The sequence below is a fragment of the Shewanella maritima genome (genome assembly GCF_043643735.1).
GTDB classification, from domain to species: Bacteria; Pseudomonadota; Gammaproteobacteria; order Enterobacterales; family Shewanellaceae; genus Shewanella; species Shewanella maritima_A.
The window spans coordinates 115,344-230,686 of sequence record NZ_JBHZSM010000004.1 but is presented as its reverse complement, the minus strand read 5'-3'; the positions used below and the strand labels follow the sequence as shown (position 1 = coordinate 230,686).

Annotated in this window: 103 protein-coding genes, 1 tRNA gene, 2 pseudogenes and 1 other annotated feature (2 of these 107 cut by a window edge); of the genes and pseudogenes, 65 read left to right on the top strand and 41 right to left on the bottom strand. The window is 40.5% G+C overall.

Annotated elements, in window-relative coordinates; all coding sequences use genetic code 11:
* On the top strand, positions 1-2,025 hold the 3' portion of the coding sequence (locus ACHUGF_RS06950; RefSeq protein WP_394130059.1) for a transporter substrate-binding domain-containing diguanylate cyclase. Its footprint begins 87 nt before the window's first position; only the last 2,025 of its 2,112 coding nucleotides appear in the window; its start codon lies off the left edge, out of view; the stop codon is at positions 2,023-2,025.
* Positions 2,026-2,070: 45 nt separating this feature from the next.
* Here ACHUGF_RS06950 and ACHUGF_RS06945 read toward each other — a convergent pair whose 3' ends face one another.
* On the bottom strand, positions 2,071-3,165 hold the full coding sequence (locus ACHUGF_RS06945; RefSeq protein WP_394130058.1) for an SMP-30/gluconolactonase/LRE family protein: 1,095 nt from the start codon (positions 3,163-3,165) through the stop codon (positions 2,071-2,073).
* Between the two features lie 91 nt (positions 3,166-3,256).
* Between ACHUGF_RS06945 and ACHUGF_RS06940 the strand changes: the two genes are divergently transcribed.
* The gene (locus ACHUGF_RS06940; protein ID WP_394130057.1) at positions 3,257-4,084 is read left to right on the top strand and encodes a DNA alkylation repair protein; all 828 of its coding nucleotides are present in this window, start codon (positions 3,257-3,259) and stop codon (positions 4,082-4,084) included.
* Between the two features lie 171 nt (positions 4,085-4,255).
* Here the strand turns inward: ACHUGF_RS06940 and ACHUGF_RS06935 are convergent, their stop codons facing one another.
* Positions 4,256-4,438, bottom strand: coding sequence for a hypothetical protein (locus ACHUGF_RS06935; protein ID WP_394130056.1), 183 nt, complete (start codon positions 4,436-4,438; stop codon positions 4,256-4,258).
* A 240-nt stretch (positions 4,439-4,678) separates the two neighbouring features.
* On the bottom strand, positions 4,679-5,053 hold the full coding sequence (locus ACHUGF_RS06930; RefSeq protein WP_394130055.1) for a hypothetical protein: 375 nt from the start codon (positions 5,051-5,053) through the stop codon (positions 4,679-4,681).
* A 272-nt stretch (positions 5,054-5,325) separates the two neighbouring features.
* Between ACHUGF_RS06930 and ACHUGF_RS06925 the strand changes: the two genes are divergently transcribed.
* Together ACHUGF_RS06925 and ACHUGF_RS06920 are read left to right on the top strand one after the other, a co-directional pair.
* On the top strand, positions 5,326-7,563 hold the full coding sequence (locus tag ACHUGF_RS06925; protein ID WP_394130054.1) for a TonB-dependent hemoglobin/transferrin/lactoferrin family receptor: 2,238 nt from the start codon (positions 5,326-5,328) through the stop codon (positions 7,561-7,563).
* Between the two features lie 342 nt (positions 7,564-7,905).
* On the top strand, positions 7,906-8,841 hold the full coding sequence (locus ACHUGF_RS06920) for a dihydroorotate oxidase (protein ID WP_394130053.1): 936 nt from the start codon (positions 7,906-7,908) through the stop codon (positions 8,839-8,841).
* A gap of 100 nt (positions 8,842-8,941) precedes the next feature.
* Here the strand turns inward: ACHUGF_RS06920 and fur are convergent, their stop codons facing one another.
* The gene (gene fur, locus ACHUGF_RS06915; RefSeq protein ID WP_394130052.1) at positions 8,942-9,373 is read right to left on the bottom strand and encodes a ferric iron uptake transcriptional regulator; all 432 of its coding nucleotides are present in this window, start codon (positions 9,371-9,373) and stop codon (positions 8,942-8,944) included.
* 310 nt (positions 9,374-9,683) lie between these two features.
* On the opposite strand from fur, the gene cobB reads away from it, so the two are divergent.
* Positions 9,684-10,427, top strand: a complete 744-nt coding sequence (gene cobB / locus ACHUGF_RS06910) for a Sir2 family NAD+-dependent deacetylase (RefSeq protein WP_394130051.1) — start codon at positions 9,684-9,686, stop codon at positions 10,425-10,427.
* Positions 10,427-10,882: an ATP-binding protein gene (locus ACHUGF_RS06905; protein ID WP_394130050.1), complete on the top strand. Its 456-nt coding sequence runs from the start codon at positions 10,427-10,429 to the stop codon at positions 10,880-10,882. Before cobB ends, ACHUGF_RS06905 begins: the two co-directional genes overlap by 1 nt.
* A 79-nt stretch (positions 10,883-10,961) precedes the next feature.
* On the opposite strand, the gene ACHUGF_RS06900 is transcribed toward ACHUGF_RS06905, so the two are convergent.
* The 7 genes from ACHUGF_RS06900 to ggt form a co-directional block, all read right to left on the bottom strand.
* On the bottom strand, positions 10,962-13,010 hold the full coding sequence (locus tag ACHUGF_RS06900; RefSeq protein WP_394130049.1) for a bifunctional 2',3'-cyclic-nucleotide 2'-phosphodiesterase/3'-nucleotidase: 2,049 nt from the start codon (positions 13,008-13,010) through the stop codon (positions 10,962-10,964).
* A gap of 306 nt (positions 13,011-13,316) precedes the next feature.
* The gene (locus tag ACHUGF_RS06895) at positions 13,317-15,485 is read right to left on the bottom strand and encodes a M3 family metallopeptidase (RefSeq protein ID WP_394130048.1); all 2,169 of its coding nucleotides are present in this window, start codon (positions 15,483-15,485) and stop codon (positions 13,317-13,319) included.
* Positions 15,486-15,662: 177 nt separating this feature from the next.
* Positions 15,663-16,055 (bottom strand): type 2 periplasmic-binding domain-containing protein, encoded by a 393-nt coding sequence (locus ACHUGF_RS06890; RefSeq protein ID WP_394130047.1) that lies wholly within the window; start codon positions 16,053-16,055, stop codon positions 15,663-15,665.
* Positions 16,056-16,069: 14 nt separating this feature from the next.
* A complete protein-coding gene (locus tag ACHUGF_RS06885; protein ID WP_394130046.1) occupies positions 16,070-17,251 on the bottom strand; it encodes a porin in 1,182 nt (393 codons plus the stop codon).
* 64 nt (positions 17,252-17,315) lie between these two features.
* Positions 17,316-18,932 carry a methyl-accepting chemotaxis protein gene (locus ACHUGF_RS06880; protein ID WP_394130045.1) on the bottom strand — a complete coding sequence of 539 codons (1,617 nt, stop codon included), beginning with the start codon at positions 18,930-18,932 and terminating at the stop codon, positions 17,316-17,318.
* A gap of 693 nt (positions 18,933-19,625) precedes the next feature.
* Positions 19,626-19,712: a pentapeptide repeat-containing protein gene (locus ACHUGF_RS06875; protein WP_394130137.1), complete on the bottom strand. Its 87-nt coding sequence runs from the start codon at positions 19,710-19,712 to the stop codon at positions 19,626-19,628.
* A 15-nt stretch (positions 19,713-19,727) separates the two neighbouring features.
* Positions 19,728-21,437, bottom strand: a complete 1,710-nt coding sequence (gene ggt, locus ACHUGF_RS06870) for a gamma-glutamyltransferase (RefSeq protein ID WP_394130136.1) — start codon at positions 21,435-21,437, stop codon at positions 19,728-19,730.
* Between the two features lie 180 nt (positions 21,438-21,617).
* Between ggt and ACHUGF_RS06865 the strand changes: the two genes are divergently transcribed.
* Positions 21,618-22,766 carry a GNAT family N-acetyltransferase gene (locus ACHUGF_RS06865; RefSeq protein WP_394130044.1) on the top strand — a complete coding sequence of 383 codons (1,149 nt, stop codon included), beginning with the start codon at positions 21,618-21,620 and terminating at the stop codon, positions 22,764-22,766.
* A 75-nt stretch (positions 22,767-22,841) separates the two neighbouring features.
* Here ACHUGF_RS06865 and ACHUGF_RS06860 read toward each other — a convergent pair whose 3' ends face one another.
* The 4 genes from ACHUGF_RS06860 to ACHUGF_RS06845 form a co-directional block, all read right to left on the bottom strand.
* On the bottom strand, positions 22,842-23,003 hold the full coding sequence (locus tag ACHUGF_RS06860; protein ID WP_394130043.1) for a hypothetical protein: 162 nt from the start codon (positions 23,001-23,003) through the stop codon (positions 22,842-22,844).
* Positions 23,004-23,320: 317 nt separating this feature from the next.
* Positions 23,321-23,938 (bottom strand): LysE family translocator, encoded by a 618-nt coding sequence (locus ACHUGF_RS06855; protein ID WP_394130042.1) that lies wholly within the window; start codon positions 23,936-23,938, stop codon positions 23,321-23,323.
* Positions 23,939-24,298: 360 nt separating this feature from the next.
* On the bottom strand, positions 24,299-25,339 hold the full coding sequence (hppD, locus tag ACHUGF_RS06850; protein WP_394130041.1) for a 4-hydroxyphenylpyruvate dioxygenase: 1,041 nt from the start codon (positions 25,337-25,339) through the stop codon (positions 24,299-24,301).
* A 58-nt stretch (positions 25,340-25,397) separates the two neighbouring features.
* A complete protein-coding gene (locus tag ACHUGF_RS06845; protein WP_394130040.1) occupies positions 25,398-26,558 on the bottom strand; it encodes a homogentisate 1,2-dioxygenase in 1,161 nt (386 codons plus the stop codon).
* Between the two features lie 200 nt (positions 26,559-26,758).
* Between ACHUGF_RS06845 and ACHUGF_RS06840 the strand changes: the two genes are divergently transcribed.
* Both ACHUGF_RS06840 and ACHUGF_RS06835 read left to right on the top strand, forming a co-directional pair.
* Positions 26,759-27,649, top strand: coding sequence for a LysR family transcriptional regulator (locus ACHUGF_RS06840; protein ID WP_394130039.1), 891 nt, complete (start codon positions 26,759-26,761; stop codon positions 27,647-27,649).
* Between the two features lie 222 nt (positions 27,650-27,871).
* Positions 27,872-28,621, top strand: coding sequence for a TIGR00266 family protein (locus tag ACHUGF_RS06835; protein ID WP_394130038.1), 750 nt, complete (start codon positions 27,872-27,874; stop codon positions 28,619-28,621).
* 180 nt (positions 28,622-28,801) lie between these two features.
* Here ACHUGF_RS06835 and ACHUGF_RS06830 read toward each other — a convergent pair.
* Positions 28,802-30,310 (bottom strand): annotated as a pseudogene (locus tag ACHUGF_RS06830) (leucyl aminopeptidase family protein).
* A 314-nt stretch (positions 30,311-30,624) separates the two neighbouring features.
* Entirely contained in the window at positions 30,625-31,050 is a 426-nt protein-coding gene (locus ACHUGF_RS06825; protein ID WP_394130037.1) for a YccF domain-containing protein, read from the bottom strand.
* A gap of 184 nt (positions 31,051-31,234) precedes the next feature.
* Between ACHUGF_RS06825 and ACHUGF_RS06820 the strand changes: the two genes are divergently transcribed.
* Entirely contained in the window at positions 31,235-32,179 is a 945-nt protein-coding gene (locus ACHUGF_RS06820; RefSeq protein ID WP_394130036.1) for a 1-aminocyclopropane-1-carboxylate deaminase/D-cysteine desulfhydrase, read from the top strand.
* Between the two features lie 154 nt (positions 32,180-32,333).
* Here ACHUGF_RS06820 and ACHUGF_RS06815 read toward each other — a convergent pair whose 3' ends face one another.
* The 4 genes from ACHUGF_RS06815 to ACHUGF_RS06800 form a co-directional block, all read right to left on the bottom strand.
* Complete coding sequence (locus ACHUGF_RS06815; RefSeq protein WP_394130035.1) at positions 32,334-32,507, bottom strand: hypothetical protein; 174 nt, start codon at positions 32,505-32,507, stop codon at positions 32,334-32,336.
* Positions 32,508-33,234: 727 nt separating this feature from the next.
* Positions 33,235-33,912, bottom strand: a complete 678-nt coding sequence (locus ACHUGF_RS06810; protein WP_394130034.1) for a ChrR family anti-sigma-E factor — start codon at positions 33,910-33,912, stop codon at positions 33,235-33,237.
* Positions 33,905-34,471, bottom strand: a complete 567-nt coding sequence (locus ACHUGF_RS06805) for a sigma-70 family RNA polymerase sigma factor (RefSeq protein WP_394130135.1) — start codon at positions 34,469-34,471, stop codon at positions 33,905-33,907. The genes ACHUGF_RS06810 and ACHUGF_RS06805 overlap by 8 nt, the downstream gene beginning before the upstream one ends.
* Positions 34,472-34,668: 197 nt before the next feature.
* Positions 34,669-35,226, bottom strand: a complete 558-nt coding sequence (locus ACHUGF_RS06800; RefSeq protein WP_394130134.1) for an LON peptidase substrate-binding domain-containing protein — start codon at positions 35,224-35,226, stop codon at positions 34,669-34,671.
* A gap of 191 nt (positions 35,227-35,417) precedes the next feature.
* Here ACHUGF_RS06800 and ACHUGF_RS06795 point away from each other — a divergent pair, with 191 nt between their 5' ends.
* Positions 35,418-36,362: a chemotaxis protein CheV gene (locus tag ACHUGF_RS06795; RefSeq protein WP_394130033.1), complete on the top strand. Its 945-nt coding sequence runs from the start codon at positions 35,418-35,420 to the stop codon at positions 36,360-36,362.
* 401 nt (positions 36,363-36,763) lie between these two features.
* On the opposite strand, the gene ACHUGF_RS06790 is transcribed toward ACHUGF_RS06795, so the two are convergent.
* Positions 36,764-37,417, bottom strand: coding sequence for a hypothetical protein (locus ACHUGF_RS06790; protein WP_394130032.1), 654 nt, complete (start codon positions 37,415-37,417; stop codon positions 36,764-36,766).
* A 118-nt stretch (positions 37,418-37,535) separates the two neighbouring features.
* Positions 37,536-37,895 (bottom strand): DUF2750 domain-containing protein, encoded by a 360-nt coding sequence (locus tag ACHUGF_RS06785; protein ID WP_394130031.1) that lies wholly within the window; start codon positions 37,893-37,895, stop codon positions 37,536-37,538.
* 226 nt (positions 37,896-38,121) lie between these two features.
* Between ACHUGF_RS06785 and ACHUGF_RS06780 the strand changes: the two genes are divergently transcribed.
* The 6 genes from ACHUGF_RS06780 to ACHUGF_RS06755 all read left to right on the top strand — a co-directional run bounded on the left by ACHUGF_RS06780 (position 38,122) and on the right by ACHUGF_RS06755 (position 44,406).
* Entirely contained in the window at positions 38,122-39,330 is a 1,209-nt protein-coding gene (locus ACHUGF_RS06780) for a lytic murein transglycosylase (RefSeq protein WP_394130030.1), read from the top strand.
* A 64-nt stretch (positions 39,331-39,394) separates the two neighbouring features.
* Positions 39,395-39,877: an FKBP-type peptidyl-prolyl cis-trans isomerase gene (locus tag ACHUGF_RS06775; protein ID WP_394130029.1), complete on the top strand. Its 483-nt coding sequence runs from the start codon at positions 39,395-39,397 to the stop codon at positions 39,875-39,877.
* Positions 39,878-39,947: 70 nt separating this feature from the next.
* Complete coding sequence (locus tag ACHUGF_RS06770; protein ID WP_394130028.1) at positions 39,948-40,175, top strand: DUF3389 family protein; 228 nt, start codon at positions 39,948-39,950, stop codon at positions 40,173-40,175.
* Positions 40,176-40,219: 44 nt separating this feature from the next.
* Positions 40,220-40,900 (top strand): alpha/beta hydrolase, encoded by a 681-nt coding sequence (locus ACHUGF_RS06765; protein ID WP_394130027.1) that lies wholly within the window; start codon positions 40,220-40,222, stop codon positions 40,898-40,900.
* Positions 40,901-41,719: 819 nt separating this feature from the next.
* Positions 41,720-43,621: a bifunctional metallophosphatase/5'-nucleotidase gene (locus ACHUGF_RS06760; RefSeq protein WP_394130026.1), complete on the top strand. Its 1,902-nt coding sequence runs from the start codon at positions 41,720-41,722 to the stop codon at positions 43,619-43,621.
* 332 nt (positions 43,622-43,953) lie between these two features.
* Complete coding sequence (locus ACHUGF_RS06755; protein ID WP_394130025.1) at positions 43,954-44,406, top strand: Hsp20 family protein; 453 nt, start codon at positions 43,954-43,956, stop codon at positions 44,404-44,406.
* Positions 44,407-44,470: 64 nt separating this feature from the next.
* On the opposite strand, the gene soxR is transcribed toward ACHUGF_RS06755, so the two are convergent.
* The gene (gene soxR / locus ACHUGF_RS06750) at positions 44,471-44,908 is read right to left on the bottom strand and encodes a redox-sensitive transcriptional activator SoxR (RefSeq protein ID WP_394130024.1); all 438 of its coding nucleotides are present in this window, start codon (positions 44,906-44,908) and stop codon (positions 44,471-44,473) included.
* An 88-nt stretch (positions 44,909-44,996) separates the two neighbouring features.
* Between soxR and ACHUGF_RS06745 the strand changes: the two genes are divergently transcribed.
* The gene (locus tag ACHUGF_RS06745) at positions 44,997-45,452 is read left to right on the top strand and encodes a VOC family protein (RefSeq protein WP_394130023.1); all 456 of its coding nucleotides are present in this window, start codon (positions 44,997-44,999) and stop codon (positions 45,450-45,452) included.
* 60 nt (positions 45,453-45,512) lie between these two features.
* Here ACHUGF_RS06745 and ACHUGF_RS06740 read toward each other — a convergent pair whose 3' ends face one another.
* Complete coding sequence (locus tag ACHUGF_RS06740; RefSeq protein WP_394130022.1) at positions 45,513-47,012, bottom strand: methyl-accepting chemotaxis protein; 1,500 nt, start codon at positions 47,010-47,012, stop codon at positions 45,513-45,515.
* 483 nt (positions 47,013-47,495) lie between these two features.
* On the opposite strand from ACHUGF_RS06740, the gene pheS reads away from it, so the two are divergent.
* The 7 genes from pheS (at position 47,496) to ACHUGF_RS06705 (ending at position 54,345) form a co-directional block, all read left to right on the top strand.
* Entirely contained in the window at positions 47,496-48,479 is a 984-nt protein-coding gene (gene pheS / locus ACHUGF_RS06735) for a phenylalanine--tRNA ligase subunit alpha (RefSeq protein WP_394130021.1), read from the top strand.
* A 15-nt stretch (positions 48,480-48,494) separates the two neighbouring features.
* The gene (gene pheT / locus ACHUGF_RS06730; protein WP_394130020.1) at positions 48,495-50,882 is read left to right on the top strand and encodes a phenylalanine--tRNA ligase subunit beta; all 2,388 of its coding nucleotides are present in this window, start codon (positions 48,495-48,497) and stop codon (positions 50,880-50,882) included.
* Between the two features lie 3 nt (positions 50,883-50,885).
* Entirely contained in the window at positions 50,886-51,185 is a 300-nt protein-coding gene (ihfA, locus tag ACHUGF_RS06725; RefSeq protein ID WP_394130019.1) for an integration host factor subunit alpha, read from the top strand.
* Positions 51,186-51,387: 202 nt separating this feature from the next.
* On the top strand, positions 51,388-52,341 hold the full coding sequence (lpxM, locus tag ACHUGF_RS06720; protein ID WP_394130018.1) for a lauroyl-Kdo(2)-lipid IV(A) myristoyltransferase: 954 nt from the start codon (positions 51,388-51,390) through the stop codon (positions 52,339-52,341).
* A gap of 279 nt (positions 52,342-52,620) precedes the next feature.
* On the top strand, positions 52,621-52,953 hold the full coding sequence (locus tag ACHUGF_RS06715; protein WP_394130017.1) for a hypothetical protein: 333 nt from the start codon (positions 52,621-52,623) through the stop codon (positions 52,951-52,953).
* A 161-nt stretch (positions 52,954-53,114) separates the two neighbouring features.
* Positions 53,115-53,810: a helix-turn-helix domain-containing protein gene (locus ACHUGF_RS06710; protein WP_394130016.1), complete on the top strand. Its 696-nt coding sequence runs from the start codon at positions 53,115-53,117 to the stop codon at positions 53,808-53,810.
* Between the two features lie 52 nt (positions 53,811-53,862).
* The gene (locus tag ACHUGF_RS06705) at positions 53,863-54,345 is read left to right on the top strand and encodes a GNAT family N-acetyltransferase (RefSeq protein ID WP_394130015.1); all 483 of its coding nucleotides are present in this window, start codon (positions 53,863-53,865) and stop codon (positions 54,343-54,345) included.
* Between the two features lie 101 nt (positions 54,346-54,446).
* Here ACHUGF_RS06705 and ACHUGF_RS06700 read toward each other — a convergent pair whose 3' ends face one another.
* The 9 genes from ACHUGF_RS06700 to hisG form a co-directional block, all read right to left on the bottom strand.
* Entirely contained in the window at positions 54,447-55,103 is a 657-nt protein-coding gene (locus ACHUGF_RS06700; protein ID WP_394130014.1) for a class I SAM-dependent methyltransferase, read from the bottom strand.
* A gap of 176 nt (positions 55,104-55,279) precedes the next feature.
* A complete protein-coding gene (hisIE, locus tag ACHUGF_RS06695; protein ID WP_394130013.1) occupies positions 55,280-55,906 on the bottom strand; it encodes a bifunctional phosphoribosyl-AMP cyclohydrolase/phosphoribosyl-ATP diphosphatase HisIE in 627 nt (208 codons plus the stop codon).
* Between the two features lie 10 nt (positions 55,907-55,916).
* Positions 55,917-56,690: an imidazole glycerol phosphate synthase subunit HisF gene (hisF, locus tag ACHUGF_RS06690; RefSeq protein WP_394130012.1), complete on the bottom strand. Its 774-nt coding sequence runs from the start codon at positions 56,688-56,690 to the stop codon at positions 55,917-55,919.
* Positions 56,672-57,409: a 1-(5-phosphoribosyl)-5-[(5-phosphoribosylamino)methylideneamino]imidazole-4-carboxamide isomerase gene (gene hisA, locus ACHUGF_RS06685; protein WP_394130011.1), complete on the bottom strand. Its 738-nt coding sequence runs from the start codon at positions 57,407-57,409 to the stop codon at positions 56,672-56,674. The genes hisF and hisA overlap by 19 nt, the downstream gene beginning before the upstream one ends.
* Complete coding sequence (hisH, locus tag ACHUGF_RS06680) at positions 57,406-58,059, bottom strand: imidazole glycerol phosphate synthase subunit HisH (RefSeq protein WP_394130010.1); 654 nt, start codon at positions 58,057-58,059, stop codon at positions 57,406-57,408. The genes hisA and hisH overlap by 4 nt, the downstream gene beginning before the upstream one ends.
* Positions 58,059-59,126 (bottom strand): bifunctional histidinol-phosphatase/imidazoleglycerol-phosphate dehydratase HisB, encoded by a 1,068-nt coding sequence (hisB, locus tag ACHUGF_RS06675; RefSeq protein WP_394130009.1) that lies wholly within the window; start codon positions 59,124-59,126, stop codon positions 58,059-58,061. The genes hisH and hisB overlap by 1 nt, the downstream gene beginning before the upstream one ends.
* Positions 59,127-59,193: 67 nt before the next feature.
* On the bottom strand, positions 59,194-60,234 hold the full coding sequence (gene hisC, locus ACHUGF_RS06670) for a histidinol-phosphate transaminase (RefSeq protein WP_394130008.1): 1,041 nt from the start codon (positions 60,232-60,234) through the stop codon (positions 59,194-59,196).
* Between the two features lie 12 nt (positions 60,235-60,246).
* Positions 60,247-61,548: a histidinol dehydrogenase gene (gene hisD, locus ACHUGF_RS06665; RefSeq protein WP_394130133.1), complete on the bottom strand. Its 1,302-nt coding sequence runs from the start codon at positions 61,546-61,548 to the stop codon at positions 60,247-60,249.
* Between the two features lie 9 nt (positions 61,549-61,557).
* Positions 61,558-62,457 carry an ATP phosphoribosyltransferase gene (gene hisG / locus ACHUGF_RS06660; RefSeq protein WP_394130007.1) on the bottom strand — a complete coding sequence of 300 codons (900 nt, stop codon included), beginning with the start codon at positions 62,455-62,457 and terminating at the stop codon, positions 61,558-61,560.
* Between the two features lie 54 nt (positions 62,458-62,511).
* Positions 62,512-62,627: a sequence feature (His leader region), on the bottom strand.
* Positions 62,628-63,137: 510 nt separating this feature from the next.
* Between hisG and ACHUGF_RS06655 the strand changes: the two genes are divergently transcribed.
* From ACHUGF_RS06655 to ACHUGF_RS06615, 9 genes are all read left to right on the top strand, one after another.
* The gene (locus ACHUGF_RS06655) at positions 63,138-65,093 is read left to right on the top strand and encodes an ATP-dependent DNA helicase (RefSeq protein WP_394130006.1); all 1,956 of its coding nucleotides are present in this window, start codon (positions 63,138-63,140) and stop codon (positions 65,091-65,093) included.
* 91 nt (positions 65,094-65,184) lie between these two features.
* Positions 65,185-65,892 carry a tRNA (adenosine(37)-N6)-threonylcarbamoyltransferase complex dimerization subunit type 1 TsaB gene (gene tsaB / locus ACHUGF_RS06650; protein ID WP_394130005.1) on the top strand — a complete coding sequence of 236 codons (708 nt, stop codon included), beginning with the start codon at positions 65,185-65,187 and terminating at the stop codon, positions 65,890-65,892.
* Positions 65,893-66,084: 192 nt separating this feature from the next.
* Positions 66,085-66,456: a hypothetical protein gene (locus ACHUGF_RS06645; RefSeq protein WP_394130004.1), complete on the top strand. Its 372-nt coding sequence runs from the start codon at positions 66,085-66,087 to the stop codon at positions 66,454-66,456.
* Positions 66,443-67,150: a M50 family metallopeptidase gene (locus tag ACHUGF_RS06640; protein WP_394130003.1), complete on the top strand. Its 708-nt coding sequence runs from the start codon at positions 66,443-66,445 to the stop codon at positions 67,148-67,150. The genes ACHUGF_RS06645 and ACHUGF_RS06640 overlap by 14 nt, the downstream gene beginning before the upstream one ends.
* A 67-nt stretch (positions 67,151-67,217) precedes the next feature.
* A complete protein-coding gene (locus ACHUGF_RS06635; RefSeq protein WP_394130132.1) occupies positions 67,218-67,994 on the top strand; it encodes a class I SAM-dependent methyltransferase in 777 nt (258 codons plus the stop codon).
* Positions 67,995-68,024: 30 nt separating this feature from the next.
* Entirely contained in the window at positions 68,025-68,918 is an 894-nt protein-coding gene (locus ACHUGF_RS06630; RefSeq protein ID WP_394130002.1) for an alpha/beta fold hydrolase, read from the top strand.
* Positions 68,919-69,122: 204 nt separating this feature from the next.
* Complete coding sequence (gene fadD, locus ACHUGF_RS06625; protein ID WP_394130001.1) at positions 69,123-70,796, top strand: long-chain-fatty-acid--CoA ligase FadD; 1,674 nt, start codon at positions 69,123-69,125, stop codon at positions 70,794-70,796.
* Positions 70,797-70,871: 75 nt separating this feature from the next.
* Positions 70,872-71,990 carry a ribonuclease D gene (gene rnd, locus ACHUGF_RS06620; RefSeq protein WP_394130000.1) on the top strand — a complete coding sequence of 373 codons (1,119 nt, stop codon included), beginning with the start codon at positions 70,872-70,874 and terminating at the stop codon, positions 71,988-71,990.
* A gap of 132 nt (positions 71,991-72,122) precedes the next feature.
* Positions 72,123-72,308: a hypothetical protein gene (locus tag ACHUGF_RS06615; RefSeq protein WP_394130142.1), complete on the top strand. Its 186-nt coding sequence runs from the start codon at positions 72,123-72,125 to the stop codon at positions 72,306-72,308.
* A gap of 26 nt (positions 72,309-72,334) precedes the next feature.
* Here ACHUGF_RS06615 and ACHUGF_RS06610 read toward each other — a convergent pair whose 3' ends face one another.
* The 5 genes from ACHUGF_RS06610 to minC form a co-directional block, all read right to left on the bottom strand.
* Positions 72,335-72,874, bottom strand: a complete 540-nt coding sequence (locus tag ACHUGF_RS06610) for a DUF4377 domain-containing protein (RefSeq protein WP_394129999.1) — start codon at positions 72,872-72,874, stop codon at positions 72,335-72,337.
* A gap of 59 nt (positions 72,875-72,933) precedes the next feature.
* The gene (locus tag ACHUGF_RS06605) at positions 72,934-73,923 is read right to left on the bottom strand and encodes a M12 family metallopeptidase (protein ID WP_394129998.1); all 990 of its coding nucleotides are present in this window, start codon (positions 73,921-73,923) and stop codon (positions 72,934-72,936) included.
* A 775-nt stretch (positions 73,924-74,698) separates the two neighbouring features.
* Positions 74,699-74,956, bottom strand: coding sequence for a cell division topological specificity factor MinE (gene minE, locus ACHUGF_RS06600; protein ID WP_394129997.1), 258 nt, complete (start codon positions 74,954-74,956; stop codon positions 74,699-74,701).
* Positions 74,957-74,958: 2 nt separating this feature from the next.
* A complete protein-coding gene (minD, locus tag ACHUGF_RS06595) occupies positions 74,959-75,768 on the bottom strand; it encodes a septum site-determining protein MinD (RefSeq protein ID WP_394129996.1) in 810 nt (269 codons plus the stop codon).
* Positions 75,769-75,791: 23 nt separating this feature from the next.
* Positions 75,792-76,457: a septum site-determining protein MinC gene (minC, locus tag ACHUGF_RS06590; protein ID WP_394129995.1), complete on the bottom strand. Its 666-nt coding sequence runs from the start codon at positions 76,455-76,457 to the stop codon at positions 75,792-75,794.
* Positions 76,458-76,577: 120 nt separating this feature from the next.
* Here minC and ACHUGF_RS06585 point away from each other — a divergent pair, with 120 nt between their 5' ends.
* The 11 genes and pseudogenes from ACHUGF_RS06585 to yqfB all read left to right on the top strand — a co-directional run bounded on the left by ACHUGF_RS06585 (position 76,578) and on the right by yqfB (position 86,216).
* On the top strand, positions 76,578-76,892 hold the full coding sequence (locus ACHUGF_RS06585; RefSeq protein ID WP_394130131.1) for a YcgL domain-containing protein: 315 nt from the start codon (positions 76,578-76,580) through the stop codon (positions 76,890-76,892).
* Positions 76,893-76,903: 11 nt separating this feature from the next.
* Entirely contained in the window at positions 76,904-77,356 is a 453-nt protein-coding gene (locus ACHUGF_RS06580; RefSeq protein WP_394129994.1) for a YcgN family cysteine cluster protein, read from the top strand.
* 179 nt (positions 77,357-77,535) lie between these two features.
* Positions 77,536-77,626: transfer RNA gene (locus ACHUGF_RS06575), tRNA-Ser, on the top strand.
* Positions 77,627-77,958: 332 nt separating this feature from the next.
* A complete protein-coding gene (locus tag ACHUGF_RS06570) occupies positions 77,959-78,939 on the top strand; it encodes a helix-turn-helix domain-containing protein (RefSeq protein WP_394129993.1) in 981 nt (326 codons plus the stop codon).
* Positions 78,940-79,192: 253 nt separating this feature from the next.
* Positions 79,193-79,933 (top strand): hypothetical protein, encoded by a 741-nt coding sequence (locus tag ACHUGF_RS06565; RefSeq protein ID WP_394129992.1) that lies wholly within the window; start codon positions 79,193-79,195, stop codon positions 79,931-79,933.
* Between the two features lie 51 nt (positions 79,934-79,984).
* Positions 79,985-81,355 carry a serine hydrolase domain-containing protein gene (locus tag ACHUGF_RS06560; RefSeq protein ID WP_394129991.1) on the top strand — a complete coding sequence of 457 codons (1,371 nt, stop codon included), beginning with the start codon at positions 79,985-79,987 and terminating at the stop codon, positions 81,353-81,355.
* A gap of 145 nt (positions 81,356-81,500) precedes the next feature.
* Entirely contained in the window at positions 81,501-82,862 is a 1,362-nt protein-coding gene (locus tag ACHUGF_RS06555; protein WP_394129990.1) for a serine hydrolase domain-containing protein, read from the top strand.
* A 391-nt stretch (positions 82,863-83,253) separates the two neighbouring features.
* Complete coding sequence (locus ACHUGF_RS06550) at positions 83,254-83,958, top strand: hypothetical protein (protein ID WP_394129989.1); 705 nt, start codon at positions 83,254-83,256, stop codon at positions 83,956-83,958.
* Positions 83,959-84,322: 364 nt separating this feature from the next.
* A pseudogene (locus tag ACHUGF_RS06545) lies at positions 84,323-85,372 on the top strand (alcohol dehydrogenase family protein).
* A gap of 146 nt (positions 85,373-85,518) precedes the next feature.
* Entirely contained in the window at positions 85,519-85,878 is a 360-nt protein-coding gene (locus ACHUGF_RS06540; protein WP_394129988.1) for a hypothetical protein, read from the top strand.
* Positions 85,875-86,216 (top strand): N(4)-acetylcytidine aminohydrolase, encoded by a 342-nt coding sequence (gene yqfB, locus ACHUGF_RS06535; protein ID WP_394129987.1) that lies wholly within the window; start codon positions 85,875-85,877, stop codon positions 86,214-86,216. Before ACHUGF_RS06540 ends, yqfB begins: the two co-directional genes overlap by 4 nt.
* Before the next feature lie 802 nt (positions 86,217-87,018).
* Here yqfB and ACHUGF_RS06530 read toward each other — a convergent pair.
* Positions 87,019-88,305, bottom strand: coding sequence for a citrate synthase (locus ACHUGF_RS06530; RefSeq protein ID WP_394129986.1), 1,287 nt, complete (start codon positions 88,303-88,305; stop codon positions 87,019-87,021).
* A 420-nt stretch (positions 88,306-88,725) separates the two neighbouring features.
* Between ACHUGF_RS06530 and sdhC the strand changes: the two genes are divergently transcribed.
* The 8 genes from sdhC (at position 88,726) to sucD (ending at position 98,303) form a co-directional block, all read left to right on the top strand.
* Positions 88,726-89,121, top strand: a complete 396-nt coding sequence (gene sdhC, locus ACHUGF_RS06525) for a succinate dehydrogenase cytochrome b556 subunit (protein WP_394129985.1) — start codon at positions 88,726-88,728, stop codon at positions 89,119-89,121.
* Positions 89,115-89,462, top strand: coding sequence for a succinate dehydrogenase, hydrophobic membrane anchor protein (sdhD, locus tag ACHUGF_RS06520; RefSeq protein WP_394129984.1), 348 nt, complete (start codon positions 89,115-89,117; stop codon positions 89,460-89,462). The genes sdhC and sdhD overlap by 7 nt, the downstream gene beginning before the upstream one ends.
* Complete coding sequence (gene sdhA, locus ACHUGF_RS06515) at positions 89,463-91,229, top strand: succinate dehydrogenase flavoprotein subunit (RefSeq protein WP_394129983.1); 1,767 nt, start codon at positions 89,463-89,465, stop codon at positions 91,227-91,229. It begins immediately after the preceding gene.
* 15 nt (positions 91,230-91,244) lie between these two features.
* Positions 91,245-91,952 (top strand): succinate dehydrogenase iron-sulfur subunit, encoded by a 708-nt coding sequence (locus ACHUGF_RS06510; RefSeq protein ID WP_394129982.1) that lies wholly within the window; start codon positions 91,245-91,247, stop codon positions 91,950-91,952.
* 197 nt (positions 91,953-92,149) lie between these two features.
* A complete protein-coding gene (gene sucA, locus ACHUGF_RS06505; protein ID WP_394129981.1) occupies positions 92,150-94,972 on the top strand; it encodes a 2-oxoglutarate dehydrogenase E1 component in 2,823 nt (940 codons plus the stop codon).
* Between the two features lie 28 nt (positions 94,973-95,000).
* On the top strand, positions 95,001-96,188 hold the full coding sequence (gene odhB / locus ACHUGF_RS06500; RefSeq protein ID WP_394129980.1) for a 2-oxoglutarate dehydrogenase complex dihydrolipoyllysine-residue succinyltransferase: 1,188 nt from the start codon (positions 95,001-95,003) through the stop codon (positions 96,186-96,188).
* Between the two features lie 76 nt (positions 96,189-96,264).
* Positions 96,265-97,431 (top strand): ADP-forming succinate--CoA ligase subunit beta, encoded by a 1,167-nt coding sequence (gene sucC, locus ACHUGF_RS06495; RefSeq protein ID WP_394129979.1) that lies wholly within the window; start codon positions 96,265-96,267, stop codon positions 97,429-97,431.
* Positions 97,431-98,303, top strand: coding sequence for a succinate--CoA ligase subunit alpha (gene sucD, locus ACHUGF_RS06490; protein WP_394129978.1), 873 nt, complete (start codon positions 97,431-97,433; stop codon positions 98,301-98,303). The genes sucC and sucD overlap by 1 nt, the downstream gene beginning before the upstream one ends.
* A gap of 63 nt (positions 98,304-98,366) precedes the next feature.
* On the opposite strand, the gene pepE is transcribed toward sucD, so the two are convergent.
* Entirely contained in the window at positions 98,367-99,080 is a 714-nt protein-coding gene (gene pepE / locus ACHUGF_RS06485; RefSeq protein WP_394129977.1) for a dipeptidase PepE, read from the bottom strand.
* Positions 99,081-99,357: 277 nt separating this feature from the next.
* Between pepE and htpX the strand changes: the two genes are divergently transcribed.
* From htpX to ACHUGF_RS06425, 12 genes are all read left to right on the top strand, one after another.
* Positions 99,358-100,218 (top strand): protease HtpX, encoded by an 861-nt coding sequence (gene htpX, locus ACHUGF_RS06480; protein ID WP_394129976.1) that lies wholly within the window; start codon positions 99,358-99,360, stop codon positions 100,216-100,218.
* 212 nt (positions 100,219-100,430) lie between these two features.
* Entirely contained in the window at positions 100,431-100,757 is a 327-nt protein-coding gene (locus ACHUGF_RS06475; RefSeq protein WP_394129975.1) for a cytochrome c3 family protein, read from the top strand.
* Between the two features lie 231 nt (positions 100,758-100,988).
* Entirely contained in the window at positions 100,989-103,856 is a 2,868-nt protein-coding gene (locus ACHUGF_RS06470; RefSeq protein WP_394129974.1) for a nitrate reductase, read from the top strand.
* Positions 103,856-104,734: a uroporphyrinogen-III C-methyltransferase gene (gene cobA / locus ACHUGF_RS06465; RefSeq protein ID WP_394129973.1), complete on the top strand. Its 879-nt coding sequence runs from the start codon at positions 103,856-103,858 to the stop codon at positions 104,732-104,734. The genes ACHUGF_RS06470 and cobA overlap by 1 nt, the downstream gene beginning before the upstream one ends.
* Positions 104,727-106,076, top strand: a complete 1,350-nt coding sequence (locus ACHUGF_RS06460) for a glycosyl transferase (RefSeq protein ID WP_394129972.1) — start codon at positions 104,727-104,729, stop codon at positions 106,074-106,076. The genes cobA and ACHUGF_RS06460 overlap by 8 nt, the downstream gene beginning before the upstream one ends.
* Positions 106,077-106,150: 74 nt before the next feature.
* A complete protein-coding gene (locus ACHUGF_RS06455; RefSeq protein ID WP_394129971.1) occupies positions 106,151-106,804 on the top strand; it encodes an ANTAR domain-containing protein in 654 nt (217 codons plus the stop codon).
* Positions 106,805-107,332: 528 nt separating this feature from the next.
* Positions 107,333-109,954 carry a nitrite reductase large subunit NirB gene (gene nirB, locus ACHUGF_RS06450; protein WP_394129970.1) on the top strand — a complete coding sequence of 874 codons (2,622 nt, stop codon included), beginning with the start codon at positions 107,333-107,335 and terminating at the stop codon, positions 109,952-109,954.
* Positions 109,951-110,277, top strand: coding sequence for a nitrite reductase small subunit NirD (gene nirD / locus ACHUGF_RS06445; RefSeq protein WP_394129969.1), 327 nt, complete (start codon positions 109,951-109,953; stop codon positions 110,275-110,277). The genes nirB and nirD overlap by 4 nt, the downstream gene beginning before the upstream one ends.
* Positions 110,278-110,286: 9 nt before the next feature.
* Entirely contained in the window at positions 110,287-111,753 is a 1,467-nt protein-coding gene (locus ACHUGF_RS06440; protein ID WP_394129968.1) for a NarK family nitrate/nitrite MFS transporter, read from the top strand.
* Between the two features lie 102 nt (positions 111,754-111,855).
* A complete protein-coding gene (locus ACHUGF_RS06435; protein ID WP_394129967.1) occupies positions 111,856-113,661 on the top strand; it encodes a protein kinase domain-containing protein in 1,806 nt (601 codons plus the stop codon).
* Positions 113,662-113,972: 311 nt separating this feature from the next.
* Positions 113,973-114,512 carry a curlin gene (locus ACHUGF_RS06430; protein ID WP_394129966.1) on the top strand — a complete coding sequence of 180 codons (540 nt, stop codon included), beginning with the start codon at positions 113,973-113,975 and terminating at the stop codon, positions 114,510-114,512.
* Positions 114,513-114,541: 29 nt separating this feature from the next.
* Positions 114,542-115,343 carry the 5' end (the start) of a beta strand repeat-containing protein gene (locus ACHUGF_RS06425; protein WP_394129965.1) on the top strand. It continues 866 nt past the right edge of the window, so 802 of the gene's 1,668 nt are visible here — the first part of the coding sequence; it begins with the start codon at positions 114,542-114,544; the stop codon falls past the right edge of the window.

The following is a 115,343-nucleotide window of genomic DNA, read 5'->3' as shown; positions in this document are numbered from 1 at the left end:
TTTGAACCGTTTATTTTTCAAAACAATCAAGGACAGATAGTCGGTTTTGATCGAGATTTAGCCGATTTAATTGAACAGAGCACAGGACTTTCAATAGAGTTTGAATTGGGCGTTTGGGGTGATGTCCAAAATCGCACAGTGAATGGTGAATACCATGGTTTATCAAGTATGGTAAAAACCGCGCAAAGCCAAACTGTATTTAATTATAGCCAATCCTATATCAACTTAACGCCTGTGGTGATTGTAAACCGGCTCAATCATCGAAAAATTTATCAAGCCAGTGATGTGTTCAGAGCGAAAGCTGCTGTACAAAAAGATAATGCGGCATTTGAACGTTTAACACGCGAACTTGGTGACGTTGAAATCATTTATTTTGATGATAATTACCAAGTATTAAATGCAATCGTAAATAACAAAGTGGATTTAGCTGTATTGGATGAATCTATTTATTATCTTGCAGACAAAATGGGGATAAGTAAATTTATCACCACATCATTTATTATGGATCAACCTAGTCCATTGCACTTTGGTTTTTTAAAACAACATCAAGAGCTTGCTTCAATTTTTAACAAAGCACTGGCTTCAATTAATCCGTTTCGGTTAGAAGAACTGAAAAATCATTGGTTACGTGGTTTTGATACTGATGCCATTAAGTTTAGTCAGCAAGAGAAGCAGTACCTTTATCAAAAGCATTCATTTAACTATTGTATTGATCCAAACTGGTACCCTTTTGAAGCCAATGAAGATGGTGAACATGTGGGGATGAGCGCTGATATGTTTGACTATTTTCAGCAACAGCTAAAAATTCCATTTAACTTAGTGCAGACAAAAACGTGGAAAGAGTCACTCGAAGCGACCAAAAATCGTCGTTGTGATTGGTTGACTCTCGCCATGCGTACACCTGAAAGAGAAAAATATTTAAACTTCACTCAACCTTATCTATCAATTCCTCTAGTGATAGCCACGTTAAAACAAGCAGAGTTTATACAAGATTTTGAAAGCTTAGTGGGTAAAAAAGTGGGGCTGATTGATGGTTATGCTTTTATTGAGTTATTCCAGCAACGTTACCCTGATGTGGTTTTTATGCCTATCAAATCACTGTCTGATGGACTTGATTTAGTTGAACAAGGTCAGTTGTTTGGCTTCGCTGATTCTTTAGCCAATATTAGTCGGCGGATACAACTCGATGGACGAAATAGCATTAAGGTCTCGGGTCGATTTGATGAGAAGTTTGAATTGTCTGTTGCAGTGCCAGAGGATGATTTAATTCTGTTGGGCATATTCGAAAAGTTAGTGGCAAGTATTAGCCAAGTTCAGCATCAGACTATTCTTAATAAATATATGGCAGTCAATTATCAAAGTTATATTGATTACACCATGGTATATAAACTGATCGCGTTATTTTCAGTGATCATCATGATATTCATGTTTTGGAATCAACGCATCCATAACGAGAAACATTCATTGTCATTGTTGCTGTCACAATTAAAAGAAAAAGATCAAAAGCTAGAAGAGGCATACCATAAGCTTGAAGTGATTTCTTCAACAGATAAACTCACAGGTATTTTTAATCGCAGGCAATGTGACCAAGCTTTACGTGATGAAATTAATCGTAGTCAGCGCAGCAATGTGCTATTTGCTGTATTCATGCTGGATATTGATCACTTCAAACGTATTAATGATACTCATGGGCACCACGTTGGGGATATTTTCCTGAAGCAGTTTTGTCAATTAATAGGGAATAATATACGTGAAGTCGACTTCTTTGGCCGTTGGGGCGGCGAGGAGTTTTTACTCATTTTACCGGCAACTGGTGCAGAGCAAGCTGTTCAAAAGGCAGAGCAACTGCGTGTGTTAGTCAGTGAATTTCCATTCGATATTGTTGGTCAACAAACGACTTGTATCGGTATCTCAATTTATCGTACCGACGACGATGTGAATAGCTTACTGATAAGAGCCGACAAAGCGCTTTACTTCTCAAAAGAAAATGGACGAAATAAAGTTTCTCTATTACCCGATGAGTAGCTCTTTCGGCGACCTTAGTGAATCTAGATAATGTCTCGCGACTATTTATTGTAATCCTGGCAATTGAGTCTTCATTTTGTATAACCCCTTCGCTGTAGTAATCAATAAAGTTTGTCGATTGATGCCACCAAAAGCGACATTAGTGACATTAACTCCTAGACCGACTTCATGTAGCTGCTGTCCTTGTGAGTTGAATACATGGAGCTTACCTTGACTATGACTAGTCGCGTAAATGTTGCCAGCACAATCGATTGCCATACCATCTGGTGAATCAATATCTATGATGAACTCTTCAGCTGCAATGCTGCCATCTTTAGCCAATAGATAAGCAAAGATTTGATTGCCAGCATGACCCACATATAAGGTGTTTTGATCGGGCGATAGGGCAATGCCGTTGGGTTTAGTAAGCTTTGATGTCAATAATGTGGTTTCACCTTGATGATAGCGGTAAACGCCTGTGTAGGGTGTTTGTGCTACTCGCTTACCTAACTGCCAATCGGGATCGGTAAAATAGATTGTGCCATCAATATGTTTAACTAAATCATTGGGTGAATTAAACGCTTGTTGTTGAAAGTTTGTCGACAGTGGTGTGATGCTAGCTTGTTTTTTTGCTTTGTCATTGATTGATATTTGTGACAATGCACGGTTGCCATGGTCCATAACATACAGTGTGTTTTCATCTACGAGTAAGCCGTTACTGTATGAGCTGTGGTGAAATAAATTTATCCCACTATGCTCGGACCAAGTATATATTTTGGCCTCAGGTCCAGCCAATTGTGGCCCATTAAAATCCATTTCAGAGAAATAAAACACTTGCTGATTAGCCGACCAAGTAGGCCCTTCAAGAAACTTGAAATTGTCGCTTATTAACATTGGGACAGCATCGGTTGATAATGGAAGTTTACTCGCATCGCAATGAAGCTCATTTGCTATTGATTGCGGTGAAATTATTAAACTGACACCTAACAAAGCAGCGAACCGTGTTGATGAGGTAAACAAACCTTTACGCGAAGCAAATAAACTAGGCCACAATTCGCTCAATGTCAGATTAGCACACAGGCTTACGACGTTTTTATAAGTATGTGAGCTGTATTGTTTTACATCAAGAGTCGTGGTTAAGTGTGTGTTTGTGTGGAACATATCAGCAATCCGAGTCAATTGTATTGGCAATGTTTACCTTTCCATATCAAGATACTGAATACCAGCGATTAAGCTAAGATAGTGATGCAATATGAATAAAACTGATGCAAAGCCTTTTGAAATGCTCAGTGATGAACAAACTAGTGTTGTGAAAACGATTGAAGTGCATATCAGTAATGTGGATCTTGTGACGTGCAGTGATTGGATAAATCAGCAGATGTTAATGTTACGCTCAGATAGTAAAGCGCTGTCACAACAACGTTTCTTCCCTGATTATATACATAATGCAGGTCTTAACTCTGCTGATATCAAACACATTATTACTCAGTTTTATTGTCAATTTCCTGAGTTATCGCCTGAAGATACACTAGCGGTAACTGAGTATGTATTGGCACATGCTCAATATACTGAGCATCAGTTAATTGCGTTTGGTTTGATTAATAAGTATGTAAAACGCCATTATGATGATGGATTATTTTTTAGATTTGAATACTGGTTATGCAATTATGCTAACAATTGGGCTCATGTCGATGATTTATGTATAAAAACCACTTATCAGTTCTTTTTATCGCGTCCTCATTTCATTCCTAAAGTGAGTCGTTGGGCGCACTCTGACGTTAACTGGTGTCGTCGTGCTAGTAATGTCGCTTTGGTGAAGTTCATTAAACGAAAAATGGGTAAGTCGGTTTATTATCTTGATCCCAATTTGATACTTTCTCAGTGTCTTCAGCTTAGGGATGATTCAGATGAAATGGTACAAAAGTCCATAGGTTGGTTATTGAAAGTGACGTCAGTGCATCACCCACAAGCCGTGATAACCTATCTAACTGAGCAGCATCAATATATACCTAGAACGACTTTTAGGTACGCCATCGAAAAATTTGATACAGCAACAAAACAACAATTAATGGCGTTATAAATAGTTTGATAGTGATGTTTATCTGCAGTAGCAAGCTTATACCAAGCAATAGTAAATGGTACGCATAAAATAGCCCTGTATGCTGTGGAGTATTCAGGGCTATTGAATAGGTTAATTTACGTGATTGAAAGAACTAAAGAGCTTATTCAAACAACACAAATGACGATAAGGTTAGGTATGCTCATGCAGCATATCGACTAACTCATTTTCAGTCGTCGGCACGTCAGGTAGTTTGACATTAATTGGATCTGAGCCATTGAGCATGAAGGCTGTATCCGTAAGGTGGTCATGATGGAACCATCTACCATTCACACACACGTTGGTATAGCACCTAGTACATTTTTTAAGTTCCATGATTACTCCTTTCCAACAAATGACGATTCAACCCTAACCAAAATCTAAATGGCACAAGGTGATCTAGATCAATAAAGTTGAATGGAATTTGAACTAAAAGAATTTATCTGTAGGCTAATAGTGAGCTAGCACTTAATTTTATTGGATAAATAGTACAGGCAACTTAAAACGCGAATTTGCTTCCACTACCTTAACCAAGATGCGATTAAAGCGAGAGATTGTTTGCTCAATAGAAGATTTTCAATCCAATTTCAGATCGATAAAAGCAATAATATAACCATACTGCTTAGCAGTTAATTGCTTATTTTTATATTCCAGTGTGGCAAGTTCAAATGACCATGTTTTCCCAATAGGTGCAGGCTTAATTGTCATATCAATATTAAGTAAGCTTTCATCTATTACTTGGTAGCCTTTAGCCGTTGCTTGCTTAGCGCAATGGGCCAATACAAACTCAACCGCATATTTATCCACTTGTGGATCACCACTATATTGAGTATCACAAGCCGTCTTATGTATTCCTTGTTCGTCAATATATTCCAGCTTTCCAATGGTAGAACAACCACCTGTTAGCATGGATATCAATACATATATATTTAGTACCATAAATCTTTTCATTATTTTTCCTCTACTGCCTTAGTTCAAATCCATACGTTCATTGGCCTGATAAAAGTATCATGCCTGTAATGACAGAAACTGTAAGTTACCAATTTGTAACAATATTTTATGACGGGTAAACGCTGTGTTAGGCCATTGAGTTAATTGAACGGTTTTACAAAAGTTTCGCTAGAGGGTGAGATCAAGATCGCTAAATGAAAAATGGTTCATGTTAAAATCCGCAGCCTTTCAAATGAGAAGAATTCCTATTCAGATATATTAAGGTTAGCGATATGAAAAAGCTTCCAGTCAAAATGATCAGTGCAGCCATCGCGGCGGCATTGTCACCACAAGTTATTGCAGAAGAGCAAATTGACCAAGTATTGGCACAAGAAGAGATTGAAATTGTCAATAATTTCCATGAAGTGATTGTCATTTCTGGCTCACGCATGGAACAGACCTTGGATCAAATTGCTGGTTCTGTAGTGGTGATTGACGAAGAAGCGATTGCTAGAAATATGTCTACCGATTTTGCTAGCCTATTTAAGAACGAAGCCGCTGTCGATGTGAAAGGTGGTGCAGGTAAGCCCAGCTCTGTGACTATTCGTGGAATCGGTGGCAACCGAGTCATGATGGTAAAAGACGGCGTTCGTGTTAATAACCAATACGCATCACCACTTGGGCCTGGTGCAGAAGGCACAGGCCGTGGTTTAACCGAAGTGGAAGGTTTGAAGCAAGTTGAGGTGCTTAAAACTGCTGCATCAACCATGTACGGTTCTGATGCACTGGGTGGCGTGATGGTGATGACCACTAAAGATGCAGATGACTACCTTTCTGGTAAAGATTATCACTTCTCAGCTAACGCAGGTTATACCGGTATGAATGATGAGTATTCAGCTGGTTTCACAACTGCGTTTAGAAAAGGTAATTTTGACAACCTGATTAGTTTCCAACACCGAAGTGGTGAAGAGCAGCAAAACTATTACGACAGCCTGCCAGACACTGATCTTGAAACCAATAGTTTATTACTGAAAAGTAAATATCACTTTAATGATGATACTAACCTACAGTTGACAGTAGACTTCTTAGAGCAACAGTACTATCGCTGGGAAAATTACGCTGATAAAGACCAGTCTATTGATTATGACCGCACAACTCAGGCACTAAATACTTCATTACGTCTACGCTCAACTAAAGACCGTGGTATCCACGACAATGTTGATTTCGTGCTGTATTACGGAAAAACCGATCAAACAGAATATCGCGAATATTTTGATGGTACGAGCGGTTCTGACCGTGAGATAAATGAAAAACGCGACTATTCATTTGATGAGTATCGTGTCGGTTTTGCTTCTACCTTCAGCAAATCTTTATCTTTAACAGGCCATGACCATCAGATCATTTACGGTTTGGACATTGAAAAGTCTGAAATGAGTCGTCCACGAGAAAATCTCGTATTGGACAACGGCATTTGGGTGCCATCTGAGACAGATACATTTTCTTTTGCGGATACTGAGAGTTTAAGAGTTGGTGCGTTTATACAAGATGACATCACATTCTTAGATGACAAACTGAATGCGATTGTTGGTTTGCGTTATGACTACTTTAAAAATACCCCAGATCAACAACAAGCTGCAGACGCAGGTCGTGATCCTGCTGACTTTGAAGAAATGAGCGATGGCTTCTGGTCGCCTAAGCTTGGCTTGGTTTACCACATGACCAATAACGTTAATATATACGCGCAATATGCTTATGGTTACAAGATGCCAACGCCAGACCAAAAGTGGGGGGAGTTGGAAGTCAGAGATGGCACCATGCCTTTCCCGGTAATTATTCAAGCAAATTATGACCTTGAATCTGAGTCGAGCCACACTGTAGAAATGGGTGTTCGTGGTCACCATGGTGAGACCCAATATGAATTAACTGCTTTCTATACTCAAGCCAATGATTACATTGATTGGGAATTTGTTGGTTGTGATGGTCCATTAGGTTGTCTTGTTCCTCAGTCTTTAAACTACCGCTACACTAATTTAGATAAAGTGAAGTTGTATGGCGCAGAAGCGTCATTTACCCAGTGGTTTGGAGATTTCGAATTATGGGGCAACATTTCATATACCCATGGTGAAGATCATAATGGTGATTACTTAAACTCTGTGAGCCCATTAAAAGGGAGTTTAGGTGTTAATTACTACACTTATTTGGATAGTAAAGAGTTAGATTTTGGTTTGACGATGCGTTTTGCAGATCATATGGACCGTACCACTGACTTAGACATCTTCCCAGGTGGAGATATGTTTAATCAAGTCTATAACACCGCTGGTTATGCTGTATTTGATTTGACCGCTAATGTTAGGTTAAACGATAATTGGACATTAAGAACGGGAATTTTCAACTTATTTGATACTGAATACATTGAGTATGCAGATGTAGCGGGTCAGTCAAAGTTCTTGATGGAAACTATGGGTGTCAGTGAAGAAACCTATTCACAACCAGGCCGTTACTTTAATGTGAAAGTGTCGTACACCTTCTAATAGATAGAGCAGGCGTAGATGGCCATCTAACATTAAACCCATTAGTGCAAGCTGGTGGGTTTTTTATTGGTTAATAGCTACGTTTGTGCAAGTTATGCATCTCAGTTATCTCAAGCCGCAATAGCAGCGTTTTGCAACTTGAACAATGTGAAGCATGGCAAGCTATTGATTGCCATCACAAGATTAACTAAATCCCCTAGTCAAAGATATTTGTCGTACAAAAATTTGTTGTTAATCACAAACAACGCTGTGTATCTCAGTAAAATACCGTCAATTTGTGCGAAGCACAGATCTTAATACTCGCCAATCCCGACATTTTACCCTGACATGTGAGGAACCCTAATGACCGCAGTGGATCTTTCGACCCGAATCGCTAATGTTGAGCTTCAAAGTTATATCATGAACGCATCTGGCCCTAAATGTACCAGTTTTGACGAGCTCAAAGCCATTAGCCAATCGGCTTCTGCAGCTGTGGTGACCAAGTCTTGTACCATTGAGGCAAGGGAAGGGAACCCATTACCGCGTTATCAAAACTTAGCATTGGGCTCCATTCAATCAATGGGGCTACCTAATTTAGGTTATCAAGCCTATTTGGCTATGATGGCTGATCTAAAAGCGCAAGGTAAGCCAGTCGTTGTTAGCGTGTCGGGATTTAGTATTGAAGACAATGTGAAAATGGTAAGTGCATTTATGGAAAGTGAAGCAGACTTAATTGAAGTTAACTTTTCGTGCCCGAACATACCAGGTAAGGCGCAGGTGGCCTATGATTTTGAACAAACTAAACAATCATTAGCCGCACTCAGTGAATTAGGTGATAAGCCCATAGGGATCAAGCTTGCACCTTATTTTGATATGTCGCATTTTGTAGCGATGGCAGACATTATCAATCAATTCCCAGTGAAATTTGTTACCTGTATTAATTCAATTGGTAATACTTTAGTGATTGATCCGCATACTGAGCAACCGATCATTAAACCTAAAGGTGGTTTTGGCGGCCTATGTGGTGAATACATTAAGCCTGTCGGCTTGGCGAATGTGCGCGCATTTAGAGAGCTACTTAATGATGATGTCAGTGTCATTGGTGTTGGCGGGATTAATACTGGAATCGATGCTTTTGAATATCTATTAGCGGGTGCGGATGCTGTACAGATTGCCACTTGCTTTGAAAAACAAGGCCCAGAGTGTTTTGCTCGTATTGAATCTGAACTTAAACAATTCATGGGCAGTAAAGATTATATGACTGTAGCCCAAGCAAAAGGCCAACTGAAACCACTGTAAATAGAAAGATAGTTTATGAAAACAGTGCTAATCATTAAGTTAATACAAAAAAACCAGCAACAATGCTGGTTTTTTTCAAACTTGGATTAACTCAGTCCAATTAATCGTCTGCGTGATCGCATTCATCGTTAGTGCAATGACCATATAAATACAAACTATGGTGAGTTAACTTAATGTTGTGGCGCATGGCGATTTCATCTTGACGACGTTCAATAATCTCGTCAGAGAATTCAATCACTTTATCACAAGTTAAACATACAAGATGGTCGTGGTGCTTCTGCGTTGATAATTCAAACACCGCTTTACCACTTTCAAAGTGATGGCGGGTTAAAATGCCTGCATCATCGAATTGGTTTAATACACGGTATACAGTCGCAAGACCAATCTCTTCACCTGAATCTAATAGTTTTTTGTATAAATCCTCAGCACTAATGTGTTGGTTTTCAGGGTTTTGCATTAGCTCTAAGATTTTGACTCGTGGGAGGGTTATTTTTAATCCGGCTTTTTTTAGCGCTTGATTTCCATCTGTCATTACTGATCTCTTGATTGCAGAACCAATAGGTTCATCCGTGGATAATGATTCATTATATGTGTTGCAAGTTAAAACTTAAACCTCTTGCACAACTAATTCAATCTTTATGATTGATATTTATTAGTATTTGCATAGATTTGTTCTCTATCGTAGATAAAGTGTGATAGTAGGCTTACATATACTAAGGGCTTATTGCAGCTAGGTGGTTTTTAGTTAAGATGATTCAATGTGATATCTTATTTTTTGTAAAAATGATTTAGCATTTTACATAGAACAATTAATTAGAAATATAATGATAAAAGGAGCCAGTATGTATCGTCGTATCGTCATACTCACTGGAGCGGGGATTTCAGCTGAATCAGGGATCAGTACATTCAGAGATCAAGATGGCTTATGGGAAAAACACCATATTGAAGATGTTGCGACACCTGAAGGTTATGCCAAAGACATCCAGCTAGTTGAACGCTTTTATAATCTGCGATGGCAAGATTTACAAAGACCAGAAATTTTACCTAATGCTGCTCATCAAGCGCTAGCAAAGTTAGAGCTGGAATTTGAGGGTGAGCTGTTGCTCATCACCCAAAATGTGGATGATTTACATGAACGTGCGGGCTCATTACGCATGATCCACATGCATGGCGAGCTGAAAAAAGGCCGCTGCCCTAAATCTCAGCAAACATTTGTATTGCGTGAACCTTTTGGTGAAGACAATTGTTGTACTTGCTGTATTCCGGCTATGCGTTTAAGGCCACATATTGTCTGGTTCGGTGAAATGCCATTTGCCATGGATAGAATTCATGATGCGTTAGATGAGTGTGATTTATTTATTGCGATTGGTACCTCAGGCACGGTTTACCCTGCAGCGGGCTTTGTTGATACTGCGAATCATCATGGTGCACAAACCGTTGAGGTGAATCTGATGCAGCCTGATCCACACAGCCAATTTCAATATCACTTTACCGGTAAAGCCGGTGAAATTATGCCAAAGCTTGTGGATACAATTTTGAACGGAAATATTCTTGGTGCAAATAAATGTAAATTGGCACAAGCTTAATGCCTGAAAATACTAAGTTGGCCATTATTATGCGAGGGCTACCGGGTAGTGGTAAAAGCTATTGGGTACGACAATACCTTGAATCCTTGGAGCTTGAACAGACATTGCATATTAAACAATATGGCTATTTCTCTACGGATACATATTTTTATGTTGATGGGAGCTACAGTTTTAATGCAAAACGCTTATCTGAATACCATCAATTAAACTTAACTGGCTTTATTCAAGCAATGGCTAACGGTGAGCCCACTGTTATTTGCGACAATACTAATACGTGTAATTGGGAATACCTAGCCTATGAAACAGCAGCAAAAGCTTTGGGCTATCAGGTAAGGGTAGTTGTTATTGGGCAGCCTAAAGATTCTGAACATCAAAGGTTATGTGCACAACGCAATAAACATAATGTGCCTTATGCGGCGATAAAGCGGATGGGCCAAGCGTTTGAACTGAATTAGTCGCAATATGAATTGCTATAATATGAAAAGGCGCCAATAGGCGCCTTTTTAACATGTTAATTAATACAAACTACATAGATTAATTAGCAGTTAAGTCGATTTGATAAACGGCAAAACCCAGTTCATCAGCTTGCGATAACTTCGTCATTGGGCGTTGTTGATAATCAATCACAAATTGATCAGCTACTGAACTGTCTTGAGTTTCGAAACGGATGTCGAGTGTTGTTGCTGAGTTAATGCTGACAAAATCCCAATTGTTGTCGGCTGTTGGGTTGACCTCACCATTAGCTGCAGTTTCATCTGTGATGTACTGGGCAAGTGCTTCACGGTTGCTGTCAGGCAATTCCATGATCACATAGTCTGATCCCGTACCAGCAAACTTGCCACCGAATGCACGATAGTTGTTTGAAGCTATGATAAAGGTTTTACTTGCGAAATCATCACCGGTAACGACTGTACCATCAGTTTCTGTATATGACAGATCCACAATACGGTTAGCGTCTGCATCGACTAAAGCACAGTTTCCATCAAAGCGGGTTGGTTGTGTCACATCAATTTTGTAATTCACACCGTCAATCACATCAAAATTATATGTACGGTGGGTATCCCAATTGATTAAGTACTGAGGTGCTGCAGAGTTAGGGTCAATTTGATTAAATTGATTTGCACTGCACTCTAACCAGTCTTTGACTTCTTTACCTGTGACTTTTAATGCAACCATGGTATTTGGGTATAGATATAAATCAGCTGCATTCTTATAGGTTAACTCGCCGGCTGGCACTTGCACGTAACTTTCTGCATCAGCCGTCGTGCTATGGCGACCGCCAGCTTTAAAAGGCGCAGACGCTGAAAGAACAGGAATACCCTGTAAATTTTCCGTTAAGTTCGCTTGAACCTTGGCTATTTGGGCATTAGATACGATTTGTACAGATGGATCATCTTGCACCAATGTTAAGAAGCTATACATGTCGGATGAAGCTTTACCGATAGGCTGATCAACATAAGCCTTGGTCAGTTCATGTTCCATTGCTACTGCATCGCGAATAACCACATCTGCGGCGACTAGCTCTGGCATCTCAGCGTTTTTATCGTAAATAGGCATTGCTTTAGCTATGCTATCAACGATTGTCCAGCTGTCGCCATTAAGCGTTAGTGTAAAATCTATGATACCTAAATTGTCACCCCAGCGACCTGGCATAACGGCTGCAACGCCATTAATGGTGCCTTTCTCTAAGTCAGCGTTTTCAAGACCTTCAAAAGTACTTGACGGAAAAACTGAATGGCTGTGACCAAAGGTAATAGCGTCAATACCTTCAACTTGTGATAATGCCCAAGTGGCATTTTCATCATTCACATCGGCAGGAGCACTCGGCGTGCCGATCCCTGAGTGAGGGATAGCAACAATAATATCGGCACCTTCAGCTTTCATCATAGGTACAAACTTTTCGGCTGATTCAACAATACCCATAACAGAGACTCTGTCTGTGAGGTTTTGCTTGTCCCATAACATGATTTGAGGTGGGACAAAGCCGATGTAACCGATCTTAATGGTTTGTTGGTCGCCATTATTATCGAGAACCATTTTCTCTTCAATGATGTAAGGCTTGAATAGGTTTTCACCTTTTTCAATGCCATCCCAGCAGTTAGATTCACACAATACATTGGCGTTAATATAAGGGAAATTAGCGCCTGCTAGTGACTCATACAGAAAGTCCAAACCATAATTGAACTCATGGTTACCTATGTTGCCAACTGAATAACCTAAAGTGTTCATAGCTTTGTAAGCTGGGTGAGTACCACCAATGGTATTGTCATGCTTATGAACATTAGCAATGTAGTCGCCCATTGGACTACCTTGTAGCAAGTCACCGTTATCAACAAGCACAAAGTTGTCTGCTTCAGCACCATGGCGCTTAATGAGGCTTGCCGTTCGAGCTAAACCAATGGTTGGATCGTATTTAGACTTGTAATAGTCATAATCCATTATGTTGGTATGTAAGTCTGACGTTTCTAAAATACGTAAATTAACCTGTACTGAGTTAACGTCGTTATCATCATCTGAAGAGCTGCAAGCAGACAAGCCGACAGCGCTCGCAATCGCAATTGCAAGTAGTTTTTTATTTAACATATTTTCTCTCTCTTTGACCCCGGAGCGATTATTTTTATTGCTCCTTAATATGACTCCTGCTTGATGAAAAATTCCTAACGAATTTAACAATCATCAAACGAAATCGGCTTGAGTATACGTGATTCAGGTTGCGTAAATGTGAATCTAATCACAATTAAAACGGGGTAAGAGAGACTTTGATTAGTTAGTGAACAAAATTGGTCGAGTTGTTGGAATTAATTGTTAACAAAAAGGGTCTTGATGAAAATCAAGACCCTTCTGAAATTGATTGGAGCTAATTTAGCTATATATTATATATAGTTACAATTACAGCAATCCACGGCTACGAAGCAATGGCTCAATACCTGCTTCTTTACCACGGAATTTTTTGTACAGTTCCATTGGATCATCACTACCGCCCGTCGACAAAATGTACTTACGGAATTTGTCAGCAGTTTCTTGGTCAAAAATACCGTTTTCTTTGAACGCTTCAAATGCATCTGCACCTAAGATGTCAGACCAAATATAGCTGTAGTATCCCGCAGAATAACCGCCTGCAAAGATATGTGAGAAATATGTGCTGCGGTAGCGTGGTGCAATTTCACTGATTAGCTGCATATTCTGTAATGATTTCGCTTCGAACTGTGCTGCATCATGTACTTTGTTGTCTTTCAGTGTATGCCAATCTAAATCTAAGAAAGTGGCTGCCATATATTCAACTGTGGCAAAGCCTTGGTTAAATTTACTCGCTGCTTGAATTTTCTCTACCAATTCTTGAGGAATAACTTCACCCGTTTGATAGTGCTTAGCAAATTGCGCTAACACCTCAGGTTGTGTCATCCAGTTTTCCATCACCTGAGATGGGAATTCAACATAATCACGCGGTACACTAGTACCAGATTGTGAACGATATTGAACATCTGACAGCATACCGTGTAGCGCATGGCCAAATTCATGGAATAGAGTGCTTGCTTCATCAAAGGTTAATAGTGCTGGTTCACCTTCCGCTGGGCGAGGGTAGTTAAGTACATTAACAATGATTGGTTTTGATTCAACTCCATTCATGTTGTATTGCTGACGATAAGCATTCATCCATGCGCCGCCACGCTTAGAATCACGTACAAAGTAGTCGCCCATGAAAACAGACATTAATGTACCGTCTTTGTCATACACTTCCCAAGTACGTACTTCAGGGTGGTACTTAGGTAAGTCTGTGCGCTCTTTAACTGTGATACCAAATAAACGGTTAGCTGTATAGAACACACCTTTTAATGTACTTTCTAACGAGAAATATGGCTTAGTTTGTTGCTCATTAAAGCTATATTTTGCTACACGGATTTTGTCCGCGTAATACCACCAATCCCATGCGGCCAATTTGAAATCTTTACCTTCAGCATCTATCTGCTCTTGCATAACACTGACTTCGTTTTTAGCTTGCTCAAGTGCTGCAGGCCAGATCTTATTGAGCAGCTCATAAACATTCTCAGGGGTTTTAGCTGTACGCTCTTCTAAAACAAAGTGAGCATGAGTTTCATAACCCATTAGCTTGGCGCGCTCAGAGCGCAGTGAAGCGATTTTAGCTAGGTGCTTTTTGTTATCGTTAGCATTATTATTATTCGCACGCTCGATATAAGCGGTGTAGATTTGTTGACGTAATTCACGGTTGTCAGCATAAGTTAAAAATGGCGTGATAGAAGGGCGTTGTGTAGTGAAAACCCATTTACCTTCATAGCCACGTTTTGATGCTGTTGCCGCTGCAGTATCGATGACATCTTTTGGCAGGCCAGATAGATCCGCAGCGTTATCAATAACTAATTCAAACGCGTTAGTTTCAGCCAGTAGGTTGTCGCCAAATTCTAGGTTTAATTTACCAATCTGCTCATTCAGCGCTCTAAGTTGGGTCTTTTGCTCAGCATTTAAATTCGCACCACCACGAGTAAAGCCTTTGTAGGTATCTTCAAGTAACTTCTGTTGTGCGGTGTTCAGGTTGAGTTGATCTTTTTGTTGGTACACTGCTTTGACACGTTGGAATAATTTGTCATTCAAGAAAATATCATCGCGTGAGCTAGATAGCATTGGCGATACTTCTTTTGAAATGGCTTGCAGTTGTGGGTTGGTGTTCGCACCTGTTAGGTTATAAAACACGCCTGCGACACGCGCAAGTAAATCACCGGTAAATTCCATCGCCTCAATCGTATTGGCAAAAGTAGGGGCTTGCGGGTTGTTGGCAATGGTATTAATTTCTTGTTGTAACTCAGCAATACCGGCTTTAAACGCTGGTAGGTAGTGTTCATCTTGAATGCGGTCAAAATCAGGGATCTCGAAAAAAGTACCGTAATCAGAGAAGAAAGGGTTTTGTGTATGCTGCGCTTTGATATCACTTGCTTGTGAATTGGCTACTTGTTGGTTTTCTTGTGTTGTTGTACTGCTACATGCAGTTAATGCCATAGCCAGAGTAATGCTTGCAACCAATGGCTTTAAGGTTAGTCCCTTCATCATGATTCCTTATCATTTTTGTATTGTGGGAAAACTTCTTCATTATTATCGAAAGAAGTTTATCAATATTAGGTAATCAATTTGAAGCGAAGATGTAACCAAGTGTGTAACAAAAAGCCAACCTTGACGATGTCGAGGTTGGCTTGGTTTGATATGGGTTAACCGATTAACCTGTAACTATGGTTTTAGAATTACCTTTACAGAACCGTCGACATCGGCTTCATCCATATAGCCAATGGCACTTGGATTACTACTGATAGCGGCTTTCATGGCTGAAGCATCTGAAACCGTGGCGGGCGGGTTGCCTTTACCGGTAAATACTTGCTTTGACCAAAATGCTTTTAACTGCGAGTCAGATTTACCAGTGACTTTACTGTGAAACTCACTGCGTAGCGCACTACCTTCATCAAACTCATAAACAACAAAAGCAGACCCTTTACCTAAAAACGCTTTTTTGGCGTCGGATTTAGAGATATCACTTGCACCAGGGTTTCCAACGACAACTACAGCAGCATTCGCAGCAAATACACAGCCAAGGCTAAGGGCTAAAACTGATAATAATTTTTTCATGTTTTACTCCTTAATTAAAATACTGCGTCAACTTTCACAGAGTAAACTGTGGTGCTGTCGTATTTAAACGTACCCGTTAATAAGTCATATGGGTTGTTGTCTAAGCCACCATGAGTATCACCAAAGTCTGTCGCATGAGTGACATCAAATTTAAGGGCAACATTGTCAATCGCATCCCAACGTACGCCAACACTGTATGCAGTGCGTTCTTCATTCAATGCTAAAGCCAATGGGAATAATGGTGGTAAAGCACGCTCAGCTTCATCTGTGGTTTTTAAGTAAGCTGCAGTGACATAAGGCGTGAATTGATTAATTCTATAGCCTAATGTGATGTAACCAGACTCATTATCAGCTAGCAGGCCATCAATTTCCATTTGCGTCCATTCAGCAATCGCAATGAAAGAACCGTTGTCATAACTGCCACCAACACCTGTGAATGTAGCGGTTTCATCGTTAACCGGTAAAATTGCGTTGCCATCATCTAAAAGTGAACCATCTAATTGAGTTTGGCCATAAACACCACGCAGGGTCCAGGTCAAATCTGTCCAAGAAATGTTAGCACCTAGAACGTTTGATAAGTCCAGTTCAACAGTGTCAGTTTCAACGTCTGATTGGCCACCAAAAGCTTGCATGGTTAAGGTCGAATCTTCAAATTCCACATCATATGATAAATCACCACCTGTATAAGATGAGAATGGTACTTGATCATAGACTTCTCCTGGTGGGCGAGCAAAAGGCTGCGCATAACCAACATCTAAGTAATCTGAGTACATGAATAAAGGCACACGTAATTTACCCGCACGAGCCTGTAAGCCATTGTCAAAACGATGAGAAATATATGCCCATTCCGCTTCTACTTCCCAATCATTGTCGCCGCGCATCATTAGCTGAAGCACTGCTTGAGTCTGATTTGAAATATTGAATGTGCCTTGGAAACCCAGTTTAGAATCTTGCTCAAAATCGGCTGACGTTGTTGCTCCGTTGTAACCTGCGCTGTTATCAGCACTTTGATAGCCAACACTGATAAATCCATTGAAATTAAACTTATCTGCCAAGCTAGCTGTTTGTTGTTTTTGTAATGATTTAACTTGCTGCTCTAATTGAGCAATTTTTTTATCAGTTGCTTCATCAGCATGTGCCGTTGACACCAAAGCCACTGAAATCGCTAAAGGCAGCGCTTTCATCATCAATTTCATCCTGTTACTCCTCTCTTATATCTAACCCTTTGCGGGCCTATTTTGTTCGCTGTAGCGAATCTTTTTACACTTTAAATTGATCTGTAATTGTTTGTAGGCGTTTGCTGACATTTTGAATGTCGTAGCTGATCCCGCCCATATCCTCGGTGGTTGATTTCACTTTTAATGCATTAGATTCAATTTCTGACACATATTGTTCAATCAATTTAGACGTAGTGTGCTGCTCCTCTGTTGCGGCAGCGATTTGTTCATTCACCACGGTAATTGCACTGACTTTTTCGGTGATGCTAATGAGTGCATCGCCTGCAAGTGAAGTACTTTTCACACCTTCATCGGCTGTTTCTATTCCGCGTTGCATGGCATCTACAGCTTGCTTAGATGTCGTACGTAGCTCTTGTAGAACTTGTTGAATTTCCGTTGTTGATGCTTGTGTACGCGAAGCAAGGGTACGTACTTCATCTGCTACGACTGCAAATCCGCGGCCTTGCTCACCGGCGCGCGCCGCTTCAATTGCAGCGTTTAACGCCAATAGGTTAGTTTGATCCGCAATGCCACGAATGGTATCTAAAATATCATTGACATTACTGGTAAAGGCTTCAAGTTGATTAACCACTACAGCAGTTGTTTGCACTTCTTCTGCAAGTTTATTAATAGTGGCTACTGCATCAGTTACGACTGTTTGACCTTGTTGAGACTCTTGGTTAGCGGTTTCTGCGTCAGATGCCGCGTTTGCTGCGTATTCTGAAATTTGACTTACACTGACAAACATTTCGCGCATGGCATGTGAGATTTGCTCAATTGCCTTATTTTGCTCTAATACGGTTTGTTCACTATTTTGGCTGCTGCTTAATAATGTATTTGAAACTGAGCTGAGGCTCTCAGTGGTTTCTTTTGTTTCAGCAATAGAGCCTTGCAGCTTCGTAACAAACTGATTAAACCAATAAACCAGTGTGGAAACCTCATCATTACCATCGTAAGTAATGCGAGAACGTAGGTCGCCTTCACCTTCTGAAATGTTTTGCAGTGAATCACTTACATTATTCAGCGTGCCAATGATTGACTTACTGACAACAATACCCATGAAAACCATCACGACAGTAGTTAATACGCTTACCCCAATAAAGAATGTATTGGCTTCACTAGACGCGCTTTTGGTTTCTTCAATACTGGTGACGAATTGGTTAGCATAATGTTCTTTTTTTCTTTTGAAACGATCGACCAAGCTCTGATAAAGCTGTGCATTGGTTGCTGCTTGGTTTTTAATTTTGTTGAAATCAACATCATCTTTTAAAAATTCGGCAACCAATTGTTTGGCATTTGAATGATAGGTGAGGACATCGCTTTTAAACTGCTCAGTATCTTGACGCTCACTTGGAAACAATTGACCTAAGTTGGTTAGATTTTCAGAAATTTGGTTAACCATATCGGCGGCAATATCTAAAGACTCTTCTTCACCAGTTGTCACGGCAGACTGGATTACTTGATCAAGCTGAATCAATAGGCCATCGTTAATTGTGGCTAAATTAAGGGCAGGGTATAGCTTATCTTGGATGCTGTTTAAACGTTCTTCATTGCTACTGCCGGTTGAGAAATTAATTGAGGCGCCAATGATAAAAGAGAGAACTGCTACTAATGTGAGTAATGCAATTCGGTGCCTGATCTTGAGATTTGTTAACTTCATGAACACCTTCCGTGCTTCTTATGTTTGTTATATTTATGGTGCTTATGTATGAGGATTATGCATACATAAACATGTTGCATATGTTACCAGTTTATACAGAGTGTATTAAATCAAAGTAATTATCGGCTTAATAATAGATTAGTTTAGCAATAAATCTACGTTTTCATTCTATTTTAAATTCAATTGCTTGGGCTGGTAATTTACATTCGTAATAATTTGTATGGCAAATTTAACAAAACAGTGTCACCTAACAGATACTAAATAAAGTGTGACTTTCGTCGTATACAGAAAAGCTATTTATCACTATTGATTTAATGCATGCATGGTTATTTATACAACAATTACGTTAAAATGATGGCTAGTAGTTATAATGTCTATATTATCAGCAATTTAAGTTTCATTGTAGTTTTTTGACTTGCAGGTAAAGAGTGGTGTCATTGTGAAAATGGTTAAATAGTAATTCAAGCTTAATGCGAATGGTTTTTGTTTTTATTAATAATTGTTGGGTGTTTTATTATTAGTCATGATACAAATGATTAACATTACTTACGTTTGTTAAAACTATAGCTGATAGGTAATGCTGAATTAACGAAAATATTCAGTGCAATTTTTGTTCAGCATTTATTGATACTTTTTTGAATTAATAAGGGAGGGGATTGGCTGATGAACCTTAAAGCTAATAGCACCGACTATTCATATAGTGGTGCTATTGTTTAAGTTACTGTTTTGTAAGTTACTGTTTTGTAAGTTACTGTTTTGTAAGTTAGTAGAGCAGAACAGAGCAGTGACGTTAATCTAGTAGCCAATAGTGGCTGCATCGGCTCTTCTTGGATCAGAAGCACCAAACTTTCCGTCATCGGTTATCACAATAGATTGTGTGCTGCCAATTGATCTTTGTACTTTTACATTATGGCCTTTACTCTCAAGAATCTTTATCGTATCACCGTTTAAAGACCGCTCTACCCATAGCTTGTCAGGTTGCCATTGGTGGTGAATACGCGGAGCGTGCGTCGCCTCGGCAATATTGAGATCATGATCAATAGTATTCATGATCATTTGTAATGTTATATTGATAATCCGAGAGCCGCCTGGGCTACCCGTTACTAAGAATGGCGTGCTATCTTTCATCACTATGGTCGGGCTCATTGAGCTCAAAGGGCGTTTATTTCCTTGCACTGAATTGGCCTCACCACCAATTAAACCATAACCATTCGGGCTCCCCGGCTTAGCAGAAAAATCATCCATCTCATTATTTAGTAAGATCCCCGTGCCAGCTGCAACGAGGCCTGAACCATAGCTAAAATTGAGAGTATAGGTATTGGATACCGCATTGCCCCATTTATCAACTACAGAATAATGAGTCGTTTGGTCACTCTCATAAGGAGCCAGCTTGCCAGGTTTTATTTCACTGCTTGGTGTGGTTTTGTTTAGTGTAATCTTTTTTGCAAGGCTATTAGCATATTGCTTATTGATTAGTTGCTTGACGGGTACAGAAACAAAATCTGGGTCACCAAGGAATTCAGAGCGATCGGCATAGGCACGTTTCATTGCTTCAGACATTAAATGCAAAGTGTCAGCGGTATTATGTCCAAGTTGTGTAATTGGAAAGTTTTCAAGAATATTGAGCATCTGAATAATATGAATACCGCCCGAGGATGGTGGGGGCATTGATACGACTTGATAGCCTCGATAATTGCCGCTAACAGGTTCGCGCTCCACCGCTTGATAGTTAGCTAGATCGGTTAATGTCATGACACCGCCAGCTTGTTGGACTGCATCAACAATTTTTTGTGCAGTTTCGCCCTGATAGAAGCCTTTATTGCCGTGTTTTGCAATGAGCTCAAGGGAGTGGGCGAGATCAACTTGGGTTAACCTGTCGCCAATGTCAAAGTTGCTGCCATCTTTTTGGTAAAAAATCGCTTTAGATGTGGGCCATTGGCCTATACGCCGCTTGAGGCCGGCTAATGAACTTGCAAGATCTGAAGTGACAATAATGCCATTCTTAGCCAAGTTAATTGCAGGTGAAATAACCTGCTTAAGTGGCAGAGTACCGTACTTCTCCAATGCTAAATTCATTCCCATGACGGTGCCTGGTACACCGACAGCTAAACCATGTTCACGACTCAAGTGCTTAACGGGGTTACCTTGTTCATCAAGAAAGATATCTGAATGGGCTTTACCTGGGGCGGTTTCTCGGTAATCTATGGCTATAGTTTTATTTTCTTTAGCTAAATGCACCAACATAAAGCCACCGCCACCAATATTACCTGCGCGTGGAAGTGTCACAGCAAGTGCATAACCTACCGCGACAGCAGCATCAACGGCATTGCCGCCTTGTTTCAGAATGTCGACACCAATTTGTGTTGCTATGGCTTCTTGGGATGACACCATGCCATGTTTAGCGTAAACAGGCTGAGCGGTGGCCATAGAACTATAGATAGATTTTTCTTGTGCGTAACTGTTTGAGCTATGTATTGCTGAACAACCAATTGCAACTGAGCAAATACATGCAGTTAATGCCGCAGTTAATGACGTGAAACGAGGCACTTGGATTCCTTAGTAGAAGAATGACACATTGAATGTGCCATAGCTTGATAAAAAATGGTATGACTTGCGTGCGATAAATATATATGTGGCTCACTACAGCAAAATAAATAAGGAAATAAGGAAATAAGGACATTATTAATGCAGTGGCAAACAAAATGGGTCGATAGTATTACCTCTATAGGCAGTAGCAATTGGCAACAGCTATTTGACTCAACAAACCCATTTATACAATTTGCTTACCTACATGGGCTAGAACATAGTGGTGTAGTAAGTGAGCAAACTGGCTGGCAACCAAAACATCTTGTTGTGTTTAAAGGTCAACAAATTGTTGCAGCTTTACCTGTCTATTTGAAACAACATTCTTGGGGGGAATATGTGTTTGATTGGGCGTGGGCAGAAGCCTATGAACGTAATCAACTAGCGTACTACCCAAAGCTGGTGACATCCATTCCATTTACACCTGTTTCAGGACCAAGGCTAGGGTTGCACAATTCATTGAGTGAAGTGGAAAAGCAGTCTGTGTGTCGGCTTATATTGGATGAGCTAATCAATGAAAGTCAGCGACGACAGTACTCCAGTTGGCATGGCTTATTCTTACCTATAACTGATCAAGTTAATTTTGATCATTCTGACACATTTACTCGCATAGGCACGCAATTTCATTGGCATAACAATAATTACCAAGACTTCGACGATTTCTTGGCAAAACTGCTATCACGTAAACGTAAAATGATTAAAAAAGAGCGTCAGGTTGTTTTACAGCAAGGTTTTCAATTTCAATGGTTACAAGGGCACGAGATAAATTCAATGTGGCATAAGTTTTATGCTTGCTATCAACAAACATACTTAAAACGTTCTGGACACACAGGTTATTTGAATTTAGCTTTTTTTGAGCACTTAGGGCAGCACATGTTAGCGTGCATTCGGCTATTACATGTTACCGATAGACATAATGAAACAGTGGCAATGGCATTATATTTTGTCGGTGAAAACAAGCTATTTGGTCGTTACTGGGGAACATTTCGTGAGGCTGATGGTTTGCACTTCGAAGCCTGTTATTACCAAGGCATTGAATACGCAATCAAACACGGCTTATCAGTATTCGATGCAGGGGCGCAGGGAGAACATAAAGTAAGCCGTGGGTTTATCCCTGTCAAAACACGGTCACGACATTATATTGTTGAGCCGCAATTTGCTGATGCTATTAAAGCTTATTGCCAGCAGGAGGAGCAACATATGGGCCTATATATGCAGCAAATGCTGGATCTTTCACCTTATAAGCAATGAGAAAGCAGTAATAAAACTTATATCCCTCTTTGAAACCTGCTTACTGGTTTCTTTACCCAAATATGTAGTTTTTTATTAAAGCTTCAAGCCAAACTCTAGCGCTATAGTGATGACAGTAACCCCAATTGCAGTGGTGAAACAGACTCTAGCCATCGAGTTAAATGTACCTAAAAAATAGCCAAGTTCTTTTTTTAGAATTCGTTTACGCATTTTAGTGCGCATTATCGGCGTTGGCATGGTTTTATCCTCAAGTAACAACAGCTAATTAGCTGTGTGTTGATATAGTAAACAGTGTTAAATCGCCGGCAATATACGTATAAAATGTGGAAAAACTAGTGATAGTATTAAATTAGCTATTTGCAGTTAGATTCTTTGGTGAAATTTAAAGGGCGTGTTAAAAATGGTTGGCTGAACTTTTCGGGTTTGTGTCGCTAGCGTATGGTAGGTGTGAGGGAAATGTTAAGCTTATCTCTTAAGAGTGAGCGTAAGCGGGGAGAAGTAAATAACCAAAGCCCTACTTTTAATATCACTTGCTAACATGAGTTAACCAAGCGCTATCCAAATGCCAACCACGCACCAACACCTATCATCAAGCAACCCGCGATACGATTAAGCAAGCGCACGTTATCACCTTTACTTAAAAATAAGCGTAGACTTTTACCGCCACTGGCATAAATCATCATACTAATAAATTCAGTAAACATAATGATTGTGAGTAGGGTAGCAAGTTGTGGTGTGAGTGATTTATCAACTGAAATAAATGGTGGCAGTAGGGAAATCATGAAGGCCCAGCCTTTAGGGTTGGATACCGCCGTGATGAAACCTTGTGATACTAAACTTAAGCGGTGTGTATCCACGGTTTTACCTTCTACGATGGCCATTTTGCCTTTAGCTTGCCACATATTAATGCCCACATAAGCCAAATAGGCACCGCCTAACCATTTGAGAATGTTGAATATATCTGGGTAATTAAGCATGACGCTGGCAACACCTAATACAGCAGCGATTGCCACTAAAGCCACACCCACTAACTCACCTAACATCATCCACATCGTACGTTTAACACCAACGGTCATGCCCAACGTCATGGCAAGCGTCATGCACATTCCTGGGGTGATTGAGACAAAGAAAAAGGTTGGGATAAATACAGCTAAGACAGCAAAATCTGGCATGGGTTTCAAAGGTAAAATAGATAAAGTGTGCAGTGTAATATTGTACGCCAATAAAGGCCAGCAACACACATAAATACAGAATCATAAACATCAGGGTTAAACAGTATTTAATTGGTGAAACTTAAAAATAACTTAATGAAAAGTATCAAGAAAATTTAGAGTTTTAACTGTGTCACAGCTTTTGTATCAATTGTAATATGAGACTTGAAAAAGGAATGCTTTATTCAATATGATGCAGCCATGTTCATATTATACCTCTCAAGTAGTATGAATACGCCCCTGTCGAATTGACAGGGGCTTTTTTTTACGCAAAAAAATGCCAGCAATCAATGCTGGCAACTTAAAGAAATTTGCTTCTAGTTACAGCACGCCACGGCGCATTTGGTCACGCTCAATGGATTCAAATAGTGCTTGGAAATTACCTTCGCCAAAACCTAAATTGTTTTTACGCTGGATGATCTCAATAAAGATAGGACCAAATAAGTTTTGAGTGAAAATTTGAAGCAGGTAACCTTTTTCATCACCATCACATAGAATTTGGTGATGTTTAATGCGGTCACGGTCTTCAGTTACTTGAGGTAACTTATCAAAAATAGTGTCGTAATATTCAGGAATGATATCTAAGGTTTTAACGGATGTACCTTCCATAGCATCAAGTGACGCGACAATATCACGGCTACGGAATGCAAGGTGTTGAACACCTGGACCATTGTACTCATTCAAGTATTCATCAATTTGGTTGTTATTGTTACCTTTACCTTCATTGATTGGAATACAGAAGCTGCCATCAGGTGAACGCAGTGCGTATGACACCAATGCCGTTTGTACACCACTAATATCAAAGTAACGGACTTCCGTGAAACCAAAGATGTCTTTATAGAAGTTAGCCCACTTTTCCATTGTGCCTTTGTAGACATTGTTGGTTAAGTGATCCACTTCCATGAAGCCTTTATCCGGTGTGATAATTGGATCTTCTAAGTCTTCAAAGTCAGTGTTGTAGATATTGTTATCATCCCCAAATACGTCGATAAAATAAATTAAGCTGTCACCGATACCATAAATGGCAGGGTACGGCATATCTTTGTTGGCATCATCAGCAGGTTTTGCACCACGTTCAACCGCAGATTTGAATGCAAAATCAGCATCTTCAACACGCCAGCCCATTGAGCAAATAGCGGGCCCATGAGACTTAGCAAATTCTGACGAGAAACCTTTACGGCCTTTATTCAATAAGAAATTAATGTCATTTTGCTTATAAAAGATGATGTCATTATCTTTGGCTTTTTTAAGCATTGAAAAGCCAAAATCAATGAATACTTGATGCATGTAATCTGTGTCTGGGCTAGCAAACTCGGTAAATTCAATACCGAGTAGGCCTAGAGGGTTTTGTTCGCTTGCCATGATGTTGTTCCTTTTATTTTATGCAAATCACTCTTTGGTGACTGTTATTAGGGGACGCTTAGTTTTCTAACCAAGAGCGATTGTAATCTTGACTCATGCACTGCTGTACATGTGTCGTCAGTTGTAACGGTGCGAATGTGTCGACCATTACAGCGTATTCGTAGGTTTCTTTTTTGCCGATTGACGCTTCAGTCTTGCCTGGTTGAGGGCCATGCGGGACACCTTTTTGGTGAAGTGTCATTGAACCTGGTTCGATGCCAGTTCGACTCATGAAGTCACCATCGACGTAATACAGCACTTCATCACTGTCGATGTTGTTATGGTAATAAGGGGCTGGTATCGACTTCTCATGGAAATCATAGAGGCGCGGAACGAAGTTACACACCACAAAATTATGTGCGGTAAATACAAGATGGTCTGATGGTGGTAGGTGTATCTTACCTACTTTAGGCGCATACTCTGTGATGTTGAATGCCCATGGGTATACCAACCCATCCCAACCGACAAGGTCAAATGGGTGCCACTCTAGTGTTGTGAGCTGGTATTTATCGCCAAACTTACACACCAGCGGAAACTCGCCCTTTGCAACGATGGCTTGTTTAAGTTCTGGTACTCGTAGGTCACGCTCACAATAAGGCGCAGATTCAGTCAATTGACCATATTCATTTCTAAAATGCTTGGGGATCTCAACCATGCTGGCGGACTCAATGACAAACAGTCGCACATTGTCAAAGTCATTAAACTTCAATTGATAAATCGTGCCGCGTGGGATCACAAGGTAATCCCACTTATTTACGGGCAGCTCACCATACTCGCTTAATAGTACGCCTTCACCTTCATGGACGAATATGACTTCGTCGCAGTAGGCATTGCGATAAAACTCTTCAGTGCACTCTGTGACTTTAGCTGTGTACATTGCTACGTCATTATTGAAGAAAATCTTATTACGGGCGCTAAAAAAGTTGCCTGTTGTGTCTGACTTTTTAGAATCTAATTTATAGTTTTGAATAAGCGCATCTTGCCAAGCTTCACCATGGTCAACGGCATAAGGCGCCACATCAATCGCCTTAGTCGGCATGTTGTGATGATATTTATTGGAATAAATATTTGAAAAGCCGTGGGTAGAAAACAACTCTTCGCGGTATAACTCACCGTTTTCTTTTTCAAAAGCAATATGGCGTTTTGAAGGGACTTGACCTTGTTTGACGTAAAATGGCATTGGCTATTCCTTTAATACTGTTTTTTGGGCATTTATTGTTTGTTGTAGGAGCCCTATACACAAACTATGTGTGATCTAGTTAACAATTTAGTTGCTGTCTTGAACAAAAAAAAGAATAATAACTTGGTTGACACAATCTAATTTTTTGATTGTGTTGTTAGGTTTACATTACTGTCAGCTTAGGCTGACACAGGAACGGCATGAGAATTGATGTAGATACCTTCAAAGTGCTGCAAGTACTGGTTGAAGAAGGCAGTTTTTCTAAAGCGTCAGAACGGTTACACAAAGCGCAATCGGCTGTGAGCTATCAAGTGAAAAAATTGGAGCAACACTTGGGCGTCACATTATTTAACCGTGATAAGTACCGTGCGGAATTAACACCTGAAGGCAAAGTCATTTTGTTAGAAGGCCAACGTTTATTACAACACCTTGCCAATATTGAGCACCTTGCTAGCCGCTTCAGTGAAGGCTGGGAGCCAAAACTTGAACTCGTGATTGATGGGGCATTGCCAATGGAGCCTATCATGACAGCCCTTAAGCGCATGTCCGAGTATAATATTCCAACTAAAATACAGTTGAACATGGAGTTTTTGGGTGGGGTGCAGCATAGGTTTGAGCGCGATAAAGCAGATTTAATGCTGGTAAAAGATTATCGAAGTGGCCCACATTATTTAGCTAAGGCATTACCCAATATCACCAGTATATTAGTGGCGGCACCTCAGCACCCACTTGCGGCTATGACTGATATCAGTTTGGTAGATTTGCAGCAACATGTAGAGCTAACCATTGAAGATTCATCACCAGAGCAAAATATCAAAGATGAGCTTCAGTTTGGCGGCGATAAAGTATTTTATCTTTCAGGCTTCATTATGAAAAAAAATGCATTACTAAAGGGCTTAGGCTTTGGATGGATGCCTGATTTCTTAATCGCAGACGAATTAACCCAATCTCAGTTAGTCAAAGTGGACTTTATTGGCGGGCACCAATTTAGTTTTACACCACAATTAGTGTCAACGCTTGAAAGACCACTGGGGCGAGCAGGGCAGTTGTTTACCGAACTAATTATTGAAGAGTTTGCCAAAACTCACTAACTCGATTTTCAGCAGATTAATGATTATTGCTGATTGTGAGCTTGAGGCTAATGAACGATTAAATAGTGAGCGAAGCTAAGATGAATGCTGTGCTGTTTAGTCACTGGCTAACACTCGCTAACTGTGGTTAGCTAGTGACAGTTTTTGATGAAATACTTAAAGTTAACCTAACATACGATACAGTGTGATAGCGATATGGAATACATAGTATAAGGAGCAGTTATGGCTAAGCAGTCTCATGAAGTGGACTATGAAATTATCGGTAATTCAATGCAGTTAGTCGAGGTGGAACTCGATCCTCAAGAGGCTGTTATAGCTGAAGCCGGAGCGATGAGTTACATCGAGCAGGACATTATCTTTGAAGCTAAGATGGGCGATGGCTCAGAAATGGAGTCAGGCTTTTTTGGTAAATTATTGGGAGCAGGTAAACGCGCACTGACTGGTGAAGGTTTATTTATGACCCACTTTACCAATGAAGGACATCAAAAGCGTAAAGTCGCGTTTGCTGCACCTAATCCAGGCACTATTCTAGCGATAGATTTATCCGAGTATGGCAACGAATTGATTTGCCAAAAAGATAGTTTTTTAGCCGCCGCTTTGGGTACGCAAGTATCAATGACGTTCAATCGTCGTTTAGGGGCAGGTTTTTTTGGTGGTGAAGGCTTTATTCTTCAAAGCTTGAAAGGTGACGGTAATGTGTTTGTGCATGCCGGTGGCACCTTGATTAAAAAAGAGCTGAATGGTGAAACCTTAAGGGTGGATACAGGCTGTTTAGTTGGTTTTACACCAGGTGTTGAATATGACATTGAGCGTTCCGGCTCGCTAAAATCCATGTTCTTTGGTGGTGAAGGGCTATTTTTGGCAACGTTAAGTGGCCACGGTACCGTTTGGTTACAAAGCTTACCTTTTTCACGTATGGCAGATAGAATTTTGTCCCAAGCACTACCTAATATGCACACTGAAAAAGGGTAACGATAAGGCCAGTTTACCTAGAATTTGTTTAGTGGTTATTCTGACTGGCTGAGTCAAAAATTCAGATGATGTAAAGATAAAAAGTCCTGAACTGAGTTCAGGACTTTTTCGTTCTCAGCACCGTCAGACTCAAAACGTGGCAATCGTCAATTTAGATCACCATTGATTAATTGATAGGTGTTATTGTTGTTGGTGTTGATTGAGTACCCACTCTGTTAACAACCTGACACCAAAACCTGTACCACCCACGGAGACTTCACCATTAGCTGAAGATGCAATAGCATTACCTGCCATGTCGATATGTAGCCAAGGAGTATCACCCACAAATTGCTGTAGGAAGGTGGCTGCCGTCGTGCCGCTTGGTCCGCCTTTACCCGTATTACGTAGGTCTGCGATAGGACTATCTAGCATTTCCTTGTAACCCAATGGTAAATGCCAGACTGGTTCGTTGACGATATCGCCAGCCGATTTAAACTCTGCAACTAGCTGCTCGTTATCACTGAAAACACCGGCCCATTTCGTGCCTAAGGCACGGTATTTTCCACCCGTTAGCGTCGCAATATCGACCAACACACTGGGTTCAAAATACTTGCGGGCATACCACATGCTGTCAGCTAGCACTAATCTACCTTCGGCATCTGTATGGGTAATTTCAACATTGAGACCTTCAGCAGTAGTGAGTACGTCGCCTGGGATAAATGACTTCTCTGACACCATGTTTTCTGCCATCCCCAATACAGCCACAACATTGACTTTAGCTTCCATTAACGCAAGGGCTTTAATGGTGCCTAACGCCGCAGCTGCGCCAGCCATGTCAGACTTCATATGAGTAATATGATCGCCTGTTTTAATTTGTATGCCGCCTGAGTCGAAAGTAATACCTTTACCAGCGATTGCAATAGGGGCGTTATCGCTACCTTTGTAGTGTGCAATAATCAGTCGCGAACCATCAACACTGCCTCGGCCCACCGCTTCTAATGCATTCATCCCTAGTTTTTTAATTTGTTTAGGTTCAAGCACTTTGATATCAACATCAAGTTTCTTCAGTTTTTTTGCATCTTTAACAAAATCTTTTGGTGACATCTATGTTGGGACTTCGTTGGTTAAGTCGCGTGCTAAAAAGATGCCTGACTGAATGTGTTCAAGATTGCCATAGGCTGATTCGGTAAGTTTGATATCTGCTACATCAAATGTGTAACTTTTTGCTTGGTGCTTTTCTTGTTTGTATTTGTCAAAGTTATACGAGCGAAGATTGATACCATGGGCAATATAAGATGCCTGAGTTGCATCTAAGTGCTCTGCAGCAAGGGAAACATTGGCTATGGTGTTCGCGTTTAGCTTACCGGCGATATTACCGCCAAGTTCAGTTAACTCTGCTTTGCTAAGAGGCTTATCACCTAAACCTACGACAAGAACACGGTCAAAACTCAGCTGATTCGGTGCGATGACCTCTACGAAAGAATTGAAACTAGCATCAAATTTGTTGGCAGAAATCGCACGTGTGAGCTGTCCATTGGTTTGGTTGTCATAATCTTTAAAACCTGTAGTTTTGCCATCACTTTTGAATAGGACAAGGGTATCAGATTGTTCGTTGATTTTATTAGTAAAATGAAAGGTCTCTGCTAAGGCTGTTTGACTGAACGATAGGGCAATCAGTGCCGTTGATAGCATACTTCTTTTGACATTCATTAAGGGCTTCCTGTTGTTATTGTTTGTATTGTTGCGGTGAATATAACGATTAATGAATAGCAATGTAAAACATTTGCTGAAATTTAACGATAGCGTTAATTCTCAATTAATATTATGGGTATGAAATGGGAAATTGCTTGTGATGTATGGCGTTGTATTTTAGCTATGGTCTGTAGATTAAATGGTCTGTAGATTAAATGGTCTGTAGATTTAATGGTTTGTCGGTTATATAGCTTGCAGACTATATGGCCTGAAAACACAGGCCATATTACTGAAGCCAAGGTCATTTAAGGAGTGAATTCTTAAGTTAACCCTTAACTGCGGTGAAGTTGCTCGTCTTTGTTGACGATGGTTTGTCCAATTGGCGTTAAACTCAATAATGCCAGTTTAAGATGCTGTATGGCAAATGGAATACCGATGATAGTCACAAAACAAGCTAAAGCAGATGCCAAGTGACCTATTGCTAACCAAATTCCCAGAAATAAAAACCAGACAATGTTACCTATCAAGCCAAAGGTTCCTGTACCTAAGTCTTCTACGCCCTTAAAGGTTTTACGATTAACACTTTCCTGACCGAAGGGCCAAAATGTCATTTCACCAATAACAAAACATGCACGGCCAAATGGAATACCAATAATACTAATGAAACATAAAATGCCGGCTAACCACCAAGCAAGTCCCATGATAAAACCACCCATCACAAACCAAGCAATATTAAATACTAGTCGTAAAATACTCATAATCTTCCTTTAAGTTACTAAGTTAGGTGAATAAATGCTATTTCCATGCCAAAACTTAAATTATTGTTTTTATTGTGTATTAACCTAGGTTGGCTATGTCGCAATGCTGCGGTTTACTAAATGTGAGTGAAAAATCTTATCAAGTAGTTAAAATGACAATTCAGATCCAATACCTACGTGGCGTATGTTTTCAGTCAGTCCTGTTCAAACTATTACATTTTGCGATACGCAGATTTTTATCAAGCGAGATGATTTACTCAGTGAATCATTCAGTGGTAATAAAGCGCGCAAATTTTATCACTTTCTAATCAATGAGTTTGATGACGTGAAGCTCGTGGTTGGTAGTGGCTCTGTACAAGCTAACTCTTTGTATTCTTTATCAGCACTGGCAAAGTTGAAGGGTTGGTCACTGGATTTCTATGTCAATCATATTCCTAGCTTGCTGAAAACTCATCCACAAGGTAACTACCATGCAGCATTGGATAATGGTGCCAATATTATCGAAATCGATTCTGAACAACTTGCTTTGCCAGATATGCCAAACCTTGATGATAAAGTGCAGCTGATTGTGCAACAGCAGTATCCACATTTATCCTCTGAGCAATTATTACACGTGCCCGAAGGAGGCCGCTGCCAATACGCAAAAACGGGCATAGATGAGTTAGGTAAAGAACTGCTGCAATGGGCAATGGAACAGGAGTTAGATAAGTTTGACGTGTTTTTACCTTCTGGCACAGGCACCACAAGCTTGTACTTACAGCAATATTTTGCTGAGTCAGAAATTAATGTCCAAGTTCGTGTTCTGACATGTAGTACTGTGGGTGGCGATGACTATCTTATTAAGCAATTTGCCATGTTATCAAGTCGACCTGAGTATTATCCCACTATCATTTCAGATGGACGAAAATATCATTTTGGTAAGCTTTATCGCCAATGTTATGAAATGTGGCAACGCCTTGGTAAGACTGGTATTGAGTTTGAATTATTGTATGACCCAATTGGGTTCATTGTGCTAGAGCATTATTTATCAAATAGACAAGATGACACTGCCATTGTGTATATCCACCAAGGTGGGATTAAGGGGAATGAGACTATGCTACCTCGATATCAACGTAAGTTTGATAAGTAGCGTGTATATTACTGTTGAATAAACGTGTGTTGAAAGTGGTGTCTTTAAAGGATTATCTGCTGCTCTGTTTTAATAAACGTCGGTGTGTGAGAGGAAGTACCGTGAAATGCGTTTATTACGAAACAGAGCAAGAGAAGGGGTAAAACTAATATCGTTATTTGTTTTTAGAAACTAGCCACTTTAAAAATGACAATGCTTCAGTACGTTTTGCAAACGTGGTTTTTGTTTTGCCATTACCGTCAGTAAAGGCGATTGAGTTTTTATTTGATGAAATAGAGTCAACAGGGAAGTTCACTTCAATTTCATGTCCATTAATGTTGTATGACATAGGCCACACTCCTTTTTTATAGATCACCCTAAAGTGATGATGTTATTACAATAAATATCCTTAGCGTATCGCTGCAGAAAATGTCGTTCAAATTACGTTAACGTATTCATGTTACTCTTGGCAAGCGTTGTAACGTATTAATTTTAAATGTGAAGTACTTTTAATCATGACTTCAACTTCATACGTTGGGTTAATTTGCCATTTGTGATTTCATCAACCAAATGCTTTGTCTGATGACCACTTTTACAGTGTCATTTATACAGTGCCATTCAATTACAACAGTTGAATGTGACAGTGACATTAAGCTTGGATAAAACTTAATTGACACAGGCTATGATGGCTGTGTCATGTACCTATCTAGTGAGGCTGTTAGTGATGATATCAGATATTTAAAGTCATAAAGTGACTAGGGAAATACCTGCTATGGATCTGGGCTCAGTTGTGAAAATTGCGCAGATTTATCAAATAACGGTCAGTAGAACCAATACAAGAAAATACGTGCTTGAAGAAAATGTTTAAGTAGGAAGTAATACAGACAAATGATGTGTAGACTAACTGGGGTGTAAACAAAATATCAAGATAACAAAATTTGCACGAATTGTACGCAGCATTGATTGTGATTGCAAGCTTGTTGGTTAAGTTATCAAAATCGATAACATAACCAACGAGATAGCTATATATATATAGTTTTACTAAAATATGTATCTAACAAACCTTAAGATTAAGCTTAATAAATAAGTTCACCTATGGGGTTTAGCAATTTACTCATCCCTTTTGTGAAATACAATGGTGCATCCACAACGGTATAACACAGGCAGCCTTTCATAGTTTTGGGACTGTGTTCATGTTCGCTATTAAGCAGCATAAAATCACCCGGGCCATATGTATTAAATTCATCACTGAACTCACCGGCTAACAGTAACGTCAACTCTGTGCCTTTATGAGTGTGTTGTGGAATTTCCCCTTTAGCTTCTATATGCAGTAAACTCGCTCTAGCTTGCGGCTCGCCAGTATCTAATCTTGCTCGACTGACTTTGCCAATACCTTGCCAATTACTGAGCGATTGTTGATTAAATGCGCTTGGTAAACTGTATTGCTCACCTTTTACTGATATCAGTTGATGCTCAGTGCTTCGTTGTTGAAATTCTGGCATGTTATCTAATTCAGATAACATATTTGACAGTAAATCATTGAGTGCTTGCTCATCCTCGTTTAATGGCATTGACGGGGCATTATTGCTATCGTCCATAGCTTGTTCGGAAGCTTTAACGGTTATCGACTCAATCATTTGGCGACATTGAGGGCAAAAATCAGCATGGGCAGATAACGCAATGGATAATGATAAAGGCAGTTGACCATTTGCATGAAGCGTAAGCATACTTTCATCTGGATGGAAATTAATCATGATGTGGCTCCATATAACTTTTCAACTTTTGCAATCCTAACCTTAAACGAGATTTGACTGTGCCTATCGGGATATTCAGTTTGTCAGCTAACTCTTGTTGGGTCAGCTCCTGCAAATAAATGCCTTTAACTACTTGTTTTTGCTGTAATGGTAATTCATCTAAGTGCTGTAATAATGAATCAGAAAGTAAGAAATCTGTGTCATCATCTTGCGCTTGTTCAGATTCAATCATTGGCCATATATCGTCACCAAATGCATCTTCACGGTTATGCTGTACTTTGCGTAACATATCAAAACACTGATTACGCATGATTGTGAACACCCAGGTGGTTACAGCTGCTTTTTCAGGGCGATATAAGTGAGCTTTGGTCCAAACACGACTCATTGTTTCTTGTACAAGATCCATCGCTAAACCTTGCTGGTTTAGCCTTTGATTACCAAATGCATTAATTTTAGGTGCTAGCATTGCAAACAGTTGAGAGAAAGCTCGTTTGTCTCTATGGTTTGCAATACGATCCATTAAAGCTGCAAGCTGCTCGTGATTATCTGTGGGGTTCATGGTACGCCTTTGTGTTGCTAGCTTACCTTTATCATAACCACTTTGTTCAGGATGTACTTGATTTATTTCCATTAAGCGCACCATAAATTCCATTGATGAAGACTGTGTAATGTTAGTTACGTGAAAGCCTATACAAAAACTAATACTTGCCGTTGTTGAATCATACGTAGCAATATCCGTTCAAGTTCACTTTGCCATTAGCTTTTTATGATGTCGCTGAGCACTTCCAGGGCAACCTTATGATTTTCTTGGTTTATGCACTGAAATTTCTGTTGTACTTCTATAGGGATGACTTCTAACCACCGTTGGCATACCCAGCTAATATCATCAAATTGCTTGTCTTGATAAAATGCTTGCTGTTTAGGGTAATGCTCAAGCAGTTGCTTGAGGGTATTACTGAGTACAGTTTCACTTTCCCTCGTTGTATCGACTTGCTGAGTTGGCCAGTCATCCAGTAATTGAACCTGTCCTCGTTTGAGCCCGTCTTCTTCTTTGCTAATATCAATAAGTTTGAATTTTGACTTTCCTTCAATAGAGATCCCAAGTAGCCCATCCTCTAACATATCGAAATCAACTATTTGGCACATGGTGCCTATAGGTAATAGCTGTTTATTGTCTATCATGCATAACCCAAAGCCGACTCCACTTTTGAGCGTTTCGGTCACAAGTCTTTTGTATCGTGGTTCAAATATCCGCAGTTGGCTATAACCTTGAGGCAATAGACAAATAGGTAATGGAAATAATGGGATTGTGATTGTGTTCATGGATACTTCTTCATTAATCAATTCATAATAAGATACGGCTATTGACATAAAATTGATCTGTTTATATAGAATTCAAATAAATTAAATGTATTAGTTAAGAAGTGGATAACTGACTAAAGGACGAAATAAATCTATAATTTAACTCAAGCTTGTCAACAGAATAACAATAATGGAAGTGACATATGAGTAATGTATTAAGCACAGTAGATCAACGTACTCAATTGGTGGGGGAAAACCGTCTTGAACTGCTACTTTTTAGGATTAACTCGACTCAGTTATTTGCCATTAATGTTTTTAAAATCAAAGAGGTTGTTGCAATGCCTCATCTTAGTGACATGCCTGGTAGTAACCCTAATATCGCAGGTGTTGCTAACATAAGAGGTACATCCATTCCCGTTATTAACCTTCGCGGGGCTATTGGCTTTCCGCCAATGAAAACCACAGATGGGTGTAACCTCATCATTACTGAGTACAATCGCAGTATTCAAGGCTTTTTAGTGGGCAAAGTAGAGCATATTGTTAATATGACTTGGGGCGACATCATGCCGCCACCGAAAACGGCTGGTAGTCATAATTATCTGACAGCCATTACTAAAATTGAAGAACAGGGCGTGCAGCAGTTAGTATCAATTATTGACGTTGAAAAGGTGTTAGCAGAAATAATTGAATACGATGTGAGCTTGTCTGAAGGAGTCTTAGATTCAGATTTGTTACCTCAACTTCAAGGCAGAAAAATATTAGTGGTTGATGACTCATCTACCGCACGAAAACAAGTTCGTGAAACGTTAGCACCGTTAGGTATTGAAATTATTGAAGCGTCCGATGGTCTGCAAGCGCTTAACCTACTAAAAAAATGGCAACATGACGGTATAACAATAACAGATGAATTGTTAATGATGATCACTGATGCTGAGATGCCTGAAATGGATGGCTACAAACTCACTTCTGAAGTACGCAACGACCCGCAAATGGCTGATTTATATATTACATTGAACACATCTTTAAGTGGTAGTTTTAATAATGCCATGGTTGAGAAGGTAGGCTGTAATAAGTTTATTTCAAAATTCCAACCCGATTTGTTAGTTGAAGTGGTACAAGAAAGGCTAAAAGGGCTTTTAGCGGAGTAGCACCACTTAACTAAGTTACATTAACAACTGACATTAATCATTAGACAAAACAACAAGTCACCTTATAAAAAGGTGGTTTGTGAATACACGTGCTCGTCAGCTGTTAAAAATACCTGTTAAGCTCAACGAGTTTAATAGTGGGTCATATGTCCTGCCTCATTATTTGACAACATCCTCGACATGATTACTCAGCTCGTATGTGCAGCCTTCAAAACGGACTTCTGCGATTTGATCTGTGTGTTGCTAATTATTCTTCATAACCAAGAATTACTAAACATCATTAAGATAAATCAATATCTATAGTGTTTCTGAAGCATAAAAGAAGTGTAAAAAGGGGGAAGTTTGACAGAAAATGGCTGTATTGCAGGCATTGTCGGTAATGATTTTGAACAATATGGCAATCATTCAAGATTATCTTGCTCTGCAATTAATTCTTGAATGATTTTTTGTTGCATGGTGTTTGTCACGCCAATATTTAGTCTTGCCAACTTCACAGCTTTGGAAAACCCTTGCTTACCTAAGATGGTTACTAACTGACGTAAGAAATGCTCAGAAATATGAAGTGTTTTGGCATAGTGTTCAATGGCTTTTGTCAGGGAAGGGAATTCAATGCCATCAAATTCAAAGCGTTGTAAATTGTAACTATCTTGATTGTCCAGCAATTGTTGATTAATACTGATTGACCAGCCTTGAAAGTTCATGCGTTCTTTTGCGATGGTAAACATCATCCAAGCACTTTTCTTAAACCCTTCGAGTGCTTTACAACTAAACTCAGAATCTTTGAGTTCTTGTTCAGTCCAGTTATGACCAATTGCCAAATGTTTGTGGTATTTTTTGGCTAATTCATCTTTTACAGCCGCTCGACAATCCCAAATGGATGTTAGCAGGTGTTTATTGGCAAATCGTTTGCATTCACTGCAGGCGGGTAATTGCATCGATGGATGAGGAGTGTGCTTAACACGATAATAAACAAATAAATCATTACTCGGCTCATTACAGAACCAACAGCAGTGTCGATGATCAAATGGAATATCAATAATCGGCGGAAATGACATAGCAGTATGTTTTAGCTGAAGTGAGTCTGTAGAGGTTTGTAGTTAACAGCACCCAAATGCCTTTTTATAGACTGGGTGCTATCTACTTTTACTATGAGAAAATAGCTAACTGTAGCGATTACTCTTCTTCTACATCAACGAGCTCTTTAGCTATTTCAACGGGCTCTAGCTCAAGACATTCTTCTTCAGCTTCCCAGTCGATCCCAACTAACACGCCATCTTCGTTTAGATCGCCTACCCAGAACTCGAGGAAATCAGCTAAGGTAATCGCCGTAACATGGTAGTCTGCCCATTCATCTGAACAGTGAGATTTTGCAGCTGCTTGTGTTGACCAAAGCGGCATGACATCCGTTTCTTCAAATTGTGCAGAATCACACACAACCCATCCTTCACCACTTTCGTCTTGTAGACCCCAGAGGATTTGGTTTTCTTTAATGTTAGTTACGAAGTTTTCTGTAATTGTTGAAGACTGAGTCATGTTGGTCTCGATTGCTTATAATATAGTGGCCACATTATACGGTATGCGACTAGAAAAACAGTAATTAATGTGAATTTAAAATGAATTGTATATAGACCAGAGTATGTCTCAGGTTAATTACTGGATTTCATGTTTAAATGGCCTAAAATTAATCATTCTACACTTGTGTCGCTGTGCGCTATGCGTCACGATGTGTGACACTGTTTTCTGACATAAGTATTGTTTTATGCTGAGTATAACGCGTTCTCCTTTTTATGTTTCTGCCTTATTTTTATCGTGTTTATCGACCAGTTTTGTTGTTCATGCCAATCCACAAGAATTCGATCAATGTGTGGTGCAGTTAAAAGATAAAGCCAAGCAAGCGGGTATTTCGCAACAGACGATTGATACTAGTGTGGCTAATTTAAAGTTTGTTCCTCGTGTTATTGAATTAGATCAACAGCAACCCGAATTTACCACCACTTTTGGCGATTACTTTGGTAAGCGCGTGACCGATTGGCGCGTACAAAAAGGGCGACAATTATTACAAGAGCATCGTGAATTACTTAATGATTTAACTAAGCAATACGGTGTGCCAGGGCAATATATCGTGTCATTTTGGGGGTTAGAGACCAACTATGGCAGTTATAAAGGCAAAATGCCGGTATTAGATTCATTGGCAACATTAGCGTGTAATCCAAGACGGGCCACTTATTTTACCAATGAGCTTATTCAAGCACTCAAGTTAAAAGAAAAGTACCAATTCTCAGATGAAAAAATGGTCGGTTCATGGGCTGGTGCCATGGGGCACACGCAATTTATGCCAACCAATTACGCTAAGTATGCGGTTGATGGAAACGGTGATGGTAAGGCTGATTTATGGGACAGCACTGAAGATGCACTAACATCTGCCGCAAACTTCTTACAACAACTTGGTTGGAAAGCAAATGAGCGCTGGGGGCGTGAGGTTATCTTGCCTAAAGATTATGACTTTACTTACCTTGGTAGCAAAAATAAGCAACCATTAACGAAATGGGCTGAGTTACAAGTGACTCAGGCAAATGGCCAGCCGCTATCAACACCGGATATGCAGGCCGCGTTGTATTTACCTTCTGGTCATGCCGGGCCAGCATTTTTAGGTTATAGCAACTTTGATGTAATTATGCGTTGGAACCGCTCAGAATTCTATGCTATTGCTGTCGGAAATCTAGCGGATCGCATAAACGGTGCAGCGCCATTGACACAAACACCACCTAAGCATCAGCGCTTGTCTCGTAAACAAGTGAAGCAATTACAAGTTGCCTTGAACGACAAAGGCTTTGATGTGGGTAAACCTGATGGTGTGTTAGGGCGAAATTCCATTGCTGGTTTACAAGATTACCAGCGCAGCCAGGGCCTGACTGCAGATGGTTTTCCAGATGAAGCTACCTTCAAATCCCTTGGCGTGAAATATTAATACTCTCTAGATTGGTGTTTTAGCTTCTGCTAAGCTTGCGCCAATTTTAATGATAGGAAGCAACATGAAAATCACTGATGATATGGTGGTACAGTTCAATTACACCCTGCGTGATGAGCAAGGTGAGCAACTAGAAACCAATGTAGATCAAGACCCAATTGCGTATTTACATGGCCATGACAATATGATGCCAGGTATCGAAGATGCGATTAATGGTAGAGAAGTTGGTGAAAGCTTTAGTGTGACACCAGCTGCAAAGGATACTTATGGTGAGCGCCATGAAGGTGCTGAACAACGCGTATCTGTTAAGCATTTATCTGGTGCTAAAGTGTGGAAACCTGGTATGAGTGCCATCGTGAATACGGAACAAGGTCAACGCCAAGTTACCGTCGTCAAGGTAGGTAAATTCATGGCAACGATTGATATCAATCACCCATTAGCAGGGCGAGAGCTGACATTCGATATCGAAATCGTTAATGCACGTGAAGCAACGGATGAAGAAATCGCACATGGTCATGCTCATGGTGTTGGCGGCCATAACCATTAGTTAATCTAAGAAATCATCCCAACTTGGTTTCAAGTTGGGATTTTTTGTGGACAAAATTCGGAAGTAAATAATGGTTATTACATTTGCCAAAGGCAAATTAATTGTTACCCAGCATGAAGTGCAATGCCGCATTACCAGTAATGCCATAGTCATGCAGGCCGCCGTTGAAGATTTGCAATGTTATCGTCAAGGCAATGTGCTTATTGCTGATGCAGGGTCAACACTTTGGAGTATCGCATTAGATAACGCTGAACAATTAGAACAAGTTATAGCTGAAACAGGCATAGAAGCACAATAGCAAGTCTGTTTCGATAGCAAGCAAGAACATACAAAGGATGAACAATGTCTTCTACGCAACAATTACCCGATAGAATTATTGTCGAACCCAACAATGCAGCGACATCATGCGTAGTTTGGTTACATGGGTTAGGCGACTCTGGTGCAGGTTTTGCTCCAGTTGTGCCGGTACTTGGTTTACCCGAGGATCATGCCACCCGTTTTATTTTCCCTCATGCACCAGAACAAGCCGTAACCATTAATGGTGGTTTTGTGATGCGTTCATGGTATGACATCAAAAGTATGGATATTAATGGCCGTGCTTATATGCCTGATTTACTAGCATCTGAAAAGATCGTAAAAGGCATCTTAAATGAGCAGATATCCGCAGGGATCCCAGCTGATAAAATCATTTTAGCGGGCTTTAGTCAGGGCGGTGTGATGAGCTTATTCACAGGTTTACGTTTTGAACAAAAGCTTGCAGGGATCATGGGGCTATCGTGTTATCTAGCCACTGGTGAAGCATTGCCTGAGCAATTGGCTGATTCAAATAAAAACACGCCAATTTTGCAGCACCATGGTTCACAAGATGAAGTTGTGCCAGTTCAAGCTGGACAAATGGCTTATAGCACACTTAAGCAAGCCGGTTATCAGACTCATTGGCAAACTTATCCAATGGGGCACAGCGTGTTACCAGCACAGCTTCAAACAATTGGTCAGTGGATAACAGCGCGTTTAGCTCAATAGTTAAATTTAAAATTAGCTACCAGAACTTACATGTCAAAGTGTACGAGACAATGCATGCAACTTAATATTGCATGCATTTTTTATTTTATCATTCCGTGAAAAATACCCGCTTAATTGCAGTATCTATATTTCAATTTGAATTGTCTTTTTGGTCCATCTCATTTGGTAGCCCTTAAGTTGTTAAGCGATGGCATTGGATAACACTGTTTACGCTATTACAGTGAATAGTTATGTTGTTCTAGATAAATCGATAAGCAACACAAAGCTTTATTTGTCGATGTGTGGCTTTAATATAACCTATGTAAACAAGTCAAATATTAGTCTTAGCGCTGTACAAAATGTTAACAATTAGATGTTTTACAGCATGACACGACCTGTTGGTTGGATAAAAATACCCACAAACACGCACTTTCAATCCTTTTAAAAGTTGATCTAGTTCACTGTTTAGCATTTTTACAAGCTGAAAAGTAAATATGGATTTACATTAAATTTGACGCGCTTGTTCTGAAAATAAAATACTGTCGCCGATTTCTCTTTCAGTGTAACTAATTAATAAATCGCATATTTTGGGTGTGTTGCATGCAACTATTCCCATCAGACGTTTAAATCTGTTTGTGCCTGTTCGTTATAGTGAAATATTTTTTCACTAACCCACTGTTATATAACAATTAAATAATTACTTTTTTTAATTAAAACGAAACATTAAAGGTTAATGATTTGATAGCATGTTGCGCGTTAGGGGAATTTGTTTGTGCTTTTTAGCTTAAACAGATCGCCATTAACAATATTGATAAAAAAATATAATTAGGGGTCGACGGAATGAATAAAATATTAATTAAAGGGTTAGTGGCAAGTGCGGTTATTGCTGCATTAACGGGTTGTAATAGTAGTGACGATGATATTAGTAAGTTTGATTTAACTATCGCACATGTGAACGACACTCACTCAAGCTTTGATGCCGGTTCATTAGATTTTACCGCTCAAGTTAACGAAGCAGACTTTGATGTTCGTGCATCTGTTGGTGGTTACCCAAGAATGGCAACGGCACTTAAAGCTGCTCGCACCATGGCAGAGGAAGCCAACAAACCATTTTTAGCGCTTCACGGTGGTGATGCATTCCAAGGCTCTTTGTACTTCAACGTACTCAAAGGTCAGGGTAATGCTGAGTTATTAAGCCAAATGTACATTGATGCAATGGCAATTGGTAACCACGAATTTGATTTAGGTAACGAGCCACTGATCAACTTTGCTGAAAACGTTAACTTTCCACTGTTAGCTGCAAACATGGATACAAGCAATGATGCTGCCATGGATGCGGTTGAAAACATCATGGCGTACACCATTAAAGAATTCGATGGTGAAAAGGTTGGTATTTTTGGTCTTGTATTAGAAGACTTAGAAAACATCTCATCACCAGGTGAAGATTTAAGCTTCAGTGAAGAAGTGATAGCTGCACAAGAAACGGTAAACATACTTGAAGGTATGGGTATCGATAAAGTCGTCATGGTGAGTCACATTGGTCTTGATCGCGATATTCGTATTGCTGAAAGCGTCAATGGCGTTGACGTGATTGTAGGTGGCCACTCTCACACTTTATTAGGTGATTTCAACAACCTTGGTCGCGGTGAAACTAGCACTAGTTACGCTGAAATGTTCACTAATCCAAATGGCGATACTAAAACATGTATTGTACAAGCGGGTGACTTAGCTCAAGCAGTTGGTCAAGTAGATATCAGTTTTGAAAACGGCAAAGTAGTGAGCTGTGCTGGTAACAATACTCTGCTAATTGATAACGACTTTGAGCACAAGTATGACGGTGATAACCGTGAACCATTAACTGATGCAGACCAAGCAGCAACTGAAACCTTTGTCTCTGGTGAAGATAATATTGCTATCACAGACGAAGATGCTGCTCTGCGTACTAAAATTGACGAAGAATATAAGCCGTTAATTGAAGAGTTTGAAGGTAAAGTTATTGGTCAGGTATTTGATGCCAATGACCCAGTAGACACTGGTATGTTAGATCATGTTCGTATTCCTGGTCTAAGCCGTGGCGGTGCATCACTACCTATGACGGGTAGCGAAGCAGGTGCACAGGTAGCTGCATCTATGGTGTGGAAGCTAAACCAGCAAGGTTATGGCGTTGATATGGCGATCACCAATAATGGTGGTGTACGTGACAACATTACCGCGGGTGCTGAAGGCTTAACTGCAGGTTACATCATTGGTTCATTACTGTATTTCAACAATGAACTAGCTGTTGTTACCTTAAAGGGTGAAGACGTTAAGCAGTTATTGGAAGATACCATTAACTATTCAATGACGACCTCTAGTGGTGCTTTCCCAACGATGGCCAATATTCAGTTTACCTTTAACGGTAAAGCTGTCGTTGGCGAGCAAATTGAAGATCTGCAAATCTGTCCTCAAGGTGTTGCGGCGGGTAACTGTACTGATCTAGAAATGGATTCCATCTATAAGATTGCGACTAATGCTTACATTGCTGGTGGTAAAGACGGCTATGATATCTTTGCAACTAAGAATCAGTCTGAAACGATTAAGTCTGGCTTTATTGATAACGAATCTATGATTGAATATGTAGAAGCGTTAGATGCTGATGGTAAGAAGTTAGAAGAAATCCCAACGGGTTTAACTTTCATCGTGCCTGATAGCTATGCTGATAAACTCGATAACCCAGTATTAAAACCTGAAGATAACCAATAATCTATAGTTTTTGGTAAACGCAAAAGCGTGACTAAAATTGAAGCTGCGTGAACATGACATTTATTTAGTCGTGGTCATGCAGCTTTTTTTATTGTTTAAATCAATTTAATTTCAAGTGGTTATGTAAATCTTTCAAAATTTTTATTAAATAATTAACCCCTCACCCTTGATAACCCAAATAGCGTCCTCATATCTAGTTATGTAGCAGGAACACTTAATGAAATGCTCGATTGAGGTTTCACGTTCTTCCTACCCATTGCGCCGAAAGGGCAATGCTCAAACTGCCAATAATGGCTAATTTTTTACATATTGCTTAACACAAGGATATGAACATGCGTCAATTAAATATCAACCCAGATCTAACTCCACTATTTCGTAGCGCAATTGGTTTTGACCGATTAGCTAGAATGGCTGAACACGCTGCTAATAAGAGCAATAACGCTTCCGGTTATCCTCCATATAATATTGAATTGTTAGGTGAAAACCGCTACCGCATCACTATGGCCGTCGCTGGCTTTGCTATGTCAGAGCTTGAAATCACTTCTGAAGGTGAAAAGCTGCTAGTGAAGGGCACTAAACCCAACAAAAAAGATGAGCGCACATACTTACATCAAGGTATTGCTGAGCGCGGCTTCGAAAGAACATTCCAACTCGCTGAACACGTTGAAGTGGTGGGTGCTGAGCTAGAAAATGGCTTATTGAATGTTGATTTGGTTCGAGAAATTCCAGAAGCAATGAAACCAAGAAAAATTGAAATCACTAATACAAAGGTAATTGAAAGCTAACCTTTACACGTTTCATTGTACCTCTTCCTGTTTGCCTAGTGCGTTGCGCTAGGCTTTTTTGTTTCTATATTAGTAGTACCGCACCAGCCCCTTTTGTCGAGAGTTGATCATCAGCGTTATACATTGGGCAATTTGTCATTGATAAACACCCACAACCAATACAACCCTCTAATGAATCTTTCAATTGCGTGAGTTTATCTATGCGTTGTTGCAGTTTTTGCTGCCATTGGCTAGAAAGGTTTGCCCAATCATGTTTAGTGGGTGTTCTATTTTCCGGTAGACTGGCAAAAGCTTGATTAATTTCATCTAGGCTAACGCCCAATTTTTGCGCCACTTTAATGATTGCCACACGTCTTAGTACTTGACGTTGGTAACGCCTTTGATTGCCTTGATTACGCAGGGAGCGAATTAAGCCTTTTTGTTCATAAAAGTGCAAGGTGGACACATTAACACCACAGCGTTTAGCAACTTTGCCAACAGATAACTCAAATGGTTCCAGCATAAAATCCTCAAAAAATGTCAAAAAGTACTTTACCTCAAGTTAGCTTGAGGTTGTAACTTATGTCAAACATTCAAAGGGAGTAAGAAACATGCGTTTAGAACATTTAAATATAGTCGTGAAAGAGCTAAAACCGACCATCAACTTTTATCAAGCAGCATTTCCTCATTGGAAAATACGCGGTGGCGGAGTCGGCGAATGGCATGGTGTGTGGCGTCGTTGGGTACATTTTGGCGATGATTATACTTACCTGTCACTGAACGATAATGGCAAAAACCAAAATAGGGATAATAAGGGTTATGATGTGGGCTTGTCGCACTTAGCTTTTGTAGTAGATGATATTCAGTCATTAATGGTGCGAATGCAGCAAGCTGGCTATCCTATAGCGATCGATGGCAAAGGCGATCCATCATATAAAAGTGTGTACTACCTAGACCCAGATGGCTATGAAGTTGAGTTCTTACAATATTTCACTGATATACCTGATGAGCGAAATGAATATGAGCCTTTTGATGAAACTTTGTTTAGTGACATCATTACTCAGTAGTAACCATAAAAAAACGCCATCATAGGATGGCGTTTAAACTTGTAAATGATGCAATTAATACTAGAGTTTAAGGCCAACTAACAGTTCATCTAACTTTTCTGCCGTTGTATGTAACTCATCACAACCCGTGACAGATTGCGTTGCCGACTGTTCCACATCGTGTGATTGATTTCTAATTTCCATCAAATTAGTGGCAATTTCATTTGCTACGGCAGATTGCTCTTCAGCCGAAGTGGCAATCAGTACTGACATATCAAACACTTTACTACTGTGGTGGGCAATATTGGATAAATCCTCACCAGTTTGAAGTACATGTTTTTTACCTTCTTCTGCTTGCTCAACCGTGTGTGCCATGACTTGAGTTAGATTCTGAGTGCCAGATTGTAGCTCTTCAATCATTGACTTAATTTCAACTGTGGCAGACTGAGTACGGCCAGCAAGAGTACGAACTTCATCAGCCACAACAGCAAAGCCGCGACCTTGTTCACCCGCTCGGGCAGCTTCAATAGCAGCATTTAATGCAAGTAAGTTGGTTTGTTCAGAAATGGCATTGATAGTGGTGACGACATCGTCAATTTTACTGGCATTATCGTTGAGTACTGAAACTGCATGAGCTGCATCTTCAATTTCATTTGAAAGCACATCAATAGCATGCACAGTGGTTTCAATGTCTTTTGACCCTGCAGCGACTTGATTATTGGCTTCTTGTGTTTCATCTGACGATTGATCAGCATTACGGGCAACTTCTTTCACTGCTGCGGTCATTTCTTCCATTGCAGTTGCCAAAGAGTCTAAATGCTGACGTTGGTTTACCGCTAAGGATTGACCTTCTTGCGCATTATTTCTGAAGTTCAATACTACATTACGGATCTGATCGGTGGCATGTGTAATTTGTTTTACTAAGTTATGTTGGCGCTCGACAAGTTTATCAATGCTGATAGCCAATATACTGAACTCATCTTTAACTTCAAAAAAGTTTAAGCGTCCTGTGAGATCACCATCTGCAGCACGCTTCAATGCCGTGACAGTAGTGTATAAAGCACCGCCGACAAAGGTTGAGATATAGTATGCAAAGGCAAATAAAACCAGCAACAACACAATCATCAAACCATATGCATAGTGAGAAGCATTACTATCATTATTGAGCTGTTTAAGGTCAACACGTGACACTAACACTTGGTCAAACTTGTTAATTTGGCTCACAACGGTTGCATTACTGCCATTAATCACAATCCCGCCACCTTGACGAGCTGCAGTTGCCACATCTCGAGCAACACTATTAATCGAGACTAATTGTGCATTGCTACTCTGTGCTACTTTTTGTTTGGTTACGTCATCAACATTTTCTAAAGCCGATTCGATTACCTTAACCGAAGCATTGTTAGCCGTTAATGTGCCGAGTAAACGTGCTTGTTGCGAATTGGATTGGTGTTCAGTATTTAAAAATAAGGTTAATCCAATAATCATAATCATTGGAACAACCGCTAAAATGGTGAATTTTGTCTTCAGGGTCATGTGGATAAGATATTGATCTATCCAGCGAAATTTAACTTCTCTCATTAGTGCCTCTTTTTTGTTGGCTTATTATTGCCACTCTATCTATTGTTTTTATCGGTATGCATAAACAGATCTTTAATGAATATTTAACTACTTAAACCCAGAGTGAAAATTCAAAATAGCGCTGCAGGCAAGCCTCTATGCAAGTTACGATAGTTGCAATTTGTGAACGTAAACTAATAGTCACCGTTATTTTACAATTGCATTACTTATGGGGCCAGCATTAGTTCGCAAAATAAATTAATAAATTTCCCTCAGAGAACAGTGTGCCCATTAATAATTAGACATTAGCTGCCAAATAGTCATAAAAATCAGCAGTCATCACTAGCAATATGTTGTCTGCTAACGTAAAATTTCTCTCTTTTGTTTTAAACCTAAAATTGGCAAGCCAAGTTGAAAGTGTGGCGCTGTCAATCATGTGTCTAATACTTAGATAACGCTTAGACGAACAGACGCATTCAATCGAAAAATGCAGTGGAAAATATAATGCAACAGTTAACTGAGATCGTAGAACAAGCCTTAGAGGTCATCGAGAAGGCACGTGATCTAAAGGCATTGGATGATATCCGTGTCGACTACCTTGGTAAGAAAGGTAAGATCACCGACATGATGAAAATGATGGGCAAATTAAGCCCTGAAGAAAAGCCAGCATTTGGTCAAGCAGTAAACCAAGCTAAGCAAAGCGTTCAAAAACAGTTATCTGAAAAGATAGAAGGCTTAAAAGCCGCTGAATTAGAAGCTAAGCTAGCCGCTGAGCAAATTGATGTCACTTTGCCCGGTAAAACCCTAGAAATTGGCGGTTTACACCCAGTTACTCGTACGATTGAACGTATTGAAACTTTCTTTGGTGAGTTAGGCTTTAGCGTTAAGGAAGGACCGGAAATCGAAGATGATTTCCATAACTTTGACGCGCTGAATATTTCTGAGCATCACCCAGCACGTGCAGATCACGATACGTTCTACTTTAATCCAAAAGTGATGTTACGAACTCAAACCTCTGGCGTACAAATTCGTACCATGGAGCACGAGCAACCGCCTTTACGTATTATCTCTCCTGGTCGCGTATACCGTAATGATTACGATCAAACTCATACACCGATGTTCCATCAGGTAGAAGGGTTAATGGTTGCCGAAAACGTTAACTTTGCTGAACTGAAAGGTATTCTGCACGATTTCTTACGCAACTTCTTTGAAGAAGATTTACAAGTGCGCTTCCGTCCATCTTATTTCCCGTTCACTGAGCCATCTGCTGAAGTTGACGTAATGGGTAAAAACGGTAAGTGGTTAGAAGTATTAGGCTGCGGTATGGTACACCCGAATGTATTGCGCAGTGTGGGCATAGACCCTGAGAAATACTCTGGTTTTGCTTTTGGTATGGGCGTTGAGCGTTTAACCATGTTGCGCTATGGCGTGAATGATTTACGTGCCTTTTTTGAAAACGATTTACGTTTCCTCAAGCAATTCAAATAACGGAGCAATAGACAGATGAAATTTAGCGAATCTTGGCTTCGTGAATGGGTTAACCCATCAGTAAGTCGTGAAGAATTATCACACCAAATTACCATGGCTGGTCTTGAAGTAGACGCAGTCGATGGCGTTGCTGCAGAATTTAGCGGTGTTGTGGTTGGTGAAGTGGTTGAATGTGGTCAACACCCAGATGCTGACAAATTACGCGTGACCAAAATTAACGTTGGCGAAGATGAATTAATCGACATCGTGTGTGGTGCGCCAAACTGCCGCCAAGGCTTAAAGGTTGCTGTTGCTATGGTAGGCGCTGTGCTACCGGGTGACTTTAAAATTAAGAAAGCCAAATTACGTGGTCAACCCTCGTTTGGTATGTTGTGTTCATACGGTGAACTCGGTATTGATATCGAGAGCGATGGCATTATTGAGTTACCGCTTGATGCACCAATCGGTAAAAGTGTCCGCGAATATCTAGATTTAGATGATGCCATCATCGATGTGGACCTAACGGCTAACCGTGCAGATTGCTTAGGCATGGTCGGTTTAGCACGTGAAGTGGGTGTACTTAACCGCCATGCTGTGACAGCGCCAAGCTGGGAAGCTGTCGATGCATCTATTGATGCACCGGTATCTATCAAGGTTGAAGCTCCTCAAGCTTGTCCACGTTACCTAGGGCGTGTGGTGAAGAATGTTGATGTTACAGCGATAACACCACTTTGGATGCAAGAGAAATTACGCCGTAGTGGTATTCGTTCAATCGATCCGATTGTTGATATCACCAACTATGTATTGATTGAGTTTGGTCAGCCAATGCACGCGTTCGACTTAGCGACCTTAAATGGTGGCATTACTGTGCGTATGGCAAATGGTGAAGAAAAGCTCACATTACTCGATGGCAATGAGATCACTGTACCAAGCGACACTTTAGTCATTGCTGATGACAAACAACCGGTTGCGTTAGCGGGCGTATTTGGTGGCGAAGCGACAGGTGTAAACAGTAGTACTAAAGATATCCTACTAGAGTGTGCGTTCTTTGCACCATTGGCTATCTTAGGCAAAGCGCGACGTTTAGGCTTACACACAGATTCATCACACCGTTTTGAACGTGGCGTTGACCCACAGCTACAACATAAGGTCATGGACCGTGCGACACGTCTTGTACTTGATATCTGCGGTGGTGAAGCAGGGCAAGTGGTTGAAGCTGTATCAGAAGCTGATTTACCCAAAGCGGCCAATATCACTTTACGTCGTAGTAAACTCGATCGCACATTAGGGCACCATATTCCTGATAGTGACGTGACTGAAATCCTGCAGCGTTTAGGGTTTGAAGTTGCAACCGACGGTAATGTGTGGAACGTTACAACAGCCACATACCGTTTTGACATGGCTATCGAAGAAGACTTAATTGAAGAAGTCGCGCGTATATACGGTTACAACAATATTCCTAATATTGCGCCAGTTGCTTCATTGAATATGTCTGATCACAAAGAAGCAGACATGCCACTTAAGCGAGTGCGCGACTTATTGGTCGCGCGTGGGTTCCAAGAAGCGATTACTTACAGCTTTGTCGATCCTAAGTTGCAAGCACAGGTTCACCCTGAGCAAGAAGCAATGGTATTGCCAAATCCTATTTCGGTAGAAATGTCGGCCATGCGTTTATCGATGTTTACCGGTTTATTGTCTGCAGTAGGAAATAACCAAAGCCGTCAGCAAGGTCGTGTACGTCTTTTTGAGACAGGTTTACGCTTTGTTCCTGATACACAAGCAGATTCTGGCGTACGTCAACAAGCGATGCTTGGTGCCGTGATTTCAGGTAACCAAAACGACGAACATTGGTCAATGGAGTCAAAAACTGTCGACTTCTTTGATTTAAAAGGTGATTTAGAATCAATTATCGGCTTGACAGCAGCGGATTCTGAATTTACTTTTAAAGCAGCAACGCATCCGGCGTTACATCCGGGGCAATGTGCTGAAATATTGAGAGAAAATCGAGTCATTGGTCACATTGGTGCTGTACATCCAAAGTTGGAAAAGCCATTTGGCCTAAATGGTAAAACTATTGTTTTTGAGTTAGAACTAGACGCATTATTGCATTCTAGTTTACCGCTAGCCCAGACTGTATCTAAGTTTCCTGCAAATCGACGTGATATCGCAGTTGTTGTAGATGAAAATATTTCTGCAACAGATGTTATGAATTTGATAAGAAAAGTTGGCGAAAATCAGTTGGTTGGCTTAAACTTGTTCGATGTATATCAAGGTAAAGGTGTAGAGCCGGGCAAAAAGAGCCTCGCAATCGCACTTACATTACAAGACACTACTCGAACCCTTGAGGAGAAAGATATTACTGAAACAATGGATTCAGTAATTTCTGCCCTTAAGAACGAGTTCAACGCATCGTTGAGGGATTAAAGTATGGCACTTACCAAAGCCGAAATGGCAGAGCATCTTTTTGAAACACTTGGCATCAATAAGCGAGTAGCCAAAGAGATGGTTGAGACGTTTTTTGAAGAAATTCGTGAAGCACTCGAAAGTGGTGAGCAGGTCAAGTTATCTGGCTTTGGCAACTTTGACCTTAGGGACAAGAATCAAAGACCGGGACGGAACCCAAAAACTGGTGAAGATATTCCTATTTCGGCGCGCCGCGTAGTGACTTTCCGTCCAGGACAGAAGTTAAAATCACGTGTAGAAGCAGCTAACGCTAATAAGAAATAGTTCACTTTTTAAATAGTTACGCTATTTAAGCAATGAAAGAGCGGCTCAGAAATGAGTGGCTCTTTTTTGTCTTTTGTTCACTTACTAAGCATTGGGCTAGATGGTTGGATAATTTCTGGTTGTCTGAGGTTAAAACTCGTTTTGCTCAGTGTGGATAATTGATAAACTTCTGCATATCTATTTAGGTTTGGAGCAATGTTCTTTGACCAATAAAACTAAAAAACGTACCAGTAAGCATTTTGATAGACGCTTTAAAAAACAACTTTTACACCCAAAGCATTGGGGGACATGGTTAGTTGTTGGTTTGTTGTTTATATTTGGTCTTATGCCAGCGTGGTTGAGAGATCCTATTGCCCGCGCTTTGTCATGGATTGTGTTAAAAATAGCTAAAAAGCCATTGCATGTAGCAAAGGTCAATATTAGTCATTGTTTTCCTGATAAATCGTCTGAGCAAGTTGAAGAGCTGTTAAGAGACAACGTTGATAATTTTGTCATCGCGTTGTTGTCACAGGCTGAGTTGGCTATTCGCTCAAATGCTCACATTAAACGTCGTGTACAGTTACATGGTTTTGAACATGTTCAAGCTGCCAGAGAGGCTGGACAACCCATTATTTTCATCATGCCCCATGTGTGGCCAATCGATTACGCTGGTCTTAGATTAAACATTGAAATCCCAATGGTAACTATGGCTAAAGCGCATAAGAATGAGTTATTCAACTGGTTTAGTAATAGGTTGCGCAGTTCTCAAGGTGGTCGGGTTTATATGCGTGAAGCCGGTATCCGTTCGTTAATTAGCGAGCTTAAACAAGACAATAGTTTCTTTTACCTTCCCGATGAAGATCTTGGTCGTGAACAAAGTGTGTTTGCGCCATTTCTTGGTACAGAAAAAGCAACATTACCTGTAGTAGGGCGCTTAGCTCAAGCGGGAAATGCCCAAGTATTGCCAGTGTCCATTGGTTATGATCAAGCAAAGCAACATTTCAATTTAACTGTGTTACCAGCCGTTGACCCCGATTCAATGAAAGGCAAAGAAAACGAAGCGTTAGCATTGAATAAAATTGTGGAGCAGGTGATATTAGCTTATCCAGAACAGTATATGTGGTTCTTGCGTTTGTTAAGAACACGCAGAAACCCTGATGAAGATATTTATCAATAAAGCTTAATACTTTCATTTATTGGGTTGAGCCATTTTTAAATACTCTTCTGGCTCGTTCAAGGCAAATACAACGACTTTGAATCCAATGCATTCCGTAACGTCTGTTTTGGGTTTGATTTGTAGGTATTGACTCAATGAAGGTTTGATATTTTCTCTTCGTTAGTACTCATTATATAGGGCTGCCAATAGACGATGGTGCCTTCCAGTCTCATGTAGAGAAAGGGCGATATGTATCTACTTTTTATTTTTGGTTTAGGGATGATAGGATTTGGTTGCTTTATGTTAGTCAAACCACTGCAATTTTCGCAAGGTATTGTTAATTTCAGCAAAAAGCCCTGGTTCCATTTATTTGAAATAGTCAGTAGGGCCGTTTTGGGAATACTATTTCTGTTACTTGCGCACTCAACTCCTTATCCAGTTTTGTTCAAAGTTATTGGTGCTGTACTTTGTTTTGTGAGCATTTTTCTTATTATTATCGGCGCAACTCGCCATAAACAATTTGCTTTGTTGACTGCTCAAATTGGTCACCGCTTTCGATTATTGAGTTTTCTCGCAATTGGCTGCGGCTTAAGTATTGTTTATCTTTCGGCAATTAGTTACATCAATGGATAAGAAACTGCTGGCAAAGACAGCAATAAAATTGTTTAACATCTATGGTTAGCCATTTACTTTAGCGTTTGTCTGGCTATTGGCGAGTTTTTGTCGGGCTTATGTCGTGGTGAAATTAACAGTTTAGGCGCAATATCTTCGTAAACTTAATTCGGAGAAATACAATGAATGTATCACCTGATAAATTGATTGAACTAAGGAAAGATAGGGGCTGGTCACAGGAAAAGCTCGCTGCAGTCAGTGGCGTGAGTGAAAGAACAATTCAAAGAGCAGAAAAGGATGGTTCTTGTTCAATGGAAACAAAACTGGCATTTTCAAATGCCTTTGAAATATCACCTAGCGAGCTATCCTTTAAACCTGATCTAAAAACAACTACACATAACATAGAATATAAAACAGACTGGGCTGGCATATTGGGCCTATTTATTATGGGGCTGGTTATTGTGGCCGTGGTACTGATGACTGGTATCGATGGTCCCTGGGAAATTGTCAGCATGGCAATTGTATGGGGGCTTACTATTATCATTTCTATGATGACAAATGGTGCGCTTGCCACGTATCGCTTACTTGATAATACGTCATGGCTTGTTAAGTACCCCAATTATGTTCCAAATCTAAATAGGTACATTTCACAAGCCAAAGTTGTGATTGAAAATGCCTATATCATCGGTGTGTGTGCTAGTTTGGTTACGGCATTAACCATAGCGATACATACCAACATTGCTCAAGATGATCTTTCTACCGCATTTGTACTATCTGCCAAGCCGTTAATTTACTCTATTTTATTTTGTGAGCTTTGGTTCAGGCCTTATAAACAAAAAATGGAAAAAATGCTGCAGACTCAAAATGAAGAAACATGACTCGGGCTTCAATACATACAAATAACTATAGCTTTGTTAAGAACTTATCGCTATGAACATTGAGTTAATTCAAGATGATTTAGAAGATGGTGCGGTTATCTCATTGCTAGATGCGCACTTAAAACAGATGCATCAGTATTCACCCATTGATAGCATCCATGCGTTAGAACCTGACAAGCTAAGAGCTAAGTCCCTCACGTTTTGGTCAGCACGTATTAATGATGAAATTGCAGCTTGTATTGCGCTAAAGCAACTTGATGACTCGACTGGTGAAATTAAGTCAATGAAAACCAGTCACAAGTTTTTAAGAAAAGGTATTGCTGAGAAGCTACTGACGCTAGTCATTAATGAATCAGAACAACGTGGATACGGAACATTGTACTTAGAAACGGGGTGTCATCAAGCTTTTACACCAGCAATCAAACTGTATAAAAAGTATGGCTTTGTCGAATGTGACCCTTTCGGAAGTTATCAATTAGATCCGTATAGCTTATTCTTTGTAAAACGACTTGGGACAAATGAATTGGCTAAATAACCAGTGATTAATAGTAAAACTGCTTTGTAACCGAGGTGGTTACTGCTTTATTACGCTGTTAATTCAGCACTAAATCTGTCATCAACTAATAAACACCAGCGTTATTCAGATCTTACAAAGTTGAGTATATGGCCCTTAAAATCGCTGTCTAGATAATCGGTATTTTCTGGTTTAGTAAAGGTCGATTCATAGCCTTGCTCTAGTAGTTTTTTGGCGAGTTTATTTTTTCTGCCTCGCCCTGGATCGACAATGATGACTTCACACTCTGCGTTTGCATGTTCTTGTATGAAATGAGTCAGTAATTCAATATGCTCGTCTTCATACAGTAGATCGCTTCCAATAATTAAATCAAAGCGGCCTAAGCTATCATTGCTATCTCCCCAACCTGTTCGCTCAAATGGGATTTTGTCGTCACCATTAAGCTTAGAGTTACGAGTCAAAAATGCTTCGGCTTCTGGATGGTAATCTGTTGCAGTAATATCCACGTTTTGTTTATTTAACAATAAACTGCTGAGGGCTGTGCCACAGCCAATTTCCAGTACCCGTTTTATGCCAATGTCATAGTCAGAGATATGGTGTGCTAATACCAAACTTGACGGCCAAACAATGCCAAAAATAGGCCAAGTGGCTGAAGAAATCCCTAACTGTTCAGCTGTGCCATCAGGATCGTGAAATTCTTGTTTATTGCGAAGAGTACATAGGTGGATATCGGTTTTTCCAAACTCAATGGTCTGGTAACGTAAACGTAGGTTTGACATTTGGCCGCCTCAATCATGAGCGCTCAGCCAACTATCAAAGATAAATGACAAAACGAAAACAATAGGTTAACGCGAATTGAGTGACATGGGAAGGGAAGTGTTTAACAACTTAACAATATGAAAAACCTTCATACTAAATGCCACCTTCAATAGGTGGCGTTTAATATGGAGTGAGATTACTTGGCCTTGGCATGCCTATCTAATAAGTTTTGATTAATATCGGCCATTGATAAACCTTGATCTTCTAAGAGCACAATTAAGTGATACATGAGATCAGATGCTTCATTAATTAATTCTTCTTTATCGTGAGTCGCCGCGGCGAGGGCAGTTTCTAACCCTTCTTCACCAACCTTTTGTGCAATCCGCTTGGTGCCACGCTCAAATAAAGAAGCAGTATAGCTTGAATCTGCATCTTGCCCTTTACGAGAAATAATCAATTGGGTCAGGTTATCAATAAATGGGTGAGCATTCCCGTCAGGCCAGCAGCTTTCTCGTTGGAGGTGACAAGTTGGCCCATTGGGGATGACTTGTACTAATAAACTGTCATTATCACAATCTTTATCAATAGCAATTAAGTCTAGCGTGTGACCTGATTGTTCACCTTTAGTCCATAAACGTTGTTTCGACCGGCTATAAAATGTTACTAGGCCAGTTGCTAAGGTTTTCTCTAACGCTTCTGGGTTCATATACCCTAGCATGAGTACCTTTCCTGTTAAGTGATGTTGTATTACAGCAGGCAATAATCCATCTTGTTTTTGCCAATCAAGCTTACTTGGGTCAAGGGTTACAGTTAAATTTGTCATGGTGGTTACCTTATAAGCGAATGGCTATGTCTTGCTGGGCAAGGTATTGCTTTAATTCATTGATATCGATGATGCCTTTATGGAACACACTGGCAGCTAACGCAGCGTCAACATTGGCTTGCTGGAACACATCGGCAAAATGCTGCATTTCACCAGCACCGCCAGAAGCAATCAGTGGCACATCACAAATGGCTCTGACCATTGATAATTGCTTAATGTCATAGCCACCTCGTACGCCATCTTGGTTCATGACATTCAACACAATTTCGCCGCAGCCACGTTGTTGTACTTCTTCAACCCAATCTTGGGTAAACCATTGGGTATCTTTAGTCGCGGCTTCATCCCCAGTAAATTGTTTGACCATATAACTATCAGCGTCAGCGTCATAATATGAATCAATACCCACCACAATGCACTGGCGGCCAAATTCGTCTTGAAGGCGTGTGATTAAGCTTGGATCAGTGAGCGCAGGGGAGTTAATTGAGATTTTATCCGCACCAAAAGCAAGTTTTTCACGTGCTTGTTCGAGGGTTTTAATTCCACCAGCCACACAAAATGGAATGTCAATTTGCTCAGCTACGCGGCTAACCCACGATTTATCTACTACGCGATCATGAGCGCTGGCAGTAATATCATAAAATACCAACTCATCAGCACCTTCTTCGGCATATCGTGCAGCGAGCGGCACAATATCACCAACGATTTCATGATTACGAAACTGGACACCTTTGACTACTTTACCGTCGCGGACATCTAAACAAGGGACTATGCGTTTGGCCAGCATTGAATTGCCTCCTCAACGGTGAAGTTATTAATGAGTAATGCTTTACCAATAATGATGCCATTGGCATTGCTTTGTTTAACGTTGTTGACATCATCCAAAGTGGCAATGCCACCTGATGCTTGCCAAAAGATGTCTGGGTAGCTGGCCGCGAGCTCTTGATACAATGTGGTATTCGCGCCTTGTAACGTGCCATCACGGCTGATATCGGTGACTAAAGCGTATTGAAGGCCAACGGTTTGGTATTCAGCGACTAACGACTCCAAGGACTTACCACCACCAGTTTGCCAGCCTGATACCGCAACGATTTTTTCACCCTGCTGATTAATATTGACATCTAACGCTAGACAGATCGCATCACTGCCATATTTGATAAACCAGCTTTTGACTAATTCAGGCTCTTTTACTGCAAGTGATCCAATCACCACACGTTTAACGCCTATGTCGAGTAGCTCTTTTACTTGTTGTTCTGTTCGAATACCGCCACCGACTTGAATATCGGTGTTTAATCCTTCAGCAAGCTGCTTAATTAAGTTAATTTGGCGTTTATCAGGATCTTTAGCACCTGTTAAATCAACAATATGCAATAACTTAGCCCCCTGTGCTTGATAAGACTGTAACTGGGCTAACGGACTTAAATTAAACGTGGTTTGTTGTTGATAATCCCCTTGATACAAACGCACCACTTGGCCATCAATTAAATCAATTGCAGGTATGATCATGATGCTGTCCCCATTTTTAAAAAGTTTTGTAGGATTTGTGCGCCTACTGCTGCACTTTTTTCAGGGTGGAATTGCACCCCCATAAAATTGTCTTTAGCAATGGCGGCGCTAAACGCCTCACCATATTCACATTGGGCGATAGTATATTCAGTCACAGGCGCTTTGAAGCTATGGACAAAATAGACATAACTGCCGTTCTCAATGCCTTCAAATAGCGGGTGATTGCTGACCTGTATTTGATTCCAGCCCATATGGGGTAAAGGCAAACCCTGACTGTTTAAGTCAGTAATTTGTGTTGGAATTAAATCTAAACAAGCAATTTCTTCGCTGTCTTTGCCACCACGTTCCTTTGACAGTGTCGTGAGCATTTGCATTCCAAGACACACACCTAAAACAGGTTGGGTTAAACCTTTTATGATGTCGACTAGCTGGCGGTCATGTAACGCATCCATTGCGGCAGCTGCTGTACCTACACCAGGGAGGACGACGCGTGCTGCTTGTTGGATCAGTGTTTCATCACGGCTAACGATGACATTGGCTTGTAAACGCTCAAAGGCATACATGACTGAACTTAAATTGGCACAGCCTGTATCAAGTATGACAGTGAGGTCTTGGGTATTTATCTCAGTAGTTACCACACTATTGGGCATTACAGCACTCCTTTACTTGAAGGAAGAATATCACCTTCAACTTTAACCGCTTGACGTAATGTACGGCCTAATACTTTAAATAGCGCCTCTACCTTGTGGTGATCATTATCTCCCTCAGTACTAAGGTGCAGGGTACAACGTAAGCCATCTGCAAAAGATCTAAAGAAGTGAGGCACCATTTCAGTCGCCATTTCACCGACCATTTCACGTTCAAAATCGGCTTCAAATTTAATAAAAGGTCGGCCTGAAATATCCATTAGACATTGGCCGTTTGCTTCATCCATTGGTAGGCTGAAACCAAAGCGGGCGATACCGCGTTTATCCCCAAGCGCTTGCCTAATAGCATCACCAATGGCTAATGCAGTGTCTTCTACGCTGTGATGATCATCAATTTCTAAGTCACCATCAACTTTGACATCCATTTTGAAATTACCGTGGGTTTGAATTTGATCTAACATGTGGTCAAAAAAGCCAATCCCCGTATCTATGTTGCCTTTAGCTTGCTTGTCTAAATCGATATTAACTTGGATATCGGTTTCTTTAGTGGTGCGAATAACCTGAGCTTGTCTGCCTTTATTTAATAAGGTTTCGACAATCATGTCCCAGTTGAGTGTGTCGCGCTCATATTGAAAACTGTTAATGCCCATTGCATCCGCAAGTTGTATATCGGTCATACGATCGCCAATAACATAAGACTGAGTAAAATCCACTATGCCTTGAGTGAGGTAGTCTTTTACCAATCCAAGCTTAGGCTTACGACAGCTACAATTGTCACTATCAAAGTGTGGGCAGATTAAGGTGTCATCAAATGTAACTCCTTGGCTTTCAAAAATCGCCATCATCATATTGTGCGGCGCATCGAAATCTGCCTGAGGAAATGAGTCGGTGCCTAAACCATCTTGGTTACTTACCATTACGAGCTTAAAACCTGCTTTTTGTAATTTTAAAAGGGCAGGGATCACTTGTGGTTCAAACACCAGCTTATCTAATCTGTCTAATTGTTTATCAATAGCAGGCTCTTCGACTAATGTGCCATCACGGTCAATAAATAAGATTTTCTGTTTCATGGGTACGTGGCCTTGTTAATTCTTAATGAGTTATATTTGTTACTCGGTCATCATTAATATCTTGTTGCTATTCAATTTGTTTGATGACTGAGATGATGGCGTCTGTTTGTTGTTTATTAGCAAAACTAAAGCGAATGGCATCGGCTAATACTGGATCGCTATATGCTCGGGCCACAATACCATTGTCAATTAATAGCTGTTTTACAAGATCCACTTGCTTGAACTTAGCTAAAACAAAATTGCCATTAGGTGCGATGACCTTTGCAGCAACATTTGCTAGCTCCTGTGCTAGTTTCTGACCTTGTCGGTTTAGTTCAGCAACTTGCTGCTGCATTAGATTAATGCCCGTTTTGCTGAGTGCTTTGCTTGCCAGCTCTGCAACGGGCAGCGGCACTGGGTAAGGGGCAATTACACGCATTACTAAATCGATAATGTCATCATTGGCAAGTAAAAAACCGCAACGGGCACCTGCCAGGGAAAATGCCTTAGATAAGGTACGCAGCACGACGAGATTTGGGTAAAGGCTGAGCAAATCTGCAACCGATTGTGCTGGGCAGAATTCAATATAAGCTTCATCAATCACAACAATAGTATTTGGCATTGACTGAATCGCTTGTTCTAATTGCGCCTTATTAATAACACTACCAGTTGGATTATTTGGGTTACAAATGAATACCAATTTAGCCTCTGCGGCCTGTTGTTGCCATTGGCTAGGTAGTTGAAAGTCTTCAGTTAATGTAAGCTTTTTTACACCAATGTTGAATGTGGCTGCACTAATGGCATACATGCCGTAGGTAGGGCCAAAGGTCGCAATAGTATCTTTGCCCGGTATGCAAAATGTTCTGATCAATAACTCAATTGCTTCATCTGCGCCACGCGTTGCCACAATATTGTTCGCTGCAACATCAGTATATTGGCTATAAGCATTGATAAGCTCAGGTGGTTGACATTCTGGGTAGCGATTAAGCTGCTCAAGATCACTGTTATTGAAAGGCGACTCATTAGCGTTAATCCAAATGTCACCCTGACCACCAATTCTTCTTGCGCTTTGATACGGCACTAAAGTCAGTAATTCAGGTCTAGCTAACTGTTGGGCATTAAATGACATTTTGGCTCCTGATTATTGCACTGATTGCTTAAGTTCATTTAGACGAATGGCTACGGCATTTTTATGCGCGTCAAGTAATTCATTTTCTGCTAGGGTCATCACTGCTTCACCTAAACCGGCTAAACCTTGTGGCGTGAGTTCCTGTACAGTGAAGCGACGGCTGAAGTCAGCTAATGACAAACTAGAGTAGTTGCGTGAGTACCCATATGTTGGCAATACGTGGTTAGTTCCGCTGGCATAGTCACCCACTGACTCAGGCGTATAAGCGCCTAGAAACACACTACCAGCAGCGCGAATGTCTGTTAATACTTCACGGGGTTTAGCTGATTGAATGATCAAGTGCTCAGGGCCATATTGATTGGATACTCGCGCAGCTTGTTTGAGATCCTTGACAATGAAGCTGCGTGAACACGTCAATGCTTGCTCAGCAATTTCTTTTCGTGGCAAGGCTTCAAGCTGTGTGGCTAATGCTTGATTAACCGCATCAGCTTGCTTGGCAGATGTGGTGACTAACATCACTTGTGAGTCTGGGCCGTGTTCTGCCTGCGATAATAAATCAGCAGCAATAAACTGTGGGTTAGCTTGATCATCTGCAATCACTAATACTTCAGATGGTCCCGCCGGCATATCAATCGCAACACTAATGCGATTATCTTGAGAAACTAGACGTTTGGCTTCAGTGACAAATCGATTACCTGGGCCAAAAATTTTATCTACCTGAGGAATGGAGTCAGTACCAAAGGCAAGTGCCGCAATGGCTTGTGCACCGCCTACTTGGTAAATATCAGTAATACCGCAAGCATTGGCTGCATAAATAATGGCATCGTTAATTGGCGGCGGACTGACAAGCACGCGTTTGTCGCAACCTGCAATTTTGGCAGGTAATGCAAGCATCATCACAGTTGAGATAAGCGGAGCAGTACCACCTGGGATATACAAGCCCACACGTTCAATGGCTTCACAGCGTAACTCGCAACGCACACCAGCTTGTGTTTCAACATCTACTGGCTTAAATGTCTGTGCTTGGTGAAATGTTTCAATATTCGCCATTGCTTGTGCAATTGCGGCTTTAACGTTTTGTGTGACATTGCTACAGGCTTGGGCAATTTGCACATCAGATAAACGTAAATCAGCAGTGTCATATTGATCAAATTGCTGGTTGAATGCCTTAAGTGCGACATCACCTTTATCAATCACTTGGCTGATAATGTCGCTGACTTGTGTTTCAACACTGCCTTCATTGATCAAAGGTGAGCGATTTAGCACCTGCTTTTGTTCAACATCAGACAATGATGGCCAATTAATGATTTGCATACTCATGCGTTACCCCATCATTTTTTCAATTGGCATGACCAGAATTGAACTCGCACCGAGTGCTGTAAGCTCTTCCATGGTGTCCCAGAATAAATCTTCAGATGATACGGCGTGAATTGCGACACGGTTTGAGTCATCATTCAGTGGTAATATGGTTGGATTTTCAGCACCGGGTAGTAGTGCAACAATTTGCTCTAATGTGTCTGTTGGTGCGTGCAGTAATATGTATTTGCTCTCACGGGCACGAACAACACCGTTCATGCGTGATAACAGCTTATCGATTAATGCTTGTTTGGCTGGTGTTTGTTCACTGTTTGATTGAATTAAGCAAGCCACTGAACGGTAAATAACGTCAGTTTCATATAAACCATTTGCTTCAAGAGTGGCACCTGTTGAAACAAGATCGCATATACCATCAGCAAGACCAGCACGTGGTGCAACTTCTACAGAACCTTTTAACATACAGTCACTGTAGTCAACACCTTGGCTCTTCATATAACGGCGAAGTAGGTTAGGGTATGAGGTTGCAATGCGTAAGCCTGCTAATGAATTTGCATCTTGATAATCAAATTCGTTAGGTACAGCGAGTGATAAACGGCAAGCACCAAAATCAAGTTCACGTAATTTTGTATATAGCGCTGACTTACCCAATGTTTCTCGTTCAATTTGTTCTTCTTCTAGTACATTCTCGCCAATGATGCCTAAATCAACCACACCGTCCATAACAAGGCCTGGAATATCATCATCACGAACACGTAACAGGTCGATTGGCATGTTGTCTGCGTGGGCAATTAAGCGTTGCTCATTGACATTAAATTTAACGCCACAACTCTTTAGCAGCTTTTGCGACTCTTTAGATAAACGGCCAGATTTTTGGATGGCTATTCTTAAACGGTTTGAATCAGTCATGTGTTGAATTCCTATATTAAAATTTGTTTTTCTTTAAATCTTTGAAATTCAGGCATTAAAAAACCCCTGAAATTCCTTCCAGGGGTTATGTGATCTGTTATCACCGCCGGAAGGACATTAACCTTCGGCAGTAAGCATCCGAAGGCTACCGCATATGATGGTGATGATGAATATTTGTGCTTCGGATGTTCATAATTCGTTTCTCTTAATATTAAACTATTTGCTTCGTACAAAGAGTCAGCAATTTGTTTTGCTATTTTGTTTTGCTTTAGTAACTATCAAACTCTTTATTTAATGTTTATAAAACTAACCGCTATCGATTGTCATTGCAACAGCAAATTGCCCAAAAGTGAAATTTACTCATATGGCAGCGCTTGCACAAGAAAGAGGTACATAACAAGCCTAAGAAGCTGGTGCTAATTGGTTGGTAATCTTTCAAATACAGAAAACACATCAATTTAAACGGTGGCTATAACATCTACCCTAGAAGGTAAATATGATGGTTTAATGACAAAAAAGCCAAATAATTCATAATCTAGCCAGTGATTGTAATTGATACTAAAAGTAGGAATTTATTGCGTCACCAGCTAATTGCCATTACTCTCATTGCGCTTAGGGCCCTTTTATTGATACGTGCCTTATTTCGTGACATTAGTTAGTGGCATAAAATTGAGGAGTTAATGCTGTCATTATCACAATCTGTTGAGCAAGTTTTTTCAGCAACAGGTCCTTTAGCAAAAAACATTGCAGACTTTCGCGCACGTCAGCCGCAAGTTGATATGGCTGTGGCTATCTCAAAATCCATCTCTGCGAAAAAATCAACCAATAAAAAACTGATAGTGGAAGCGGGTACCGGTGTAGGTAAAACCTATGCTTATCTTGTGCCTGCATTATTAAGCGACAAACAAGTTATTATCAGTACGGGCAGTAAAAATCTACAAGAACAATTGTTTTTTAAAGATCTGCCCGCGTTATTAAAAATGCTAGACATTGCACCTAAAGTCAGTCTGCTCAAAGGTCGTAGTAATTATGTGTGTCAATTACGATTAGATAATGTCATGCAAGATGCTAGTCGATATGAACAGGAGTTTGTTGATGATTTACTGCTCATAAATCAATGGGCAACATTATCAAAAGACGGTGATATCGGCAACCTGAACTCTGTCTCTGAAGACTCGGACGTATTGCCTACTGTCGTGAGTACTAAAGAGAGTTGTAAAGGCAAGAAGTGTGACTTTTATGATGAATGTTTTACCCGCAAGGCGCGAGTGAAAGCATTAGAAGCAAAAGTCATCGTCGTTAATCATCATTTGTTTTTTGCCGATCGATTATTGAAAGATACTGGCTTTGCAGAGTTGTTACCTGACCCAGATGTCGTGGTATTTGATGAAGCACATTTATTACCTGATACCTGTATTAATTATTTTGGTGATAGCATTTCTGGGCGACAAATCGATCGCTTACTTACAGCTTTAATTGAGTTACATAAGAATGAAATTCGTGACTCTATTCAAATTGAGCAAGTCAGCTTTCGCGCGCTGACAGTGCTTAACCAATGGCAGCAAGCGTTAGCCGAAAATAACATTACCAATTACCGCTCGGTGTTAGCTAATAAGCATTTAGCTAATTTAGGATGGCAACTTATTGATTCGCTGAAAGCACTTGAAACCTTGTTAAAGGCACATTTAGGCCGATTTGAAGCACTCGATGATACCTTTGAAAAGCTGGTGGTCATCACTGAAAGATTACAGCGTTTTTGTGAGTGTAATGATGCTAACTGCGCATACAGTGTGGATACCAATCAACGGCATATTCAATTAAGTGTCGCGCCGATCAATATCGCCCAACAATGCCAAGCGTTATTTGATGACAAAACAGCTTGGGTATTTACCTCTGCGACAATGCAAATGAATCGAAAACTGGATCATTTTGCAAACGAGATGGGTTTAATCAAAGCAAAACAACTCATCTTAGACAGCCCATTTGATTACGCTAATCAGGCTATATTTTGCGTGCCGCGAAATATTGGTAACCGCGGTGCGGTGAGTCATATGCAAGCCGGGTCTAATTATCATTTACAACAATTTGTTGATGTGTGTGTCAGGGCAGTTAACGCGGCACAAGGTCGTACATTTATTCTTTTTACCAGCCATCAAATGATGACCCTGACTGCGCAATTACTGGTCAATAAAATTCGTTATCCCATGTTGGTTCAAGGGCAGGCCAGCAAACAAACCATTTTGAATAAATACCGTCAACTAGGGAATGCAGTATTACTCGGCACCGCAAGCTTTTGGGAAGGGGTAGATGTTCGAGGGAAACTACTGAGTTGCGTCATTATCGATAAACTGCCATTTGTAAGTCCTGATGATACTTTATATAAAGCTCGATCGGCCAATGTGGAACAACAAGGTCAAGATCCTTTTGCCTGTATTTCATTACCTCAGGCTGTGATCAGCTTAAAACAGGGCGTAGGGAGATTGATTCGCGATGAAAAAGATCAAGGCGTTTTGATCCTCTGTGATAATCGCATTGTTAACCGTGCATATGGTCAAGCTTTCCTACAGTCGCTCCCCCCTATGTCACGAACACGAGATTTAGATGCAGCAATTGCATTTTTACAATCAATTAAATAACTGCTAATTGAACTGTTCCCTTTATTTAGTCTTGAGCTATCAGTTATCATAGCCGGCATATTTATTGTTTAACCATGGCCAAGTCTGCTTAATGAACATCCTTGCTTTAGATACTTGCACCGAATTGTGCTCTGTTTCTCTGTCGTTTATCGCGCCTGAGAGCCAAACCAACCAACAAATAGATCTTTGCGTAGAAGCCCCAAGAGAGCATAGCCAGCGCTTATTACCTATGGTTGATGAAGCATTACAACAAGCCAATATTACCCTTGCGGATGTGGATTTAATTGCCTATGGCAGGGGACCTGGTAGTTTCACAGGGATCCGTATTTGCACGAGTATGACTCAAGGGTTAGCGCTAGGCCAAGATAAAGATGTTATTGGTATTTCCACACTAGCTGCGATGGCGCAACTCGCTATTGATGAGCATAATGCAGAGCAAATGTTTTGCTCGATTGATGCCAGAATGAATGAAGTCTATTGGGCACAATTTACCAACCAAAATGGCATCGCAACCTTAGTGGGTGAAGAACTAGTTTCAGCACCTAATGATGTTAAATTAACGCTTAATCATCAACAAACGACATTTGCCTGCGGTACAGGCTTTGCAGCTTACCCAGCACTTCTGAGTCTAAATGACAATATCGTGTTGAGTGAAACTGTGCATTACCCAAAGGCCAGTGCGATGATCCCATTAGCAAAACACGGCCATGCAAATGGATTACATACCAGCGTTGATGAGCTTGCCCCTGTTTATTTACGTGACACTGTGACATGGAAAAAATTGCCAGGACGTGAATAATGTTTGGGGAAAGCAGTAAAACTCGCTAAACTTGAAACATTAGTCGTGTTGCAAATGCGAATGTAGAAAGTGGTAAGCTTTCTGAATACAAATGCATGAAACACAGAACATGTTGAATGGAGTTCAAAGGTAGCAGCTACAAAGCTATTAACCAGACTCAATAAGCAAAAAAAAACAAATACTTAATAAAAGATGCAAATAAACGGTACATTAATCACGCCTCAGGCGAAAAAAGGTCAGGTCAGTCTCAGCCAAGCGGTTGCGAGTAACCGTGCCGTGAATGTATCGCCTGTTGAATCTTATGATGAGCAAAAGCAAGAAAAAACAGTCAAGGCAATTGAGAGCCACAGCAATGAGTCACGCTCACCAACGTCAGAGCTGACGGACTCACTTAAAAGCCAGTTAGCGGCAATGGGGCACCCTCAATATAGCAAAAAAGCCAATCTAGATTTCGATAACCAAACCTCAACACATAGAGGTGCAATTTCTTCTTATCTTTCGACACAACACGCACAACAGCGTGATCAAATACAACAAATGGTAGGTATTGATGTCTTCGCCTAATTTATCTCAAAACGCCAATCAAACAACAACAGCGGTTCCTTCAAGGAGCCGCTTTGTTATTGAACTCTTTATTGCATTTTTAATTACAAAGTTGCCAATTGTTAATATACCGTTTAAATGGTTTGAAAGTTATTTCCATGAAATATCTCATGGGATAGCAACAGTGATCACCGGTGGCGTAGTGCAGTCAATTAAGCTATTTCCAAACGGAGCTGGTTTATGTTTTAGTCAAGGAGGTAATGCCATCATCATTGCTTTTTCCGGTTACATCGGTGCGGCATTGTGGGGCTATTTGATCTTTTTACTGGCTACATGGCAAAAGGGGATTCGTTTTACATTATCAATATTGGGCGCAACAGTAATGTGTTCAATTGTGTTTTGGGCAAGGGACTTATTGACGATTACGATTCTTATCTTCTTAGCCATTTTTATTTTGTTACCACTTAAATTAAATAACAGTAGTCTTTTAAATAGCTTACTGCGTATATTAGGCTTAATGATAATACTTAACGCAATGGCAAGCCCATTAGTATTATTTGGTTTTGTACGCGGTGGAGATGCTGCAATGTTAGCGCAGTTAACTTGGCTTCCAGCGTGGATTTGGGTGTGTATTTGGTTAGCTTTCAGCGGATTAATGTTGTGGCTGAGCTGGCTAAAAGTAAATGTTAACAAGGGAGTAAAACATGAAACTTAATATGGTGATGACTGCCATTATTGGATTAAGCAGTTTAGGCTTTGCTGCACAAAGCCAAGCGACAACAATGCAAATCACGGCGTCGGCTATGGCTGTGCAAGTGAATGCGGCTTTACAGGCAGCTGTGGATAGTGATTTTCGTAAAAGTGATAACAAGAAACGAGATAATTTCCGTAATCCAGCTGAAACGTTAAGCTTTTTTGGTATTGAGCCAAACCATACTGTTGTTGAATTATGGCCCGGCGGTGGTTGGTATGCAGAGATTTTAGCACCATACTTGTCAGTAAAAGGCCAATACATAGCTGCCAATTTTGAAACTGAGCCTGCAGAAGATACACGCCGTTCACAATATTTTGCCAAGGCAGGTAAGAAATTTGAACAGTGGGTAGCAGATAACAAAGCGAATGTGGGCGATGTGAGTTTCTCAACGCTTAATCCTCCGACGAAAACCAAATTAGCAGAAGATGGCAGTGTTGATGTCGTATTGACGTTCAGAAACCTTCATAATTGGGCGATGAGTGACAATTTACAACCTGTGTTTGAAGGCGCTTACGCAGCCCTTAAAACTGGCGGCGTATTTGGTGTAGTAGAGCATAGAGCTAATCCTGGTATGGCAGCAGATAGCGGCTATATGGAACAGGCTGAAATGGTTAAACTTGCCGAAAAGGTGGGATTTACCTTGGCTGAAGCTTCAGAAATTAACGCTAACCCGAAAGATACTAAAGACTATCCGAAAGGTGTGTGGACATTGCCTCCAAGATTGGCATTGAAAGACGTTGATAAAGAAAAATACATCGCAATTGGTGAAAGCGATCGCATGACGCTTAAGTTTATCAAAAAGTAATGTTTTGTTTGTAATATAGACGAGTCAAAGATGACCACTAATCCTAAGTATTTTGAGTTATCTTTGGCTCATATTAGTTTAGCTGCTGTACAGTATGGTGACAGCGATAAACCTGTTATTTTGGCCTTACATGGTTGGTTAGACAATCTCAATAGCTTTATTCCACTCGCTGAGCAGTTCCAATTGCATGGCATGTTTGATACTCATCAATTGATATGTATTGATTGGCCTGGTCATGGCTTTTCAGATCATCGACCTGGACAATATCCATTACACTGGGTGGATTATATTTATGATTTACACAGTGTCGTTAACCATTATAAATCTCAAGACTTCACGGTCTCCATTGTTGGTCATTCTTTAGGTGGCATTGTTGCTGCGGCTTATAATGCCGCATTTGCTGATCAAATTAATAAACTGATCTTAATTGAAGCCATTTCCCCTTTATTTGAGGAAGAGCAAAAAGTTGCTCGCCGTCTTCAAAGAGGTGTGAGTACACATTTTGAGTTCACGACTAAACAAACAAAACAACTATCACCACGTTATTTTGATAAACATAGTGCAATACTCGCAAGGCATAAGCTCACTCAATTGGATGTGAATTGGTGTGAATTGATTACTGAACGCAACATAACCGTATCAGACGATGGATCTTGTTGGCGAAGCGACCCAAGATTAAGATTAGATTCAGTAAACCGTTTGAGTTTTGCCCAAGTTGAGCAGTTAATGAACTCAACTGGTACGCCCAGTTTATTAATAGTAGGAAACAGAGGCTATAAACAACTAAAATCACTGCTGCCAAAGGCTGTACGCTGGTTTACTGACATTGAAACCGTGACATTGGAAGGCGATCATCACCTGCACATGGGCTGTGCAGAATCTGTTGCGATACATATTCGAGCATTTATACTAAAACCTGATTAGTTTTGTACAAAACACTAGGTTTTTTGTTTCAATTATGTGATTATGGTCGCAAATTAAAACGCTCGTATGATTTTTGTATTGAGTGAAATAATAATGATTAGCGGACAGTATTCGAACATAACGACTATTCTAATCGAATTGAATTTGTCCTTTTCTTCCAGCGCACAAGAGTGTTGCCGGTTAGAGTTTATTTAGGAGATACCTGTGGACCAGCCTTGGATCAATCACTTACCAGCCGATGTACCGGCTGAAATCAATCCTGAACAATTTTCTTCACTTGTTGACATGTTTGAAACCGCAGTCAACAAGTATGCAGACACGCCTGCTTTCACAAACATGGGCGCAACCATGACTTATCGAAAGCTAGAAGAGCGTAGTCGTGCTTTTGCCGCCTATTTACAAAATGAGTTAGGGTTAGAAAAAGGTGATCGTGTTGCGATTATGATGCCTAACTTGTTGCAATACCCAATCGCACTTTTTGGTGTTTTGCGTGCTGGGATGGTCGTGGTCAACGTTAATCCACTCTATACACCTAGAGAGTTGAAGCATCAGTTAGTTGATTCTGGCGCTAAAGCCATCGTAGTGGTGTCTAACTTTGCAAAAACGTTAGAAGAAGTGGTTGATCAAACTCCTGTAAAATCGGTCATTATTACTGGATTAGGCGATCAGTTGAGTGCGCCTAAACGTACCTTGGTTAATTTTGTCGTTAAGTACATCAAAAAGATGGTGCCGAAATACAACTTGCCACATGCTCGTTCATTTCGATCAACCTTGACCAAAGGGCGAAGACAGCAGTATATCAAACCAGAAATCACCAAAGATGATTTAGCTTTTCTACAATACACGGGTGGCACTACGGGTGTTTCAAAAGGCGCGATGTTGACACACAACAATGTAGTATCAAACGTGCTACAAGCAAATGGTGCCTATGCTCCTGCATTAATTGATGGCAAAGAGATGGTAGTGACTGCATTACCTCTTTATCACATCTTTGCCTTAACAGTGAATTGCTTGTTGTTCTTACACAAGGGAAGCCACAATTTACTGATCACCAACCCACGAGATATTCCTGCATTCGTAGGAGAACTGAAAAAGTACCCATTTACAGCGTTAACTGGGGTTAATACCTTATTTAATGCACTCGTTAATGACGAAGAGTTTAACAAACTCGACTTCTCAAAATTGAAGTTATCTATCGGCGGTGGTATGGCTGTACAAAAAGCCGTTGCTGATAAATGGCAGAGTATTACCCAAACTCGTCTGTTAGAAGGTTATGGTCTAACTGAAGCGTCACCATTGGTCACTTGTTGCCCATATAATCTAGATGGCTACAATGGCTCAATTGGTTTCCCTGCACCGTCAACATTGATCCAAGTACGTGATGATCTAGGTAACGTTTTGCCACAAGGTGAAACGGGTGAACTGTTTGCAAAAGGGCCGCAGGTCATGCGTGGTTACTGGCAACGTCCAGAAGAAAGTGCCAAAGTAATTGATGCTGATGGCTGGTTAGCCACTGGTGATATTGGTTATATGGATGAAAAAGGTTTCTTCTATATTGTTGATCGTAAGAAAGACATGATTTTGGTTTCTGGCTTTAATGTATTCCCTAATGAAGTTGAAGATGTGATTGCTTTACATCCTAAAGTAATTGAAGTGGCAGCGGTGGGTGTTCCTCATGATGTTAGTGGTGAAATTGTTAAGGTATTTGTAGTGGCGAAAGACAAATCACTTACTGATAAGGACATTATCAAACATTGTCGCGATCATTTGACGGGCTATAAAATTCCAAAACTGGTAGAATTTAGAGACGAGCTTCCAAAAACCAATGTTGGTAAAATTTTACGCCGCGAACTTCGTGATGAAGTGAAGAAAGCGTAAAATAGCGATTATGTTGAAGCCGGCTATCACGCCGGCTTTTTTGTGGCTGATTTGCCATAACGTATGGAGAATTGAGTGTTAAGTTTTGAATACATAGATAGTGACGCTGCGTTAAATACAATCGTTGCGCAATATGCCCAGAGTGATTTACTTGTCTTAGATACCGAATTTGTTAGAACGCGAACTTACTATGCAAATCTAGGTTTAATTCAGGCCTATGATGGCAAAACGTTAACCTTAATTGATCCCGTTTCTATTAATGATTTATCGCCATTTTGGCAGTTACTCACTAATCCCAATATCACTAAGTTGTTGCATTCTTGCAGTGAAGATCTCGAAGTATTTGCACATTATGGTCAATGCCAACCTACGCCACTATTTGACAGCCAAATTGCGGCTAGCTTATGTAATATGGGGCATGCAGTGGGTTACGCAAAATTAGTACAACAATGTTTAGATGTTGAGCTAGATAAAGGTGAATCTCGTACCGATTGGATGAAACGACCATTATCAGATGCGCAATTACAGTATGCTGCAAATGATGTTTATTACTTACATAAATTGTATCCTCAACTGGTAAAATCGATAGAAGAAAAAGGCCGATTAGCATGGTTGCTTGAAGAAGGTGAGAGGATAACAGAAGGGCGCTTAACAAAGGCTGATACCGACAAAGCTTATTTAAAAGTGAAGAATGCATTCCAGTTGTCACCTAGGCAACTAGCTTGCTTACAAGTATTAGCAAAATGGCGAATGCAAAAAGCCCTTGATAAAAACATGGCACTTGGTTTTATTTTGAAAGATCATGCACTCATTGGTTTAGCAAAGAAGCAGCCTAAAACCGTGTCTGATGTCATGCAATTAGTAGAATTAACTGATCACGAAAAACGTTATCATGCAAAAGAGATTGTTAAGTTAATCAATTCAGTTGAGTTTACAGACTTGCCAGAGCCTATTGATGTGATTGCGTTAAAGTCAGGCTATAAAAGTACCTTTAAACAAGTTAAAGCACTGCTAACTCAAGTATCTGAGCAGCAAAATGTACCACTTGAATTTATAGGCTCAAAACGTTTAATTCATGAATTTATGCAGTGGCAGTATAAGGGAAAGAGTGAGCAATCTATTCCACTGTTATTACAAGGATGGCGTGGACAAGTGGTTGGCGATGTACTCAACAACATCAACTTTACGGGTTAACTAATTGCTTGCTGTTGCAATAATCTGTATAAGTTCAGACTAGAGTTTACATTTCGACTTGAAAAGTTGAGAGTTACCCGTTTTGATGAAGGTGTCGAATCTTTATTTCAAAATCATAAAAAGGTAACTCTCATGTTCCACACTAACAACCCAATCATTAAACACAAAGCTGGTTTACGTAATTTAGCTGAAGAATTAGAGCTTGAAATCTCAACGATTCACAAAAATTACAAAGAATCGGTAAAGTTTGAGGCTGAGACACTAAAGCTAGTATCTGAATCAAGGCATTTAGACAAAAAACGGCTTGAAAATGGTTAAAAAATTATCTTTAGCGTTAATTGTGTTTAATACCAGCTATTAACCCTGATCCCTTCATCGCCCAAATATTCAAGCGACAAATTGACAATAGAGTTTGATCCGTTCATTGCTAACAGGTCATCGCAAACAGGTTGGTTTGCGCATTGCACCGGATAGCCATATAAATGATGTTGCTCATCATCGATATAAAATGCAGTTTCATACATGGTTACGTTTTCTAGGTTGTGAAGCGTTCCTACCTCTACAGGTTCGGAATCAATCACCCTAACGATTGTTGCGCCTGTTGCGCCTTCGTCTTGGTCGGGGTTATCAACGTCATAGACAGTGACTAAAACGCGGTCATGAGCGCCCCATTTGTGCGAATAGCCGTTAATCTCACCATAAAAAAGGATTGATTCGTTTTCATCAATATTTGAATACTTCATGCACAAAGAGGGCATAACCCCCACACAAAATACGGGGAAAGGTTCAATTGTCCATGTTTCCTGTTCGTGTTCATCTTTAGACGTATCGCTAAGGCAGCCAGCCAAAAGCGCGCATGATATAGCCGCTATTATTTTTTTCATATCTTACACCTATTAAAAAGCCCCTTGCGAGGCTTTGACGTTAAACACTAATAATATGATTACGGGCAGTGTTGACCAAAGTTAATACAAATAGGACTGTTTACTATTTCCCATTCTCCCCAAATGCCGTCGCTTGTGCACTGTCTGCGCTCCTGTCCTGTTTCACAAGTAATTTGGCCGCTTTGGCATCGCAACGTTCTAGTTTCTGTTGCGCCAGCCGTGCAAGTGTTATCAGGGTAAAGTGAGTTTATGCCTTCAATATCTCCCTGTGAAAGAACGCTATTAAATCCAATCTGTCCTCCGTTGTTTCTTAGCATCGTTGGACTGCTTTGATCCTTAGCAAAGGCGTATGAATGATAGTGCATTATCGAATTAAAATCGTATGCAGAATATGGGGCAAAGTCTGACCCGCTTTTATTGAAATTATGCTCAAAGCCTGATTGAACATTAGACAAGTAAACATTTATGTGGCTGTCACGGTCTGAGCGTGTGTGTTCATGGCCTATACCTAGCGCGTGTGCTATTTCATGTGTAGCGGTAGCAACCCCGCAATTATAGGCTAGATTAAGTGTTTGCTTGCCGCCAACCATGCCTAGTTGTGACGAACAGCGCGTTGTGTTTGAAGTGACATAAACATAGTTTTTATACTGGCTTTGGTTTGCCGTTGTACGTTCAACAAAGTTAACAAATGTCGTATTTTTCATGTTGTCCATTGCGCTAATAAAATGAGCGCGTGATCTGCTATCAATATTAGCGTCAAATTGATAAACCATAGTATTGAGCGGCCATAGCTTTGATACAGTTAGGATCACATTAGCCCTTGCGCCCTTGTCCCGTTCTTTAATCTCGTTAAAGTCGCCTAAAATAATATCCCCTTCCATAACAGCTAGGCCATCAACGTTATAGTAAGTTACATCTATTTCAGTTGACCACGGATCAATAATGACCCCTTGCCCCGACTCTAAAGCGCTGTGATTGCTTATGCTTTCGTAAAAATATTCTGATTCGTTTGCTGTTGCTGAAAACGCTAACGCTAACGCTAATGCCAAAGAGGTTAGCACACTTTTTATTGTCATATTTGATGCCTTATTTATTTTGAAATAAATTAATTATCAACTGTTGTGTTTTTATCTTGATACAACCGCATGTTTTAGCAGCAAAAAAGCATATAGAAATATCAGGTTTGTTTTAAGTGATGATTGTCGGTTTTATTTAAAAACAAAGTAATATGCTGTTGATAATGTGTTTCTGCAATATAAAGTATTGATGTAAAACTGTATTTAAAATAAATCAATAAACATTGTTTAAACAAAATTAAAACTTAAAGTCACTAATCGCAACTAAGCTTCAAGCGTCAAAACAATATAATGGCTTGTGTTACTGCCTATATAATTTTAGTGTTGTTGGCTTTTTCCCCACTATTACTAGTTGTTAGTGTAAACCCCTAGTGATCTAATTGTGTTTATTAGGGGGGCGCTATCAAGTCGGTGAAAACGATCCAGAAGAGTAAAGGTGATAATGGCTGCGCAGCATTTATTGATAAGTTGGTTGAAGAAATAAACAAAAACAAAATAGTTTATAACGTTAACAAATACCTCAACTGAAACGGGTTGGTGTCAAAACATTCTAGCGATGGCTGATATTATCGCCTTGCCCCGTGGCCGTATTACTTTGACTGCTCGCCAACGTCCTGCACAACGAAAGCAGGCAGCACGAAAGGGCAAATTATCGCTTATCGTGGATCTAACCTTAGCGGCTTTTGAACTAAAAAGGAGCCTTAAGGCTCCTTTTTGATGTGAACTGGTTAATTGTGATACATAAAAATTATGATTCAGGCAACGTAACGTTAAGTTCTAATACAGACAGTTTATTGTCGTTTTGATCTACTTGCACTGAAACCTGATCTTCTGAAATTTGAACGTACTTTTTAATGACTTCAATAATTTCTTGCTTCATTTGCGGAAGATAATCAGGTGCATCACGCTCACCACGTTGATGGGCAACGATAATTTGTAAACGCTCTTTTGCTAATGACGCGCTACTGGTTTTTTTATTGCTTCTAAAATAATCGAGTATTGACATAATTAGCTACCAAAAATCCGTTTGAGGAATCCTTTCTTTTCTTCTTCTGTAAAGCGCAGCGGGACATCATTTCCCAATAAACGCTCAATTGTATCACTATAAGCTAAACCAGCATCGCTCTCTTGGTCAATAATTACTGGCACACCTGAGTTAGATGCTTTAAGAACCGCTTGAGACTCAGGGATAACGCCAACAAGCTTAATCGCAAGAATTTCTTCTACATCTTCAACACTGAGCATTTCACCCGTTTTGACGCGAGCAGGGGAATAGCGTGTAAGTAACAGATATTCTTGAATAGGGTCTAAGTTTTGTTCAGCACGGCGGGAACGACTTTGTAACATACCTAAAATACGGTCAGAATCACGTACAGAGCTTACTTCAGGGTTAGTTGTTACGATAGCAACATCAGCAAAATACAATGCCATCATAGCACCTTGTTCGATCCCCGCAGGTGAATCGCAAATGATGTATTCAAAGTCTTTGGCGAGGTCATCTAATACCTTACCTACGCCTTCTTTGGTTAATGCATCTTTGTCACGGGTTTGTGAGGCTGGCAAAATAAACAGATGTTCGCAGCGTTTATCTTTAATTAACGCCTGGTTTAGGTTAGCTTCGCCATTGATTACGTTGACGAAATCATAAACTACACGCCTTTCACAGCCCATAATTAAATCAAGGTTACGTAAGCCAATATCAAAATCGATAACCACGGTCTTATGACCTTTTAAGGCAAGGCCGGTTGCAATAGCTGCACTCGAGGTCGTTTTACCTACGCCGCCTTTTCCTGATGTGACAACAATAATCTGTGCCATGTGTAATATCCTTTTTCCTGCCGCTATGAAGGCAATGATTCAACTGAAAGACTGTTGCCATTTAAACGAACACAGCCTCTCTTATCTATTGGGTGTTGTTGTATATGTTCTGCTAGCCAATATTGTCCAGCAATTGAAACTAATTCTGGTTGTAGATCACTGGCAATAATTATGCTTTGGTCATCTCCACCTGCACCAGCCATGGCTTTACCGCGTAATGCGCCGTAAATATGAATGCTACCATCAGCGATGACTTCTGCACCATTGCCCACAGCGCCAAATACAACTAAATCACTATCTTTTGCATAAATTTGTTGCCCAGAGCGAACATTTTGTTTAATGATTTTGGTTTTACGCTGAGGTAATGGCGGTTGAATTGCCTGTTTACCTGACTTAACGACAGCAATGCCACCTTGATTGGCTAACTTGGCTAATTCAGGTGTCGCTTCTGTTATCCCTACAATGATGAGGTTTCGCTCTGTAAGAATACGTTTTAGTTTAGCGATATCTAAATTTTCAGTATCAATGGCAGATAAATTAAGTACTAAAGGTGCACCGATGAAAAACTGCGGTGCTTGAGCAAGTTTATTGTCTAGCTCTGAAGCGATGATATCTAAATCATTATGATTGATGTGCAGAACAGATAAAGTAAAAGAAGTTGCTTTTAGTTCCAGATTCGGTTTGGCCATCCCGTGGTCATTCTCCAAATATCCAGCTGGTTTCACTGTTTTATAATCATTTTAATGCGCTCCATGTTATAGTGTGCGCTGATGACTATCAAGCATGAAACTTGGGAATTTAACACGAAAATGATCTGTGCTGTATATAAAAGCCTTCGAAGAGAAGATACCTACTTATATGTTGAAAAAAGAGACAATTTTGAAACGGTACCTGCGCCATTGATGGAAATGTTTGGTGCGCCGAAATTTGTCATGTTATTGCCTATAGAAAAAATTAAGCAGCTTGCGATAGCAGACATACAAAAGGTGAAATCAGAATTAGCCGATAAAGGTTTTTACTTACAGTTACCACCGCCAAAAGAGAATTTATTAGAAAAACATAGATTAGATTTGGGCTTGACTGATAAATTTGATGGCGAAGCGCCATTTAAACGTGATCATTAATTTTGACTGTTATGACCAACAAATCAGAGTTTTGGAAATCAACACCTCTACATGAATTAAACACTGTTCAGTGGGAGTCATTATGTGATGGCTGTGGTAAATGCTGTCTCAATAAGCTGATCGATGATGAGACTGAAGAGCTTTATTATACCAATGCTGCCTGCTATTTATTAGATGATAAAACATGCAGTTGCTCGCGTTACATCGAACGATTCAAATACGTGCCTTTATGTACTGCAATTACTGTTGAGAACTTACCAAGTTTAACTTGGCTGCCAGATAGCTGTGCTTACCGACGCCTGTATAACGGTAAAGACTTGCCAAGTTGGCATCCATTACTAACTGGTTCTAAAGATAAAATGCATCAGTTAGGCATGTCGGTACAAGGTAAGGTTGTTGATGAACGTAAAGTCAGATATGTAGAAGATCATATTGTTTTATGGCCAATGAAGGATGTTGATTAACCAGTTAGTAATGGTCAGTTAATGCTACATTTTAGAAGATGTGGCATTTAATTTTGATTGTCTAGAGTAATCAAATCGACCTGTATTGTTGGCAATTGGTTTTATAATCAGCAGTTGACATTAAATGGGGATTTAATGCTTTACAGCTAAAATGGCTTCCATTATTATTCGCACCGTTCGGAGAGATGGCAGAGTGGTCGAATGCACCGGTCTTGAAAACCGGCAGGGGTTTGTAGCCCCTCTAGGGTTCAAATCCCTATCTCTCCGCCATATTTAGAGAAAGCCCGCTGAGAAATCAGCGGGCTTTTTTGTTTCAGTTTCGAACTAGATTGCCGCTTAACAGCATTGCGGCAATGACTGGCTGTTTATATTGAGATGTAAAGCTATCCTCGAGACCTCTTAATCATGTCATCCTAGAGACCTCTAAATCATGTAACCCTCGAAATGCTGTTAATCTAGAATCATATTAGATTTACATCGAAAAAGATTCCCGCTTTACAGTATTATGGGATGTAATGGTTAAGTTAAATTGGGCACAGTTGTATGATTGAAAACCCTAGACTATTCTGATTAGAAGACAGCAACACTGTTAAAATGGAAACATGCGCCGATTACATGACAACTTAATTCTCACGTCAGTAGAATCTATGTGGTACTTCATTCCTTACTTCGAAAGTCACGGCTTACAGTGGCGTGGAGTTGCGGAAGAGTTCGATCTACCTACTGATAAGCCCAATGCTGAAGCATGGATCCCAGTAACAAGTTATTGCTTGTTTCTTAATAAAATGTCGGCTTTTTGCGATATAGAGATGCCTCTTGTGGTTGGCAAAACAGTTGGCAAAAGTGTTGTCGAGGGGCGGTGGGGAGTTATCGCTAAGGAGCAATCGTTTAAGGAGGTTTTGCAATCCTTAATGACCAATGAACACCGCTGGAGTCGACAGAATAATTACTGGCTCGAACAGATTTCAGGGGCGTGGTGTTGGTGCCATCGCGGCGCACTTAAGCCATCTTACCCCGGCTCGCAAGTTAATGAGTGGTTTCGTATAGCACTGTTACTTCAGATATGTCGCCAGTGGCTAGGTGAAGACTGGGTGCCATCACGCTTGAACGTTCTGACAGAAGAACATCAGGGTAAAAAGTACGGTGATATTTTACTGCCGGATATCAATATTCGCTATGGACAACCGTTCATGAGTATGGAACTGACAGGTGTTGATGCACTTGAGCCCATGACCAATCGCTCATTGAAGTCCAGAGATATTAGTGAAGTTCGTTTACTCGCTGAGAGCTACTGTCATTTGCCACACTTTACCTTGGATTGGCTAGCTGCTTTGTTTAGTGTAACCAGTAAAACGCTGTATCGCTATTTTAAAGATCATGACACCTCATTCAAAAAGATTAAAAAGAGTGCGGTACTTGAACGCAGTGAACAGCTGCTTCGCGACACCGACGAACCCGTGAGCAACATCGCTTATCAAATGGGTTATGAAGATGTCTCAAATTTCAACCGTGCAATTAAGGCGATGAGAGGAAGCACGCCCGCGCAATTGAGACTCGCCTTTAGAGAGGGTGCAAGCGGATAACTCAGCGCCCACATCCCCATTTTTAACTTGAGACTCTCTCTTTCATCATTTATCACTTACCTAAAATTACCAGTAAATGTCCTTTTATGACCTGTTTAACGTCCGAAAATGACCACTTAATTACCCCTGGGTAACCTTAATATAGTCGTCATCGAAAGGAACTTTAGCTTCAGTCAAATAGCACATTGCTTTTTGCTGAAGGTCTCACAAACGGATTTTGTATTACTTACATCGATAACTAAGAGATTTGACGATGACAAATACGAAATCAATGGCGGTACTGCTTGCACTAACAACATCATTGCCCGCCTTTGCAGCAGAAGAAACACCTGATCCTGCTGACCTAACCGAAACGAACACGTCTGCTTATGTTGGTATGAGCAACAAAGGCGGCTTCAAAGCTTCAATCTCCGGTGACATGAATTTTGACAATGGCCAAACAGGCATGATGACTGTGGAGGCTGCCATCGATAATGAAGGTAACTATACAGACAGTCGAATTCAGTATTTCCATGTGATGACCACAAAAAATTCGGTTATCCCCAAAGTGGCGGCGTCACTGGATGTATTGGACAACGCTCTATTTACCTCAGTTTCTCCGGGGGTGACTTTGGCCATTAACTCTGGGGTAAAAGGTCTAAACATTTTCCCTCGTGTTGGTGTGCTTGGCGGTAAGTTCTCTGATGATGTGAAAGCTATGGCTAACATTACTGACGAGAAAGCAGTGGGTGGTTCAGCAGCATTTTACATGTTCTATACCGTTGGCGACGATGGCACTTATTTTGGCTTGTACCCTGAGTACAACTACCTATCTGGTGATGTCAATATGTCTGTTTTGAATACCAACTTCCTAATGTCGACACCGCTTAGCGACGACAAAACGCGTTGGGGACAAATCAAAATCACCAACACCAACACCACGATTAAAAATGCTTTCATTGATGAAAAAGTCAACGATACCGTGGTATGGGCAAACTACAAATTTTATTTCTAATTCTGACAGATATATTCATTGAGTTTAAACAGATTTAGACAGGTAATTATTATGAAAACTACATTTAAACTACGTAACATCGCACTTCTTGTTGCAACTACGCTTACCGCTGGTGCAGCAGTAGCAGAATCACCACTTGAGAAAGCGCTGGCTGTACCAGGTGCAAAACCAAACATCCCTGTTACTCAAGTTAAAGAAGGATTTGACAAAACGTTTATTGATGAAGCGAGCGAGGCTTTTGGTAACTTCCACATGCAGATGGGGGGTGACCACGCTCTTTACTACACTCTGAACATGACGAAGTTCTTGCCAGCAGAATTGGCGATGCCGCACGGTGAAGTAAGTGTTTTAAAACGCAACATCAACGATTCTCTTAACGACCTTTCCTTTACTTTGGGTGACGGCAGCGAGTCGGTTTCAATGGAACAATACATTCACGATGAGAAAACACGCGTACAAGGCATCATGATCCTGAAAGGTGGTGAAGTGGTCTATGAAGCGTTTCCTGGCATGAATCCAGAAGACTCTCACATCTGGGCGTCAGTAGCAAAATCATCAGTGGGTACACTGTTAACCATGCTAGAAGTGGAAGGCAAGGTTGATATGTCTAAGTCGATCACTGAATACGTACCTGAGTTAAAAGGTACTGAGTGGGATAATGTCATCATGCTTGATGCGATGAACATGGCGTCTGGTTTGGACATCAGTGAAAACGCAGAAAATACCCTAAATCCACGCTCGGTATTCCAACGTATGCTGTCAGCCGACTTCAATGTTGTTAATGCTGATGGTGTGATTGAAGACGAGATGAAAGTACTGCGCGATGTACTTCCTCTTGAAGGAGAACCATCTGGTGAAGTGGCACGCTACAGCTCAACAGTTACCAAAGTGCTTGGTGTTGCGATTGAAAACATCACACAGCAACCATATACCGAGGTATTTGAAGAGCGTATTTGGTCTAAAATTGGTGCTCGCGCATCTGCACAAATTAATGTGACACCAGCCGGTCACGCTATGGCATACGGTACCGTGAATAGCCGTTTAGACGATTTAGCTCGTTACGGTCTGCTATTTACTCCTAGCTGGGACAAAGTTGCTAAAGAGCAAGTTGTTTCAAACGAAGTGCTCGAGAAAATGCAAAAAGGCGGTAACCACGAGGCTTACATGGCGGGTGATTTTACGGACCACTCATGGGTTAAAGCGTCATTTGGCAAAGATATGCCAATCTACAACACACACCAATGGGATGCGGCTTGGGCAGATGGTGCGCTGTTTAAACATGGCAACCTTTATCAAAGCATCTATGTCGACCCAGCACGTGACGTTGTGGGTGTAGCTTTCTCTACATCTCCGGTTTATTTAACACCTGACCTAATCCCTGGTTATCTTCGAGAAGCAGCTAAACAGCTCGCTGAAAAATAACCTACTAAGTCCTCCTCACTGGGGAGGGGATCTGAAAAAACTTTAATCTTCACGATCGATTATCAATTTTAAGCATCAATTAATTTAACGAAAAATGAGGAAGGAGCCGTTGTGAAATTAGGCGCCTCTTCTCATAGGAGCAATTATGAAAACTTTTAACCTTAATAAAATATCTTCAGCAATCCTACTAGGCAGTGCGTTGGTATTTTCTTCAGCTGTGGTTGCAGACACTGAAATTAAGCAAAATGGTCCAACGATGGCGAAGACAAGCGAATTAAGTACGTCACGCACGGTCGACGAAATTAACGCAATTAGTGCGTTCTTTAATCAACCTGATAACAAAGTGAAAATTCAGTTTCCTTCGACTGAAACAGAGTTTGCTTGGGTAAACATGTCTAAGTTCTACCCAACGGTTCAAGTGCCACGGAGTGTTGAAGTTTCTGAAATTCCATATGCGATCAATGCAGACATCAATGATGTTAAGTACATGAACTACCGCTCAGAAAAAGAAATCTCAGTAGATGAACACTTCGAAACTAAGCCAATTGACGCCATGGTAGTGGTTAAAGATGGCAAAATCGTTTTTGAACGTTATAAAACCATGCGCCCACAAGACAAACATTTGTGGATGTCAGTATCAAAGGTAACGGGCTCTACGGTTCTGGCAATGCTTGAACAAGAAGGCAAAATTGATGTGCAAAAACCTGTCAGCCACTACCTTACAGAGCTAAAAGGTTCGGTTTGGGATACCGTGAAAGTGGAAGAGTCACTGGATATGGCTTCTGGCCTAAATGGTACAGAGCACGATGAGCCGACACCTGATTCACGTACCAACCCTGATCAAATTTGGTTCCGTTGGGCTGCTACAGATATGGTAGGCATGGCGCCTGATGTACGTGGCAGAGGAGAAAGCTGGGTTGATGTTCTAACTTCAATGAAGCGTAAAACACCGGGCCATCAATTGTTTGAATACAACTCAATTAATACGTTTGTGATAAACCGTATCGTAGAGCACGTGTCTGGTAAACCATTGTCAGAGCTATTCGCTGAGCGCATTTGGAGCAAGCTAGGTATGGAGCATGATGCCTACTACATCAGCAGCCCAGCAGGTAATACTCTTGGCTTTATGGGGGTGAACTCAACACTTCGTGACCTAGCTCGATTTGGTATGGCATTTACCCCTAGCGTTGAAAAAATTGCGGGCGAAAAAATCGTTTCTGATGAAATTTTGGCGAAGATCCACGACCGTAAATACATCGAGCAATACTCAGATGGCTACATGGGCAAAAAACTGAACAAAAACTTTGCTGACGATGCAGGTAACATCAGTAACCGCTATCAGTGGGATGCAGTCACTTCCGAAGGCGACATGTATAAAGCCGGTGTAGGTGGACAAGGTGTTTACATTTCACCATCTACAAATACAGTTGTCGCTTGGTTCTCAACTGGTGATGGTGAAAATCAAGAAGAATCGATGGCTAGAGCAATTGTCCAAGCGATCAAATAAAGATCGGTGGCTGAACTGATAGCTCAAATGCTATACCAATTATATTAATCATAGTGCTGCAAGCGTAGAACCCAGTGAGGTGACTCTCCGATACGAGTCACCTTGCTTGGAGCTTACTCCAATTAACAATGTTGTTTGCTAGGGACTCCTCTAGAGATTGGACTTAGTGTGCTAGTTACATCTAACGCAGTGTGGTTTTTTAATAGCTTTACATATAGTTAACAATGGTGTTTTATAAGATACTTCAAAGTTCTAACTTAAATGCGTATATAGTAATTGCTTAAAAATGAAGTTTATTATCAATTAAGACTGAATAGGATTAGGTGCTATAGACTATCAAAACTCGGTTGGAACAGTGCGAGTCTGTCGTTTGTTTTAAGGACAAAACAAAATGTTAAAAATAATGATTGGATTAATTTTGGCTTCTTTTGTAGTAGGAGCTTATTTATATATACAAGATACAGATACTGGCTTGTTACAAGCAGTAAAATCAACCTCAAGTGATACCTTAAATATAAGTCAATCTAGGCAAGATTTTCAGAAAAGTAAGGCTGCCGATATTGATACCTTAAGTAAAGATAAATTGGCTGTAGCGTCAGAATATGCTTTAGGAGAAGGTAAGCAAGTCAGCGTTATGCATGATGATGAATACTCCTTTTTGAATGAATTAGATTACTTAACAAGTCATCATTTTAAGAGTGCAGCAGATTTTACATCTGCATTTTTAAATGATGATGGAATCGTTAAAAGGGCCGCTATTGTTGATACTTTTAATGTTAATGATTTTCAACAGTTGATTGAACAAGTTGAATTAATAGAAAAATCTGAGAATGCAGCCATGCGTGAGCAAGTATTGTCAGAAACGATGCATAGTTTAGATAATGTGCAAATTATTTCAGAGAATTATTCATGTGCTGGCAAAATATGCGTTGTTTCCTTTCATTTTGAAGGTAATGATGAAAATGTTGAACCATTATCCACTTTTTCATCAAACTACTCTTTTACAAATATATCTGCTGATGACACTGGTATAAAACAGCTTAAAGCTGTTTACATAGAAGCGGATGATCCTTCCACATTAAGATTAACTCAGTAGATATAGTCAATTAATATGTCAAAACATTCAACTTGCACATGGTAATTTATGACGCAGTGCTGAGTGTCTGTTGTCTATTAATAGGTGGCAGCAAATAGCGTTTCAGTTTTTGCAGTCTCGATATTGAAGTTACACTTTCTTAAGTCATTGAGTATTAATCGGATTTTTTACATCTAATCTACAGTTAATTATGTAATAGAAAGTTATAAGAGTGTTCGGGTACAAGCTTGGTTTACTGGTATAGATGGTAAGTAATGATCATTTCAGCATTATAGACAGACAACTCATAATCAAGATCTTCTGGCACCCACGTAACAGGTTGCATGATATGCTATTTCGATTACTTAGCTATTGAGAATATTAAATGAACATATCTAATGTCATGAGTGGCGTAGTGTTAACTGGTCATGGTGATTTTGATAAGTTGCAATACCGTACTGATTTACCATTGCCGGCACCGAAAAGTAATGAGGTGTTGATTAAAGTTAAAGCGGCTGGCGTAAATAATACCGATATTAATACTCGTACAGCTTGGTACTCAAAATCTAATGCTTCTGATAAAGATGCGAGTTGGAGCGGTCAAGCGCTAGATTTTCCGCGCATCCAAGGTGCTGATGTATGCGGTGAGATAATTGCTGTTGGTGCAAACATTAATACAAACAGAGTGGGTGAAAGAGTATTAATTGAGCCTTGTATTACCCATCAAAATGGCAACAGGCTTGCTCAACCTTGGTATTTTGGTTCTGAATGTGATGGTGGTTTTGCTGAATATACAGTGGTGTCAGCGAACCATGCCTATAAAGTCACCAGTAACATGAGTGATGAGCAATTGGCATCATTCCCTTGTTCTTATTCTACAGCTGAAAATTTACTGACAAAATCGAATGTGAAAGCAAATGAATGGGTGTTAGTGTCAGGTGCTTCAGGTGGTGTTGGCTCTGCTGCTGTGCAGTTAGCTAATGCCAGAGGGGCCAAAGTCATTGCGATTACCAGTGAAGCTAAAGTTGATGAACTGCTTGCATTAGGTGCATCTAAAGTCGTTGTCCGTGGGCAGTCGATTGTCGAAGCGCTTGGTGTTAATAGTGTCGATGTGGTGATTGATCTGGTTGCAGGAAAAGATTGGTCAGCGTTTTTAGAAGTGTTAACGCCTGGTGGTCGATATGCCGTTGCCGGCGCCATTGCTGGACCATTAGTCGAACTCGATGTAAGAACCTTGTACCTGAAAGATCTCAGTCTATTTGGTTGAACTGTATTGGCGCCCAAGGTATTTGCTAATTTAGTGAGCCATATTGAGGAAGGTAATATCAAGCCACTTGTTGCCGAAACATTCCCGCTTAAAGACATTGTTACAGCACAAACTTGTTTCTTGAAAAAACAGCATATTGGTAAGATTGTTTTAACAGTTTCAGCATAATTTACTGTTTAGAATACATCGCACTTAAATTAGCCATTAGATTACATTAATGTTGACCTAATTAGCTGTAGTCAATCGTGTGTTTGAGTATATTACTGGCGAAAATCTTTGTATTTATGAAAATATTTAACTAATTAATCAGAAACATGTTGAATAAGAAGCTATTTAAAATTTGTGCTTGGCTGGTTGTCGCTGTTGTGATTATTTACAACGGCTACTTCTATGTTTCCCCAAGTATTACAGTTGAAAATCACAGCAATGCGAGTATCACTGAGAGTCGTATTGTATTACCGAGTAGTGGTTTAGACTTTGGTTTTATTGAAGCGGGTAGTTCAAACACGCTTTACTATGATTTAGCACAAAGTGATGGTCAAATTCGTTTTACGTTTACCTTTGATGATGGCAATGAAGTGCAGGGTAGATGTGGCTATGTCACCAGTAACGAACTTAATCAGCGCACTCATGTGATAATTGAACAGTCCAAACAGGTTGTATGCAAGCTATGAAGTTAAATTCAAATCCAAATTTCGCGACAAGTATCAGTTTTTATGAAAGGTTTGTGGAAGATATCGTCGCGGGTGATAAAAGTATTACCATCAGAGATAGTGCTGACATTAATTTTCCATTGAATAAGGCAATTGATGCCGTTATTTTTCAAACTGATGACGTTTTTGCAAGGTTATATATAAGCAGTATCACGCCTCTGAGCTTTGATGAGATAAATGCTTACCATGCGCAGCAAGAAAACATGACGATTGTTGAGCTCAAGCAAGTCATTCGAGAAATTTATCCTGATCAGAATCAATTTTATTTGATTGAGTTTACTTTAGTGGAACCTCATTAGCTCAAAAACGATTTGTTTTTTAAGTTTCATGAACCAATATTGAAATAATCCTCAAGATTGCATTTGTATGATTTAATCAGTTGACGGGCTTGAATAGCTTAAACTGATTGATTTATGCTGTACATGAATAAAATTCAATTTAAATGTCCTCTTTATTTTTAGTTAATTAGGTGATCATTTATGCACGGTTATGGTGCATATTAATGATTGTTGCTGTTTATCATTATGCATAAAACCCAGGTTTTAAGAATATAAAATCATTATTTATAACTAAATAGTTAGAGTTTTGGCGGTTTAATTATTTATTCGAACTCTTATTTGTATGAATTAATGTGTTGTTTTCGGCCTTGTCTATCACATTTCAAATTGTTTTTGCCTTAACGCAGGTGTTGAATAAGTCAGCTAAGGCATTCATATTAAGTGCATATAAAGTAATCATTACATCTATAAGCGACATAGCTAACTCCTGCCCCCCCATACAAATCAGTTCAGTTGAGGCTGTTCAATGAGTGTATCTAGCCATCGTGTACACTGTATTTAGTTATCAACACTAGCGTTATTAGGCTTAATTACGATGGAGAAATGAATTTATGCAAGGGCATGAGTTAGGTAATAAATCCATCCTTCATTTATGCTTTGTTTAGTCCTTAATAACTATCAAATCGCATATCTTATGTGAGTTATTTATCTATTTAGGATGCGGTGCAAAGGAGGGTTTTGGCAAAGTAGTAAAGAGGGCGTTAAGTTAAATTTTAACTAAAAAAAAAGCGCCATATAGGCGCTTTAGAATGGATAGATAAACTTAACGTTTATCGAGGCTAACAAAATCGCGATCGTCACAGCCAGTGTATAGCTGACGTGGACGGCTGATTTTGTGACCTGGTTGGTCAAGCATTTCTTTCCAGTGTGCAATCCAGCCTACCGTGCGCGAAAGAGCGAACAATACAGTGAACATGCTGGTTGGAATACCAATTGCTTTCATGATGATACCAGAGTAGAAGTCTACATTTGGATATAGCTTCTTAGAAACAAAGTATTCATCTTCAAGGGCAATACGTTCAAGTTCCATAGCTACATCAAGTAGTGGATCTTGTACGTTAAGTTCTTTAAGAACTTCATGACAGGTTTCACGCATCACTTTTGCGCGTGGGTCAAAGTTCTTATAAACACGGTGACCAAAGCCCATTAAGCGGAATGGATCAGCCTTGTCTTTCGCACGTGCAATGAACTCAGGAATGCGATCAACACTACCAATTTCTTCAAGCATATTAAGACATGCTTCGTTAGCACCACCATGAGCAGGGCCCCAAAGAGATGCAATACCCGCTGCAATACATGCAAATGGGTTAGCGCCTGAAGAACCTGCTAAACGAACAGTAGACGTTGAAGCATTTTGCTCGTGGTCTGCGTGAAGTACAAAGATACGATCCATTGCACGTTCTACAACTGGATTCACTTTATATTCTTCGCATGGTACAGCGAACATCATTGACAAGAAGTTGCCTGCATAGCTTAGGTCATTACGTGGGTACACAAATGGTTGGCCAATTGAGTACTTGTAACACATTGCTGCTAATGTTGGCATTTTAGAAATTAGGCGGAAAGCCGCAATTTCACGGTGTTTCTCGTCATTTACATCTAAAGAATCTTGATAGAAAGCAGATAGTGCGCCAGTAACACCACATAGCATTGCCATTGGGTGTGCGTCACGGCGGAAGCCTCTGAAGAAAGCAGTAAGCTGATCATGGATCATGGTGTGATTCTTCACCATTGCTTCAAATTCTTCATACTGCTGTTTGTTCGGTAGTTCACCGTGAAGCAGTAGGTAACATACGTCTAGGTAGCTAGACTCAGTTGCTAATTCATAAATTGGGTAACCACGGTGGGTTAGGATCCCTTTAGCACCATCGATATAGGTAATTGCAGACTCACAAGATGCAGTAGCTAAAAAGCCTGGATCGAAAGTGAAATAACCTTTCTTCCCAAGGGTGCTGATGTCAATCACATCAAACCCTGATGTACCTTGTTTTACTGGTAATTCAATTGAGTCGTTATTCGGTAACTCTAATTTGGCTATTAGTTCAGCCATACCCCGTTCTCCTTACTTCATTCTTATCTATGAGTGCGGCATGTTAAGCGAACATTACTTTACAGTGAATGTGGATCACATTTCAATTCAAATAAGCGTTTAAATTGATTAGACCATGGTATATATCTTGCTTAAAGCCTTGTTGTATGAGGCTTTTAGCGCTAAACAAATAAAAAAATAATAAAAAAACAGTTTTTGGATAATGTGATGTTTGTATTTGACAAAGCGCGCGAGTATACTTGCAACCGTCCCTAAGGGAGACAGACATCACAATTTAGAGATTATTATTTTACGGGGCTAAATTAGTGATTTCTCAATTGGTTAGGTGTTTGAGAGAAGTTAGTTAATCAGATACATTTATGCAACATAATTGTTGGTAATGTTTTGTAAGTTAACTAACCATAACAAAAATAATGCTCAATGGAGCTGAGTGAGCAGAACGTGAAAAAGCAAAGACCTGTCCATCTAGACCTGCAGACGATTCGCTTTCCTGCAACAGCGATTTCGTCAATCTTGCACCGTATTTCCGGTGTCATTATGCTATTTGCTATCGGTATTCTTCTTTGGTTGTTAAATTCAACTTTAACATCAGCTGAAGGTTTCGCTAGTGTCCAATCTCTTTTCGATAGTTTCCTGATGAAGTTCATCATTTGGGGCATTCTTACCGCACTGGGTTATCACTTATTAGCTGGCATTCGCCATTTGATAATGGATACAGGTCGTTGGGAAGAATTAGCTTCTGGTGACGCATCTGCTAAGGCCGTTTTTGTACTGGCTATAGTATTTTCAGTCGTAGCGGGGATTTGGGTATGGTAACAAACGCAGCAAGTTTTGGACGCAGTGGTGTTCATGACTTTATTTTATTACGCGCAAGTGCGGTTATTTTAGCCTGCTATACCATTTTTATGGTTGGTTTCATCGCTTGCAGTTCACCTTTAACTTTCGAAGTATGGCAGGGTCTTTTTAGCACTCTACCAATGAAAGTATTCACCTTAGTTACGTTAATTGCACTACTTATCCATGCTTGGATTGGTATCTGGCAAGTATTAACTGACTATGTGAAATCTACCGCTTTACGTGGTGTATTACAGTTTACCTTTGTTGTGACCGCGCTTAGTTATCTTGCGGCAGGCATTGTTATTGTGTGGGGTGTATAAGTGAGTATTCCAGTACGCGAATTTGACGCGATTGTAATTGGTGCTGGCGGAGCAGGTATGCGCGCCGCACTACAGATTTCTAAAGAAGGTAAGAGCTGTGCGCTTTTATCTAAAGTATTCCCAACTCGTTCTCACACAGTATCTGCTCAAGGTGGTATCACTGTTGCGTTAGGTAACGCACATGAAGATCACTGGGAACAGCATATGTACGATACAGTTAAAGGTTCTGACTTTATCGGTGACCAAGACGCAATTGAATTTATGTGTCAAACCGGTCCTGAAGCGATTATCGAACTTGAGCACATGGGCTTACCTTTTTCTCGTTTTGATAATGGTAAGATTTATCAACGTCCTTTTGGTGGCCAGTCTAAGAATTTTGGTGGTGAGCAGGCTGCACGTACTGCTGCAGCAGCTGACCGTACAGGTCATGCTCTACTTCATTGTTTATACCAACAAAATGTTAAGCATAAAACAGAGGTTTTCTCTGAGTGGTATGCATTAGATTTAGTTAAAAATGAAGACGGTGTCATCGTAGGTTGTACTGCGATTGAGATTGAAACTGGCGAAATTGTTTATTTCAAAGCGAAAGCAACAGTACTTGCAACCGGTGGTGCAGGGCGTATTTATGCTTCTACCACTAACGCACATATCAATACCGGTGACGGTGTAGGTATGGCGATGCGTGCTGGCGTTCAAATGCAAGACATGGAAATGTGGCAGTTCCACCCAACGGGTATTGCTGGTGCAGGTGTACTTGTAACTGAAGGTTGTCGTGGTGAAGGTGGTTATCTTTTAAATAAAGATGGCGAGCGTTTTATGGAACGTTATGCACCTAACGCAAAAGACTTGGCATCTCGTGACGTTGTAGCTCGTTCAATGATGACTGAAATCCGTGAAGGTCGTGGCCTTGATGGTCCTTTAGGCCCTCACTGTTTGTTGAAACTTGACCACTTAGGTAAAGAAACCCTTGAAGCGCGTCTTCCAGGTGTGTGTGAATTATCACGTACCTTTGCTCATATTGATCCAGCTGATGGTCCAATCCCTGTATTACCAACTTGTCACTATATGATGGGTGGTTTACCAGCGAAAGTCAGCGGTCAAGTGATTCGTCAAAATGAAGATGGCAGCGAGCAAGATGTGACTGGTTTATTTGCTGTTGGTGAGATTGCATGTGTGTCTGTACACGGGGCTAACCGCTTAGGTGGTAACTCACTTCTCGATTTAGTGGTATTTGGACGTGCTGCTGGTCAGCATTTAGGTAAAGCGTTAGATGAAACGCCAACGCCAAAAGATGCGACCATTGAAAACATTGATGCATCTCTTTCTCGTCTAAATCGTTGGGAAAGCAATACTGACGGTGAAGACCCAGCTCAAATCCGTAAAGATTTACAGCTTTGTATGCAGCTCAACTTCTCTGTATTCCGTACAGGTGAAGCAATGGCAGATGGTCTTGAACAGCTTAAAGCGATTCAAAAACGTCTAGACAATGCCAAGTTATCTGATAACTCTAGCGAGTTTAATACCCAACGTATTGAATGTTTAGAGCTTGATAACTTAATGGCTACGGCATTAGCAACAGCATATGCTGCTAACTTCCGTACAGAAAGCCGTGGTGCTCACTCTCGTGAAGACTTCCTAGAGCGTGATGATGAGAACTGGTTATGTCACAGCGTATTTGACCCAATTACCGAGTCAATGAAAAAACGTGATGTGAATATGGAGCCTAAGCTACGTGAAGCTTTCCCTCCTAAGAAACGTACTTATTAATCAGGAGTTGCGAAGATGAATTTAACATTTGCAGTATACCGCTATAATCCTGATGTAGATAATAAGCCTTACATGAAGGACTACACCCTTGAAGTGCAAGAAGGCACTGACATGATGGTGTTAGATGCGTTACTTAAACTGAAAGAACAAGATCCAACGTTGGCGTTCCGTCGTTCATGCCGTGAAGGTGTTTGTGGTAGTGACGGTATCAATATGAATGGTAAAAATGGTTTGGCTTGTGTCACACCAGTATCGACTTTCAAAGGTAAGAAAATTGAAATTCGCCCTCTACCAGGCATGCCAGTTGTACGTGATTTAGTGGTTGATTTAACTCAGTTCTATAAACAGTACGAGAAAATTAAGCCTTTCCTTATCAATGATGAAAAGACGCCTGCGCGTGAACATCTACAGTCTCCTGAAGAGCGAGAGCACTTAGACGGATTGTACGAGTGTATTATGTGTGCATGTTGTTCTACTGCTTGTCCTTCATTCTGGTGGAATCCAGATAAGTTTGTCGGACCAAGTGGGCTACTTCACGCATATCGTTTCCTTATCGATAGCCGTGATACAGCAACTGAAGAACGTCTCTCTGAACTTGATGATGCTTACAGTGTATTCCGTTGTCACGGGATCATGAACTGTGTTGACGTTTGTCCTAAAGGATTAAACCCAACTAAGGCAATTGGTCACATTAAGTCTATGCTGCTTAAACGCGCGGTTTAATCTCGACCAAGTGACTAAATCGTTATTCATTTTAGTCACGCAAAAGAGTCATCTTTACCTCTATTAAGGTGACTCTTTTAATTTTTCGCAACACCTGTGACAAATCGTAAGGTGTGTTGCAGTCCTAATAAGATGATTGTTATTGTCTTATTGGTAGTTATGGCTAAGTACGTGTATCAAGTTTGAAAGGAATAACAATGCACCAAGGCATCATGAAAGCCTGGCTCGAGTCGTCACATTTAAGTGGCGCTAATTCGACCTATGTAGAAGAGATGTATGAAGCCTATCAAGACGATCCCCAGTCAGTATCTGAAGATTGGCAAGTTGTTTTTGATAATCTCCCTCCAATCAGCGAATCATCTATTGATGTGCCTGAAGCAGCTCATTCTAAAGTCCGAGATTATTTCAGAAGTTTAGCATTAGAAACCCGAGGAAAGGGTGCGGGTCGTGTCACTGATCCAGAGCTAGATGCTAAGCAAGTTAAAGTCCTCCAATTAATTAATGCCCACCGTTTTCGTGGTCATCAAAACGCTAACTTAGATCCATTAGGTCTTTGGAAGCGTGAACCTGTATCTGAATTAAACCCAATGCACCACGGTTTAGACGCAGATGATATGGAACGTGAGTTCAATACAGGTTCCTTCGCCCATGGTGGCGATACCATGAAGCTTGGCGATATTATTCATGCACTTAAGAGCACTTATTGTGGTTCAATTGGTGCTGAATATATGCATATTACTGATACTGAAGAAAAACGTTGGATTCAACAACGCCTTGAGCCGACATTAGGTCGCGCTAATTATTCAGTGGATGTGAAGAAACGTATTCTTGAAGGCCTCAATTCGGCTGAAGGTATGGAAAAATACCTTGGTGCGAAGTTCCCAGGCGCTAAACGTTTCTCGTTAGAAGGTGGTGATTCACTTGTCCCTATGATGCGCGAAATTATTTATCGTGCAGGTGAAGCTGGTACTAAAGAAATCGTCGTGGGCATGGCTCACCGCGGTCGTCTAAACGTTTTAGTGAATGTACTGGGTAAGCGTCCTGCTGAATTATTTGATGAATTCGCAGGAAAACATGCTGATGTGAATGGTTCTGGTGACGTTAAGTATCACCAAGGTTTCTCATCAGACTTTGAAACACCCGGTGGTAATGTTCATTTAGCACTCGCGTTTAACCCTTCTCACCTTGAAATTGTTAACCCAGTTGTGATTGGTAGTGTTCGCGCACGTCAAGATCGTCGCGGTTGTGATGATGGCCTGCAAGTGATGCCGATTACCATTCATGGTGATTCAGCTATTACTGGTCAGGGTATCGTTCAAGAAACCTTTAATATGTCGCAAACCCGTGGCTTTAAAGTCGGTGGTAGCATTCGTATTGTGGTTAACAACCAAGTAGGTTTCACAACGTCTAATCATGCAGATGTACGCTCAACTGAGTACTGTACCGATATTGCGAAGATGGTACAGGCGCCTATTTTCCACGTGAACGCTGATGATCCAGAGGCTGTGGCCTTTATTTCTCAGTTAGCCGTTGATTACCGTAATGAATTTAAACGTGATGTGGTTATTGATTTAGTTTGTTATCGCCGCCATGGTCACAATGAAGCTGATGAGCCTAGTGCAACTCAGCCATTGATGTATGCAAAAATCAAGAAGCATCCAACGCCACGTAAGATATACGCAGATAAGTTAATTGAACAATCGACTATCTCAGCCAATGATGTCACTGGTTTAGTCAATACCTATCGTGATTCATTAGATGCCGGTGAGTGTGTTGTTAAAGAGTGGCGTCCTATGACGTTACATACAGTTGATTGGACTCCATTCTTAAATAAAGAATGGGATGAAAGCTACCAGGCTTCAATGCCAATTGACCGTTTAAAAAATCTTGCTGAAAAACTGGTCGATATTCCAGAAAACCACAAGTTACAGTCTCGCGTTGCCAAAATCTATGGCGATCGTAAATTAATGGCCGCAGGTGAGAAACCATTGGATTGGGGGATGGCGGAAACACTAGCCTATGCCAGCATCCTAGAAGATAAAAAGCGTGTGCGTATTACAGGTCAAGATTCTGGCCGCGGTACTTTCTTCCATCGCCATGCCGTGCTCCATAATCAAAATGATGCGACGGCTTATTTACCATTACGCAATGTTGCTGATGAGCAAGGGCCGATTGATATTACAGACTCTGTATTATCTGAAGCCTCAGTTTTAGCCTTTGAATATGGTTATGCAACTGCAGAACCGGGTGGTTTAACTATCTGGGAAGCGCAGTTTGGTGATTTTGTGAACTGTGCGCAAGTTGTTATCGATCAATTCTTATCTTCAGGTGAGCAAAAGTGGGGCCGTTTATGTGGTCTGACAATGTTATTGCCTCATGGCTATGAAGGTCAGGGACCAGAGCATTCATCAGCTCGTTTAGAACGCTTCTTACAATTATGTGCTAACCACAACATGCAGGTATGTATCCCATCAACACCTGCTCAGGTTTATCACATGCTTCGCCGTCAGGTTGTACGCCCTATGCGTCGTCCATTGGTGGTGATGTCACCTAAATCATTGTTGCGTCACCCACTAGCTGTTTCAACTATGGAAGAGCTGGCAGAAGGCGGATTCCAGAATGTCATTGGTGAAATTGACGAGCTAGATCCAAAGCAAGTTGACCGTGTGGTGTTTTGTAGCGGTAAGGTTTACTTCGAGTTACTTGATAAACGTCGTAAACAAGAAATCAATAACGTCGCCATTTTACGTGTTGAGCAGTTGTATCCATTCCCAGAAGAGGAAATGAAAGCTGCACTTGAACAATATCAACATGTGAAAGATTATGTTTGGTGTCAGGAAGAACCTCAAAACCAAGGCGCTTGGTACTGTAGTCAGCATCATTTCTGGGCAAATATCCCAGCAGGTGCACAGTTAACTTATGCCGGACGTGAAGCATCAGCAGCGCCTGCATGTGGTTACCCTGGACTGCACTTACGTCAACAAGAGTCATTATTGAATAGCGCATTAAAACTGTCGTAATAGATAATTTATAAAAGGAATATGTTTCATGAGTATCGAAATTAAGGTACCCGTACTGCCAGAATCTGTTGCTGATGCAACTATTGCCACATGGCATGTTCAACCTGGTGAATCTGTAGAACGAGATCAAAACCTTGTTGATATAGAAACAGATAAAGTTGTTTTAGAAGTTGTTGCGCCAGAAGATGGTTCAATTAGTGAGTTGTTATTCCAAGAGGGTGACACGGTTCTTGGTGAGCAAGTGATTGCGAGTTTTGTTGCAGGTGCTGTTGCCGGTCAAGAGGTGACAAAAGAAGAAGCCAGTGCACCAGCAGCTTCGGTTGACTCCGATGAATCAAATGACGCACTAAGTCCTTCAGTTCGCCGTTTAATTGCTGAGCACAATGTTGATGCCAGCCAAGTTAAAGGCTCTGGTGTAGGTGGTCGTATCACCAAAGAAGATGTTGAAGCGTTTGTTAAAGCTAAACCTGCTGCAAAACCCGCTGCAGCGCCGGCACCTGTTGCACCTTTAGAAGGTCGTAGTCAAAAGCGTGTGCCTATGACACGTCTTCGTAAAACCATTGCAAATCGCTTACTAGAAGCCAAAAACTCAACGGCCATGTTAACCACTTTCAATGAAGTTAATATGAAGCCGATTATGGATATCCGTAAGCAATACCAAGAAACGTTTGAGAAGCGTCATGGAATTCGCTTAGGCTTTATGTCTTTCTATGTAAAAGCGGTAACAGAAGCGCTAAAACGTTTCCCTGAAGTGAATGCTTCAATTGATGGTGATGACATCGTTTATCACAACTATTTTGATGTGAGCATTGCTGTATCAACGCCTCGCGGTCTAGTAACACCAGTATTGCGTGATACAGATACCATGAGCTTAGCTGACATTGAGAAAAATGTTCGTGAGCTTGCGATAAAAGGTCGTGATGGCAAATTATCTGTTGATGATATGACTGGCGGTAACTTCACTGTTACTAACGGTGGTGTTTTCGGTTCGTTAATGTCTACGCCAATTTTAAACCTGCCACAAAGCGCTATTTTAGGCATGCATGCCATTAAAGACCGCCCAATGGCAGTAAACGGTGAGGTTGTTATTCAACCTATGATGTACCTCGCTCTATCTTACGACCACCGTATTGTTGATGGTCGTGAGTCAGTTGGATTCTTAGTTGCTATTAAAGACTTCTTAGAAGATCCAACACGTCTGCTACTTGATCTGTAAGTCGTAGATAAACCCTCGTTGTTGGCCCAGTATAAGGGCCAACTGGAAATTACTAGAAGTATATGGATAGATCATCATGAATTTGCATGAGTATCAGGCAAAAGCATTATTTGCCGAATATGGTTTACCAGTGTCAGAAGGCTTTGCATGTGATACTGCACAAGAAGCAGTAGAAGCAGCAGGTCACATTGGCGGTGATATGTGGGTTGTTAAGTGTCAAGTACACGCTGGCGGCCGTGGTAAAGCAGGTGGCGTTAAAGTCACTGGCGACAAAGAAGAAATCAGAGCATTTGCTGAAAACTGGTTAGGTAAAAACTTAGTAACTTATCAAACTGACGAAAATGGTCAGCCAGTTGCTAAAATCCTAGTTGAAAGCTGCACTGATATCGCAAATGAATTATACCTAGGTGCTGTTGTTGACCGTGCGACTCGTCGCATTGTGTTTATGGCTTCAACCGAAGGTGGTGTTGAAATTGAAACTGTTGCTGAAGAAACGCCTGAGTTGATTCACAAAGCAATCATTGATCCGCTAGTTGGCCCACAGCCATACCAAGCACGTGATCTTGGTTTCAAGTTAGGTCTTGATGCAACACAGCTAAAGCAGTTCACTAAAGTGTTCATGGGCTTAGCTAAAATGTTCGAAGATCATGATTTTGCACTATTAGAAATCAATCCGTTAGTGATTACCGAAGAAGGTAACATTCACTGTCTAGACGGTAAAATTGGTGTGGACGGCAACGCATTATTCCGTCAACCAAAAATCCGTGAAATGCACGATCCATCACAAGATGATGCACGTGAAGCACACGCAGCTAAGTTCGAGCTTAACTACGTTGCACTAGATGGTAACGTGGGTTGTATGGTTAACGGTGCAGGCCTAGCAATGGGTACAATGGACATCGTTAACCTACATGGTGGCAAGCCAGCTAACTTCTTAGATGTTGGCGGTGGAGCAACTAAAGAACGTGTTGCAGAAGCATTCAAAATCATTCTATCTGATTCAAATGTGAGTGCCGTTCTGGTTAATATTTTTGGTGGTATCGTTCGTTGCGACATGATTGCTGAAGGTATTATCGGCGCTGTTAAAGAGGTGGGTGTTGAAGTACCAGTTGTTGTTCGTCTTGAAGGTACAAATGCTGAATTAGGTCGTGAAGTTCTTGCTAACTCAGGCTTAGATATTATTGCTGCTGAGTCTTTAACAGACGCTGCTGTAAAAGTTGTTGCTGCTGCGGAGGCCAAATAATGTCTGTATTAATTAACAAAGATACCAAGGTGATCTGTCAAGGTTTCACCGGTGGTCAAGGTACTTTTCACTCAGAGCAGGCTATCGCATATGGCACGCAAATGGTTGGTGGAGTATCGCCAGGAAAGGGTGGTAAAACTCACCTAGGTTTACCTGTATTTAACACAGTTAAAGATGCTGTTGCTGAAACAGGTGCTACTGCTTCTGTCATTTATGTTCCAGCACCTTTCTGTAAAGATGCAATCCTTGAAGCAATCGACGGTGGCATTGAGCTAATCGTTTGTATTACGGAAGGTATTCCAACGTTAGATATGCTTCAAGTTAAAGTAAAACTTGAAGAAACCGGCGTACGCATGATTGGTCCTAACTGCCCAGGTGTTATCACTCCAGGTGAATGTAAAATTGGTATTATGCCAGGTCACATTCATAAGCCAGGTAAAGTCGGTATTGTTTCTCGCTCTGGTACGTTAACGTACGAAGCCGTTAAGCAAACGACTGACGAAGGCTTTGGTCAATCTACTTGTGTTGGTATTGGTGGTGACCCAATTCCAGGTACTAACTTCATCGACGTTTTAGAAATGTTCCAAAACGATCCACAAACTGAAGCTATCGTAATGATTGGTGAAATTGGTGGTACTGCTGAAGAAGAAGCGGCTGAATTCATTAAAGCGAATGTAACTAAGCCTGTTGTATCTTACATTGCTGGTGTAACTGCACCAGAAGGTAAGCGTATGGGCCACGCTGGCGCGATTATCGCTGGCGGTAAAGGTACTGCAGCTGATAAGTTTGCAGCACTTGAAGCGGCAGGTGTAACAACTGTTCGCTCTTTAGCTGACATTGGTAAAGCACTACGTACTCGTACTGGTTGGTAATATCAATTACGCACAGCTAAAAGGCGCCTTTGGGCGCCTTTTTTATGCTTTTCTAAAGTGCTATCAAAATGTCAAATATTCCGATAAATCACTGCCTGCTTGAATAAGCTGTTCCTGTATATTGCCTTTAAATAAATATCCTTCTTTATCACCAACCAAGGTTAATTTGTTTCCTTGGCGTAGCAGTGCCGTGCCTTCTTGAATCGCTATGATGGGAGTATTGGGGTCTACTTTAGTAAATTCCAACAACCTTTGTGCGCGTGTTTCACCATTATGGCCAGGCGCTTGATAATTGGTGTAATGCGGATTCAATTGAAATGGCAATAAGCTAAGTGCACTAAACGATGGCGGTTCGATAATAGGCATATCATTCGTCGTCCGGATACTGAGCCCAGTGATATTTGAACCTGCACTCCAGCCGACATAAGGTTTGCCTGCTTCAACCAGTGCTTTAATTTCATCAACTAAATCATATCGGTACAGCTCGTGTAACAAATGGAATGTATTGCCACCGCCTACAAAAATGCCATCTGCTTGTGCTAAAGCTTGCTTTGGATCTTTGTGTGTATGAATACTGCTAATATTTAAACCAAGAGGCTCAAGACCCGTTTGTACCATTTTGAGGTATTCATCATACTCAATACTGACGCCTGCAAAAGGAATAAATAGCCAATTTTGATTGGGTTGACATAAGGGTTTTATAAAATCGACCGTGTGGGCAAGGTAGGGCGTATCACCTACACGAGATGCACTGAGCATAAGCGCAGTAACTGACATGTAAATTTCCTTTATATTATTTGTAGTTGGTTAAGTTTATCAAAGTATGTAATTACTTAATATCATCGTATGAAAGGTACTTTTAAGCTTTGATTAAGATTGCGTGCCTATGCTGTGCGGCTCAAAACTGACTGGGCTTTAATGACATTCAAGTGGTCTTATTTAGCGATATGAGTTTATTAATAAATATTCATATTCTAAACCTTGAATTCCCAACTTTTGGACATATTATGTCTGTTATAAACATATATTGGCATAATGCCGTAAAGGAGCTTAAATGAAGCGTATTTTCTTATTGATCGCAACTAACATGGCAATTCTATTGGTTGCATCAATTGTGATGTCTATTTTAGGTGTTAACACCTCAACCATGAGTGGCTTATTAGTATTTGCTGCAATTTTTGGTTTTGGTGGCGCGTTCATCAGTTTAGCTATTTCTAAGTGGATGGCTAAAAAGACCATGGGTTGTGAAGTTATCAATCAACCTCGTGACAACACAGAGCGTTGGTTACTAGATACTGTTGCACGTCAAGCACAACAAGCTGGTATTAAGATGCCAGAAGTGGCTGTATATCAGTCTCCTGAAATGAATGCATTTGCAACGGGTCCAAGTAAAGATAATTCTCTGGTTGCTGTCAGTTCAGGTCTGCTTTATGGCATGAGCCAAGATGAAATTGAAGCGGTACTTGCCCACGAAGTTAGCCATGTAGCTAATGGTGATATGGTCACGTTGACACTTATCCAAGGTGTAGTTAATACATTTGTTATTTTTGCAGCACGTGTAGTGGCAGGTATTGTTAATAACTTCGTCGCAAGTAACAGTGAAGATGGCGAAGGCTTAGGTATGTTTGCCTACATGGGCGTTGTATTTGTGCTTGATATGCTATTTGGTATTCTTGCTTCGATGATCGTTGCTTACTTCTCTCGCATCCGTGAGTTTAAAGCGGATGAAGGTGCTGCACGCTTAGCAGGTAAAGATAAAATGATTGCGGCACTAGAACGTTTACGCCAAGGCCCTGAGTCAGGTGCTATGCCAGCTCAAATGTCTGCATTTGGTATTAATGGTAAGCGCTCAATGGCAGAAATGATGATGAGCCATCCACCTTTAGAAAAGCGCATTGCTGCTTTACGTGGTTAATAACTAACATATTAATTTATGTGTTAAAAAGGAGGCAGAAGCCTCCTTTTTTATTCCTCAAGCAATACAGTTTTGTGAGCTCTAGCCATATTATTTTTAGGATTTCTGTTAAATTATATTGCGAGCGCTGTAATCAATTGCGCTTAAACCTCTTATAATAACAACGAAAAGCATTTGGCAAATTCTGATTAGCCAGCGAGGTAGGTAATAGGATGAATCACAAAAGTATACTGTTTTCTCTACTCGTTATACTTTGCTTTGCATTACCAGCTGTTGCAAGCACACAAAATCTTGCTGATTATCATACAGAAATGGATGGTTGTGAAAGTTGTCATTTTGAGGGTGATCCTTCTGCAGATGGTGCCTATGAGTTTGCTCAATGCCAAGTGTGCCATGGCACATTAGCTGATCGAGATAGAAATCATCGTCCCCACGCTAACATGTTGTTATGTACCGATTGCCATGCCCCACATGATGCCAATATTGGCGATAGAATCGCGTGTAGTGAATGCCATGCTGATACCCGAAAAGCACGCTAAATATAGACTCAAACATTGATAATAATGTGATGAAATAACCCAGCAACATTCATTGGTGTTATGACTAGTTCCTTTTATTTTGATCCTTTTTGGTGCATTAAGCTGCACTTTGATTGTTCAATTATTCAATTCCAAAACCATTTTTATATTTAATTGCAATAAAATCAGTGGTTAACGCATTGGCACAGTATTGGCTACACCGTAAATAATAAGATTTATTTAAGGTGTAATATGGCGTCTGTGGAAACAAGCTGTGCTTATTGTGGGGTAGGATGTGGGATCACTATCGACACCAATTCAGCAAAACAAACTCAACTATCAACTAATATTGATGGACTGGGTGGGGCGCAACCGCAATTTTTTGGTCTTACCGGTACTCAGCAGCACCCTTCAAACTTTGGCCACTTATGTGCCAAAGGAGAAAGTCTATTACAGACCTTAGTCACACCTAATGTATTGCGTTTTCCCCGCTTAGCCAGTGGTAAACCAATAAGCTGGGAAGATGCCATATCAACTATCAGTCAGCGTTTCCAAGCATTCATCAATCAATATGGTTCAGATTCCGTTGCTATTTATTTGTCCGGTCAGCTTCTGACGGAAGATTATTATGTCGCAAACAAATTCGCCAAAGGCTTTCTCAAAACCGCCAATGTAGATACTAATTCAAGATTATGTATGTCATCTGCGGTGAGTGCACATTTGCGCGCATTTGGTGAAGATGTCGTCGCGGGATGTTATCAAGATCTTGAACTGGCAGACGTAGTTGTGCTTGTGGGCTCTAATGCGGCTTGGACACATCCTGTACTATTTCAACGCTTGTTAGCAGCGAGAAGCAAACGAGGCACTAAGATTGTTGTTATCGACCCTATGTTAACCGCTACTGCAAAACAGGCGGATCTACACCTTGCCATTAATCCAGGCGCAGATTTGGATTTATTTAACCATTTACTGTTACACATAGAGCAAACAGGTCAATCAGATACAAATTATATTCAAAGTAATACACAAGGTTTTACGCGAGTTATTGAGCAATTAAAGCTGCAATATCATAGCGATAATTTGGGTGAATCTAGCGGAATTTCGACTGAAAAGCTGACAGCTTTTTTTGAGTTGTTTTGCAGTAGTCAGCGAGTAGTCACAGCAAGCTGTCAGGGTGTGAATCAATCTATAACTGGTACATCTACCACTAATGCGATTATTAACTGTCATTTAGCAAGGGGGCAGGTTGGTCAAGTCGGTAGTGGCTTTTTATCACTTACGGGTCAACCTAATGCGATGGGTGGACGTGAAGTAGGTGGCTTGGCCACTCAGTTAGCATCACACATGGGTTTTAGTAAGTCAGAAACGCAATTGTTGGCAGACTTTTGGCAAACGGATTCAGTTGCCAATCATAAAGGGTTAACTGCTGTTGATATGTTTGATGCTGTTGCTAACGGAAAAATCAAAGCAATATGGATATTAGGCACCAACCCAGTCGCTTCATTACCTGACAGTCATAAAGTAAAGCAAGCACTAAATGATTGTCCATTTGTGGTTGTATCGGATATCACTGCTGATTCAGATACCGCTAAAACAGCGGACATATTATTACCTGCTTTAGGTTGGTCACAAAAAGATGGCACAGTTACAAACAGTGAACGCACCATCAGTCGGCAGCGTCAGTTTAATCATGTGTCAGGAGATGCTAAGCCAGATTGGTGGGCAATAGCTCAAGTAGCTCAACACATGGGCTTTAATGGTTTTGAATTTCAAAATAGTTATCAAGTGTTTAATGAACATGCGCAGCTTTCAGCACGTGTAAAATCCACTTTCCCTAATATTCAATTTGATTTAACTGGTTTAGAAAACATTACAGAGCAAGAGTATGACCAATTATTGCCGACCCAGTGGCCAATTAATGATGTCAGTCAAATAGGCCAACAATCAACACGCATATACACTAATGGCAAGTTCTCGACTGTTACTGACAAGGCACAGTTTATTAATACAGTGACGGTTGAACGTGAACTTGATAAGCCAAGCTTACCTTTGGGATTACAGAACCTAAGCACACAAGAAATCATTCTTAATTCAGGGCGAAGTCGAGACCAATGGCATACGATGACACGAACAGGTCACGTTGCGAAATTACGTGCGCACCAACCAGAGCCATATCTTTATCTTAGTGCTGAAACAATGGCTAACACAGGTTTATATGAAAATCAGTTAATAAGATGTCAGCAAACTGACAGTGTTATAAATCAGACCAGCATACAAACTACTCGTCAAACAGTTGAAAATGCGTCTTCAGATTTAACAACGGGCTTTGTTGCACGTGTAAAAATGGATAGCCATCTTAAATTGGGTCATGGCTGGAGTAATATGCATTGGTCAGAACAATTTAGTCCTAATGCTGGCGTGAATAAATCAATTAGTAGTATTACCGACCCACTTTCTATGCAACCTGCATTTAAAAATCAGAAAGTCAGTCTTTATGATGCCAACATCAACTTACAAGGCATGATATTTGGTGATTGTGAGCCTCAATTTATACCTGCTTATTGGGTGCAACATGCATTAACCGATGGCCTATGTCGCCATGTTGGCTTTGCTGAAAATCAATCTAGTCAACTTAATGGCAAAGGCCAGCAATTGAGCTGGACTTATGATCTAGAGTCGGGTCAAAGAATAGATATCAGCTGCTTGATTGATACGAAACGTCTCAGCAGTTTACAGATTTTATCCAAACAATCTGTAAAAGTCGCTCTAGAAGCTGTTAACCAATTAATAGGTCAAACATTTGATAGTCAGTTACTCAAAACATTACAACAACTGCTCAATGCTGGAGACAGCCCGTTAGTGTGCGCCTGTACTGGTGTTACTGAAAAACAAATTATTCAATCTTTACAACACAATCTAACCAGTGAACTAGTAAAACAAGCTCATGAACAACCTACTTTAGGGCAAGTACAAGACGCAATGCAGCAGCAATTAGGATGTGGCAGGCAGTGCGGCAGTTGTCAAAGTGAGGTGTCTCAGTGCAGTCAGGATAATTGGCAGCAGTTATTAAGTGAAGCAAGGCACCAGCAGAATAAACCCGGATCAGAGGATGTAGCGTAATGGCAAATTTAACAGCAATAGATAGTTCCATTTCAAACCTAATACATACTCAAGGATCATCAGACAGTGATATTGCAGCAGGTGAAGTTGCTATTGTGGGTGCAGGTTGTGGTGACATCGACCTAATGACAATAAAAGCTGCCAAAGTTGTCGCACAAGCAGAGGCTTTGGTTTTCGACAGTTTGGTCAATAGTGATATTTTGTCATTAGCAAATTCTGATTGTGAACGCCACTTTGTAGGTAAACGCTGCGGTCAACCAAGTTATAAGCAAGATGATATTAATGCCTTACTTTATAAGCTTGCATTAGAAGGCAAGAAAGTTGTGCGTTTAAAAGGTGGTGACCCACACATATTTGGACGTGGAGCAGAAGAAGCCTTATATCTTGCAAAGAAGAATATAAAAAGCCAATTTGTTGCTGGTATTACCGCTGCGATAGGTTGTGCATCAAGCACAGGGATCCCACTCACATACCGTGGAATGGCGAGAAGTGTCAGTTTAATTACAGGCACTCGAATGACAGACCCTGATTTTGATAAAGCAGCAAAACAGTGGCAGGCATTGATACATGCAGAATCAACATTGGTTTTTTATATGGGTAAAGAACAAGCACAAAGTATTTCTACAGGATTATTAATGGCGGGTTGTGATAGAGATTTACCTGTTGCGTTTGTTACAAACGGCGGAAGAGCGAGTCAAATAGTCACACAATCTACTGTCGAGCAAATGGCAAAAGTGGCGAAGAAAATAATCAGTAGCGGCCCAACCCTAATCATTATTGGCGAAGTAGTTAGTGTCGGAATGCAGTTAAATAACCTGTTAGAAGGTATTCCTCCCTTTTCTGATGAATACCAACTCAATGAGCAAGCTTATGCTTAACGTTAAGCAAATGAACAATAGCTGCATGCAACATATTGATTATTCACAACAGCAAACACTTGCAGACTTTGATTATCGTCTACTTATTAAAGCATTAGGCAAAGGTATAAAAGGTGCGCGCAGCTTATCCATAGAAGAAGCAAAATTGCTTATCATGGGGTTTGCTGCAGGGCACGTCACAAGGGCACAAATGGCATCAGCCATGATGTTAATGCGAGTAAGAGGTGAAACCGAGAGTGAAATTGCAGGTGTAGCATTAGGGCTTAAACAATTATTACAGCCTCAATGGCAACAGCTTGATGTTGATATTGATTGGCCAGTTTATGCTGGAAAACGTGAACAACTTCCTTGGTTATTGTTATCTGCCAAACTGCTAGCAAAACAAGGTAAGCGAATTGTACTGCATGGAGATGCACAATCTTTATCCCATCGAAGACATGTAGGGCATTGTGTACAAGCGTTAGGTATAGAAACTTGTCAAATGCCAGCGCAAGTTAATAAGGCATTAGCAAAGCATAATATTGTCTATGTTGATGCAACTGCGATGTTACCCGTGATTAATGAATGTCGAAGTTTACATCAAGAACTTGGACTCAGGAGTTTAATCCAATTTTCTGTGCGTTGTATAAATCCTTGTAATGCTACATTAAGCCTTCGCAGTTACTTTCATCCTGGCTTGGATAAAACACATGCTAATGTAGCCAAACTCATGGGCAATTATCTATTAAATAATCCGGCACAACAGGGTAAAAATGACGAACCAGATAACTATTCTCTAATTGCTATTTTTAAAGGATTACAAGGAGAAACTGAATTTAACCCTCGCGTATCTACAGATTTACGTCTCGTTGCATTAAGTAATGAAAAAGAGGTCGCTAGCTTTAATGAATACGCCTTCAGTATTCCGACAGTGTTAGAGGCTGTTTCTGCTGTAAAAATTGGTCAAGCTGAATTATCTGAAGCAAATCTGAGTACGCTATGGGAAACAGGGCGATTGGGCTTGCCAAGCACCGAAAGAACAAGCTTGATGATGCAAATAGCACAAGCGAGTACTTGTTTAACATTTGCAATGGCGGATAAGTTACTGAGTTTTAATGTTACGACACCAACTTCTTCGTCTACCAAAGGTGATAAAAAAGCAGCTCAATTGGCTAATTATACTGAAGTTGAATTTAGTGAGGCTCAGATTATCGCATTGTACGAACAAGCAAAAACCATATTGCATTCAAGGTGGTCTGATACAACGATGGATACAACAAAAACTTGCTTGGCAGTCGATGAATACTCGTTAGAAGTGCCATGTAAGACAGGATCAACACATCAAACAGTTTGTAGCCAGTAACTGACTAATGTAAGTAACTAATGAAAGCGACTAATGCAAGTGACTATTGTAACTAACAGGGTGAGAGCAAATATATGAGAGTATTCTGTAGCCAATCGTCACAATCTCGCATTCTAAACATTGAATGCGAAGCTGGTGGTAATGTGGAGCACTTTTTTAAAGAGTTCATTTCAAAATACTCTTTAAAATTCGATGATTCAGATAAAAATAATCACTCTGACAAATCAAATTATCCATTCATATTATGTGAACAGCTAAGCCAGTTTGAACAGCTACATGCTAAAGAGCCACAGTCATTTATGGTGGTTGTTGAAGAGGCATCTCAGGTAATGATCAACACATTAAAGCGTATGCTAATGCAGTGTAGCGTGCCGGTGCTGATCTTTTGCGATCGCAATGCTATCGCGTTTAACGCTTTGAAGAATGAAGCGCCTTATATTCAAGTGTTACCTAGCTTTTCATACCTCACAGATTTGAGTTACTGGCTTGAGTGTAGCAGTCGCGTACATGAAGAGTTTCAATTGAATATTATGAAGGTCGACCATGCAGTTAATGCTTTAACTGATAACCAATGTATATATCGAGCAAAGTTGTTATTGATTGAGCAAGGATTAACTGAAGCTAAAGTACATAAAATGTTACAGCAACACGCCATGAAACAAGGTGTGAGCATGGCTTTAATCGCTAAATCATTAATAGAGCAACACAGTGCACTAAGCGCTAACTAATCATTGCTTGCTTGAATAAACTCAAACAGCAGCATTATAGTTCTATTTGCGCTCACCAAAGCTATCCGTAATCGCTTTCAACTCATTGCCAACAGATCATATCCCTATTTTTTTGTAAAAATACATATCGTTAAGACATACCTTAATCTACAACATTTCCTTTAAGCGATTTAATTAAGCAGAACATTTGTGGTTAAGATAAAAGTAGGTGTCCACTATTTAGATAATAAGTATTTAACACCTCTCCGTTATACCTCTTTGTGGGTAGTTTTTATTTGCTTTTTATGATTCAAATCAGGGTGTTACTGACACTTGGTGCTCGCATTGATTTGGTGCGTCTGCTCTGAAAAAGAGCAGTTCAAACACTTTCAATTTGTTGACCTAATAATATTCGTTATAAATAACAATACTTTAACAATTAGCCTTGTTTGGCATAGTCACTGCAACTGTCTTGGCATGAAGGTTTGATAAGCGCTGAAATGCAATCTTATTAAGGCCGCGATATATAATGATATAAGGAGCCTAGCAATGGCGATAAATAAGCCCAAGTTGGTTGTGATAGGAAATGGCATGGTGGGGCATCATTTTATTGAGCAAGTTTGCGAAATGGGCTTGCATCAACATTTTGATGTGCATGTATTAGGTGAAGAACCGCGCCCTGCTTATGACCGAGTGCAACTGTCAAAGTATTTCGAAACGAATAGTGCTGAGCCATTAATGCTAACAAGTGCTGAGGATTACCTTGCAAATGGCATTACGCTTCACTTAAATGCGCGGGTAACCAAGATTGATACTGATAATAAAGCCATCACAACCCAAACCGGTACCACATTAGATTATCAACAATTGGTACTTGCCACTGGTTCTTTTCCATTCGTGCCACCTATTAAGGGCAATGACAGACAGCAATGTTTGGTCTATCGCACCATTGAAGATCTTGAAGCGATTACAGCAGCGGCAAAACACTCAAAAGTGGGTGTTGTTGTAGGTGGCGGACTACTGGGTCTTGAAGCCGCAAACGCGCTGAAGCAATTAGGTGTAAAAACCCATGTAGTTGAATTTGCACCGCAATTAATGCCAGTACAGCTTAATGATAAGGCTGGCGATCTGTTATGCAGCAAAATTGAAGACTTAGGTGTGAGTGTGCATACGTCAAAGGCTACTACGGCTATTGTAGATGGTGAGTCTGCAATGCATCGTATGACCTTTAATGATGAAACCTTTTTAGAAACAGACATGATTGTGTTTTCTGCAGGTATTCGACCTCAAGACACACTAGCACGAGAGTCAAATATTGCCATAGGTGAACGTGGTGGCATAACCATCAATGATTATTGCTTAACCTCGGCAGAAGATATCTATGCCATTGGTGAATGTGCATTATGGCAAGGGCGTATTTTTGGTTTGGTGGCACCGGGTTATCAAATGGCACGGGTTGCAGCTTCACATATTGCTAAATCAGTTAATAATTCAATTCCTATAGCTTTCACTGGTGCAGATATGAGCACCAAGTTGAAATTATTAGGTGTTGATGTCGCTGCTATTGGTGAAAGCCGAGGATTCGATAATGCTCAATTTGTTGAGTTATCAGATAATCAACAAGGAATTTATAAAAAACTTTGGCTAGATGAGTCAGGCCAATTCCTGAAAGGTGCGGTACTTATTGGCGACAATGCTGATTACAATCGCCTATTGGATCTGTACTTATCGCAAGATGCCATCGTGGGTTCTGCTGTAGATTTAATGTTAGCTGATGCAGAAGATGAAGCAGATCTGAAATCAACCTCCATTGTCTGTTCATGTCACCAAGTGACAAAAGGCGATATTGTTGAAGCAGTACAAGCAGGAAGCCATAATCTAGCAGAGATTAAAGCCTGTACACGTGCAGCATCTGGGTGTGGAGGTTGTGCACCGTTAGTGCAAAAAATTATAGATCAGACTTTAGCAGCCGAAGGATTAGATTTTAATACAGGGATCTGTGAGCACTTCGAGCACGATCGCCAATCGCTTTACCATATTTGCCAAGTAGAGGGCATCAGCGACTTCAAAACTTTGATTGAAACCCATGGTAAATCAACTCAAGATCATCACTATGGTTGTGATATTTGTAAACCGGCAGCCGCCTCAATATTTGCTAGTTTACAAAATGAGTATGTATTAAACCAAGACTTGGCACACGTTGCCTTGCAAGATACTAATGATGCGTATTTAGGCAACCTACAAAAAGACGGTACATATTCAGTTGTACCTCGTATTGCTGGTGGTGAAATCACACCTGATAAACTCATTGAAATCGGTAAAGTTGCTAAAGAATATGATCTTTACACCAAAATCACTGGTGGCCAACGGATTGATTTGTTTGGTGCAAAATTGTCAGATTTACCCGTTATATGGCAAAAACTAATCGCAGCAGGCTTTGAGACTGGACATGCTTACGGCAAGTCATTACGTACGGTTAAATCATGTGTGGGTAGTACTTGGTGCCGATACGGCGTTCAAGACTCTGTTTCCATGGCGATAGATCTTGAAAATCGTTACAAGGGCCTACGTAGTCCGCATAAACTCAAATTTGGCGTATCAGGTTGCACCCGAGAATGTGCAGAAGCACAAAGTAAAGATATTGGGGTAATTGCAACAGACAAAGGTTGGAACTTATATGTGGCTGGAAACGGCGGAATGCGCCCTCGCCACGCTGAGTTGTTTGCTACCGATCTTACTACTGAAGAGCTGTACGCATATATCGATCGCATTTTAATGTTCTATGTTAAAACCGCGGATAAATTACAACGTACTTCAACTTGGTTTGAATCACTTGAAGGTGGTTTAGCCTATTTGCAAAGCGTGGTGATTGAAGATGCGCTCAACATCAATCAACAGTTGGAATCACAAATGCAGTTGATTGTAGAGCGTTACCAATGTGAATGGAAAACCAGTCTAGAGCAACCGCAATTCCTTGCTCGATTTAATGAGTTCGTCAATCCAGAACAACAACCAGAAACTCAAACCGATAACTATCAACGTCTTAGGGAGCAGCGCTTTCCAATAGCTGATCTGGGCAAAAATGTTGGGGCAGGAAATATTGCCATTACGCAAATAGATGATGAATCACAAACAGAGTGTAAACATGTGGAAGAGGAGGAAATGGCATGAGTTGGGTGACCGTATGTGATGAAGCAAATCTACCAAAAGGTACAGGGATTGCTGCTTGGGTAAATGGTCAGGCTGTAGCCATTTTTGACTTAGGTGAAGATGGCATTTATGCGTTAGATAATATTGACCCAGCAACGGGCGTTAGTCTGCTAGCGAGAGGGTTGATATGTGATATGCAGGGAGAGTTGTGTGTTGCCTCACCGTTATACAAACATCACTACCAACTATCAAATGGTGTTTGTGTTGAGGATGCGCAATTGGTTGCACAACCTTATTCAATCAAAAAGCAGCAAGGCAAAGTGCTAGTAAAAGCTAGCAGTTAGGGGGTTGTCATGAGTTCTGAAAAATTTAATGTTTTATCCTTCAGGGGTAAAATGAAAGTTCTACATTTAAGCTGGATGGCCTTCTTTATTACCTTTGTCGTTTGGTTTAATGCTGCACCATTAATGAGTGTGATCGCCGACAGTATTGGACTGACGACAGCACAGATCAAAACCTTATTGATCCTCAATGTTGCACTGACCATTCCTGCCAGAGTTATTATCGGTATGGTGACAGATAAATATGGTCCAAGGCTGACATATTCAGCATTATTGGCAATATGTTCAATTCCATGTTTTATGTTTGCCGTGGCAGACAGTTTTGAACAACTAGCAATAGCCCGATTTTTATTAGGCTTTATCGGTGCTGGATTTGTTATCGGTATTCGTATTGTCAGTGAGTGGTTTCCTGCTAAAGAACTAGGTACTGCAGAGGGCATATATGGCGGCTGGGGTAACTTTGGCTCTGCAGCGGCTGCATTTACGTTACCAACGGTGGCATTACTATTTGGAGGTGAAGAAGGGTGGCGCTATGCCATCGGTATCACTGGGTTAATGAGCTTATCGTTTGCTTTTATTTATTACTTTAATGTCACTGACACACCAAAAGGCTCAACCTACTTTAAACCAAAGAAAGCGGGTGGATTAGAGGTTACCAGTAAAGGTGATTTGTTACTGTTGATTATCATGAAAGTGCCTATGTATGCGACATTAGGTTTGCTGGCATGGAAGTTATCACCATCCGGCGTCGATATGCTAACCCATGATATGGCATTAGCCATATATGCCAGTTTAATTGCAATATTTTGCTTTGATTTATATCAAACCTACGAAGTCAATAAGCACATATTTGTAAAAGAAGTACCCGAGTTTGAACGTTATGAGTTTAAACAAGTTGCAGTACTTAATGTGCTGTATTTTACGACCTTTGGCTCAGAATTGGCAGTGGTGTCTATGTTGCCATTATTTTTTGCAGAGACCTTCTCACTTGGGATGGCACAAGCAGGTATGGTTGCTTCAAGTTATGCATTCATGAATTTAATGTCTCGCCCTGGTGGAGGTTGGTTAAGTGATAAATATGGCCGTAAGGTGACACTACTAATTTTAACGGCTGGATTAGCGCTAGGCTATTTCAGTGTGGCTCAGATAGACGGCAGTTGGTCACTTCCGCTTGCTATCATAGTTGTTATGGCTTGTTCTTTCTTTGTACAAGGTGGAGAAGGTGCTGTATTTGCAGCGGTTCCATTGATTAAACGACGTCTAACAGGGCAAATCGCTGGCATGACAGGGGCATATGGTAATGTTGGTGCAGTTTTCTTTTTAACCGTATTTTCAATGGTATCTACACAGACGTTCTTCTATGTGATTGCTGTAAGTGCTGTTTTTGGGTTTATAACATTGTTGTTTATGAATGAACCCAAAGGCCACATGGCAGAAGTGAATGAAGATGGGGAAGTCACGCTGATCAGTGTGAGTTAACTGAACGCCGAAATGCTTAATTTGTATTATTCCAGCATAGGTTGAAGTGTTAGAGGTACTCACTTTTTGTTGATACCACTTTTATTTTTCTATAGGTATTTTGTGATACATAAAACGATCGATACACCTCAAATTGATGTAAAAAACATTATCGATGACAGCCATCAAGTTGCTCACTTAATGGCCGGGGAGGTTTTATCAATCAATGTTGGTCAAGCGTCAGATAAAGGTGTGAAAACCAATAATGAAGATGCTGTTGGGATAAAAATCCCCACTGGCACTGCGCTCAATACTAAAGGGATTGTCAGTGTGATTTCTGATGGCGTGAGTACTGCTGAGCAGGGTGCTCGTGCATCAGAAATTAGCGTAAGCAACTTTATCGCTGACTACTATTCCACACCTGAAACTTGGAGTGTACAAACTGCAAGCACTAAGGTGATGACCGCTCTTAACCGTTGGTTGTACGGTTTAGGTCAAGATTATCGTGATGCGCATAAAGGGTATATCTGTACGTTCAGTGCCGTGATCATCAAGTCATGTACTGCCCATATATTGCACGTTGGAGACACGAGAATTTGCTTATATCGTAATGGTGCACTCAGCCAACTTACACGGGATCATGCTACTCAAATAGAAAGGCATAAAACCTATCTGTCTCGTGCACTTGGCTTGGACGTTAAATTAGATGTTGATTACCGTCAATGTGCATTAGAGCAGGGCGATTTACTATTACTAACCACTGATGGCGTGCATGATGTGATTGATGCTGCACAACTTATTTTAGATTTATCCAGTGTTGTACAAAATCAGACTATTGACGATGCCCTATGTGATGAATTTTGTCATCAACTCATCAGCAAAGCGATTGAAAGTGGCAGTGGTGACAATGTTAGCGCACAATTGATCCATATTGGCCAATTGCCTAACCCCCAAATTGAAGATGTTTATCGACAACTATCTTCATTACCATTTCCACCTCCCATGGATATAGGTATGAAGCTTGATGGCTTAACCGTAACAAGAATAATCCATCAATCACAGCGCAGTCATGTGTACCAAGTCACTGATGAAACGGGCCAGCAATATTGTATGAAAACGCCATCGGTGAATTACATTGATGACGCCGCTTATATCGAGCGTTTTATGCTAGAGAGTTGGATTGCTAAGCGCATTGATAATCAACATGTCATTAAGCTCATTCAACGCCAACGTCAACCGAGTGCCCTTTATTATTTAACGGCGTTTGTTGATGGTATCAGTTTAAGTCAATGGATTGATGATAATGATGCTTCAATAGAACAAAAAATTGAAGTGATTAAGCAGCTTGAGAAAGGGCTAAGGGCGTTGCATCGTAAAGAGACTATGCATCACGACCTCAAACCAGACAATGTGTTGATGCATAATCTGCATGTCACCATAATCGATTTTGGCTCCTGCTATATTAAAGCCATTGCAGAAATAGATTCACCATTGGTCCGAGACAACATTTTAGGTACGCTAGACTACAGCGCCCCAGAATTGATTTTAGGGTTTAACCCTGATATGCGTGCAGATCAATTCTCTCTTGCGGTGATAGCGTACGAATTACTCACAGGGCAATTACCGTTCTCAGGTCGTTTAGGTCAATGTAAAACTAGGCATGACTATTTAGCATTGCAATATCAAGCAGCATACAAACAAAACCCTATGGTACCAGAGTGGATGGATGTTCCATTGAGTAAGGCGATGGCGTTTGATCCTAATGCCCGCTTTGTAGATACACATGAATTTATCCATGCATTGACGACCCCACCTAAAACACAAGTTATTAAACCTTCTTCTCCTTTAATACAACGCAATCCAGTTCGTTTTTGGCAAACTATATCCGCCTTGTTATTGTTGACATTGCTTTGTTCATTGATCATCTAGTACGGCAGTTATAATGTTAATTTTTTATTTAAACCCTTCAATAAACTTTGCTGTCAGTCAAACTTTAGTTTTATTCACTAGTTTAAATATTTTCTTACTAATCAATAGTTAAACATATAGATTTAGTAGGTTAGTCTTGAGTTGTAGTCAATATCATCTTTTGTTCTATCCGTGTTTAATACTCCACATTGATTCCCGCCAAAAAATATATCGCCATAATAATGACACTCTCAACAACATTGTAGGGCTTGGATTTAGCTGTTGTTCGGTTCAATAGTTTAATGACAAATCTTACGCAAGGGGCAGGACGCATGACCTTGAATCTACGTGAATACACACGTCGCGTTAAAGCAAAAGCAGGGATTATCGCTTTTGTGTTGTGTATGCATTCCTTTCCAAGTTGGAGTCAACAAGATCTGAGTGACTTTGATGAATTAGCTGGTGGTGAAAACCAGGCAAGAGCGCTGCAAGTTGGCGATCTATTGACAGCTTCAATTACTCAAATTGGTTTCGATAACACCGTTGTTACATCACAAACTGGCTTCTCTCAACAGTTAATGGTGAAACAGCAAGGTTTTGAAAACAAGGTCATATCAGCTCAATTTGGCAGCGATATAGAAGCAAACATTCTTCAGATTGGTTCTGGTAATCAGGTTTATGCCAATCAAGTGGGAATTAATTTACTTTTAGATGTCACGCAAATTGGAACAGAGAATGTTGCGGTCGTTAATCAGGCCGGATATGAAAATGCAATTCAGATCCAGCAGTACGGTTCTGGGCATGCTGTAGGTGTAACACAATGGGGCCATTCGCAAGATGTTGTGGTGACCCAAGGCTATTTATCTAACTAGTTTATTAACTAAAGTAAGGGAAATACGAGATGAAATATTCAAAAATCGCGTTACTAGTGTCAAGCGTTATGTTTGCTACTGGTGCATACGCAAGTAACACTAACACTGCAAATGTAGATCAAGATGGTACTAATAATATTGCCTCTGTGACACAGCAGGTAAACAGTGATAACAATACTGCAAATGTGGATCAAGATGGCGCTGATAACCAAGCTACAATAACACAAGCTAATACGAGTCAAACAACAGGTAGTATTACGCAGGATGGTATTGGCAACCAAGGCACAATTAGCCAACATGATGCAACTCAAACTGCTTCTGGGTCAATTACCTCAGTAGGTGATGGAAACATTGCAAATATTGAACAACGATTCTTTAACGGTGCTGGTGCATCAGCTGTAATTACACAAGATGGTGACACTAATAATGCTGATATCATGCAAGATAATGGTGACGGTGCAGTAAGTATTATCGATCAAAATGGTACAGGTGATACGGCAAAAATTAACAATTATTTGTCAGATTATGCTGACGCCACAATTACACAGAATATTGGTGGTGGCAATGATGCATTTATTGACCAGCAAATATCTGATGGAGCGTCAGCGACAATTACCCAAACAGGTGATTCGAACGATGGTGACATTTTACAAAACACTAGTAACTTTGCGTACAGTGCCAATGGCAGTGATACGGTTGCCACATTAATTCAAGATGGTTCTGGTAACCGTGGTGACATTCAGCAAATTGGTGAATCAAGCGATGCGCATGTAATGCAAACAGGTATTTTCAACCAAGCAGACGTATTACAGAATGGCTTTGATAATACTG

Coding starts and splice junctions, on each gene's coding strand:
- ACHUGF_RS06840 (WP_394130039.1), top strand. CDS start 26,759: ATGAGAATTGATGTAGATACCTTCAAAGTGCTGCAAGTACTGGTTGAA.
- ACHUGF_RS06820 (WP_394130036.1), top strand. CDS start 31,235: ATGTTTTCAGTCAGTCCTGTTCAAACTATTACATTTTGCGATACGCAG.
- hisB (WP_394130009.1), bottom strand. CDS start 59,126: ATGAAACAGAAAATCTTATTTATTGACCGTGATGGCACATTAGTCGAA.
- ACHUGF_RS06530 (WP_394129986.1), bottom strand. CDS start 88,305: ATGGCTGAACTAATAGCCAAATTAGAGTTACCGAATAACGACTCAATT.
- ACHUGF_RS06945 (WP_394130058.1), bottom strand. CDS start 3,165: ATGTTCCACACAAACACACACTTAACCACGACTCTTGATGTAAAACAA.
- htpX (WP_394129976.1), top strand. CDS start 99,358: ATGAAGCGTATTTTCTTATTGATCGCAACTAACATGGCAATTCTATTG.
- yqfB (WP_394129987.1), top strand. CDS start 85,875: ATGAAGTTAAATTCAAATCCAAATTTCGCGACAAGTATCAGTTTTTAT.
- ACHUGF_RS06440 (WP_394129968.1), top strand. CDS start 110,287: ATGAGTTCTGAAAAATTTAATGTTTTATCCTTCAGGGGTAAAATGAAA.
- ACHUGF_RS06550 (WP_394129989.1), top strand. CDS start 83,254: ATGTTAAAAATAATGATTGGATTAATTTTGGCTTCTTTTGTAGTAGGA.
- ACHUGF_RS06755 (WP_394130025.1), top strand. CDS start 43,954: ATGCGTCAATTAAATATCAACCCAGATCTAACTCCACTATTTCGTAGC.
- ACHUGF_RS06455 (WP_394129971.1), top strand. CDS start 106,151: ATGAGAGTATTCTGTAGCCAATCGTCACAATCTCGCATTCTAAACATT.
- ACHUGF_RS06880 (WP_394130045.1), bottom strand. CDS start 18,932: ATGAAGTTAACAAATCTCAAGATCAGGCACCGAATTGCATTACTCACA.
- ACHUGF_RS06925 (WP_394130054.1), top strand. CDS start 5,326: ATGAAAAAGCTTCCAGTCAAAATGATCAGTGCAGCCATCGCGGCGGCA.
- ACHUGF_RS06900 (WP_394130049.1), bottom strand. CDS start 13,010: ATGTTAAATAAAAAACTACTTGCAATTGCGATTGCGAGCGCTGTCGGC.
- ACHUGF_RS06645 (WP_394130004.1), top strand. CDS start 66,085: ATGCAAATAAACGGTACATTAATCACGCCTCAGGCGAAAAAAGGTCAG.
- hppD (WP_394130041.1), bottom strand. CDS start 25,339: ATGGCAAGCGAACAAAACCCTCTAGGCCTACTCGGTATTGAATTTACC.
- ACHUGF_RS06845 (WP_394130040.1), bottom strand. CDS start 26,558: ATGCCATTTTACGTCAAACAAGGTCAAGTCCCTTCAAAACGCCATATT.
- sucA (WP_394129981.1), top strand. CDS start 92,150: ATGCACCAAGGCATCATGAAAGCCTGGCTCGAGTCGTCACATTTAAGT.
- nirD (WP_394129969.1), top strand. CDS start 109,951: ATGAGTTGGGTGACCGTATGTGATGAAGCAAATCTACCAAAAGGTACA.
- ACHUGF_RS06580 (WP_394129994.1), top strand. CDS start 76,904: ATGACCAACAAATCAGAGTTTTGGAAATCAACACCTCTACATGAATTA.
- cobA (WP_394129973.1), top strand. CDS start 103,856: ATGGCAAATTTAACAGCAATAGATAGTTCCATTTCAAACCTAATACAT.
- ACHUGF_RS06745 (WP_394130023.1), top strand. CDS start 44,997: ATGCGTTTAGAACATTTAAATATAGTCGTGAAAGAGCTAAAACCGACC.
- ACHUGF_RS06930 (WP_394130055.1), bottom strand. CDS start 5,053: ATGAAAAGATTTATGGTACTAAATATATATGTATTGATATCCATGCTA.
- soxR (WP_394130024.1), bottom strand. CDS start 44,908: ATGCTGGAACCATTTGAGTTATCTGTTGGCAAAGTTGCTAAACGCTGT.
- nirB (WP_394129970.1), top strand. CDS start 107,333: ATGGCGATAAATAAGCCCAAGTTGGTTGTGATAGGAAATGGCATGGTG.
- ACHUGF_RS06920 (WP_394130053.1), top strand. CDS start 7,906: ATGACCGCAGTGGATCTTTCGACCCGAATCGCTAATGTTGAGCTTCAA.
- hisC (WP_394130008.1), bottom strand. CDS start 60,234: ATGTCATTTAATGCCCAACAGTTAGCTAGACCTGAATTACTGACTTTA.
- hisH (WP_394130010.1), bottom strand. CDS start 58,059: ATGCCCAATAGTGTGGTAACTACTGAGATAAATACCCAAGACCTCACT.
- ACHUGF_RS06630 (WP_394130002.1), top strand. CDS start 68,025: ATGACCACTAATCCTAAGTATTTTGAGTTATCTTTGGCTCATATTAGT.
- ACHUGF_RS06565 (WP_394129992.1), top strand. CDS start 79,193: ATGACAAATACGAAATCAATGGCGGTACTGCTTGCACTAACAACATCA.
- ACHUGF_RS06460 (WP_394129972.1), top strand. CDS start 104,727: ATGCTTAACGTTAAGCAAATGAACAATAGCTGCATGCAACATATTGAT.
- tsaB (WP_394130005.1), top strand. CDS start 65,185: ATGAACATCCTTGCTTTAGATACTTGCACCGAATTGTGCTCTGTTTCT.
- pepE (WP_394129977.1), bottom strand. CDS start 99,080: ATGTCAGTTACTGCGCTTATGCTCAGTGCATCTCGTGTAGGTGATACG.
- ACHUGF_RS06890 (WP_394130047.1), bottom strand. CDS start 16,055: ATGAAAAAATTATTATCAGTTTTAGCCCTTAGCCTTGGCTGTGTATTT.
- ACHUGF_RS06475 (WP_394129975.1), top strand. CDS start 100,431: ATGAATCACAAAAGTATACTGTTTTCTCTACTCGTTATACTTTGCTTT.
- odhB (WP_394129980.1), top strand. CDS start 95,001: ATGAGTATCGAAATTAAGGTACCCGTACTGCCAGAATCTGTTGCTGAT.
- ACHUGF_RS06855 (WP_394130042.1), bottom strand. CDS start 23,938: ATGCCAGATTTTGCTGTCTTAGCTGTATTTATCCCAACCTTTTTCTTT.
- ACHUGF_RS06710 (WP_394130016.1), top strand. CDS start 53,115: ATGAATGTATCACCTGATAAATTGATTGAACTAAGGAAAGATAGGGGC.
- ACHUGF_RS06835 (WP_394130038.1), top strand. CDS start 27,872: ATGGCTAAGCAGTCTCATGAAGTGGACTATGAAATTATCGGTAATTCA.
- ACHUGF_RS06610 (WP_394129999.1), bottom strand. CDS start 72,874: ATGAAAAAAATAATAGCGGCTATATCATGCGCGCTTTTGGCTGGCTGC.
- fur (WP_394130052.1), bottom strand. CDS start 9,373: ATGACAGATGGAAATCAAGCGCTAAAAAAAGCCGGATTAAAAATAACC.
- ACHUGF_RS06615 (WP_394130142.1), top strand. CDS start 72,123: ATGTTCCACACTAACAACCCAATCATTAAACACAAAGCTGGTTTACGT.
- ACHUGF_RS06635 (WP_394130132.1), top strand. CDS start 67,218: ATGCAAATCACGGCGTCGGCTATGGCTGTGCAAGTGAATGCGGCTTTA.
- sdhC (WP_394129985.1), top strand. CDS start 88,726: ATGGAGCTGAGTGAGCAGAACGTGAAAAAGCAAAGACCTGTCCATCTA.
- cobB (WP_394130051.1), top strand. CDS start 9,684: ATGTATCGTCGTATCGTCATACTCACTGGAGCGGGGATTTCAGCTGAA.
- ACHUGF_RS06760 (WP_394130026.1), top strand. CDS start 41,720: ATGAATAAAATATTAATTAAAGGGTTAGTGGCAAGTGCGGTTATTGCT.
- ACHUGF_RS06895 (WP_394130048.1), bottom strand. CDS start 15,485: ATGAAGGGACTAACCTTAAAGCCATTGGTTGCAAGCATTACTCTGGCT.
- ACHUGF_RS06555 (WP_394129990.1), top strand. CDS start 81,501: ATGAAAACTTTTAACCTTAATAAAATATCTTCAGCAATCCTACTAGGC.
- ACHUGF_RS06815 (WP_394130035.1), bottom strand. CDS start 32,507: ATGTCATACAACATTAATGGACATGAAATTGAAGTGAACTTCCCTGTT.
- sucC (WP_394129979.1), top strand. CDS start 96,265: ATGAATTTGCATGAGTATCAGGCAAAAGCATTATTTGCCGAATATGGT.
- hisG (WP_394130007.1), bottom strand. CDS start 62,457: ATGACTGATTCAAACCGTTTAAGAATAGCCATCCAAAAATCTGGCCGT.
- ACHUGF_RS06640 (WP_394130003.1), top strand. CDS start 66,443: ATGTCTTCGCCTAATTTATCTCAAAACGCCAATCAAACAACAACAGCG.
- minD (WP_394129996.1), bottom strand. CDS start 75,768: ATGGCACAGATTATTGTTGTCACATCAGGAAAAGGCGGCGTAGGTAAA.
- ACHUGF_RS06795 (WP_394130033.1), top strand. CDS start 35,418: ATGAGTAATGTATTAAGCACAGTAGATCAACGTACTCAATTGGTGGGG.
- hisA (WP_394130011.1), bottom strand. CDS start 57,409: ATGATCATACCTGCAATTGATTTAATTGATGGCCAAGTGGTGCGTTTG.
- ACHUGF_RS06810 (WP_394130034.1), bottom strand. CDS start 33,912: ATGATTAATTTCCATCCAGATGAAAGTATGCTTACGCTTCATGCAAAT.
- sucD (WP_394129978.1), top strand. CDS start 97,431: ATGTCTGTATTAATTAACAAAGATACCAAGGTGATCTGTCAAGGTTTC.
- ACHUGF_RS06655 (WP_394130006.1), top strand. CDS start 63,138: ATGCTGTCATTATCACAATCTGTTGAGCAAGTTTTTTCAGCAACAGGT.
- ACHUGF_RS06700 (WP_394130014.1), bottom strand. CDS start 55,103: ATGTCAAACCTACGTTTACGTTACCAGACCATTGAGTTTGGAAAAACC.
- ACHUGF_RS06935 (WP_394130056.1), bottom strand. CDS start 4,438: ATGGAACTTAAAAAATGTACTAGGTGCTATACCAACGTGTGTGTGAAT.
- ACHUGF_RS06860 (WP_394130043.1), bottom strand. CDS start 23,003: ATGCCAACGCCGATAATGCGCACTAAAATGCGTAAACGAATTCTAAAA.
- ACHUGF_RS06470 (WP_394129974.1), top strand. CDS start 100,989: ATGGCGTCTGTGGAAACAAGCTGTGCTTATTGTGGGGTAGGATGTGGG.
- ACHUGF_RS06740 (WP_394130022.1), bottom strand. CDS start 47,012: ATGAGAGAAGTTAAATTTCGCTGGATAGATCAATATCTTATCCACATG.
- ACHUGF_RS06885 (WP_394130046.1), bottom strand. CDS start 17,251: ATGAAATTGATGATGAAAGCGCTGCCTTTAGCGATTTCAGTGGCTTTG.
- ACHUGF_RS06775 (WP_394130029.1), top strand. CDS start 39,395: ATGAAAATCACTGATGATATGGTGGTACAGTTCAATTACACCCTGCGT.
- minC (WP_394129995.1), bottom strand. CDS start 76,457: ATGGCCAAACCGAATCTGGAACTAAAAGCAACTTCTTTTACTTTATCT.
- ACHUGF_RS06825 (WP_394130037.1), bottom strand. CDS start 31,050: ATGAGTATTTTACGACTAGTATTTAATATTGCTTGGTTTGTGATGGGT.
- hisD (WP_394130133.1), bottom strand. CDS start 61,548: ATGCAAATCATTAATTGGCCATCATTGTCTGATGTTGAACAAAAGCAG.
- ACHUGF_RS06585 (WP_394130131.1), top strand. CDS start 76,578: ATGATCTGTGCTGTATATAAAAGCCTTCGAAGAGAAGATACCTACTTA.
- ACHUGF_RS06905 (WP_394130050.1), top strand. CDS start 10,427: ATGCCTGAAAATACTAAGTTGGCCATTATTATGCGAGGGCTACCGGGT.
- hisIE (WP_394130013.1), bottom strand. CDS start 55,906: ATGACAAATTTAACTGTAACCCTTGACCCAAGTAAGCTTGATTGGCAA.
- ACHUGF_RS06765 (WP_394130027.1), top strand. CDS start 40,220: ATGTCTTCTACGCAACAATTACCCGATAGAATTATTGTCGAACCCAAC.
- hisF (WP_394130012.1), bottom strand. CDS start 56,690: ATGCTGGCCAAACGCATAGTCCCTTGTTTAGATGTCCGCGACGGTAAA.
- ACHUGF_RS06865 (WP_394130044.1), top strand. CDS start 21,618: ATGCAGTGGCAAACAAAATGGGTCGATAGTATTACCTCTATAGGCAGT.
- ACHUGF_RS06715 (WP_394130017.1), top strand. CDS start 52,621: ATGTTAGTCAAACCACTGCAATTTTCGCAAGGTATTGTTAATTTCAGC.
- ACHUGF_RS06540 (WP_394129988.1), top strand. CDS start 85,519: ATGTTGAATAAGAAGCTATTTAAAATTTGTGCTTGGCTGGTTGTCGCT.
- ACHUGF_RS06940 (WP_394130057.1), top strand. CDS start 3,257: ATGAATAAAACTGATGCAAAGCCTTTTGAAATGCTCAGTGATGAACAA.
- ACHUGF_RS06560 (WP_394129991.1), top strand. CDS start 79,985: ATGAAAACTACATTTAAACTACGTAACATCGCACTTCTTGTTGCAACT.
- ACHUGF_RS06510 (WP_394129982.1), top strand. CDS start 91,245: ATGAATTTAACATTTGCAGTATACCGCTATAATCCTGATGTAGATAAT.
- ACHUGF_RS06805 (WP_394130135.1), bottom strand. CDS start 34,471: ATGAACCCCACAGATAATCACGAGCAGCTTGCAGCTTTAATGGATCGT.
- minE (WP_394129997.1), bottom strand. CDS start 74,956: ATGTCAATACTCGATTATTTTAGAAGCAATAAAAAAACCAGTAGCGCG.
- ACHUGF_RS06790 (WP_394130032.1), bottom strand. CDS start 37,417: ATGTCATTTCCGCCGATTATTGATATTCCATTTGATCATCGACACTGC.
- ACHUGF_RS06785 (WP_394130031.1), bottom strand. CDS start 37,895: ATGACTCAGTCTTCAACAATTACAGAAAACTTCGTAACTAACATTAAA.
- pheT (WP_394130020.1), top strand. CDS start 48,495: ATGAAATTTAGCGAATCTTGGCTTCGTGAATGGGTTAACCCATCAGTA.
- ACHUGF_RS06780 (WP_394130030.1), top strand. CDS start 38,122: ATGCTGAGTATAACGCGTTCTCCTTTTTATGTTTCTGCCTTATTTTTA.
- pheS (WP_394130021.1), top strand. CDS start 47,496: ATGCAACAGTTAACTGAGATCGTAGAACAAGCCTTAGAGGTCATCGAG.
- ACHUGF_RS06570 (WP_394129993.1), top strand. CDS start 77,959: ATGCGCCGATTACATGACAACTTAATTCTCACGTCAGTAGAATCTATG.
- ACHUGF_RS06770 (WP_394130028.1), top strand. CDS start 39,948: ATGGTTATTACATTTGCCAAAGGCAAATTAATTGTTACCCAGCATGAA.
- ACHUGF_RS06705 (WP_394130015.1), top strand. CDS start 53,863: ATGAACATTGAGTTAATTCAAGATGATTTAGAAGATGGTGCGGTTATC.
- ihfA (WP_394130019.1), top strand. CDS start 50,886: ATGGCACTTACCAAAGCCGAAATGGCAGAGCATCTTTTTGAAACACTT.
- ACHUGF_RS06430 (WP_394129966.1), top strand. CDS start 113,973: ATGACCTTGAATCTACGTGAATACACACGTCGCGTTAAAGCAAAAGCA.
- sdhD (WP_394129984.1), top strand. CDS start 89,115: ATGGTAACAAACGCAGCAAGTTTTGGACGCAGTGGTGTTCATGACTTT.